This is a genomic window from Vreelandella halophytica (assembly GCF_968193635.1).
This window is the reverse complement of record NZ_OZ309107.1, coordinates 1592623-1707965: the sequence shown is the minus strand read 5'-3', so window position 1 is coordinate 1707965 and position 115343 is coordinate 1592623. Positions and strand designations below refer to the sequence as shown.

The following is a 115343-nucleotide window of genomic DNA, read 5'->3' as shown; positions in this document are numbered from 1 at the left end:
CTACCACGCCGCGAACATTCCGCCCTACCCGCTGCCGGCCAACAAGACCCGTACCGTGCTGCGCACCCAGAGCCACAAGGCCGAGGGCTTCAACGAACTGCGCTTCGAGGACGAGGCCGACGAGGAGCAGATCTGGCTGCACGCCCAGAAGGATCTGGACCTGCTGACCCTCAACGATCGTAGCGAAGAGATCAAGCGCGACAACACCCTGCACGTCTTCCGCGACCGCACCACCGACATCGACCGTGACGAAACTCACCTCGTTCATCGCCACGAGGTGCATACCGTCGACGGTAACGAAACCCATACCGTCCACAAGAACCGCAAGAAAACCGTCGACGGCAACGAGACCGACCGCATCGGCAAGCACTGGTCGACCAAAGTGGGCAAGAACAAGACCGAAACCGTCGGCAAGGCCTACCTGCAAAACGTCGGCCTGGGGCGCATGGAGAACGTGGGCCTGGGCTACAGCCTGAACGTGGGCGCCCTGATGAACACCGTGGTGGGCGTCAATCAGAGCACCCAGGTCGGCTTCAACCACTCCGTGAACGCCGGGCGCAACGTGACCCTGAAAGCGGGCAACCAGCTGACGCTTCAGGTGGGTAACAGCCGCCTGGTACTCACTGAGGAGTCGATCTACCTCGACGCGGGGGAGATTCACGTCAAGGCGGGCACCAAGGTACATGTCGACGGCCCCGACGACGTACTGCTCAATACCGGCACCGCCCAGCCCGCCCCCGACAGCAAGGAAGACGACGCCGAGGGCGATTCGACGAACGACCCCATGGTCAAAGACGGCAATACCCCGGGGTGGTGACATGGCCAATGTGACTAATTCGACGGCCTTCCCCCATGCACTGTTTCGCAAGCTGGGGCCGGGGGATCTTGAATATGACGTGCTGACGGTGCGCGGTACTTACCGCTTCACCGGCGACGGCTGGCCGCTTTTTCAAACACCCCAGCAGCGCCCCATTCGCTGGCAAACCGAGCTGGCAGGCGATAGCGCCAACCCGTTGGCGCAGTGGATTCGCGATGACCGCGACGTCCTGTTTGGCAAGCTGGGCACCGAGGTGCAGATGCATGGCACCCTCCGCTCCCCCACGGGGCAGCCCCGCAGTGGCTGGAAAGTGGGCGTGAACGTCGGTCCGTTATTCAAACAGATGCTTGTGTATGGCCCGCGCGATTTTCAATGGCGCCTGCTGGGCGGGTGGCGTGTCACCGAGCCTGCCCCCACTCGCGAGGTGCCCCTCGACTACCGCTATGCCTTTGGCGGCCATTTTGTCTCGTCGTTTGACAGCGATACGACCAGCGCGGCTGACAGGACCCTCTACTACCCAGAGAACCCGGTGGGCCAAGGGTGGCTGCCTGGGCGAGACGACTACAAGCGCTTTTCCAAAGCGCTGGCCCGCCCGCTCAAGGACCAGCTTGACGCCGTGGCACAGCTACCGGCCCCCCAGCTCGTCGAACCGGGCGCGCCGATTCGCTCTCCTTTTGAGCGGCCTGCCCCCATCGGCTTTGGCCCTATCGCCCCCTGGTGGGAGCCACGGGTGAGTTACCAGGGCACGTTCGATGAGACATGGGAAGCCGAGCGCTACCCCTATTGGCCAGAAGACTTCGACTACCGGTTTCATCACAGCGCCCCCGAAGACCTGGTCACACAGGACTACCTGCGCGGCAATGAGCCTCTCATATTGACCAACTGCTTACCCAACAGCACCGAAGTGATCGAAAACGACCGCTTTCGCTTTTTGCACCGCACCCAGCTGCCCGGCGTGGCCGTGCAGGCGCTGACCGAACACGCCAGCGGCCAGCGGGGCCTAACACCGCTTGCGCTGGATACGGTGAGCATCTACCTCGACGAGCAGGAACTGGCCCTGACGTGGCGCGTGTTGTTCCCACCGGATGACCCGCTCAAGAAGGTCTGGATTCGGCGAATGCCGCTATCTGCTAAGCGAGGGGGTGCCCATGTCGGATGATCAGGGCGAGCGCGACGCGGCAGGCACCAGTGGTTCTTCGGCGGCAGAAAGGCAGGCGCGAAACGGCCAAGCGCGTCATATCGGTAACTCGAGACCCTGGATGGTGGTGGTCAGTCAGCCCGACTTTTGCCGTTTGGGAGACAAGATCATCGGCTTCGATTCCACGGCGACGCTTGATGAGCCCGTTCGCTATTCGCCGAACGTGGTGTCAGCGGGGGAACGTACTTATCGGGTGGGGGATCTGTGCTGTGGTACTGAAGGGAACGCCGGTGCTGGCCTCGTATCAGGCACTTCTTTAGGCAGTGGATACGTTCTCTTTCAGACCGGCCAACCCAACCTCAAGATCAACGGCCTGGCACCGGTGCGCGATGGAAGCCAATGCCTGGTCAACTGTAATGCCGCAGGCATTGGCGGTGCGCAGGGTTACGTATATACGAATACTCAAGGGGTCAACAGCCTTCCAGAATGCGCGCCTGCTGAACCCATGGACCCGGTTCAGCAAGAGATAGAGCAAATCAATGAACGCGCACGCGAAATCGATGAGCGTGCGCAGGAAATCGATGCGACGATAAAAACGTCCCTTGATCAACTGACGCCAGACGAGGCAGGCGCGCTGCGCTTAGAGTTAGAGCAGCTAAAGCAGGATAGCAAGGTGCTGCAGTGGCGGTATGATGAAGTGCTGGACGCTCTACCTGAAAATCACCTCGCCGGTGCAGACGTTCTTAGCCTCTATGAAGCCGAATCCAGTATCAATACGGCGATAGATAAGATACCAGGGCCTCTTATTTCAGATGAGATGCTAGAACGGATTAAGTATGAGGCTAAACTGACAGTTGAAATGTCAGCTGAGGTACTTTTTGCGCCTTATGGCGCTACAAAAGATACGCAAGCGGTATGGGGACACCTCTCTCGAGGAGAGTATTTAGCTGCCTCCATCACAGGACTGGTAGGCCTCCTGTCTGTTGTACCTGGAGCCAGGTTATTACGAGGAGGACGAGGCGTAGAGAGAGCAGCCAGTAGCGCTGAGGACGTGGCGGGTAGTGCCAATCTTGGTCGCTCTTCCAGCAGCGATGAAGGGCTGCGGGTAGAGCAAAATTCTGGTACGGTGGGAAGCAGTGGGAACTCTATAGCGGAGTATGGGCTTCAGTCTGAAAAATACATTGCTACTGTAAGTAGTGATGGGCGGCGCGTATATAAAAACCTTACAGATATTGATCCTGGCGCACCGTCCTTTGTCGATAGAAGTGTTCATCGGAGCATTCGCCAGAAAATAAATGATGGTTGGACTAATGTTGATCTAATGAGACAAGGTTATGCGCCGATTGGATCAGATGGAAAACAAATGAACCTACATCACATCCTTGGCCAAGAGTCTGGCCCGATGGTGGAGTTAACTACAACTACACACCAAAATTTTTCCAGACAACTTCATGGTCTCATTGAGGATGGTAGAAGCTTCCGCAATGACCCGGTTCTCAACAGGCAATACAATAAGTTCCGTGGTGAATGGTGGAAAAAACGCGCTGAAGACTTTCAATAAGGTGGCTTAGATGGCTGAATACGATGAGTTAGCAAAAGCGGTTGAAGCTGCAGGCTATGAGATTTTCTGGTTAGGCTCAGCTTCTAGAGATCAAGTTAGAACCCTAGAGCGCTTATTAAGCGCACCTTTCCCCAGTTCATTTAAAAATTTTTTAGAAATTTATGGCGGCGGTGGTGTCGTGAGCGCAGAAATTTCTGGTATAGAAGATGGAGACGTTGAAAACGAGTTTGGTGGGACAGTGCTTTTTGATACGAAAGAATGCAGAGAATTGTACAACCTTCCTGCCCATTTAATTGTTATCTACTACCATGACGATGAAGTTTGTTGGTGTTTGGATACTTCACGATACGCTAAGAATGAGTGCCCTGTTGTCAGCTATAATTTATTTACAAAAAAGATCGATAGAGACATAGCTTCTGATTTTGGTTCATTTATAGAGCAGCATTTATTGCTGTATACCCAAGCGGATTGAGAGTGGGCGCGGCGTCACCCCATCTTCAGTAGCAGCCGGGTTTAGAGTCAGAAGTTACTTTATCGTGTTTTAACAACAGTTGCTCGGCATAGGCTGACGGGGTCAGACCACGAAGCCCCTTCCTGGGTCTTTCTTCGTTGTACTCCCGCCGCCATGCTTCGATTGTTACGCTCGCGTGATGCCGACTGGTGAACTAGTCCTCATTCAAACATTCATCTCGAAAGCGCCCGTTAAACGATTCGATATAGTGTAAACATCCCGTTGTGCAGGGGGCAACGACAAGACAGCGTGACAAGGAGCCCAAAGCCACCCTTCGCCACCAATCTCTGATCCGAATGGTTTGCCGTGGTCGGCTCTTGGCGATATTTGGATGGGGCTTAGGCCGGAGCAGCGGTGTTCCATCCTAGATCATCGAGTGACCAACCGAGCCCATGATTCGGAAGTCCGTAGGCGCGCTCTAGAAACGGCTCTGGATAGGCCGGGCAAACCGCGCACGGCCTCTGGCATAAGCGCATACCATTCGCTCAGGTGACCAAGCCTAGCGGGGAGTGCAACGCCATAGCCGTCCGCTGCGAACTGGACTGTCGCCATCGCTATGCAGTCTGCGATGCTGATATCCACCCCGGTAAGGAAGGGCCCGCCGGTCTCATCGAGGACAAGGTCGAGGCGTTCCAATTGCTTCAAATAGGCCTTTGCAGCATAACGCGCCGCAGTGGCTTGCTGTTCTTCACTCCCGGCGAATATCGGACTGCCTTTGTGGGCCCAGATGCCAAATTGCAGTGCAGCCTCGTCGGCAGGCTTCCCGTGTCCGCGCACGCGCGAGCGCCGTCTGGCCGATCAGATTGGGCTCTGGATACTGCTCTTCCAGGTATTCAAGGATCGCGATCGAGGCCCGGATTTTATGACCCTTCTCCGTTTCCAGAACGGGAACGGTTCTGAAGGAGCTGATCGAGTTCAACTGCGAAGCGGTTTCAGGGGCCATCGCATCAAGAGCAACGTGCTCGATATCGGTAATCTCCTTCTTCGCCAAGTAGATACCGATGCGGCGCGGATAAAGGGCGCAGTTTAGTTCATAAAGTTTCATGATCTATTCTTCCCAGGTAAACATTCGCCGCTGTGGCTCAATGGTCGGGCCAAACAAGCGAACGATGAAGCTGGATGCCGGCCCAGGCCCCATCCGCTACGGCAAGCGACACAGAGTGCGCGACATCACCGCAAGCGAAGGCGCCGGGGATGGTCGTCTCCTTCGCGTCATTGGTTTGGATCTGTCGTCCCAGTGGCGTTTCTATCAAGGTAGTGCTTCTTGTATCCAGCGCTCAATGAGCGTTCCAGTTAACCCTGGCATACGAAAATACCCCTGGAGAACCAGGGAGCTCAAAATCAGAACTTAGCCCGCAGCAACTTTTATGACAGTCAAAGGCGCATCGACGCCGACGCGCCCATTTAACGCCAACCTCAAAATGCCTACTCAGCCTTCCCTCTTCGCTCGCTCATGATCTGCCGAACGAAAGCGTTGATATCCTCCTTGACCACGCGCTCTTTGGGGCCGCTGGGGGCGACCTCGGCGAGGTCTACCCCTAGCGTACGCGCCAGCATTCGTACAGTAGGCGTCGCGTGGACTCGGTCGCCGGTCGCTTTTGTGGTGTCATTGTTCAAGGTCTTCTCCTTCCTCTACTCGAGTATCGTTTTGGCGAGTGATGACGCCCGCTTAGCTGACCAGCGGAGATAACCTGGAAGGGTCGATATGAAAGCGCTGCATGGCCTTTACGACAATGTCGGCGCTGACGTCGCCTTGCTCGCAAAGTGCCACGAGGGCCATCCAGGCAATGTGGTAGCGGTCGACCTCGAAGAACGCGCGCAGCTTTTCGCGGCTGTCGGAACGGCCGAAGCCATCGGTGCCCAGCACGTAGTAATCCCTCGGCACCCAGGCGCGCACCTGGTCGGCATAAAGCTTCATGTAATCCGTGGCGGCGATGACAGGGCCTGAGCGTTTTTCGAGCGACTGCGTGAGCCAGGGCTTTGCATGCGACTCTTTCGGCTTCATGAAACGCTGCCGGTCGTACTCGAGCGCTTCGCGGCGCAGTTCGTTAAAACTGGTTACGCTCCAGACATCCGCGGCTACGCCAAAATCGAGCAGTAACTCCTGCGCGGCTTCGGCCTCGCGCAGTATGGTGCCCGAGCCCAATAGCTGAACGCGGGGTTTTGGGTCGGCCTCGCCTTCGCGCAGCAGGTACATGCCCCGAACGATGCCCTCCTGGGCGCCTTCGGGCATGGCCGGGTGGGCGTAGTTTTCGTTCATGATCGTCAGGTAGTAGAAACACTCCTTGTGGTGTTCGTACATTTCCTTCAAGCCGTGCTGAACGATGACGGCGATTTCATAGGCGTAGGTGGGGTCATAGGTGCGGCAGTTGGGAATGGCCGAGGCCATCAGGTGGCTATGGCCATCCTGGTGTTGAAGGCCTTCACCGTTGATGGTGGTGCGCCCGGCGGTGCCGCCGACCATGAAGCCTCGCGTCAGCATGTCGCCGGCGGCCCAGGCAAGGTCCCCGATACGTTGAAAACCGAACATCGCGTAGTAGATGTAAAACGGGATCAGCATCTTGCCGTGGTTGGCGTGAGACGTGGCCGCCGCCATCCAGGACGCCATCGCCCCGGCTTCGGTAATGCCCTCCTCGAGAATCTGCCCCTTGATATCCTCCCGGTAGTACATGATCTGCCCCGCATCGACGGGCTCGTATTGCTGCCCGTTTGCGGCGTAAATGCCCAGCTGGCGAAACATGCCTTCCATACCAAAGGTGCGCGCCTCGTCAGGGATGATGGGCACGACCCGCTCGCCAAGCGCCTTATGCTTGGTAAGCCCGGTCAACACCCGAACGAAGGCCATCGTAGACGAAATCTTGCGCTCGCCCGTGCCCTTGAGCTGAGCCGCAAACATCTTGTCATCGAGTGCCGGGATCGCCAGTGTCTCGTAATCGGTATTACGTGAGGGCAGATACCCGCCGAGCAGTTTGCGCCGGGCGTGCAGGTACGCCATCTCAGGGGAGTCGTCATCAAACCGGTAATAAGGGACCGAGCCGTTTTGAAGCTGCTCGTCGCTGATCGGGATCTCGAAACGATCACGCAAGCGCTTGAGCCCTTGAAGCTCCATGGTCTTGATGTTGTGCGCTTCCATGTCGGCCTCGCCGTGTTCGCTGCCCATGCCATACCCTTTGACGGTATGCGCGAGAATTACGGTAGGCTTGCCGTTGGTGCTTTTGACGGCTTTTTGATAGGCGGCGTAAATTTTTGAAGGGTCGTGGCCGCCGCGGGCCAGGTTTTCGATGTCCTGATCCGAAAGGTGCTCGACCCGTTCGAGCAGCTCAGCGTCCTTACCGAAAAAGCGCTCGCGGGTATACGCCCCGCCTTGGGCCTTGAAGTTCTGATACTCGCCGTCGACAGTCTCGTTCATCAGCCGCTGCAGCCGGCCATCGTGATCTTTTTCGAGCAGTGCATCCCAGGCGCTACCCCAAACGACCTTGATCACGTTCCAGTGGCTACCCAGAAACGAGCTTTCGAGTTCCTCCATGACACGGTCGTTGCCGCGTACCGGACCGTCCAGGCGCTGCAGATTGCAGTTGATCACGAAGATGAGATTGTCGAGCTTCTCGCGGCTTGCCAGGTTCAACGCGCCAAGTGTCTCGACCTCATCGCATTCACCATCACCCAAAAAAGCCCATACCTTGCGCTCACCCAGAGGTTTAAGGTCTCGGTTATGCAGGTACTTCATCAGACGCGCCTGATAGATCGCTTGTATGGGGCCCAGCCCCATCGACACCGTCGAGAACTGCCAGTAGTCCGGCATGAGGTAAGGGTGTGGGTAGGACGGCAGCCCGCCGCCATCGACTTCCCGACGAAAGTGATCCAACTGGCTCTCGCTCAAACGCCCTTCTAGAAAACTTCTGGCGTAAATACCGGGTGAAATATGCCCCTGAAAATAGACCAGGTCGCCCGCGCAGTGCTTGCCAGGCCCCTTGAAGAAGTGGTTGAACCCCACCTCGTAAAGCGTACTGCTGGACATGTAGCTTGCAAGGTGGCCGCCAATGCTTTTGTCCTTCGCGTTGGCGCGAACGACCATGGCGATACTGTTCCACCGAATCGCAGCACGAAGTTTTCGCTCGATAGCTGGATTACCCGGGTAGTCGGGCTGATGGCTGACATCAATAGTGTTACGGTGCGCGGTATTGAACGTTCGCGCGATATTCAAACCCTGCGCTTCTGAATAAGAGTGCAAAGTATTAAAGAGATACCTGGCTCTATTTTCACCTTCTCTATCGACTACCGATGCTAATGCATCCAGCCATTCCTGTGTTTCGTTTTTATCTACCTCGACAGTATCTTTCATAAAAACCTCGAATGACATAAAACACGGGCGGGTGGCGTTTAAAAGCCCTATAAAGCAATACAAAAACCTTAATATTGACTTTAGTAGTACACAACATTACTTTGTGAAAAACACTTTCCCAGATCTGGTGAAATGAACTTAAATTATCTGAAAATTTTCGTCGTCGTGGCCGATCAAGGGTCGATCACGGCGGCATCGAAGGCGCTGGGCATCCCCAATTCGACGGTGGCCAGGCAGCTCACCCAGTTGGAGAACCAGTTGGGAAAACAGCTGATACTTCGTAGCACCCGGCACCTACGCTTGACCGAGGAAGGCAAAAGTATTTATCAAAAAGCCGCCTCCCTCATTGCCGAGCTCGATGAGGTCGAAAACGAGATAAAGTCAGAACAAGGTTACTTATCCGGAAAAATCACGCTGGCGATACCTTCCGAGTTTGGTGTCAAATGGCTTAACGAGATACTGGCCGAATTTGCACTAGTGCATCCCAATGTCTCCATCGAATGCATTACCAGCATGGCCCCACTGGATCCGGTAAGAAGAGATATCGATATCTCGATTGCCTATCATCGAGGCAACTTCGAAGACAGTAGTTTAATCATGCGCAAACTCGTTAAACTTGAAAGTGTCGTTGTCGCCTCGCCAGCGCTTATAAAAAGTCATGGCATACCGGAAAAGGTTCAGGAACTTCCAGGTTTGCCTTGTATATCGACCCTATTGGCACTCGAGCAAAACCCCTGGCACTTTATTGGCAAGAATGGCGCACTTTTTCACCTAAGCATCGAGTCGCGCTACAAGGTCGACAGCAGTCAGATGCTGATCGCCGGTGCCATTAAGGGGATCGGCTACGCCATCATTCCCCGGGTCTTCTGCGAACAGCACCTCGCCACCGGTGAGTTGGACGAGATCCCGCTGGATCATACCCCGGCGCCGCTGGAGATCGTGGCGATCTACCCCAACCGCTCTATCAATTACCGTTCCAGGTGGCTGGTCGAGGAGATTACCAACGCGCTGAGCCAACAGCTGGGCTGACACATAGAGACTTGATTCTGAGCTTGAACCAACCACGAAAATAAAAGACGCGAGTATCTCCAATAGCTCTCTTGTTCACTTTATAAGCTTGAAAACTTCATCGAATAAATTTAATTTAGGCCCAGGATATCGAATAGTGAGTAAAGCATGTCGGAAAGAGAGTTGCCTTATCCAGACAAGCCTGTGGGAATGGGCGGATGGTTGATGTTTTATACATGGTGTATCTGCATCATATTGCCTTTTTATGGCATATCCAAAATGCTCGAGCTACATCGAAGCCTTGAAGATATGGCCAAGCAATACGACTGGTTCATGATGTTCTGGAACACCTTGCCTTATACGATAGCGATGATCGTCATTTTTAATGTCGCGATGGTGTGGCTTCTTTATGCAAGCGACAGACGCATCACCCGCAATATCGTCGTTGTGCTGATATGGCTGGTCGGGCCTGGGTTGGTCTTGTTTTTATTGGCGCCGGTCATGGTCTACTTTCCGCCGGAAGCCCGGGATGTTTTTGTCGGCCAAAGCCTGAATAGAGGCGCGATCGCCGTTTTATGGAGTACGCTCTGGACGCTTTACTTCTTGCGTTCAAAGCGTGTCGCGAATACCTATTGGCGATAAGGACACGGCTTGAGTGCTCGAATAGTGTGTCTTTCCAGGGCATTCGTTTAACGGAGCTCGAAAGATGCCAAGGCATTAAAAACTTCGTCAGCATAGGTCTCCCATTCACTTGTCAGTACCGATGCCATGACCTGATAGTGGCCCTCTGGGCCATCGAGTGAGGCCCACACGTAGGTAGTGGGTTCGTTTTCGGCGACATTGAATATCTGATACAAACATGCAGTGTTCTGCGCACTGCAGTGAGCGATGGGCGAGGAGAAAAGGACATCGGGATGGGTGCTCAGAAATTTATGCTCGATGGTTCGCGCATAATTATCGAGAGTAAAGGAAGGCTCCGCGGGCTCATGGTTGAGGTACATCACCAGGTTCTGTGAAGAGCTGATAGCCCTAACGATATAGCTGCCCTCATGGGTATCAAGCGCCCAAGTATCGGGCATCTTGATGCTGAAGTTATCGCTGGTAATAGTGTTAACGTCAGTGGCAGTTGGCGGCGCAGTAGCAAAAGCATCAGGCGATTTCGAGGGAGGTTTGGGCGTTTCTCGCGTCGCGCTTTCGCCAATGGGCAGATCTTTTACCTGAAAGACAATGATAATGAGCAGTGACACATTGTAGGCGTTAAAAAAGCGCTTTCGGTGTCTGCCCGCTTTGGGAAGACAGCACAACAGGGCAATAAAGGCGGGTATCACCAGCGCGGAAAACACAGCATCAACAATCAACCCTTCCCGGTTAGCGTAACCACCAGAAGACGCGACGGTGAACAGCGCCCCCAATATAAAAAGAATGCATGCTATGACTACGCGCATCGTGTTTACTCGTGACTGGTTCATATAAAAGAGAAAAGGCGTTTACGGCTGAGCGGCCTCTGCTAACGACTCGATATAGAGCAGTGTTAATACCAGCTGGGCGTTCTTACTTCCCTGCTGGGCTGCCTGATTGAGCCAGTAAACGGCATCGCCATAGCTCACCGGGATGCTGTCTCCTTGCACATACATGCTGCCTAGATTGTATTGAGCAATAGCGTTGCCTTGGACGGCCGCACGATGAAACCACTGCAGGGCCAACACGCGATTGCGCGGCACGTCTTGGCCGGTCTGGTACATCACGCCCAGTGTGGTCTGTGCGTCGCTATCGCCTTGCTCGGCAGCCAGACGGAACCAGTACTCGGCGGTCTGTCCATCTTGTTCAAGGCCTGGGTAGCGGCTGTAGAGTTCAGCGAGATTGTACTGGGAGTCGATATGCCCTTGATCGGCCCCAAGCTGGTACCAGCGCTGGGCCTCTTCAGGATGAGCGGCAAGGTCGGCCATCAGCCCGAGCTCAAACTGCGCATCGCCATCGCCTTGTTCCGCTGCGAGTCTGAACCACTCGGCAGCGGCTTCGCTATCCTGTGCGATGCCTTCGGCACCGTCGCGGTAAAGTATTCCGATATTGAGCTGGGCGACGCTGTGCCCTTGTTCGGCTGCCGGGCGGTACCATTCAAGTGCCTGAAGGCTATTCTGGGCAACGCCTCTTCCGATATCATAGCGGTAGCCCAACTCGAACTGGGCATCGAGGTGATTCTGTACGGCAGCGCGGCGGAACCAGTCGGTGGCCGCGTCTGGGTCAACGGGCGTGCCCTCGCCGTCATCGTACATGATGCCCAACTGATATTGGGCCCCCGCATGACCTAGCTCAGCCGCTTGGGTGAACAGCTTCAAGGCCTCGCTGACACTTGGCTCAACCCCGTTGCCGTTGTAGTAAAGCCACCCCAGGTTACTATAAGCGTCCAATACGCCAAGCGCTGCGGCGTCTTCGAACCATTGAACAGCTCGCTCATAATCCTGTATGACACCTTCACCGTCGCGATACATCACACCCAGATTATAGAGAGCATCGGGCACCTCGTGCTCAGCGGCCAAGTGATAGAGTTCGGCCGCTTTACTGAAACTTCTTTCGACACCTAGCCCTGTATAGTACATACCCGCCAGCATGAACTGGGCATCGGGCTGGTCCTGCTTGGCCGATAGGCGAAGCCACTTCAACGCTTCCCGGCTATTCTGTTCGACATTCGTACCGTAACGGTAGCTGCTTCCGAGTTCGTATTGTGACCACGCGTCACCCTGTTTAGCTTGGGCAAAAAGTTGCTCGATATCGACACTCGAGGAGTTTTCAATAGGAGGAGTAGCCGCGTTATCCTCGACCTGGCTCCAGCTCGGGCTGGCAATCAGGAGAAGATTCAGAGTTACTGCAGCGATAGATAAACGACTAAACATGCAAGGCGATCCGAGTCTAATTAAATTTTAATTATTACAGACTCCTTATATGATCGCCATTCCTCTTTTGAAACAATGAACAAAAAAACACTTCGCGCTAGATATCCGGCGAAGTGCGTTTCTTGGCATAAAAAAGTTTATCGCGAACGGTTTAATCGCCTTCGTTCGCGTAACTAACTCGTTGCTATCGACCCCTGGAATCCGACTCTTCCAGCGGCGCTGTCCACACCGGAACATCCTCTTTCTGCGGCTCGTTTTCCTGCTCGTCCATGGCCTGGCTCAGCGCTTCTTCCAGGCGCATGAAGAGTTCGCCGTAGCGGCGGCTAAACCGCTGGCCTCCTTCGATTTCCTGCCAGGCGTTGAATAGTTCGGCGTCGTGGGCGTCTTCGTTTTGCACGAAGGACCAGGCCATCTGCTTGGCGCGCAGCGGATGAACGCCCAGGGCCGTCAGCGCGTGGCTGCCAAGCTCGAGCGCCGAATGATAGGTTTCGCTGACGACGTCATCGGCCCCGGCCTCGCGCAGGCGGTAGCCGTGGCCCCGGTCGTAGGCGCGGGCCAGCACCCATACGTTCGGATAGTAGCGTTTGACGTGCTCCACGGTGTGCACCGCGCGATCGAGATCGTCGATAGCCACCACCAACAGGCGGGCTTTTTCGATCCCCGCCCGCGCCAGCAGATCACCGCGGCTGGCGTCGCCGAAATAGCTTTTGATGTTGATACGCCGGGCGTTTTCGATTTGATTGAGTTCGAGATCGAGCGCGACCAAGGGCACGTTGCTGGCCCTTAAAAGCCGGCAAACGATTTGGCCAAAGCGCCCGGCCCCGGCGACGATGACCGGCGACTGCTCGTCGAACTCTTCGGCCTCGGGCTGGGTTTTACTTTCCAGGTAACGCGGCACCACGAGCTTGTCGAAAGCGATAAAAAGAAGCGGCGTCAAGAACATGGTGAACGCCACGACCAGCGACAAAAGCTCGGCAAGCTCCTGGCCGATCACGCTATTTTGGCGGGTATAGGTTAACAATACGAAGCCGAACTCGCCGGCCTGGGCCAGGCTCAGGGTCAAGAGCCAGCCGTTACTGCCACGAATGTGGAACACGTAGGCCAGGCTTATTAAAAGCGCGCCCTTAACCGCCATGACGCCCAGGCCCAGCAGGATAACCGCCGGCCACTGCTCGATCAGCACCTCAAAATTGATACCCGCCCCCACGGTGATAAAGAAAAGCCCGAGCAGCAGCCCCTTGAAGGGCTCGATATTGGCCTCGAGCTCATGCTTGAACTCGCTATTGGCCAGTACGACCCCGGCCAAAAACGCGCCGAGTGCCGGGGAGAGATTGACCAGCCCCATCAATGCGGCGATACCGATCACCAACATCAGAGCGCTGGCGGTGAATATCTCTCGCAGGTTGGACTTCACCACGTAGCGAAACAGCAGCGGCATCAGGTAGTAACCTGCGCCAATCACCATTCCCACCGCGGCGATGACCACGAGCGCGTGGGCCCAACCCGGCAGGTGCGAGACGAGATCGAAGCTTTCGTGGCTTGCCTGGCCGCCGCTCGAGTCGATACCGGGCATCGCCAGCAGCGGAATAAGCGCCAGGATGGGAATCACCGCCATATCCTGGAACAACAAAATGGAGAAGGCACTGCGCCCGCCTTCGGTGGCGGCAAGGCCCTTCTCATTGAGCGTTTGCAACACGATCGCCGTGGACGAAAGCGCCAGCACCAACCCCACCGCAAGCGAGGTTTGCCAGGCCGCGCCTAACCACACGCCAATGGCGGTAGCCGCGGCAGCGCTCAACACCACCTGCAGCCCACCCAGGCCCAAAAGGCGCACGCGCATCGCCCAGAGGCTTTTAGGGTCGAGCTCCATCCCGACCAGAAACAGCATCATCACCACGCCGAACTCGGCGAAGTGCTGAATGGTATCGGTTTCTTGCCCCACCAGCCCAAGAATTGGGCCGATCGCAACGCCGGCCACCAAATACCCCAGTACCGAGCCCAGCCCGAAACGCTTGGCCAACGGTACGGCGATGACGGCCGCCAATAAATAGATAAAAGCCTGAATGAAGTACTGGGTCATTGATCTCTCGATGGGGGTTGACGCGATGACGTGTAATGGAGTGTGTAAAAAGCGCGCTTTAGAACACGGCTTGACAATGAGGGTTCAATCATTATGTACTAGTACGCTAGTACATAATGATTGAATGATTAATGAGGCGGTTTCATCGTGTCCAAAAACGTACCGGAAGATGATTACAGGGCGCAGCTCGTGCGCTACTTGCTCGATGTTGACTCGGCACAGGCGATGGATAGCGCATTAGATAGCCTGCTAACGCCTTCAGAATATCAGGAAATCAGTAAACGGCTACAAATTTTTAAGCTCCTCGACGAGGGGGTGGCGCACCGTAAAATCGCCGAAACCCTGGGCGTTGGCATCGCGACGGTTTCGCGCGGCGCCAAGGCATTTTTACCCGCTACCGCTGCCCACAAGGATACCCCATGAGTGCCGGCCCGACCCCGTTTAGCCTGCCGCGCAAGCCCCACTACGTGACGCTTGCCGCCGACTGCGATTTCTTCGCGCTGTTTCAGAAAATCGAACGCGCTTTCGATAATTGCTACATGCTCGAATCCCTCGGCGAAGATAGCCACATGGCGCGCCACTCCATCATCGGCTTCGACCCGGAGTACCTGGTTTACGCCAACGGCCAATCGCTCACCATCGAGCACCGGGACGGCGAGACCAACGCCTACCCAAGCGACAACCCTTATGAGCTTTTACGCTCGCTAATGCCGCAAAACATTATTTCGCGCAAGTACGCCGGCGGCCTTTCCGGCTATCTTGGCTACGACGCCATGCAGTATTTCGAGCCCTCGCTCTCCCTCAAGGCAAGCGAGGACTTCGATACCTTTCGCTTCGGCCTTTATAAAGACGGGTTGATTCTCGATAAGATGACCGGCGAGGTCACCTACTTCTACTATGACCATAGCCGCTTCGAGTTTCTTCAAAACCTGATCGACACCGACGACGTGACCCCGGGGGCGCTGAAAATTACCGCCCAGGGCGACACCATGAGCCAGGCCGAGCACGCCCGGGCGGTCGCTAAAGTGAAGCAGGACATCATCGACGGCAAGATCTTTCAGTGTGAGGTCGGCTTTAAAAAGCGCTTCAAGGTCGAAGGCGACACCCTGGCGCTTTACGGCGAGCTTCGACGCATCAACCCGTCGCCGCAGATGTACTACGTCAAATTCGGCGAGCAGCGCCTGATCGGTGCAAGCCCGGAGCTTCTCTTTCGCCTGCGCCAGGGCGAAATGGAGACCTTCCCGTTGGCCGGCACGACCACCCGGGGCAAGACCGAGCAGGAAGACACTCAGCTTGCCCGCACGCTTTTGAACGACCCCAAGGAGATCGCCGAGCACAATATGATCGTCGACCTGCACCGCAACGACATCGGCCGGGTCGCCCAGTTCGGCACGGTCAAGGTGCGAAGCCTGATGGACATCAAGCGCTTTAGCCACGTGCAGCATATCTCCAGCGAGATCGTCGGCATCATCGACCAAAACGAGGATATGTTCACCGCCCTTGCCAGCAACTTCCCCGCCGGCACGCTCACCGGCGCGCCCAAGATCGAAGCGATGAAAATCATCGACGAGCTGGAAGTCGACGGGCGTGGGCCCTACGGCGGCGCGGTGGGCCAGTTCTCCTTCAACGGCGACTGCACCTTCGCGATTCCCATTCGTACCGTGTTCGTCAACGGCGAGCGCGCGTACGTACAAACCTGTGGCGGCAACGTGTTCGACTCCAACGCCGAGGACGAGTACGAGGAAATTCGCCGTAAATTCGCCGGCACGCGCAAAGCCCTGGCCCCCTTTATGGATACGGAGAGCCCCGCATGAAGGTGCTGATCATCGATAACTACGACTCTTTCACCTACAACCTGTATCAGTTCATTGGTGAGATTTTAAGCGTCGAGAAAAACCGGGGCGCCATCGAACGCTTCGAGATTCTGGTCAAGCGCAACGACCAGATCGATTTCGAAGAGGTGAAAGCGCTCGAGGCGGACCGCATCATCATTTCCCCCGGCCCCGGCTCACCGGATGACCCGCGCTATTTCGGCGTCTGCTCTGATGTAATCGAAAAACTCGGCACGACCACGCCGCTGCTGGGCGTGTGTTTGGGGATGCAGGGTATCGTGCATGTATTCGGCGGTCAGGTGATCAAGGCACCGCTGCCCATGCACGGCAAGATCAGCCCGATCAACCACAACCACCGCTCGGTCTTCAACGGCGTGCCGGACCAGCTCGAGGTGATGCGCTACCACTCGCTGATTGCGGATGCGGCCTCGCTCCCCGAGTGTTTGGACGTAACCGCCACGGTAGGCGGGCTTGGCGCGGAGAGCTTCGCCGAGCGCGCGCGCTGGCAGGCCGCGGGGGAGTTCGAGCTGATGGGCGTCAAACACCGCGACTACCCTATTCACGGTATCCAGTTCCACCCGGAATCCTTCGCCACCGAAGGCGGCAAGGAGCTGATCGGCAACTTCCTGTTCGCCCCTTACCAGTAAGCCTTACTTGCGCCGTGGGCCGGGCTTGCCCGCCTTGCCCCGCCCCGGCGCCTTGCCTGCCGGTTTACCGGTGGATGCGCCCTTGGTACTGGCCTTACCCGCGCCGCCGGCTTTGACCAGCTTGCCCCGCCCCGCGGGCTTGCCTTTGGCCCCGGCGGCGGCTTTACCCGCGCCCTGGGGCTTGCCGCCCCGGGCACCAGCTTTCGCCTCTTTGCGCTTGCCAGGCGGCGTTGCTTTACCGCCAGGCTTGCCGGCACCTTTCGCCGTATTGCTACCCGCACTTCTTCCCGCGCCCTGCCCGCCTCCGGCGCCTTTATTGGCTTGGGGCTTTTGCGCCCCGCCCTTGGGCGCGCGCGGCTTTTTGGGCGCATCGGGGGTCGGGTCGGAGTCCTTGATCAACTCACTTAGCGTATCGATCTCTTTGGGCGTCAGATCGCGCCAGTCGCCGGTGGCCAGCCCCTTGAGCGAGACGTTCATGATCCGCGTACGTACGAGCTCGGTGACCTCGAACCCAAAGTATTCGCACATGCGGCGAATCTGGCGGTTGAGGCCCTGCACCAGGGTAATGTTGAAGCTGAATTTGGTCAGGCGCTCCACTTTGCACTTTTTGGTGACCTGGCCAAGAATCGGCACGCCCTTTTGCATGCCTTCGATGAAGTCATCGGTCACCGGCTTATTCACCGTAACCACGTACTCTTTTTCGTGCTGGTTGTTGGCGCGCAGGATCTTATTGACCAGGTCGCCGTTGTTGGTCAGAAAGATCAGCCCCTGGGAGTCCTTATCGAGGCGGCCAATGGGAAAGATACGAACGCCGTGCTGGACGAAGTCGACGATGTTGTCCTTTTCGCTCGACTCGGTGGTGCTGACGATGCCCACCGGCTTGTTGAGCGCGATCAGCACCAGGTCCTCTTCCTCCTGGGGTTCGATCTCCTGGCCGTTGACCTTGACCCGATCCCCCGCCACCACCTGATCGCCGGTCGTCGCGCGGCGCCCGTTGAGCCATACGTTGCCCTGTTCGACGAAGCGGTCGGCCTCACGGCGCGAGCAAAGCCCGCTCTCGCTGATGTACTTGTTGATTCGGGTCGATTTTTTAAGCGACATAGCACGCCTGAATTGCGTTAAAAATGAAACGCCGCCACCCGAGGGCGGCGGCAAGAAGGCTTTTGCCTAGCGTCTAGCCGGTGTTGCGCAGCCCCGCGGCGATACCCGCCATGGTCACCATCAGGGCGCGAGATAGATCGGCGCTGATCGCCCCGTCGGCGTCCCGGTTACGCTGCAAAAGCTCGGCCTGTAAGCCGTGAAGCGGGTCGATGTAGGGATTGCGCACGTCGATCGCCTGGCGGATCAATGGCGTGTTTTCCAACAGCGCCTCTTGACCCGCGATATCCAGCACGGCGACTTCCAAACGCTCGAAACGCTCTCTGAGCTTTTTGCCCAGCGCCTTGAGCGAGGGCTCGTCGACCAGCCGGTGCTCGTAGTAGGCGGCAATGGCGACATCCGCCTTCGCCAGCAGCATCTCCAGCATGTCCAGGTAGGTACCAAAGAATGGCCACTGGTTGCGCATTTCCTGAAGCACTTCGCGCCCACCAGGCTGGGCGAGGCGTTCGGTAAAGGCTTCGCCGCTACCCAGCCAGGCCGGCAGCATCAAACGAATCTGGGTCCAAGCGAATATCCAGGGAATCGCGCGTAAAGTTTCCACGCCGCCGTCCTGGCGGCGCTTGGTCGGCCGTGAACCCAGCGGCAGCCGACCGAGCGCCCCTTCCGGGGTCACCGCACGAAAATAGGGGACGAAATCCGGGTCTTCGCGCACCACGCCCACATAACCGGCATGGGCGACGCTCGCCAGCTTGTCCATCTCCTCGCGCCACTTGGGTTCCGGGGCCGGCGGCGGCAAGAGCGTGGCCTCGAGCACCGCGCAGGCGTAGATCTCCATGGAGCGAAGGGCGATATCCGGCTGACCAAACTTGAAACGGATCATCTCGCCCTGCTCGGTCACGCGCAGGCTTCCGTTCACCGACCCGGGCGGCTGGGAGAGAATCGCCGCGTGGGCCGGGCCGCCGCCACGGCCTACGGTGCCGCCGCGGCCGTGAAACAGCGTCAAATCCACGCCATGGCGCTTACACACCTCGACCAAAGACTCCTGGGCGCGGTACTGCGCCCAGGCAGCCGCGAGTTGACCGGCGTCCTTGGCGGAGTCCGAGTAGCCGATCATCACCTCCTGGCGGTCCTTCACCAGCGCCCGGTAGCCAGGCAGCGCCAGCAGTTTGTCGATCGCCCCGGCGGCGTTATCCAGGTCGTTGAGCGTCTCGAAAAGCGGCGCGATGGGCAGCGTCACCCGCCCGCCGATCTCCTTCATGAGCAGCGCCACGGTCAACACGTCCGAAGGCTCGGCGGCCATGGAAATGATGTAAGTGCCCAGCGCTTCGGCGTGTTCGCTTGCGATCACCTTGAAGGTATCGATCACCTCGCGGGACTCCGCCGAGCACTCCCAACGCCTTGGAATCAGCGGCCGGTTCGAGGCAAGCTCCTCGAGCAAAAACGCCTGGCGGGCGGACTCGTCCCACTGCTGATAGTGACCCAGGCCCAGTTCGCTCGTGAGCTCTTCCATCAGCTGGGCGTGGCGGCTCGCTTCCTGGCGCAAATCCAGCTTGGTGAGCGTGACGCCGAACACCGCCACCCGGCGCAGGGTATCGAGCAGCGCGCCGTTGGCGATGGTGTCCAGGCCCACATCGCACAGCGAGCGGTAGCAGGCCAAAAGCGGCGCGTAGAGCTGATCACGCGTTTCGATGATCGGGCCACCATCGAAGTTCTGCCCGTCGAGTTCGGCCTTCGCCCAGTCTCGGGTCGCCTCGACCCGGGTCAGAAGCCGTTTCAAAAGCTCGCGGTAGGGCTCGGTGGCCTCGCCGACTTCGGCTTTCAGGGCGCTATTGGCCTTCCACATGGAGAGTTCGGTCTTGAGCTGCTCCAGATCACGCAGGTACAGATCCGCGGCCATCCAGCGGCCCAGCAGCAACACCTCGCGGGTGACCCGGGCGGTGACGTTCGGGTTGCCGTCACGGTCGCCGCCCATCCAGGAAGCGTAGCGGATCGGTGCGGCGTCCAGCGGCAGGCGCTCGCCGGCACTCTCCAGCAGCAGGTTATCCAGGTCGCGGTGAAAATCCGGCACCGCCTGCCAAAGCGAGTTCTCGATCACCGCAAAGCCCCACTTGGCCTCGTCCACCGGCGTGGGGCGCTCGTGGCGAATCTCGTCCGTGTGCCAGGCCTGGCTGATCAGCTCGTTCAGGCGCCCACGGGCGCGCTCGCCGCGCTCCGGGTAGTCATCGGCGCTTTCGATAGCGGTCAAGCAGTCGTCGATGGCGTCGTACTTTTGAATCAGCGTGCGGCGAATGACTTCCGTGGGATGAGCGGTCAGCACCAGCTCGACGCGCATGTTGGCAAGCGTTTCGACCAGCGAGCGCGGCGAGTTGCCGGCCTCGCGAGCACGGTTCAAGAGCTCGCCGAGCGCGGGCTGCATGCCGGGCTTGTAGTCTTCGACCCGGCGAAAGCGCGCCCGGTAGTGCTGCTCGGCAATATTGGCCAGGTTGAGAAACTGGTTGAACGCCCGGGTCACCGGCAGAAGATCGCGCTCGGGCAGCTCGCGCAGATACTCAATCAGCGCGCGCTGCTGAAGCGTATCGCCCTGGCGGCCCTGTTTGGCGTGGGCGCGGATCGTCTCGATTTTATCGACGAACGGCTGGCCCAGGTCGTCGGCAATGGTGCGGCCCAGGCTGTCGCCCAAAATACGTACGTTCTCCCGCAGGGACTCGTGTAAATCATGACTCATACCTGACCTCCTTGGAATTCGTTGTTTTTAAGCCCGGTTCGTTTCGCCCGGGCTGTTTTGAAGAACTGTTTTGAAGAACTGTTTTAAATAGCTGTTTTGATGGGCTGCTTTATTTAAACCGTTTTACTGAAACCGTTTCTCTCAAACGATGGCGTCTATTCGGTCTCTTGTCGTTTGGCGGCCTGCCAGTGGTGCTCCATCTCTTCCAGGGTGGCGCTACCTGTCGGGCGCTGCTCGGCACTCAGCGCGCGCTCGACATAGCGAAAGCGCCGCTCGAACTTGGCGTTGGTGCCGCGCAGGCACGCTTCCGGGTCAAAGCCCAACGCGCGGGCTAAATTCGCCGTAGCAAAGAGCAAATCGCCGACCTCCTCTTGGGCGTGCTCGCGATCGTTTTCATCGAGGGCCTGTTCGACCTCGTCGAGCTCTTCGCGGATTTTTTCGATGACGCCGCGGGTATCCGGCCAGTCGAAGCCCACCCGGGCAGCGCGCTTGGAGAGCTTGTTGGCGCGGTTGAGCGCAGGCAGCGCCAGCGGAATATCGTCCAGCGCCGAGGCGGTGCTTGCCGGGCGCCCGGCGCGCTCGTCGGCTTTTAGCGACTCCCAGCGGCTCTTTACCTGGCGCTGTTCGACCTCTTTGGCGCTGACACCGGGCGGGCGGCGCGAGGCCAGCGTGCCTTCCGGGAACACGTGGGGGTGGCGGCGAATCATCTTGGTGGTGAGCACATCGACGACGTCGTAAAAATCGAAACGCTGCTCCTCGGCGCCGAACTGGGCGTAGTAGACGACCTGAAAAAGCAGGTCGCCAAGCTCACCGGGAAGCTCCTCATACGCCTGACGCTCGATGACATCGGCTACTTCGTAGGCCTCTTCGATGGTGTGTGGCACGATGCTTTGCCAATGTTGCTCGATATCCCAGGGGCAGCCTTGATCCGGGTCGCGCAGCACGCGCATCAGGGCGAGCAAATCATTCAGGTCATAGCGCATCATAGGCCCCCTTTCGCGGGCTTTTCCGGGTCCGCGTCGCGCAGCCGGCGCACTTCGGTCACGTTGGGAAGCTGTTGGATGCGCGAGAAAAGCCGCCCCAGGGTTTCAAGACCGTCGACTTCCAGGGTAATACGCAGCCGAGCAATGCCCTCGTCGGTATCGGTCAAGGTATTGACCGACAGCACGTTGACCTTTTCGTTGCCCAGTAGGCCGGTCACGTCGCGCAGAAGCCCCGAGCGGTCCCAAGCCTGGATCTCGATGGCCACCGGGTAGCGGGTATGGGCACGCTCGCCCCACTCTACCTCGATGATGCGCTGGGGCTCTTCCATGCGCAGTTGCAGCACGTTGGAGCACTCCTGGCGGTGAATGGTGACCCCCCGCCCCTGGGTGATGAAACCGAGGATCGGCTCGCCGGGCACCGGATTACAGCAGTTCGCCATGCTGGTCTTGAGATTCCCCACCCCCAGCACCGTGATATCGCTTTGAACGGCCTTGCTGGGCTGGCGGCGCGGCTTGGCCAAAAGCCTTTCCAACTGCTCCTGATCGTCGCTTTCCCCGAACAGCTGCTGCGCCTGGTGGAGCACCTGGCCAATACGCAGGTCGCCGGCGCCAAGGGCTGCGTACATGTCGTCGGCATTTTGGTAGTTGACCGCTTCAGCGAGCTTTTGAAGGTTCAGGCCGTCGACGTCCAAGCGCTTCATCTCGCGCTCGAACAGCGCGCGGCCCTCTTCCAAATTCTGGTCCCGCGCCTGGTGTTTGAACCAGGCCTGAATCTTGGCCCGCGCGCGGGAGGTGCGTACGTAGCCAAGACTCGGATTGAGCCAATCGCGGCTCGGCCCGCCCTTGGTGGCGGTCAGAATCTCGACCTGCTGGCCGGTTTTCAGCTTGTAGTTGAGCGGTACGATCCGCCCGTTGATTTTCGCGCCGCGGCAGAGATGGCCGATCTCGGTATGCACCCGATAGGCGAAATCGATCGGCGTGGCCACACGGGGTAAATCGATTACGTGGCCATCCGGTGTGAAGACGTAGATGCGGTCCGGGGCGACATCGCTCAAAAGGCCCTCGCGCAGATCACCAAAGCCGCCCACTTCGTCCTGCCACTCGAGCACCTGCCTAAGCCAGGCGATCTTCTCTTCGTAGCTGCCGCTTTTGGCGTTGGTGTCGTGGCCCTTGTAGCGCCAGTGGGCGCACACGCCAAGCTCGGCTTCGTCGTGCATGCTAAAGGTGCGGATCTGAATCTCGAGCACCTTGTTTTCCGGGCCTACGACCGCGGTGTGCAGCGACTGATAGCCGTTCTTTTTGGGGTTGGCGATATAGTCGTCGAACTCGTTGGATACGTGGTGCCAGCGCGAGTGGACGATACCCAGCACGGTGTAGCAGTCGGTCACCGCAGGCACCAGAATGCGCACCGCGCGCACGTCGTGGACCTGGGAGAAATCGATGTGCTTGCGCTTCATTTTGCGCCAGATCGAGTAGATATGCTTGGCGCGACCTTTGACATCGAAGCGGTTGATATTCTGCGCGCGCATCAAGGACTCGAGCGTTTGAACCACGTCCTGAATATAGCGGTCCCGGTCCAGGCGCTTTTCGGCCAACAATTTGGCGATGGTTTTATAGTCGTTTTCATGAAGGTAGCGAAACGAGAGATCCTCGAGCTCCCACTTGATCTGACCGATGCCTAAGCGGTGCGCCAGCGGCGCGTAGATATCGGCGACTTCACGGGCCACCTGCAGGCATTTGTCCCGAGGCGCATCCTTGACCTGGCGCAGCGCGCAGGTGCGCTCGGCGATCTTGATGAGCGCCACGCGCACGTCGCTGACCATGTTGACCAGCATCTTACGCAGGTTCTCCTGCTGGTTGTGCTGGCTCATGGCCTGGTGAGAAGCCAACGGATAGCTAATGGCGGCCATTTGCAGCACGCCGTCGATCAGCGTGGCGACCTCTTCACCAAAGCGCTTGGTAATCGCCTCCAGGCTCACCAGCCCTTCGCGCACCGAGCGGTACAGCACCGCCGCTTCCAGCGTGGCCTGGTCGAGCTTCAAGTCCGCCAGAATATCCGCCATCTCCAGGCCCATGCGAAAATTGGTGCCCGGCGAGAGCCACACGCGGTGCGTTTGCGGTGCCTGGCGCTCGAGCACTTCGGCAAGCTCGCAGGCTTCGACCAGCCGCTCGGGTTCCGGCAGGCGCACGCTCTCTTTCAAGCGCGTCAACCACTGCTCTATATCCACCTTGCCGCCTTGCGTCAGCGGCTGGTCTTCACGCACTTTCACCATGGCAATGACTCATCCTTTCAACTAACGGCGCTTTACCCCCGCGTTTAGGGAAAGCGCCAACGGTGGCTTAGCCTGCGTATTCGAACAGCACCAGCGTCTCGATATGGGCAGTATGCGGGAACATGTCCGCGACGGTGACGTCCGTGATCCGATAGCCCTTTTGCAAAAGCGTGGCCGCATCCCGCGCCAGTGTCGCCGGGTCGCAGGCGATGTAGACCACCTGTGCGACTCGGCGCTCGCCCAGGGCGTGGCAAATGGCCTCGGCGCCGCCCCGGGGCGGGTCGAGCACCACAGCGTCGATCGCCTCGCACACGTCGAAAAGTTCGCCAAGACGCGCGGGCTGACTCAAATCCACCTGCCGGGCGGCGATATCGAGCCGATACCGCTCGGCGTTGGTCGCGATACGTTGGACCATCGCGGCACTGCCCTCGGCGGCGAGCACCCGAGCACCGGCAACCGCCAAGGGCAAACTAAAGTTACCGATCCCCGCGAAGAGATCAAGCACACGTGGCGCGGCTGATGATGCCAGCGTCGGTGTCAGCCACTCGATCACCCGGTCGATCATTTGCTGGTTGACCTCGGCGTTGACCTGCAAAAAATCGCCGGGGCTGAAGCCCAGCGCCAAGCGCGCGGGCGCATCTGGCGATTTCAACCCAGCGGGCAGGCTCAGCGTGTCCTCGAGGGTGGGGGGCTCGCCATACCACTCGAGCACCGGCTCTTCGCGGCCTACCCAGGCGCCTACATTGATGCCCTTTTCGTTGGCGAAGGCTTGCCACGCCTGGGCGTCATGGACGTTGGCCTTTAACTGGCGGACCAGCAGGACCGGCTTGCCGGCCGGTTTGATGAGCTCGATATGGCCGACCTGTTTGGGGGCATCGAGGGTTTCCAGCAATGCCTTGAGCGGGGCAATCAGCGCGGAAAGCTCGGGGACGAGCACATGACAATGATCGATACTCACCAGCCGGTGACTGCCCGCCGCGCGAAAACCCAGCAGCACGTTATCCTGTGAATCCAGCCGCACGCCGAGCCGTGCCCGGCGCCGGTAGTGCTCTGAAGAGCCGTCGAGCGCGTCGATACGGGCAAGCTCGATACCCTGACGGGCGAAGAGCTCTTTGACCACCTGGCGCTTGTGTTCGCGCTGGGCGGCCAGATTCAGGTGCTGAAGATCACACCCGCCGCACCGCTCGTAATAGGGGCACGGCGGGGCCACCCGGCTCTCGGCGCTGGTAAGGCGCTGCTTTATGTGCGCCTCGTCAAAGCGCTTACGCTCGATATGCACGGCCGCTTCGACCTCTTCCCCGGGCAGCGCCTTGTCGACGAACACGGTCTTGCCCGCCGCGCTATGGGCGATACCGCGCCCGTCGTGGGCCAGCCGGTCGATGATCAAGGTGTTACCCTCGGCGCCTTTGGTCGGGGCACCCGGTGGCGTACGGGCAAGCCCGGAGTGGCCCGACTTGGGCCGCGGTGGCCGCTTTTTACCCAGCATGATGGTTATCCAAAACGGTTTTCAAAAACAGAGAATCCTTACACATTTAATTGAGCCAAGCGCTACTGCGCGGGCGCATAAAGCCCGGTGGAGAGGTAACGGTCGCCCCGGTCGCAGACGATGAAGACGATCACCGCGTTCTCGACCTGCTCGGCGATGCGCAGCGCCCCGGCAAGGCTTCCCCCGGAGGAGACCCCGGCCAGAATGCCTTCTTCCCGCGCCAGCCGGCGCATATGCTCTTCCGCCTCTTGCTGGCCGATATCCAACACGGTATCCACCCGAGGGGCTTCGAAAATGGCCGGCAGGTACGCCTCGGGCCAGCGGCGAATACCGGCGATACTGGCGCCGTCTTCCGGCTGCAGGCCGACGATTTCGATCGCGCTATTTTGCTCTTTTAGATAGCGTGATACGCCCATGATGGTGCCGGTCGTGCCCATGGAGCTTACGAAGTGAGTGATCTCGCCACCGGTTTGCTGCCAAAGCTCCGGCCCGGTGGTTCGGTAGTGGGCCAGCGGGTTGTCCGCGTTGGCAAACTGATTGAGCGGCTTGCCTTCACCCTTGGCGATCATCTCATCGGCGATATCCCGGGCCTCCTCCATGCCGCCCTTTTGGCTGGCCGAAATCAGCGTGGCCCCGTAAGCGGCCATGGCTTGTTTACGCTCGCTGGAGGCGTTTTCGGGCATGACCAGCACCATATTATAACCCTTGATGGCCGCCGCCATGGCCAGCGCAATGCCGGTATTGCCCGAGGTTGCCTCGATCAGCGTATCCCCCGGGGCGATCTCTCCGCGGGCTTCGGCCTCGGCGAGCATCGAAAGCGCCGGGCGATCTTTTACCGACCCCGCCGGGTTATTGCCCTCGAGTTTGGCCAGCAGCGTGTTGTTGCGCCCGGCGCTGATACGCGTCAAACGCACCAGCGGGGTATTGCCAATTACATCTTCAAGCGTGGGATAGTCCATCATGCGTTCCTTATCGTCACCTTTATACGGCATTATATCGGGGCTGCCTGTGGCTGGACAGGCAACCCATCGAATCAATGAGTTTCTTACATGTCCTTGAATACACGCTTGCTGCTGGCCCTGCTGGGCATTCCGCTACTGGTTTACGCCGCCATGGCGGTCTTTTTGGTGCTTCAAAACGGTACGACTCAGCAGCGCGTTTTCACCGAGCGTTTGGTGAGTGCCAGCGAAATACTCGCGCCGGACTTGAACGATGCCATGGCCAAAGGGGACGAGCCGCGCCTGGAGCGCCTGTCGCGCCAGTTGATGGAGTACAAAAACCTGCGCGCGCTATCGCTTTACGACGAGCAAGGCAACCGGGTGCTGATGCTTGGCCGCCCGATGCCCGCCGCCCAGCGCTTGAACGTGCCTCGCACTACTCGTCTCAATCAAGACCAGGACGTTTGGCGTTTGCAGATGCCACTGACCGCCTACGCCGGCCCCGAAACCGGCGGGGACTCGGGGAGCGGCCGCTGGCTCGAAGCCGAGGTCAACACCCGGGCGCTGACGCTGGAGCGCTACAAACTGATCGCTACCCTAAGCTTTGGCGCCATTTTACTGGGGCTTTTGCTGCTCTCCGCCGCGCTTTCGATCAGCCGCTCGATCATCCGCCCGTTGGAGCGCGCCAACCAGGCACTTTACCGGCTTTCCCACGGCGACTACGGCCGCACGCTGGCCATGCACGAGGTCAGCGAGTTCAACGAATTGGGAAAAAACATCAACGTGCTGGGCGAGCATCTTCAGCACTATAGCCGCGATATGCAAAGCCAGATCGAACAGGCCACTCAGGAGCTCTACGAATCGATAGAAACCGTCGAAGAACAGAGTATCAAGCTCGACCTGGCCCATCGTAGCGCCCTCAAGGCCAACGCGGCCAAGTCGGAATTTCTCGCCAACATGAGCCACGAAATCCGCACCCCGCTCAACGGTATTATCGGGTTTTGCCGCCTGCTGAGTCGCTCGCCGCTGGATACGCGCCAACAGGAGTGGCTTGGCCAGGTTCACTGTGCCTGCGAAAACCTCATGGTGCTGGTCAACGACGTGCTCGACTTCTCGAAACTGGAAGCCGACCAGTTGACCCTGGAAGAGCGCGAGCTCGATATCGCAAGCGTAGTGGACGAAGCGATTGGCCTGAACGCCCCGGAGGCGCAGCGTAAAGAGCTTCACCTGGTGGGGCTTGCCTACGACGATATTCCCACGCCGCTTTGCGGTGACCCGCTGAGAATCCAGCAGGTCCTCAACAATTTGATCAGTAACGCCCTGAAATTTACCTGCGAAGGTGAAATCATCGTGCGCGCCAGCCTCGAGCGCCAAGAGGGTCAGCACGTCGTGCTCGCCATCAGCGTGACCGATACCGGCATCGGGTTGAACGACGAGCAGCAGCAAGGGCTTTTCGACGCCTTTACCCAGGCATCGCCCAGCCACTCCCGGGAGTACGGCGGCAGCGGCCTGGGGCTTAGTATATGCCGCCAGCTGGTCCAGCGCATGGGCGGCGAAATAGGCGTGGAAAGCGCCCAGGGCCAGGGCGCGTGCTTTACGTTCACCCTGGCGCTGCAGGCGCATGCCGCGACAGCGCAAGTTCCCCCGCTCGATTTGAACCACAAAGCCGTGCGTCTACACGAGCCTCACCGCCTTAGCCGCTTTGCGCTGGAGAACTGGCTTTTGAACTGGGGCGCGCAGCCGGTCTCGTTTGTCGATGCCGGTGACGAAGCGCTTTTGATACTCGCTTTGGGCCCTGCCGACTTCATCGACGAGCGCCAGGCCTACTGGCAAGCGGTGATCGAGCAGGCAAAGTGCCCCACGCTGATACTCGCCCTCGGCCCGCCGCCGGATACCACGACTTGGCACATGCCCTACGGCGGCGATATCGTCAGCAAGCCGATTACCCGCCAGCGAATGATCAACGCACTGGCGCATTTGCTCGACCCGCCCACGGTGCCGCCCCTGGCGGTTGAGCCGCCGGCCGAGCGCCAGGCGCTGGACGTACTCATCGTCGACGATAACGCCCCCAACCGGGCGCTGCTCAAGGCCATTTTAGAGAGCGAGCGGATACACATCACCCTGGCGGCTAGCGGTAAGCAAGCGCTTGAATACGCCCAGGCGGCGCCCTTCGATCTGGTGCTAATGGATATTCGTATGCCAGGCATGGACGGCGTCGAAACCACCCACGCCTTGAGACGCTTGAAAGGCGCCTGGTCACGCTGTCCGATCATCGCGGTGACCGCCCAGGCCCCGGATGCAAAGCGCCAGCGCTGGTTAGCCCAGGGCTTTGACGACGTACTGGTCAAACCCGTCGACGAGGCCGCGCTGAACCGGCTATTCGAGCGCTTTTTAGACATGACGCTGGAAGACCCAAGCCAGTCGGCGCTGCAAAGCGTCGGGCACGCGCCGGCCGATGACCATTCAACAGCGCCGCTCGCGGTCGACCTGGCTCGGGGTAAACGTTTGGCCGGGGGCAGCGAGGCGCTGGCCGTTACCCAGCTGATGCGTCTGATCGAGAGCCTGCCCGCGGCCAAAACGCGTATTGAAGAAGCGCTCGCCCAACAAGATGACGCGGCGCTTTTAGAGGAGGCACATGCCTTGAATGGCGCGTGCCGCTACTGCGGCACCCCGGCGCTTGGCGAAGCGGCGGACGCGCTTGAAAGCGCACTGCGCGATCACCTAGCGGCGACTCAGGAAACGACTAGCAGCGCCGCCCTCGCAACGCCGGTGCAGGCGTTTTTAAGCGCGATCGATACGCTCATGAGGTATCGCGACACGCCGGGCTAGCGCTCCAGCACCACGAACGCCAGCGCATACTCGGCCTCGTCGCTTAACGTGATATGTGCCGTTTGCGCGCCGCTTTGCTCGAAAAGCCGCTGCGCTTCGCCACTTAGCGAAAGCGCGGGCTTGCCCAGGGCGTCGTTGAGCACCTGGATGTCGCGCCACTGCATACCGGCGCGAAGTCCCAGCCCCAGCGCCTTGACGAACGCCTCCTTTGCGGCAAAGCGCTTGGCAAGGTACGCCACCGGGCGGTTTTTTTCCAACCAGCGAGCGTGTTCGTCCGCGCCCAAAATACGTGCGGCGAAACGTTCGCCGTGACGCTCGATCGCCGTTTCAAAGCGCGCGACCCGAGCGATGTCCGACCCGATACCGACAATCACGGCCTAGTGTCCGCAGCAGCCGTTTTCATGGTCGTGGTCATGCTCATGGGCGTGCTCGTGTTCGTGATCGTGGCTATCCAGCGCGGCCATCAGCCCGGCCTCCTGGCCGGCAATGATCAGCCGCTTCATTTCGGCGACCGCCTCTTTCAAGCCCACGAACAGCGCCCGCGCGATGATCGCGTGGCCAATATTGAGCTCGTTGACGCCGGGCAGCGCCGCGATGGCTTCGGCGTTATGGTAGTGAAGGCCGTGGCCGGCGTTGACGACGAGCCCAAGCGATACCGCCTGCACTGCGGCCGCGTTCAAGCGCGCGTATTCGTCATTGGCCGCCTGCGAGCCCATTACCGCCTCGGCAAAGGCCCCGGTATGAAGTTCGATGGTCGGCGCGCCGGCGCGGTGAGCGGCGTCGATCTGCGCGCTCTCCGGGTCGATGAATAGCGACACGTCGCAACCGGCCTCACCCAGGCGCTGGCAGGCGGCCTGGACCTGCTCGAAATTTCCCGCCACGTCGAGCCCGCCTTCGGTGGTCAGCTCTTCGCGCTTTTCCGGTACCAGGCAAACGTGGGCCGGACGCAGCTCTTCGGCAAGCGCGAGCATCTCCTCGGTCACCGCCATCTCGAGGTTCATACGCGTATTGAGCACCTCGGCAAGCAGGCGCACGTCACGAGGCTGAATGTGGCGGCGGTCTTCGCGCAGGTGCACGGTGATGCCATCCGCCCCGGCCTCTTCGGCAAGCAGTGCAGCCTGTACTGGATCGGGGTAGCGCGTCCCCCGAGCCTGGCGTAGCGTGGCAATGTGGTCGATATTGACACCGAGTAAAATCCGCGGTGGGTGCATAGCGCTCTCCAGTGCGAGGTCGTTCGTTTCGATAGCCGCGCTGAGCGGCTATCTATTAACAAAATGTTGAAAGCGTTCAATGGCGCTCGATGGCGAAAGGTAGCCGGGTTAAACCCGTGCCCGGCGGCGAGCCAAATCGAGCATCAGCTCCCGCGAGCGCAGCGCCTTGCTGCCCAGGTGCGGGGCGAGCGCGGCGCGCATCACCTTCTTGAGCGCCCCGGCCAGGCCTTCGGGCTCCCAGTCGCCCTGGTCAAGATAGCGCAGCACACGCCCTTCGATGCCCTGCTCGAAGGGCACGAAGGCGCGGCTTTGCGCATCGAAGCGATAGCGCCCTTGAGGGTCCACCGCCTCGCCCCCCGGTGTCACGAAACGCGGCGTGGCTTCGAGCGCCTCCAACAGCGACCACTCGAAGCGACGCAGCGCCAGCCCGCGCAGCGCCGGGGTAGGCAGCGCATCGAGCAGCGCACTATAGAAGGCGAATACTTCTTCGGCGGCGAGCTCCAGCGGCAATAGCCGAGTGGCGATCTCGTTGGCGTAAAGCCCACACAGAAGCCCCTCCCCGGCCAATAGCGCGGTATGCCCGCGCGACTCCATTAAGGTCAGCCGCTTGAGATCACGCTCGCCACGCCAGGCCACGAACAGCGGCGTAAAAGGCTGCAACCGCTGGCGGGATTTAGAGCCCGGGCGCTGGCCGCCGTGGGCCACCGCCCGGATACGCCCGTGATTGAGCGTGAGTAGATCCACCAGGGCGCTCGTTTCGCGGTACGCGCGCCGGTGGAGCAAAAAGGCGGGTTCGGCCATCGCGCCTGCACTCAATCGAGATCATATCCCAGGCTTTTCAGCGCGCGGTCGTCATCGGACCAGCCGCGCTTGACCTTCACCCATAGATTGAGCATGACCTTGGTCCCCAGGGTGCGCTCCATGTCCAGGCGTGCCTCGCGGCCGATGCTCTTGAGCCGGTCACCGTTCTCACCGATCAAAATCACCTTTTGGCCCTGGCGCTCGACCAAAATCAACGCGCTGATGTGGGTGATGCGCTCGGTCTCACGAAACTCTTCGATCTCCACGGTCATCTGATACGGCAGTTCGTCACCCAATTGGCGCATGACTTTTTCGCGGACCAGCTCCGCGGCCATGAAGCGCAGGCTTCGATCGGTAATTTGATCGTCCGGGAAAAAGTGAATGCTCTCGGGCAGGTACTTGGCGACCTCCTCCTCGAGGGTATCCACTTGGGTGCCGTGCTTGGCGGATATCGGAATGACGGCGGCGAAGTCGCGCCGCGCGCCGACTTCACTAAGCCAGGGCAGAAGCGAGGCCTTGTCCTGTAGGCGGTCTACCTTGTTGACCGCCAGGATCACCGGCGCCTTTACGTGCTCGAGGCGCGCAAGCACCGCCTGGTCCTCGTCAGACCAGCGCGTACGGTCGATGATGAAGACCACACAGTCGACATCGCGCAGTGCCTGGGTGGCGGCCTGATTCATGAAGCGATTGATCGCCTTGTTGCGATCCTTTGACATGATGTGCATGCCTGGCGTGTCGACATAGATGAACTGGGTTTCATCGACGGTTTTGATGCCCATGACTTGGTGGCGCGTGGTTTGCGGGCGCCGCGAGGTGATGGACACTTTCTGCCCCAGTATGCGATTCATGAGGGTCGATTTGCCTACGTTAGGCCGCCCAACAATGGCCACAAAGCCGCAGGTTTGACTCATGACGCGTGGTCTCCAGGATTTTTTTCAAGATGGGTGAGCGCTTGCTCGGCGGCTTGCTGCTCTGCGTGGCGCCGGCTGGGGCCCTTACCGGTCGTATGCTCGTTTAAAAGATCGATATAGCACTCGACGGTAAAGGTCTGAGCGTGGGCTTCGCCTTTGACGGAAACGACTTCGTAACGTGGAAGCGCCGCCTGACGCGACTGCAAAAACTCCTGCAGACGAGTTTTCGGGTCTTTCTGGGTGTCCTGTAGCGAGGTACTTTCCAAACGGTCCGAGTACCAGGCCATTACGCGCTCGCGCACCGCCTCCATACCGGCGTCCAGATAGATCGCGCCAATCACTGCTTCGACCGCGTCGGCCAGAATCGACTCGCGCCGGTGCCCGCCGCTTTTCATCTCGCCGGACCCCAAACGCAAACACTCGCCAAAAGCCATTTCGCGAGCAAGCTCGGCCAGGGTCTGGCCTTTTACCAGCCGCGCGCGCAGGCGAGAAAGCTGGCCTTCGCGCGCCTGGGGAAAGCGCTGAAACAGCGCCTCGGCGATGACGAAGTTCACGATGGAGTCGCCCAGAAATTCCAGGCGCTCGTTGTTACGCCCACCATAACTTCGGTGGGTCATGGCTAGCTCCAGCAGCATGTCATCGCTAAAGGTGTAGCCGATCCGTCGGCAAAAAGCGTTCAAGGAATTACTCACGATGCTCCTACGTCTTCGACGTTAACCTGGGTGGTCCCACTCATTCGATCCGCCTTACGCTTGAGAAACTGGGTAAACCGCCGTCCCAGTGCATCCACACGGCAAACGCGCGGCCGACGATGTTCTCTTCCGGTACGAAACCCCAATAGCGGCTATCGTTGGACTGGTCCCGGTTATCCCCCATCATGAAGTACTCGCCTTCGGGCACGATCACTTCACCCATTTGCGGACCCGGATCGCGGGGGTTGTTATAAATGGCGTGGCTCATGCGTCCCAGCCGCTCTTCTAATAGAAGCTGCTGGGGCGATGCGCTGGGCCCCTCTTCGACGAGCGTCTTGGCCACCGGCTCGCCGTTGATGTAAAGCTGCTTGCCTTCGTAGCGAACACGGTCGCCTGGCAGCCCGACGACGCGCTTGATGAAATTCACCGAGGGTTCGTCGGGAAAGCGAAACACCATCACCTCGCCGCGCTCGGGCTCGCCGATTTCGACAAAGCGCTCGTGGACGACCGGCAGGCGCAGCCCGTAAGCGAATTTATTGACCAAAATGAAATCGCCCACTTCCAGGGTGGGCCGCATGGAGCCCGACGGTATTTGAAAGGGCTCGACAATAAAGCTTCTTACCACCAGCACGACCAGCAGCACGGGAAAAAGCGAGCGCGCGTAGTCGATGGGCCAGGGCTCTTTTTCGAGCTTCTCGCGGGTAGCGGGGTCCAGCCCATCGTCTGCGGCTTGCTCGGCATTGACCACCCGCTTTTTGCGTCGCGAGCGAAACCACAGGGCATCGAGTAAATAGATGACCCCGGTAATTACGACGGCCAGTACCAGTAGTAGTGAAAAATCCATGAGGGTGTCGTCTTCCTAGTCGTTGACCTTGAGCACAGCAAGGAAGGCATCCTGGGGAATTTCGACACGCCCCACCTGCTTCATCCGTTTCTTACCGGCCTTCTGTTTTTCCAATAGCTTTTTCTTACGACTCACGTCGCCGCCGTAACATTTGGCGGTCACGTTCTTGCGCAGAGCCTTGACCGTCGAGCGCGCCACGACCTGCCCCCCAATGGCCGCCTGGATCGCCACATCGAACATCTGGCGTGGAATCAGCTCGCGCATCTTCTCGACCAGCAATCGCCCGCGGGAATGGGCATGGTCGCGGTGAATGATCACCGCCAGCGCGTCGACCTTGTCGCCGTTGATCAGCACGTCCAGGCGCACCAGCTTGGCCTCTTCGAAACGTTCGAAGTTGTATTCCAGCGACGCGTAGCCCTTGGAGATCGACTTTAGGCGATCAAAGAAATCCATGACCACTTCGGACATGGGCAGCTCATAGCTGAGCTGGATTTGGCTGCCCAGAAACTGCATGTCCTTCTGGAAACCGCGGCGCTGCTCGCACTCGGTGATCACGTTACCCACGAACTCCTGGGGTACCAGAATGCTCGCCCGAACGATAGGCTCGCGCATCTCCTCGACGTCGGCCATGTCGGGTAGCTTCGAGGGGTTGGAGATATAGCGCGTGTCGCCGTTTTTCATGGCGAGCTCGTAGACCACGGTGGGCGCGGTGGTCAAAAGGTCCAGGTCGTACTCGCGCTCGAGGCGCTCCTGAACGATTTCCATGTGGAGCGTGCCGAGAAAGCCGACCCGAAAGCCAAAGCCCAGGGCGTCGGAATTTTCCGGCTCGTAATCCAGCGAGGCATCGTTGAGGGCGAGCTTCTCCAGCGCGTCACGGAAGTCTTCGTAGTCGTCGGAGCTGACCGGGAACATGCCGGCGTAGACCTGGGGCTTCACCTTCTGAAAGCCCGGCAGGCGCGCAACGTCCGGCGTTTTGGTATGGGTGATCGTATCGCCCACCGGCGCGCCGTGAATTTCCTTGATGCCGGCGACGATGAAGCCCACCTCGCCGGCGCGCAGCACGCCGGTCTCTTTTCGAAGCGGCGTGAAAATCCCCACTTCCGAGGTATTCCAGTCACGCCCGGTGGACTTGATACGAATCTTGTCGCCCTTTTTGAGCGTGCCGTCGAAAAGGCGCACCAAAGAAACCACGCCGAGGTAGTTGTCGAACCAGGAGTCGATGATCAGCGCCTGAAGCGGGCCGTCCGGGTCGCCCTTGGGCGGCGGAATGTCACGCACCAGCCGTTCCAACAGCGCATCGATCCCGATACCGCTTTTGGCGGATACCTGGCAGGCGTCGGTGGCGTCCAGGCCGATGATTTCTTCGACTTCCTGGGCCACCCGGTCCGGGTCGGCCTGGGGAAGGTCGATTTTGTTGAGTACCGGCAGCACTTCCAGGCCTTGCTCGATGGCGGTGTAGCAGTTGGCCACCGACTGCGCCTCGACGCCCTGGGCGGCGTCGACCACCAAAAGCGCGCCTTCGCAGGCGTAAAGCGAGCGGGATACTTCATAGGAGAAGTCCACGTGGCCCGGCGTATCGATGAAATTGAGCTGATACACCTGGCCATCCGCGGCGGTGTAATTGAGCGTGACCGATTGCGCCTTGATGGTGATACCCCGCTCACGCTCGATGTCCATCGAGTCGAGCACCTGCTCTTTGAGCTCGCGCTCGGTCAACCCCTCACAGGTTTGAATCAATCGATCCGACAGCGTGGATTTGCCGTGATCGATGTGAGCGATAATCGAAAAATTTCGTATGTGCTTAATTTTACTGGTGTTTTCTTGGGTCATTAGCCGTTTAAATCCGGTATGAGGTCGCAACTCTGAACGATTTACCAAGCGGCGCAGATAGTCGCATTAAAAATTTGTTCGCATTGTACCGTTAGCAAGACGTGGGTGCTATGTTCATTCCAATCTCACCCCTTGCCCGCGGCGCATTCAAACGCCCGTTTACATCGTTACGCGCCTGACCGTTGCCACTTGGCAAAACGCCCCGGACAGGCCGGGGCGTTTTGATCGCATCCGCTACGCGCGGGCTTTGAACCACTGCCTACTCAAGGCGAAGCGCCACGAACAGCGAGCGGCCTTCGCGATAGAGACGAATGGGAATAGCCCGGTCGCTGGGAAGCTCCTCGACGATGCTTTCGAGCTCCTCGGCGCTGGAAACGCTGCGATGATCGACACTGACGAGGATATCGCCAGGAAGTAGCCCGGCGTCGGCGGCCACGCTGCCTGACTCAACCTGGCGCACTTCCACGCCGCCGCTAATGTTCAGGCGCTCCTTGAGCTCGGCTTCCACCTCGCCGACGCTGACGCCCAAACGCACCTGCTCGTCGCTGCGATTGGCGTTACCTTCTTGCCCCGCGTCGGGCCAGTCGCCCAGCTCGACGGTCTCTTCGACCTGCTCGCCGTCGCGCATCAGGGTGAGCGTTACGTCACTGCCAGGTGCTACCCGGCCGATCAAACGCGGCAGCGTGCTGGAACGGTCGACTTCTTCGCCGTTGACGGCGGTAATCACATCGCCGGCCTGCAGGCCACCCTCGGCGGCTGGGCCCTGGGGGTCCAGGTCGGCAATGAGTGCACCAATTGCATCGTCCATGCCAAAGGACTCGGCCAAATCCCGGGAAACCGGCTGAATCATCACCCCAAGCCAGCCACGATTGACGTGACCATCTTCACGCAGTTGATCGGCGACGTTCATGGCGACGTTGATCGGAATCGCAAACGACAGTCCCATGAAGCCACCGCTGCGGGTAAATATCTGGGAGTTGATTCCAATGACTTCGCCATCGAGGTTGAAAAGCGGCCCACCGGAGTTTCCGGGGTTGATGGCGACGTCAGTTTGGATGAACGGCACGTAGGCATCGCGGGGGAGCGTGCGATTGATGGCGCTGACGATTCCCGCCGTTACCGAGTGATCGAAACCAAAGGGCGAGCCAATAGCGGCCACCCACTCACCGACCCGCAGATCATCGGAGTTGCCCAGATTGAGTACCGGCAGGTTGTTGGCGTCGATCTTTAAAAGCGCGACGTCGGTTTGTGTGTCGCTACCGATCAGCTCCGCTTCGAGCTCACGACGATCGTTCAAACGCACCAGAATTTCGTCGGCATCCTGCACCACGTGGGCGTTGGTCAAGACAAACCCATCGGCGCTGATCACGAACCCCGACCCCAGGGACTGGCGCTCTTCGCTACGCTCGCGACCGCCTTGCCCGCCCTGGCCCGGGGGCGATGGGAAGTTGTCACCAAAGAAATGGCGGAAAATTTCCGGGATATCCTGGCCACCGAAGCCACGCATATCGGGACCGCTTCGCTGAATCGTTCGGCTGGTCGATATGTTGACGACGCCCGGGGCGGCATCTTCGACCAGCTCGGTAAAATCGGGAAGGTTCTGCGCGTAAGCGCTTTGACCGAACACCAATAGCGTGGCAAGGCATAGCCAAAGCGAGTAGGAAACAACCAAGCGCCTCATGGATAAAGCTCCTAATCAAACAACTGCTAACCGGGGAAGGAATTGGCTCGAAGAGCCGACAAGCAGGCCAATGCCCTGCTTTAAAGCGCGTTTCAAAGGCCTGCAAATCCGTCTTATCAAACGTCGTCAAACACCCAACGTCACCAAAAGAAATACTACTCGTCAAGCTCGATGGACTGAACGATGCGCCGCACCTGGGCAACCGGCAGTTCGCCAACGCCGACCAATTGCCAGCGCGTATCCTCAGACTCGATTAACTCGATGGCCACCGCCGACACGCCCAAACTGTAAGCCCCTTTCTCGAGGGCTTGATCGTCCGCTTCGGTGACAAAGACGCTAACCGATGAAAGCCCGTCGCTATAAAAGCGCTGGGCTAACGGGTTATCGCTGGTGATCTCGGCGGGCTGAGGAACGAAGCCTTCGGGCAACCAACCCACCTGCCAGGGGGGCTGTTCGCTGGCCGGGGCGCCCTCTTCCATTAGCGGGCCGTCGTAGAGTTCCGGCGACTGTAGCTGGGTCATTTGGAAGGTTTCGACGACGCGGTCCTGGGCATCGCTTAGCTCGTGCTTGAGCAAAAGCCCCGTTTCTTCGTCCACCCACCAGGTATGGGCGTAGCGATTATCGTCGAGGGGCTCGAACTGCAGCCGCGAGGCAACACGTCCGGCAACGCGCTCTTCGTTTTCCAGCGTAACGTCGTAATAGGCCTCGACGTGCTCCGCCCAAGCCTCCGGGGTCGAGTCGATATCGAAACCGGCTTGTTCCGGCTGCGACCAGGCAAGCCGCCCTGCCTGGGAGCGCCGTTCGACGCTAATGGAAGGACCGTCCAGGTGCTGCACGACTTGTTGGCGAACCCCATCCTGGACACGGTGGGAAAGTGCCAGTGTGCGAACGCCAATACTGTCGATAGAAACGGCGCGGGCCTGGTACTCGAAACAGTGACTGGCCAGCATGCTGCGCACCAGCCACTGCTCGATGCCTTCCGGGGCTTGGGTTAGCCTGGGCGTGTCGCAGGATGGGCGAGCACTTTGTCCGGCGGGCTCGTCATTTGCCTGGGCGGCAAAAGAAAGCGCGCCCATCGCGATAACACCGGAACTGATCAAAAGTTTTTGCAACCACACGTCTTTATCGCTGCTCACGTTCACCCTTGAATACTCCGATTGGTCTGAACGCGTTTAGCGCTGGCCCAGCGGCTCGGCAACGGAGGATGAGCGCATTAGCGGCATCCAGCTGTCGCCACTACCCGCCGCGGCGCCCTGGGCGTGCTGCTCGAGATAAGACTGCAGCAGACGAATCTGATCAGCGTCGATGGCACTGCCCTGGTTCGAGAACGTTTGCGCCGCCGTCGAAACCGAGGGCGCCTGAGCACCGCCAAAACCGGACTCGCTAACGTTCATGAAACCGTTACCACCGGATTGACCGTTCATACGAAAGGCGGTGGGCTCGAACATTGGCATGTCCGTTGCGGGCATGGCGTTGCCTGCGGCGAGATTCACCGGCTGGACCTGCGCCCCGCTATTGGCAGGCGCGGCGGCCAAGTCTGTGGCGCCCTGCGGCTCGGAAGGATTACCGTTACTATTCAAAAACTGTACGCCGGTAATCACCATGAGCGAGACAGCCGCTGCCACACCTGCACCCCGGGCAAAAGAGACTCGGCCGGGCTTGGCCGTTACAGACTGCTGCTCCACATCCTGCTCACCAAGCAATGGTGCAGGCTCGCTTTCAAGGCGCGCCATGATATCGGCGGAAAGATCGGCGCTTACATCGACCGAGCGCTCGCGCTGCATCATGCTGCGTGCCAAGTGGTAGCGCCGCCACGTATCGGCCGCACCGGCCTCTTCGGGTAACGACTTTAACACCCGGCGCAGTTCAAGCTCGTCACTCTCACCATCCATTAACGCCGAAAGTGATTCCCGTGTGTTTAAACTCATACTTCACACCCTCACGCTGTGTTTAGAAAACGTCACAAGCCAACATTTATGTGTATGGCCGCGAGCGTTTCCACAGGCCAAAACTTGAGTTTTATGTGCACCGCCAGCTGCTTACAAAGTCGCTTGAAAAACCCGGCAGCGCATCATACTTGCCTTTTAAAGCTGGCCAAACTGGTCAACGCTTATGACGCCTTTAGCCACTGACAGTTCACTAAAAAATCAAATCACTGCTAATTTACGCCTCGCTCAAACGCGCCATTTCTAATCGTCGCGGCTGTTACGCGCCGTGCTCACCAGCGGGCGGATATGCTCGTCCACCGCCTCCCGCGCCCGGAATATGCGCGAGCGCACCGTGCCCACCGGGCACTGCATGACCTGAGCAATATCCTCGTAAGCCAAACCATCGAGCTCGCGAAGCGTGATGGCGGTGCGCAAATCGTCGGGCAGCTTTTCGATGGCCTCGTACACCGCGGCTTCGAGCTGGTCGCGGGCAATGGACGCTTCCGGCGATTCGCTATCCGCCAGCCGCCCACTTTGGTCGAGCACCTCGGCATCGACGATATCCATGTCGCTGCCCGGCGGGCGGCGCCCGCGAGAGACCAGATGATTTTTTGCCGTATTGATCGCAATACGGTACATCCAGGTATAAAACGCGCTTTCGGAGCGAAATTTACCCAGCGCCCGATACGCCTTGATGAACGCTTCCTGCGCCACGTCCTGCACCTCGGCGTGGTCGTGCACGTAGCGGCCAATCAAACCGATGATTTTATGCTGATATTTTTTAACCAGTAGATCAAAAGCGCGCGTATCGCCTTTTTGGGCACGTTCCACAAGCTGCTGGTCTGTTTCACGAGTGCCCATTCACACGCCCCTCTCGCTCGAACACCCCGTGCCGAGCCTTGATTCTTTTCGCCCTCCTAACCGGGCATTAACAGCATGCAACATAGCGTCCCTTGGGCAAAATTTAGTAAAAACGGTCGTTAACAAAGAAGATAACAAGTCAGTTTGCCTCGCCGCTCGATGACAAGCGCTTGAAGGGTGGCTTTGACCCTACGCCGTTGTCCGGCGCAATAAACCGGTATAGCGGCCACCTCTGGGCAACCGCTATACCTTGTAACCTTTTCTAATCGCTATTTCTTACACCCGCCTCATGTAACTATCTATCGAAGCCCTCTATTGAAACCAGGGCTTGCGCCAGTCGTATGCGGCGCCCTCTTACACCAATCGCCTGGGGCAAGGCCTACCATCATCTTCGGCCAGTGCGAGTAAACGAGGTGCCACTGTGCGTAGTGTTACGCGTTATGCCTGGCGCATCAAGCATCTTGCCGCGCGGCCCAGAACCCATGGGCAGACACTACGTGCTTTAGCATGGTTCCGTAACAATTGATTTTTGCTCCCTTAACGCGCGATAGTAGGGCCCACTTTTTGCCCACCGCCCCACACAGGTAGCATCATGTCAGATCAAGAGGTTAGCAATCTCAACGTCCTGGCTCAGGACGTTCTCACCACACCGGAAGCGTTGAAAAGCGCCGTTCCGCTGACCGAGAAAGCCGAAAAAACCGTCGTCGAAGGCCGCCGGGTCATTCAGAACATCCTCGATGGCAGCGACCCGCGCCTTTTGATGGTCGTCGGCCCCTGCTCGATTCACGACGTGGACGCCGCCCTCGACTACGCGCGCAAGCTGCGCACGCTGGCCGACGAGGTCAGCGACTCGCTCTATATCGTCATGCGCGTTTACTTTGAAAAGCCCCGCACCACCGTGGGCTGGAAGGGACTGATCAACGACCCGCACTTGAACGGCTCGTTTGAAATCGACGAGGGCCTGCACACCGCGCGTAAGCTGCTGGTGGATCTTGCCGAACTTGGCCTGCCACTGGCCACCGAAGCACTGGATCCGATCTCACCGCAATACCTTCAGGACTGCATTAGCTGGTCGGCCATCGGGGCGCGCACCACCGAGTCGCAAACCCACCGCGAGATGGCTTCCGGGCTCTCCTGCCCGGTCGGTTTCAAAAACGGCACCGACGGCAGCCTCGATGTAGCGGTCAACGCGCTGGAATCCGTCGCCAACCCGCACAACTTCCTGGGGATCAACCAGGCCGGTCAGGTGGCGATCATTCGCACCCGGGGCAACGCCTACGGCCACGTGGTGCTGCGCGGCGGCAATGGCAAGCCCAACTACGATAGCGTTAGCGTTGCGCTGGCCGAAAAAGAGCTCGCCAAGGCCAACCTTTCGGCCAATATCATGATCGACTGCTCCCATGCCAACTCCAACAAGGATGCCGCACTGCAGCCGCTGGTACTGGAAAACGTCACCAACCAGATCCTCGAAGGCAATACGTCGATTATCGGCCTCATGGTCGAGTCGAACATCGGTTGGGGCAACCAGAAGCTTACCGATGACCTGAGCAAGCTCACCTACGGCGTTTCGGTCACCGACGCGTGCATCGACTGGGCTACTACGGAAGAAGCCTTCAAGAAGATGAACGACCAGCTCGCCCCGGTGCTCGCCAAGCGCTAATCAAAACGCCCCGCGGCCAAACCGCGGGGCGTTTCATTTCGAGCCTTTCACTTTTCGGCTTTCCGGATTCAGCCCCTGCTCATCTCCATTCCTTTTGGGCCGCCTTAGGGGCTTATCTCACGCTTGAACGGCGGCAGCGCGTCGAGCAGCGCCTGGCCGTAGCGGCGCGTGATGACCCGCTTGTCCAGCAGCGTGATTACGCCTTCATCGCTCTCTTTACGAATCAAGCGCCCGCAAGCCTGCACCAGCTTGATCGAGGCATCCGGCACGCTGATGCGCATGAACGGGTTCCCTCCCTGGCTTTCGATCCACTCGGCAAGCGTTGCGCCGACCGGGTCGTCCGGCACCGCGAAAGGCAGCCGCGTGATGACCACGTGGGTCAGGTAGTGGCCCGGCAGGTCGATTCCTTCGGCAAAGCTTGCCAGCCCGAAAATGATGCTTCCCTCGCGGCGGTCCACCGCGGCGCGGTGGCGCTCTATCAATTCACGCTTGGGCAGCTCATCCTGGGCGAGCACGCGCTCGCGCACCGCCGCGGGCAGCGCTTTTGCTACGGCGCGCAGCTGAGCCCGCGAGGAGAACAGCACCAGTACGGCTTCACGCTCCCCCAGGTTTTTGACAAACTCGACGATAGCTCGCTCGTGGCCTTCGCGATCCGACGGGTCGGTGGCCTCCCGGGGGACACGAAGCGTTGCATTGGCGTAGTCGAAGGGGCTGGGTAGCGCCTGATAGCGGTAGCGATTGGCGAGCCCGGCCCGCTCCTGCAGCCGGTCAAAACGTCCAAGTGCGGTCAGCGTGGCGGAGGTCACCACCGCGCCATGGCAACGCCCCCAAAGGTGCTTGGCCAGCGTATGCGCCGCCGATACCGGGCTTGCCGAAAACTCGATTTCCGGCTCCCCCGTTGGTTGGCTCAGCGTGATCCAACGCGCACTGGGCGGTGCGTTCGGCGCGTCCTGCTCGCTCATGCTTTGCCAAAGGGCGTGCGCCTCGAGGCTTCGCCCATGCAAAAGCGCCATCAACGGCAGCCAGCTTTCGGCCTGCTCCCGTTCAAGCCCGGTTTGCTTATCCGGATCCAGGGTTTCGCGCAGAATATCGCTGATGCTTTCAAGATTTCGCGCCAGGGTAGCAAACAGCGTTAGAAGCTGGCCGGCTTGCTCCTTGAGCGCTGCCGGAAGCTCACCTTTTTCGAAACGAAACTGGTGAAGGGACTCCTCATCCCCCAGGCCCCGCTCACGTCCCGCTAATTGATAACCCAGGCTGAAGACGTCGCCAAGCGCGGGCTCCAACGTGTGGAGCAGCTCGGGTAACCCGGCCAAAAGTCGAGCAATAGTGGGCTGCCCGCCAAGGCCGGTATTGAGCTCGGAAAGACTCGACTTCAGCGTTTTCAGCCAGCGCAAACACCCGTTGACGGCGAAGCGGTGGGCGAAGTGGGAAAGCGCCTTATCCGGCAGGTGATGGCCTTCGTCGAACACGAAGATGCACTCGGCGGGGTCCGGCAAAATAGCGCCACCGCCGAGCGCCAAATCCGCAAGCACCAGGTCGTGGTTGGCCACGATGATGTCGGCGTTTTCGAGCTCCCGGCGCGAGCGAAAGAAGGCACAGGCGCCAAAGTGGCCGCAGCGGCGCCCAGTGCATTGGCGGTGATCGACCGTTAACCGCCGCCAATGGCTGTCGTCGATGGTGACCGGCCAGTTATCCCGGTCCCCCTCCCACTTGCCGCTGCCGTAGGCCTCGGCCATATCCGTGGCCAGCACGGTAAAATCGCTACTTTGCTCGGCCAGGGATTGCTCGAAAAGCGAATGCGTCGGGTTGGGTTCGACGCCCTCCAGGGCCTGGTCGAGGCGTGCCACGCAGACGTAGCGCCCGCGCCCCTTGGCCAAGGCATACTTAAAGGCCAGCCCGCTGTGGCTTGCAAGTGCCGGCAGGTCCTGGTTGAGCACCTGCTCCTGAAGCGCGACCGTGGCCGTCGAGACGATCAGGCGCTTACCCTGGGCCTTGGCCACGGGCAGCGCCGAAATCAGATACGCCAGCGTCTTACCAGTACCGGTACCCGCTTCCAGCACGCAAACGTGGCGATCGCTTTTACGCTTGCCCTCGTCGTCGACCTCGATATCGCCCAGCGTGCGGGCGATTTCGGCAATCATCAGCCGCTGGCCGTAGCGCGGCGTAAGAGAAAGGTTTTCGACGACCTTTCGATACGCCTCCTGGATACTCGACTTGAGTTCGTTATCCAGCATTGCCGTTACAGCAGGCCTTCCGGCGGATGCTCGCAGGGTAGCTTGCCGTTGATGTAGCGCTCGATTTCGGGCAGCGAGAACGCATCCTCTTCACCGACGAAACTGATCGATACACCCTTGGCCCCGGCACGCCCGGTCCGGCCAATGCGGTGAACGTAGTCTTCCGGGTCTTCGGGCAAGGTGTAGTTGATGACGTGGCTCACATCTTCGATGTGGATGCCGCGGCCGGCCACATCGGTGGCTACCAGCACCTGGATATTGCCTTCACGGAACTCTTCGAGCGTAGTGATGCGCTGATTTTGCGGCACATCGCCGGAAAGCATCGCCACGCTTACGCCTGCCTTTCTCAGCGCGGAATCGAGCTTGCGCACCAGGTCACGGCGGTTGCCGAATACCATGACGCGCTCGAAGCTTTCTTGCTCCAAAAGCTTGATTAAAAGCTGCTGCTTATCGTCATCGGAGACCATATAGACGCGCTGGTCGATATCCGCCTGGTTGTCGACGGTCACTTCGATATCGACATGGGCGGGCTTTTCTGTCCACTGACTGGCCAGGCTCAGGATATCGTCGGTAAAGGTCGCCGAGAAAAGGAAGGTCTGACGCTGCTCGGTTTTGGGCGTGTAGCGAATGATGCGCTTCACGTCCGGGATGAACCCCATCGAGAGCATACGATCGGCTTCATCGAGCACCAGCACTTCGACCTCGGAAAGGTCGATATCACGCTTTTGATGGAAGTCCAGCAGCCGACCCGGGGTCGCGACCAAAATATCGACGTTACCGGTCAGGCTTTCGCGCTGCTTTTGGTAATCCATACCGCCGACGACACTGGCCACGTTCAACTGGGTGAAGCGGGCCAGAGCCTTGGCGTCTTTCTCGATCTGTAGCGCAAGCTCCCGGGTAGGAGCGATGATCAGCGCACGGGGCGCGCCCGGCTTTTGGCCATCGGGAACCGGCTCTTCCAAAAAGTAGGCAAGGGTCGACATCAAAAAGGCCGCGGTCTTGCCGGTGCCCGTTTGTGCCTTGCCAACGATATCGCCACCCAATAGCGTCTGGCGCAGCGCCTCGGCCTGGATCGGTGTGCAGTACTCGAACCCCTGGGCGTGAATGGCACGCATCAGCGGGAGCGGCAAATCGAAGTCATGAAAGCGCCACTTACCGGCCACGGCGGGCACCTGAAACTGACGAAGGTCCCAGCCGGATTGGCGGCGGCGCGGCTTGCGGCGACGGCGCTTGGGCTTGCGGTTCTGGGCCGATGCTGTGGTCTGTTCCGACTCGCTCATAGGCTTTCTATCTGTCCATTACGGTGGATGTTAGGCATCACGACGCGCGTAGTATATCACAGGGCATCGCAATAAGAGCGCGCCCTGGCGTGTTCCCTACCCGCTTGCCTGTTAGAATGACGGCCAAATTAACGAAGGAGCGCGACATGACGCGTAAGAAAAAAACCCGCTCGCTCGCGGATAAAGTCACCATTCGTACCGGCCGGCGTAAAGATTATAAAAAGTGGCGCAAGGATAACCCCGACCAGGTCACTTCTTCGCGCCGGTTCGTGGCCAAGAAACAGCAGCAGCGCAAGCTTCAAGCGGTGCGCAAGCTGGCCCGCCAGCAAGAGGGTCAGTCCATCGAGATCCATCCCGACAGTAAGGACAAGCCCTCGCCGGGGGATGACACCTGATGCGCCTGGTCTCGTTCAACATCAACGGTATTCGGGCACGCTTACATCAACTGCAGGCGCTTATCGATACCCTCGCGCCGGACGTGATCGGGCTTCAGGAAACCAAGGTACAGGATAGCGAGTTTCCCCTACAGGCGGTCGAGGCGATGGGTTACCACGTCGTTTACTATGGGCAAAAAGGCCACTACGGCGTGGCGATTCTCTGCCGCCAAGCGCCGGCGTCGGTCACCTACGGTTTCCCTGATGATGAAGACGACGCCCAACGGCGCATGATCGGCGTCACGCTAAAAGACGAAAACGGCGAACCAGTCACGATTTATAACGGCTACTTCCCCCAGGGCGAGAGTATTTCGCACCCTGTGAAGTTTCCGCACAAGGAGCGCTTTTATCAGCAGCTCGCCCACTTGCTCGACAAGCATCACAAAGCCGACGAGCGTCTGGCCATCATGGGCGATTTTAACATTTCGCCGGAAGACCGGGATATCGGCATAGGTGAGCAAAACCGCAAGCGCTGGCTGCGCGAGGGCAAAACCAGCTTCCAACCCATCGAGCGCGAGTGGCTCGAGGGCATCAAGGCCTGGGGCCTCAAGGACAGCTACCGGGTCTGCCACCCGGCGGATGCCGAGCACTTTAGCTGGTTCGATTACCGCTCCAAGGCGTTTGATCGCGACCCCAAGCGCGGGCTGCGTATCGACTATATTCTGGTCACTAGAGCGCTTGCCGACACGGCCACCGGCGCAGGTATCGACTACGAACTGCGCGCCATGGAGCGCCCTTCAGACCACGCCCCTACCTGGAGCGACTTTTCGCTGACGCTTGCAAACTAACTAGCGCAGCGTGGCAAGCCACTCACCGGCCTCTTCATCGCCGAGCGCCTGAGCCTGCTGCCAGGCGCGCTCGGCACGTTCTTCATCGCCCCAGGCATAGGCGAGCTGACCGTAGCGGCGCCAGTCCTCGCTTTGCCCGCTTTGTTTGGCAAGCGCCTGCCAGGCATCCAGCGCTTTTTGGCTGTTTTTGGCCTGGTCCCAGGCGCGAGCCAGGCGACGCAGGGTGGCCTCGTCGCGCGCCAGGCGCCCTGCTTCCAGCGCCTGCTCCAAATGCTCGGCGGCCCTGGCCGGTGTTCCTCCGGCCATATGCAGCTCGACGAGCGTATTGAAATCCTCGTTACTTTCAAACGCCCCCACCTGCCAGGCCATTTCCCAAAGCCCTGCGGCCATACCCGCCTGCCCGGCCTGCTGGGCAAGTCCGGCGGCCTGGCGCCACTCATCGGCGCTGCTTTCTACGTTAAGGCCGTCCAACAGCCAACCCAGCGCCTGGCCATCTTGCTCGGCGCGGCGCAGTACGTTCAGCGTTAGCGTCTGCTGCGCCTCATCGAGCGAATCCTGCTGCTCCAAAAGCGGCGTCAGGCGCTCGGCGGCGGCGTCCCACTGGTCGTTCCCAGCCAGCAGGCGCACCAGTTGCCAGCTCATCTGGCGGTCGCTGTTGTTTGAAAGCCACTGCTCGTAGAGCGCGATGGCTTCAACGCGCTGCCCGGCGGCGCGCCTTAGCGTGGCCTCCTCGCGAAGCCACCGGCTAGCCTGCTCGGCGCTTACGCTACTGCGTGTCCGGGCGCGAGCCAACTGGTCCGCCGCGGCGTCAGCGTTACCCTGACGCGACAACGCCCCCGCCGCTAGTTGAAAATAAAGCGCGCTTGCCCACTGATCCGAACGGTTGCCGCCTTGCAGCCGCTCTGCCTGCCGGGTAGCCCGGGCAGCGACACTTTCCAGGCGGCTTTCATCAGACTGTACCGCGTTCGAGAGCTCGCTTTGCAGCGCGTTCAAATCCTGAATGATATCGCCTGGCAACGGCTCGCTCGCCTGGGCAAAAGCAACCCAGCCGCTAAACATCAAAAGCGCTAAACGTTTCATGACTACCTCAGCTGAAATTCGACGCGCTGGGTGGTAAGGCGTACCTGCTCGCTCGGCGGAAATTGCCAGCCAGCAATGGCCTCCCGGGCGGCATCCTCGAACACCCGCCGGGGCTGCGCGTTGGTGATCTCGATGGTGCTCGCATCTACGCTGCCATCTCGACGAACGACGAAACGCACCTCGACGAAGCCTTCCATCCCCCGGCGTACCGCACGGTTGGGATACACCGGATCCGTCTTGCTGGTCGCGGCTATCTGGCCCACGTTGACCGGCTCGTTGGAGACCGGTGCTTCGGCGGGCGGCGCCGCTTCTGCCGGCGCCTCGGCCGGTGCCGGTGATGGCGCGGGCTGGGGCGAAGGAGCCGGCGCGGGCGTAGGCTCGGGAGTCGGCGCCGGTTCCGGTTCGGGGGTCGGTGCTGGCGTCGGCTCCGGCGTGACTTCCGTAAGCTCTGGAAGCTCGCTATCGAGCTCGACGGGCTCTACCGGGTCCTCGGGAAGCTGTGTATCGGGTAGCGTGATCGGGCTATCCGATACGGCAACCGGCTCCGGTGCCGGCGGGGGCGGTGGCGCTGCCTCTTGCGGCGGCGCCTTGGCCGGCGCCGGCGCTTGCTGCTCGGGCGCGACGTCCGGCGCTTCCACCATGTTCATACTCATGGTCATCTCCGGCTCTTCCGGCGGGCGCTCGGGCGGAGTCACCAATAATGCAAGACACAAAAAGAGCCCCATCGCCAGCGCCGCACCGGCCACGAGCGAAAGCAAACGACGAATCATTGCGTGCTCCGACTCGCTGCCACCGCTACCTGCTCGACCCCGGCCTGCTGCAAGCGGTCCATGACCTCGATCAAAAGCCCGGTCGTGGCGTCGCGGTCGGCCTGAATCACGACCGAGCCGTCGGCGCTTAAAAGCCCCGCGACTTGCTGCCCGACCCGGTGGATATCCACCGGGCTTCCATCGACCCACACCGCGCCTTCCGGCGTGACCGCGACCAGTACCTGGGCGTCCGGACGCGAGCTCGCTGCGCTGGATTCAGGACGGTCGATTTCGATACCGCTTTCGTTGATAAAGCTGGTGGTGACGATGAAGAAAATCAGCATGATAAACACAACGTCGAGCATTGGGGTCAGGTTGACCTCGTTGCTGTCCGCGGCACTGTCTGACGAATGACGTCTACGCATCGTTATTCTCCAGGGCACGCGCCAAACGGTCATGAAGACGCTGGTCCTCGCGACGGATCACGTGCTCAAGACGGCTAATAAATAAAAGCCCCACCACGGCAATGGCCATGCCCGTTAGGGTCGGCAGCGTCGCACGGGCCACGCCATCGGCCATGGCGCGTGCCTGGTGGGTATCGCTATAGGAAAGGCTGTCGAATACCGTGATCATGCCGGTGACCGTGCCTAAAAGCCCGAGCAACGGACAAAGCGCCACCAAAAGCTTTAGCCAAGGCAGCGGCCGGCGAAGCTTGCCCACCAGCGCCTCGGACCAGACCTGGCGCAGGGTTCGCGCGCTCCAGCTGCGGTGATCCTGGCGACTGGCCCAGCGCTCGAGAAGCCGGCGGCGCGCCAAACGCCAGGTCACCCGGTAGTACCAAAAGCGCTCGATCGCCATGGCGAACACCATGACCGCCACTACCGCGAGCACGACCAGCACGACCCCGCCCGCTTCGATCAGCCGTTCTACGGGCTCGAGCCAAAGTGGAATTAACGGCATTTAGTTCACCACCGCGCCATGGTGCGCCGACTGGGCTTCCAAATGATTGGCCAGCGTAGCGCTTGCTTCGCCTTCGATGACCTGGGTCAGGTAACGGCTGCGGCTGGCCAGCGCGGTTTGCGCAAACAGTAGCGGTACCGCGGTGACAAGGCCCAGCACCGTGGTCACCAGCGCCTGACTGATACCGCCGGCCATCAACTGCGGGTCGCCGGTACCGAAAACGGTGATGGCCTGAAAGGTGACGATCATGCCCGTTACGGTGCCCAGAAGCCCCAGCAAGGGCGCGATGGCGGCCAGCAACTTGACCATGGGCTGACCGCGCTCGATACGCGGAAGCTCCGCCAGCACCGCCTCGTCGAGCCGCGCTTCGAGCGCCTCGGGGGTTTGGTGCTTGTCCATATCCTTGAAGCGGTAAAGAACGCGCCCCAGGGGGTTGTTATGGTCGAGATTATCCAGCGAGCGGCGCTGGCGCTTGACCCGCGCACTGACGACCCACAGGTAGAGGTACTGCGCCAGCGCGACCAGCAAGCCGATGGCACCGAGCACGACCACTACGTAGCCCACGTAGCCACCCTGCTGGAAGCGCTCCCAAAGGCTGGGGCGCTGGGTGAGCGCGGCCAGCACGCTACCCTGGGAAGGGTCGATGGCAAACTGACGGCTCTCGCCACGGTGATATTCGCCCAGCGTCGTCTGAATCTCTGCCGGGGTGCGCGGCATTTCCGAGAGCGCGCCCTCCTCACCGCTCATACGCACTAGCGCTGACTCGGTAAAGGCGGCGAAATCACCCAAGCGTACGATATCGCGCGGTTCGATGTCGCCACGCTCGTTAGCCACCGGCAGGGTCAGCCGTTCGGCGCGCCCGGTCTGAGCGCTCAGCGTGGCCAGGCTGTCGACGACCCTTTCGAGCTGGGCGCGTTCGAGCACCTCGACGCCATCGAGGCGCGGGGGGAGCGCCGCATCGCCCAGGGTAAGCAGGCTCTGCTCGCCCAGCTCGTTGCGCACTTCGTCGCTTTGGCGCGCAAGGCTCGCCAGCAAAGTCGAGAGCTCTTCTCCCTGCTCCCCCTGGCGGCTGGCCAGCTCGCTCGCCTGCTCCGCTTGCTCTTGTTGCTGGGCCTGAAGTGCGTCGCGCTGCGCCTGCGCCTCGTCGTTAGCGGCGCGAGCTTCTTCGAGCGCCGCATCGAGGGCTTGCTGGTCGTTTAAAAAACTCTCCAGCCGCGCCTGGTCGCGGGCTTCGGCGGCCTGGCGCGCCTCGCTCAGCGAAGTCACCTGGCTGGATTGTGCGAAGATCGGGCCGGCTAGAAGGCAACCGGCCATGACAAGAGCGCTCAATGTGAGCCGGCGCTTGAGCTGCAATGTGATCATGACTGGCTTTCCTGCTCGGCGGTGATCGATAGCGGTAGGGTGATGAGCTCGGGCGTGCGCTGCTCGTCGGCGATGCGCAGGCCATTGCGCACTTCGCGGCGCTCACGCTCGTCCAGTGCTTGCCACTGCCCGCTTTCGCTGTCCCACACAGCGCCTTCCCGCCCGTCCGGCGTCAGGTAGTAATAGCCAATGCGCCCCACGCGCAAATAGTCGACCTCGCGAGGTGAATCCTCGTCAAGCGTCAGCCGGCCGCGCCAATGGTCGACGGTGCGGCCGTACTCGAGCTCGGCGCGCCAGGTTTCCAAAAGCTGTTCGATGCGCTCGGCACCGCCCTCGCCCTGAAGGCTTTCCACTCGCGCCAGGCGCTCGCCGTGTAAAAAAGGTAAATCGTTTTCGATAAACGCGACGAGCTGCTCGGTCATATCCTGCTCTATGATGGGAAGCGCCGCGCGGGTCTCGCTGACCGTATCCAGGGCGCTACTTAAACGCTGCTGGCGCTCGGCCTCGGCGGCCAAACGCGCGCTGGCAGATGCGTTCGACGCCTGGAGAGTGCGAGTTTCACGCTCCAGGGCTCTGAGCTCCTCGAGGGCGCTGCGCGTCTGCTCGTCGGCCTGGTCGATCTGCTGCTGAAGGGCCGACTGGGTTTGCTGGGCCTCAACGCCTTGCGCGGCCTGACCGATGGTTTCATCACTTGCCGCCGCGTGAGCGCTTAGCAACACCCAAGCGATACCCAGGCATCCCGGCAAGCTTAAGAAGGGCCTTTTCAGCACGTTAAATCTCCATCACTGGTAAGCGCTAGCGTTCACTGCAGCGCTAAAAACCTGTTAGATATAAGAACCATTTGCGTTTACCTTCGCCTGCATAGCGTAACACTAATTCTACAAATGACAATATTTATCATTAACATTCAAAGAGCTAACTTTAAAGATACTGCTTTTTTGAAAGTTTTAACGTGCGGGAGATAACAAGTAGCTGGCGGGGGTTGGTGCGGGTAGCAAGTGCGGTGGTCGACACCTGGGTCTTAAACAGCAAAGCGCCGGCACGAGGCCGACGCTTTATTTAGACTAAAACCGCCAAGGGGCTGGCTTTAGTGAGTAACGGCCCAAAAAGGGCCATTACATGACGAGTCGCTTAGTTCCACTCGTCCAGTTCAACGCGACGGTTTTGCGCGCGGCCCTGGTCTGTATCGTTGGTAGCAACCGGACGATCTTCGCCGTAGCCGATGGAGCGCATGTCGTTAGCCGGTACGCCACGCTGGGCGAGGTAGCTTGCAACAGACTCGGCGCGACGCTGAGAAAGCTCACGGTTGTACTCTGCAGAACCTACAGAGTCAGTGTGACCTTCGATGCTAACGCGAACGTCGGGGTTGTTAACCAGACGCTCTGCAACGCCGTTGAGTACTTGCTGCGCGCCAGCGGTCAGCTGAGCGGAGTCGAACTCGAAGTTAACGTTTTGAAGAACAACGCTTTCCGGGCAACCCAGCGCATTGACTTCAACACCCGCCGGGGTGTTCGGGCACTGGTCGCGGTAATCCGGAACGCCGTCGTTATCGGAATCGATCGGGCAACCTACAGCGTCAACCTCTACGCCGGCAGGCGTACCTGGGCACTGGTCGCGGTAATCCGGAACACCGTCGTTATCGGAATCCAGCGGGCAACCCTGAGCATCGGTTGCAACGCCGGCCGGTACTTCACCGTAAGTCGGGCACTGCGGTGCAACCGGCTCGGGTGTACGATCAGCACAAAGCAGACCGCCGATAGCGCCACCGACTGCTGCGCCGGTCGCTGCGCCGCTTTCTTCATCGGAGCTACCGCTGACGCCGTAACCGATACCGCCACCAATCAAACTGCCTGCGATACCGCAAACGAGCGGATGCTGGTACCAGTCGCGATCGGTGCTGCTTGCGCTTGCCTGGCCAGACGATTGGGAAGCAGAGCTAGCACAGCCGGAAAGGCCCACTACCAAAGCCGAACCGATGAGCAAGCCTGTCGTTGATTTTTTCATGCAAGACTCCTTCTTGATCCAATGCTAACGAGGTCGTTTAACCACGTTTATCCGATGCTTTTTATATAACGAGAGCATCCGTTTTTTCGTTTGACCGGTGTCGAACGAACGAAACGCTCTTCAACCCGGTCGGTGTGCCAATCATCCCCTGCCTACCAAGGCAGACTAGACCGCATCCATGCCGTGATATCAACTTCTTGCCGATACCGGCATTTCAAGCATAGCAAAACTCTCATTATCGACGCCAAGAAAAGTACGCTAACTTCACCGGCACGTCTATAGAGAAGTGATCGCTATATCAATGCAGTGCCGAACCGCCCTGGGCTCGCCACTCGAGTACGGCTTTCGCCGCACTCAATACTGCCGGGCGCATCTCGTTTTCGACTTCGATGCGCTCTTTATCTTCGCTCATACGCTCCCGCGGGGAGAGCTGCTTTCTTGCCGAATGCGTTTTAAGGTGGCGCGTGCGGCTATATACATCGGCGAAGGGCCGGAATTCGTCGCGCTCGGTCAAACTCGGATCAACGATCTCGAGCAGCACCTTACAGCGCCAGCAGCCTTCGGTAATATCGACTTGTTCCTGTACCAACGCGCTTGCCACGTAGTCCAGGTTTTCCAAACTGTTTTGCTGAGCGCGCTGGTCTTCTTCAATGCGAAACGCTTCGCGGCGCTTTACTTCTTTGCGCAGGGTCAAAGCATAAATGCCCAACCCCACCACGACCGCAGCGCCCACCAACAGTAATACTAGCGCTAAAATAGAATTCATGCGGCTTCCTTGATGAGTTTTTGCCAACAGGGTCTGATGCTACTTATAAACCCGAAAAGCCCTGATCCGGCATTAACCAATAACTATGCGATAATTGTACACCCTATATAGTTGATTTAACCAATTTTATCTACGCCCTATTCAACGCGAAGAAATTTCTAACGCGAAGGGGCTTTCTGGATGTGTCGGTACTCGCTGTCGCTTAGCTGACGCCAGCGCCACCACGCTAGACACACGCTCACTGAAAGCAGCGCCGCGCCGGCGGTGTGCAGGAGCGCAAGCCATAGTGGCAGCCACATCAAAACATTGGCTACGCCTAATGCGGCTTGGGTTATAAAAGTGGCGAGCGCGAGCGTAAGCACGCCTTTCAAGGCCGCAATGTGGCGATAACGCCACCAAAGCGCCAAAAGCGAGAGCCCTAAAAGCAGCGCGCCGCCACGGTGCATGACCTGTATAGCCGTGCGCGCCTTGAAATGAAGCTGGCCATGAAGGTAGTTGGGCCCTACCGTCTGGGTTAGGTGCAGCGCCTCGCTGAAGTCCATCGGTGGCCACCACTGTGCGTTACACGTCGGCACCCCTTGGCAGGCAAGCCCGGCATAATTGCTGGTCACCCACCCGCCCAACGCAAGCTGGAGCAACAAAAACGTTGCCGCCACCGCCCAAAGCCCATTGATCGGGCGCCGCTTCAAGCGCCTTTTATGAACATTGTGACGAACGCGCAGATGAAGCCATAAAAAAAGCGTCAATACGCCCAGACCGCCTAAAAGATGCAGCGTGACTACCTGAGGCCAGAGCTTGAGCGTGACGGTAAAGGCGCCAAAAGCACCTTGAATCGCAATCGCCCCGAGTAGCGCTAAACTCAACGGCCAGGGGTAGCCCTCCAGGTGGCGAAGTTTGCGCCCAAACACGATGATACTCACGACTACTGCGCCTAAAAGCGTAGCCATATAGCGATGAATCATTTCCATCCATGCCTTGGCCGGATCGAGGGGCGCATCAGGATGTATCAGCGCGGCGTCTTCGCTATTGGGCACCAGCAAGCGCCCGTAGCAGCCGGGCCAGTCCGGGCAGCCAAGCCCGGCATCGACCAAACGCGTCCAGGCACCCAATAAAATGACGCAGGCGGTCAAAAGCGTTCCGAATAACGTGAGATAGCCAAGCCATCGCAACCGATTTTCCATGGCGTCTTGCATACTGTTTCCTTACCTACGTACGGCCCATAGTGCGTTGCTAACGATCCTTCGTAATACCAGCCAAAGTAAAACCGCTTAAAAAGGAGAACCGCTTAAAATAGAACTGTCTGTTTGAAGCAGTGCGGCTTGATTCGGCAGAAACGGCGCGAGCCGATCATACGCCAATGCATAGGTTTCTGGCCTGCGCTATAGCGTCGCGACCGCTGACCCGCATCGGCAAGGATCAGCGTCGAATTCTTACCCTGGGATAAATTGCGTTATATTTAACGAAGGTATCCGCTATAGTTTACAGCGTTAGCGCAGGCCACAGGATAGCATCGATGCCTCGCTTTGAAGGGCTACCCGTGTTATCGAATCTGCTATTCGAAATATAATGTATCGAGGGAGTGTTTGATGTTTCAACGCCGTACCTTACTAACGGCCTCGCTCAGCGCGGCGCTGCTGCTGGGCCTGAATGGCTGCACGACCTACACCTGGCCAGATGGCTCGCAAGAGACCGTTATAGGCGTCGTACCGGAAGACGAGAACCAGCGCTTTGAAGAGCAGCGTGCCGAAGGCGCCCGTTACCGCGTGCCAGGCGTTGACGCCGAGCCGCCCGAGTAGGCTTGCCACCTCATGCAACGCGACACGATCACGTTAAGCGCGCTCGCTAAAGAGCGCGCCCCCTTCGATACGTACCGCGTGGAGATCTACGCACTGGATACCGGCTGGTATATCGTGCGACTTCATCACGCCAGAGGCGTTAAAGAACTGATCGATGAAAAGGGTAGCACGCAACTTTTCACCGGCCCTCAATGGGTCAGCCGCTCGCTGCGCCCGCTGGGCTTTCACCAGGCCGTACTGACCCACGCCGATGTATTCGATGAAATGATCGGCGCGCCGACTCAAACGGTCTCTGCAGAGCAACGCCTCGAATTTGGCACCCGGGTCGCGCTTCGAACCTGAGCACAGCGGCTTAGGGTCAGGCCACGCCGCACCCCTTTAAAATCACATGCTCCAAAAATGCCGTTACGCTGGCGACATCCTCGTCGCTTAGCCGCTCGCGCCCCAGTATGGCGTTCACCTGGGCGCCGTACTCGGTATAGTGCTGGGTAGACGACCAAATCAGAAAAATCAGGTATCGCGGGTCGACATCATCCATTTTTCCCATAGCGGACCACTGGCGGATTACGGCGGCTCGACTTTCGACCCACGCGCGAAGCTCCCCTTCCAGGTAGCTTTCTAAAAAAGGCGCGCCGGCTAAAATTTCTAACGCAAAAAGGCGGGAGCCTTCCGGGTAGCGCTGCCCTAGCATCATTTTGGTGCGTATAAAGTTACTCAACACCACTTTGGGGTCGCTATGGGGGGTAATGTCTTCCAGTACCGCGTTCCATCGCTGCATCATTTTATCGAGAAGCTTTAAATAAAGCGCCTGCTTGCTGCCCATATAGTACAACACGTTGGCCTTGGGTAACCCGGCCCGGTCGGCAATCGATTGAAGGCTCGCCCCCCGGTATCCGTGAAGCGCAAACACGTGTTCGGCCGCATCGAGAATGGATTGCTCAACGCCATCGCGGCTACTTCTTTCTTTCAAGGAGGGGCTGCTCATTTCAAGATGATTCCTTCACACACTATGGTCGGCTGCATACCGTCGAAATGCACCAAAACGCCCCAAAAATGGCCGTTTTAGCACCACATAGAGGCATACAACAAAGTCTTGCACAACGCTATCTTTTAACCCAGGCTCTACTCTATTGACCAATTGGTCAGAATAAAATGGGGGGAGCCGATGGCAACCATTGAGTTTGTACTAAATGGCGTTCAAACGCAGTGCGACGTGGCGCCGGACACGAGTACCTTAACGCTTTTACGCGAAACCCTGGGGCAAACCGGGACAAAAGAGGGCTGTGCGTCTGGCGACTGCGGCGCCTGCACCGTTGCCATTCGCGACTCTGATGACGCTGATGCGGGCTTCTCGAGCCTGAACGCCTGTATAACCCCGGCCCACCAGCTACAGGGCAAGCTTCTCATCACTGTCGAAGGCCTCGAGGCGGGCGATGAGCTACACCCCGCCCAGCAAACCATGATCGAATGCCACGCCAGTCAGTGCGGCTTCTGCACGCCGGGAATCGTCATGTCACTGTTCACACTGCATGAGAGCTCTACCTCGAACGCACCCTACTCTAACGCAATGCTCGAAGGGGCCTTGGGGGGTAATCTTTGCCGCTGTACCGGCTACCGGCCTATTCGAGATGCGGCTCTCAAGATGCAGGAGCACCCTTGGCAATCCCCCGACTGGTTCGACGTCGCCGCCAAGCCCCAAAACCCATCCGGCCCAGCCGAGCTGGCGGCTAATGCGTCCGACTTTTTTGCAGCGCCGACGTCGCTCGATGAACTGGTAGCGCTACGCGCACGTTACCCAGAGGCGAGACTGGTAGCCGGTGCCACGGATTTATGGCTTGAAACCACCCAGCAGCTTCGCCCGCTCAAACAGCTTATCGATGTTACCCGCGTAGGTGAACTCCGCACTATCGAAGAGGCGAGCTATCAATCCCTTTCGGGCTGGTGGGTGGGTAGCGCAGTGACCTATACCGAGCTCGAGCCACTTTTCGAACGTCACTTCCCCGCCTTTGGCCATCTTCTGGAGCGGTTGGGCTCACGCCAGATTCGCAACCGGGGAACACTGGGCGGTAATATCGCTAACGCCTCGCCCATTGGCGATACACCGCCGGTACTGCTGGCACTGGGGGCATGGCTGGAACTTGCCGGGCCAAGCGGGGTTCGCGCACTCCCACTCGAGCACTTTTTTGTCGATTACAAAAAGACCGTTCTGGAAAAGGATGAAGTCATTAGCCGAATTTTCATCCCGGCACTGAATGATAACGCTTCGCTTCGCGTCTGGAAGCTCTCCAAACGCCGCGAGGACGATATCTCTGCCGTATTGGGGGCGTTTCACTACACGCTTGAAGACGACGTACTCACCAATGTTCGCCTCGGTTTTGGAGGCATGGCGGCTACGTCCAAACGCGCATCGAATGCCGAAGCCGCGCTCGAAGGCCAGGTGGTGTCCAGGGCAAGCTTCAAAGCGGCGCAACGCGCGCTTTTACAGGACTTCCAACCCATGAGTGATGTGCGTGGCAGCCAGCACTATCGCGAGCAGGCGGCGGCGAATTTACTGGAGCGGCTTTACGTGACGCTCAGCACTCCCCATCAGGAGGTAATGCTTCATGCGTACGCTCACTAAGCTCGACAGCGAAAGCCGCCATGCCCGGCGCGAACTCAAGGATCATATTACCGGTTCCGGCCCGCTGGCGCGCCACACCGTGGAAAGCGATGGCCACCGCCAAGCGGGCTCGTCGAGCTATCACGAAAGCGCCCGCAAGCATGTTACCGGCAAGGCAAGCTATATCGATGATCTGAAGACCCCGGCCGATGCGCTTCACGTTGCATTGGGGCTTTCGCCTGCGGCTTTTGGTACGCTGACGCGACTCGATCTTGAGGCGGTGCGCCGCGCGCCCGGCGTGCTGGATGTCATCACGTTTGCCGATGTTCCCGGGCATACCGACATTGGCCCGGTTTTTCCCGGCGACCCCATTTTCGTCGATCGAGAGATCAGCTACGCCGGTCAGTGCCTGTTCGCCGTAGCGGCCACATCGTATCAGGCGGCGCGCCAGGCGGCGGCGCTTGCCCGGGTGGAGATCGACGAGCAGCCGGCACGCCTCGACCCGGTCGCGGCCACCGAGCGCAACGAGCTGGTTCGCCCTACCCACGTGCAAGAGCGCGGCGAGTGGCGCGAAACGTTGGAGCGCGCGGATAACGTTATCGAAGGGGCACTGTTCGTCGGCGGTCAGGAACACTTCTACCTCGAGGGTCAGGCTTGCGTGGTACTGCCTACCGAGGATGAGGGTGTCGTGGTGCATACGTCCAACCAACACCCCAGCGAAACACAAAAGCTGGTGGCCGAGGTGCTGGGTATCCCCTTTCATAGTGTGACCGTGGAAGTACGCCGCATGGGGGGCGGCTTTGGCGGCAAGGAGACCCAGGCATCGCCCTGGGCGTGTATCGCCGCTATCGTTGCCCGGCGTACGGGCAAAGCCGTGCGCCTTCGCCTGCCACGCACTGCGGATATGCAGGCCACCGGCAAACGCCACCCGTTCCACAATCGCTACCGCCTGGCCATCGACGAGCTAGGGGTTATTCAAGGCGGCGATATCGACCTCATTGGCGACTGCGGCTACTCGCCGGATCTGTCCGACGCTATCGTCGACCGCGCGATGTTCCACGCCGATAACGCTTACTGCCTGAACGCGGCGCGGGTTACCGGCCACCGTGCCAAGACCAATACGGCTTCGAACACGGCGTTTCGTGGTTTTGGCGGCCCCCAAGGGATGATGGCCATCGAAGCGGCTATGGACGATATTGCCCGGCGCATCAACGTCGACCCGCTCACCGTGCGCAAGCGCAACCTTTACCGCGAAGGTTTCGATACCACTCATTACGGCCAGAAAGTCGATCAGATCGCATTGCTGCACACGCTGATCGAAACTCTCGAACACGACAGTGACTACTGGGCACGCCGTGAAAGCGTAAAAACCTTCAATGATTCGAGCCCGATCATCAAAAAAGGCCTGGCACTGACACCGGTGAAGTTCGGCATATCTTTCACTGCCCAGCACTTGAACCAGGCAGGCGCCCTGCTCCACGTCTATACCGACGGCAGTGTGATGATCAATCACGGCGGCACCGAGATGGGTCAGGGGCTTCATACCAAGATCTGTCAGGTCGTGGCGCGTGAGCTGGGGCTCAATCTGGATAACGTTCGTATTAGCGCTACGCGCACCGACAAAGTGCCCAACACCTCGCCTACCGCGGCCTCCAGTGGCGCTGACTTGAACGGCATGGCGGCAAGAGACGCGGCCAGCAAGCTGCGCGAGCGGCTGTTCGATTTTGCCGCCGGGCATTTCGAAGGCGGGCTCGACCGTGAAGGTATGCGCCTGGAAGACGGAATGCTGATTGCCGGCACTGGCGAAAGTGAGTACCGTCTTGGCTGGGGCGAGCTCGTGCAAACGGCTTACCTAAACCGGGTATCGCTTTCGGAAAAAGGCTTTTACGCCACCCCCCTGATTCACTACGACCGGGCCACAGGTCAAGGACGCCCGTTTTACTACTTCGCTTTCGGCGCGGCGGTATCGGAGGTGAGCGTCGACACACTTAGCGGTGAATACCAGGTGGATCGGGTCGATATTCTGCACGACGTGGGCGATGCGCTGAATCCCGCCATCGATATCGGTCAGATCGAAGGTGGTTTTATCCAGGCAATGGGCTGGCTCACCAGTGAGGAACTCAAGTGGAGTGACAAGGGCGCCCTCATGAGCAGCAGCGCGGCCACCTACAAGATCCCCACCTACGGCGACCTGCCGCCGGTGTTCAACGTGGCGCTGATGGAAGGCCACCCCAACTCGATGGCAAGCCTTTACCGCTCCAAAGCGGTGGGCGAGCCCCCTTTCATGCTGGGTATCAGCATCTGGTCAGCGCTTCGTGACGCGCTTTCAAGCTTGACCCAATACCGGTGTTCACCGGCGCTGGACACCCCGGCCACCCCCGAGCGGGTAATGCTGGCCGCCCAAGCCATCAGGCCAAAAGCGCTATGAAGGAGGCCACGCTCTCCACCTGGCACGCCGCGCTGGATTACTGCCAGCGAAACGCCCTGCCCCATGTGCTAGCCACCCAGGTCACCGCCATGGGCTCGACTCCTCGTGAGCCCGGCGCGCGCATGGTCATTACGCTGGAAGGTGTGGTCGATACGCTGGGCGGCGGGACTTTCGAGTGGCAAACCATCGAGGCGGCGCGGCGCTACCTGCGCGACTGGGAGACCGGGTTTCATCTCGAAGCGTTCTCGCTGGGGGGGCGAAGTGGACAGTGCTGCGGAGGCTTCGTCAATATCATGCTGGAAGTATTCGCGGGCGCCAAAACGCACCTTGCGGTATTCGGCGCGGGCCATATTGGCCGGCATATCGTCGAGCTCACCCATCCACTTCCCTGGCAGCGCTACTGGTTTGACAGCCGCCCGGATACTTTGTCTCGAGACACGGGCACGCCACGTTTGAATCAGACGTTAATCGACAACCCTGTTCACGCTATTCAGGCGCTTCCACCCCACTGTCACGCCATCGTAGTCACACACAGCCACGATGAGGATTACGCGCTCATCGAAGCGCTCATTGAGCGAGAAGATGCCGCTTCGATCGGCCTGATCGGCTCAGAAAGCAAGTGGGCCAGCTTTAAAGGCCGACTTGAGCGTGCAGGGCATAGTACTGCGCAGATCGAACGGGTAAGAAGCCCCATTGGTGCGTTCAACGGCACCAAACTTTACAACAAGGCGCCTTACGCAATTGCGCTAAGCGCCGTGACGGAGCTGCTCTGGCTTACCGACTGCGAGCAACCCACTTCCATACGCGGTCTCGAGAGCACCACATTGAAACCGCTTTTCAAAGACTCCCCACCCTATAAATGATATGACGACTAACGATACTTTAATACGCGCCGAAATTTTAAGTTTCGCTGACAACCCGGGCCATGGCGATAAACCCGCCCCAGGCAGCGTCGAACATTTCGAGGACGGTCTTTTATGGCTCAAGGGCGGCCATATCCACGCCGTCGGCCGTTTCGACGAGCTGACCGCCCGCCTCCCCTCCGAGGCGAACATTCTCGATTATTCCGACAAGCTCATCATGCCCGGCTTTATCGATAGCCACGTGCACTACGTGCAGCTGGATATCATGGCCTCTTATGGGCGTCAGCTGCTGGACTGGTTGAACGAATACACCTTTCCTGAAGAGTGCCGCTTTCAAGACCCCGCGCACGCCGAGGCGCTTTCCCAGGCATTTTTAAATGAAATGCTGCGTGCCGGAACGACGACGGCTCAGGTGTTTGGCTCGAGCCACCCACCCTCGGTCGACGCCTTTTTTAGTGCCTGCCAGAAGCGCGGGCTGCGTATGCTCGCGGGCAAGGTGATGATGGATCGCAATGCGCCACAGCAACTACTGGATGGCGCTCGTGGCGTGGCGGACACCGAGCGGCTGATCGCCGATTGGCACGGTCAAGACCGACTTGGCTATAGCGTCACACCCCGCTTTGCGCCGACCTCGACCCAGGCGCAAATGGATGCGGCCGGCGCACTGTTACGTAACGACCCTACACTTTGGCTACAAACACATTTGGCTGAAAACAGCGGCGAGCTCGAATGGGTGGCGGAACTCTTTCCCGGTAGTAAGGATTACCTGGCCGTTTACGAGCAGGCCGGGTTGGTCGGTCCTAAAAGCACCTTCGCCCACGGCGTACATCTCAATGACAGCATGCGACAGCGCTTGGCAGCGCAGGGTGCCAGCATCGCCTTTTGCCCGAGTTCCAATCTTTTTTTAGGTAGCGGGCTTTTCGATCGAGACGCTGCAGACAAAATCGGCATGGCGTTTACCTACGCAAGCGACATCGGCGCCGGTACGGACCTGACCGGTTTTGCGACATTGAAAAGTGCCTATCAGGTGGGCCAGCTTGTCGACCAGCCACTCACTGCCTGGCAGGGTTTTTACGGGCTGACGCACGGTAACGCTAAAACGCTTTCGCTCGATCACGTGATCGGCCAGCTCAAGCCTTCCATGGAAGCAGATTTTGTGGTGATCGACCCAGCCGCCACCCCGCTTTTAACGCGGCGCATAAAGCGGTGCACGACCCTTGGCGAGCGCCTGTTCGCGCTAATGATGCTAGGTGATGACCGCGCTATTTTTGAAACCTGGTCGAACGGTCGCTGCCAGCACGCCCGTGAAGCTTGGTAAAAACGTAGTGTAGGAGCAGGCTTCACAGCGCCGGAGTGGATCCCGGGCATGGTGGCGGATTCCACCCCGGGCGGCGGGCGCCGCCATCGCCCAATGAAATTGGGCTCCTACAAGGCCGCGGTGGCACCGAGGCTATTTGTGTGCCCCTGCTTTTGTAGGAGCAGGCTTCAGCCAGAGCTGCGGCGCACCGCGCCGCCGGGGTAGCGGCCGGCACGGTGGCGAAGCCAACCCCGGGCGGCTGGGCGCCGCCATCGCCGAGGTGTCGGACCACCGATGAATCGGGCTCCTACAAGGGTACGGTGGCACCGAGGCCCTTGTGTGCCCCCCGTTTTTGCAGGAGCAGGCTTCAGCCAGCGATGCGGCGCACCGCGCCGCTTGGGTGGCGGCGGCACGGGAACATTTCCTGCACACATAAAAAAAGCCCCGAACACAGAGTGCTCGGGGCTTTTTCGAAGAGGTGCCTGACGATAACCTACTCTCGCATGGGGAGACCCCACACTACCATCGGCGCGTTGCGGTTTCACTTCCGAGTTCGGCAAGGGATCGGGTGGTTCACGCAAGCCATGGTCGTCAGGCGTAACTTTCAATGTATATCGGCTGACTGTCTTGTGATCGTTTCTTTTTTGCGTATCCGGTGCTCTGTCGAGCGTCGTTGTCACTGCAGGACCAGACCCCTTGGGTGTTATAGGGTCAAGCCTCACGGGCCATTAGTACACGTTAGCTCAACGCCTTGCAGCGCGTCCACACCGTGCCTATCAACCAGCTGGTCTCGCTGGGCCCTTCAGGAGGCTCGAGGCCTCGGGGATGTCTCATCTTGAAGGGGGCTTCCCGCTTAGATGCTTTCAGCGGTTATCCCGTCCGCACATAGCTACCCGGCAATGCCACTGGCGTGACAACCGGAACACCAGAGGTGCGTCCACTCCGGTCCTCTCGTACTAGGAGCAGCCCTTCTCAAACATCCAACGCCCACGGCAGATAGGGACCGAACTGTCTCACGACGTTCTAAACCCAGCTCGCGTACCACTTTAAATGGCGAACAGCCATACCCTTGGGACCGACTTCAGCCCCAGGATGTGATGAGCCGACATCGAGGTGCCAAACACCGCCGTCGATGTGAACTCTTGGGCGGTATCAGCCTGTTATCCCCGGAGTACCTTTTATCCGTTGAGCGATGGCCCTTCCATACAGAACCACCGGATCACTAGAACCTGCTTTCGCACCTGCTCGACGTGTCTGTCTCGCAGTCAAGCACCCTTATGCTCTTGCACTCATTGCACGATGTCCGACCGTGCTGAGGGTACCTTCGTGCTCCTCCGTTACTCTTTGGGAGGAGACCGCCCCAGTCAAACTACCCACCACACACTGTCCTCGATCCGGATAACGGACCCGAGTGAGAACACCAATGATGCCAGGCTGGTATTTCAAGGTTGGCTCCCTCCGAACTGGCGTCCGGAGTTCAAAGCCTCCCAGCTATCCTACACAGGCAACATCAGTATCCAGTGTGAAGCTATAGTAAAGGTTCACGGGGTCTTTCCGTCTAGCCGCGGGTACACCGCATCTTCACGGCGATTTCAATTTCACTGAGTCTCGGGTGGAGACAGCGTGGCCATCATTACGCCATTCGTGCAGGTCGGAACTTACCCGACAAGGAATTTCGCTACCTTAGGACCGTTATAGTTACGGCCGCCGTTTACCGGGGCTTCGATCAAGAGCTTCGCCTTGCGGCTAACACCATCACTTAACCTTCCGGCACCGGGCAGGCGTCACACCCTATACGTCCGCTTGCGCGTTAGCAGAGTGCTGTGTTTTTACTAAACAGTTGCAGCCACCTGGTATCTTCGACCGGTTCGGGCTAAAGGAGCAAGTCCTCTCACCCTAATCCGGCGTGCCTTCTCCCGAAGTTACGGCACCATTTTGCCTAGTTCCTTCACCCGAGTTCTCTCAAGCGCCTTGGGATTCTCACCCTGACCACCTGTGTCGGTTTGGGGTACGGTCGCATGTCATCTGAAGCTTAGAGGCTTTTCCTGGAAGCGTGGCATCAGTGACTTCCGGATCGTAATCCGTTCGTCTCGCGTCTCGGCTTTAAAGGGTCCCGGATTTACCTGAGACCCAGGCCTACTCGCTTTCACCAGGACAACCAACGCCTGGCTCACCTAGCCTTCTCCGTCCCCCCATCGCAATGACATCCGGTACGGGAATATTAGCCCGTTTCCCATCGACTACGCCTTTCGGCCTCGCCTTAGGGGCCGACTCACTCTGCTCTGATTAGCATCGAACAGAAAACCTTGGTCTTCCGGCGGGGGAGTTTTTCACTCCCCTTATCGTTACTCATGTCAGCATTCGCACTCGTGATACCTCCAGCAGACCTCTCGATCCACCTTCATCGGCTTACACGACGCTCCTCTACCGCTCATCCAGAGGATGAACCCGTAGCTTCGGTACCTGGTTTGAGCCCCGTTACATCTTCCGCGCAGGCCGACTCGACTAGTGAGCTATTACGCTTTCTTTAAAGGATGGCTGCTTCTAAGCCAACCTCCTAGCTGTCTGAGCCTTCCCACATCGTTTCCCACTTAACCAGGATTTGGGGACCTTAGCTGACGGTCCGGGTTGTTGCCCTTTTCACGACGGACGTTAGCACCCGCCGTGTGTCTCCCACGCTGCACTCACCGGTATTCGGAGTTTGCCTCGGGTTGGTAAGCCGGGATGGCCCCCTAGCCGAAACAGTGCTCTACCCCCGGTGGTGATACGTGAGGCGCTACCTAAATAGCTTTCGAGGAGAACCAGCTATCTCCGGGCTTGATTAGCCTTTCACTCCGATCCACAAGTCATCCAAATCTTTTTCAACAGATCCTGGTTCGGGCCTCCAGTTGATGTTACTCAACCTTCACCCTGCTCATGGATAGATCGCCCGGTTTCGGGTCTATATCCAGCGACTGGTCGCCCAGTTAAGACTCGCTTTCGCTACGCCTCCCCTATCGGTTAAGCTCGCCACTGAATATAAGTCGCTGACCCATTATACAAAAGGTACGCAGTCACCCAACAAGTGGGCTCCTACTGCTTGTACGCACACGGTTTCAGGATCTATTTCACTCCCCTCGCCGGGGTTCTTTTCGCCTTTCCCTCACGGTACTGGTTCACTATCGGTCAGTCAGGAGTATTTAGCCTTGGAGGATGGTCCCCCCGTCTTCAATCAGGGTTTCTCGTGCCCCGACCTACTCGATTTCACATGATCAGACTTTCGACTACGGGGCTATCACCCGCTACGGCCGGACTTCCCAATCCGTTCGTCTAGCCATTCACATGCTTAAGGGCTGGTCCCCGTTCGCTCGCCGCTACTGGGGGAATCTCGGTTGATTTCTTTTCCTCGGGGTACTTAGATGTTTCAGTTCCCCCGGTTCGCCTCGTATCCCTATGTATTCAGGATACGATACTGACCTTGTGGTCAGTGGGTTTCCCCATTCAGAGATGTCCGGGTCACAGGTTGTTTGCCACCTCACCGAACCTTATCGCAGGCTACAACGTCTTTCATCGCCTCTGACTGCCTAGGCATCCACCGTGTGCGCTTCATTGCTTGACCCTATAACCCGAAGGAGTCTGGATCCCGCAATGACAACGATTGCCGGATACGCTTGAAACGTATCACAAAACAATTGCGTATCGAGATCACGCCACGAACACGCAAGCCCGGGGGCTTTTGTCTTCGTATCGTCATTCGATACTGTCAGCATGATATACATTGTTAAAGAGCGACTGTTCAATGAACAGTGATAAGGCGACGTACAACGTGCGACTTATCAATGGTCACGAAACAAACAAACGGCAGTGGAGATAATGGTGGAGCCAAGCGGGATCGAACCGCTGACCTCCTGCGTGCAAGGCAGGCGCTCTCCCAGCTGAGCTATGGCCCCATCGTTTTCACAACCTCACCTCTTGTTATAAATTTCTGTGAGACAAGGCAAAATGCGACGACGTATAGCCTGCTATACGAGGAGCATTTTAACGCAGTATCACGGGAATTTGGTGGGTCTGGGCAGACTCGAACTGCCGACCTCACCCTTATCAGGGGTGCGCTCTAACCAACTGAGCTACAGACCCAAGAGGGGATCGTGCATCAACCGTTTGCTCTATCACTTGATCAGGTAATTCATTGTGAGCGCTTGCCGGGAGGATGACGCATCGTTTAAGGAGGTGATCCAGCCGCAGGTTCCCCTACGGCTACCTTGTTACGACTTCACCCCAGTCATGAACCACACCGTGGTGATCGCCCTCCAAAGTTAGGCTAACCACTTCTGGTGCAGTCCACTCCCATGGTGTGACGGGCGGTGTGTACAAGGCCCGGGAACGTATTCACCGTGGCATTCTGATCCACGATTACTAGCGATTCCGACTTCACGGAGTCGAGTTGCAGACTCCGATCCGGACTGAGACCGGCTTTCCGGGATTCGCTTACTCTCGCGAGTTCGCAGCCCTTTGTACCGGCCATTGTAGCACGTGTGTAGCCCTACCCGTAAGGGCCATGATGACTTGACGTCGTCCCCACCTTCCTCCGGTTTGTCACCGGCAGTCTCCCTAGAGTTCCCACCATTACGTGCTGGCAAATAGGGACAAGGGTTGCGCTCGTTACGGGACTTAACCCAACATTTCACAACACGAGCTGACGACAGCCATGCAGCACCTGTCTCTGCGTTCCCGAAGGCACCCCGGAATCTCTTCCGGGTTCGCAGGATGTCAAGGGTAGGTAAGGTTCTTCGCGTTGCATCGAATTAAACCACATGCTCCACCGCTTGTGCGGGCCCCCGTCAATTCATTTGAGTTTTAACCTTGCGGCCGTACTCCCCAGGCGGTCGACTTATCGCGTTAACTTCGCCACAAAGTGCACAAGGCACCCAACGGCTGGTCGACATCGTTTACGGCGTGGACTACCAGGGTATCTAATCCTGTTTGCTACCCACGCTTTCGCACCTCAGTGTCAGTGTCAGTCCAGAAGGCCGCCTTCGCCACTGGTATTCCTCCCGATCTCTACGCATTTCACCGCTACACCGGGAATTCCACCTTCCTCTCCTGCACTCTAGCGTGACAGTTCCGGATGCCGTTCCCAGGTTGAGCCCGGGGCTTTCACAACCGGCTTGTCATGCCACCTACGCGCGCTTTACGCCCAGTAATTCCGATTAACGCTTGCACCCTCCGTATTACCGCGGCTGCTGGCACGGAGTTAGCCGGTGCTTCTTCTGCGAGTGATGTCTTTCCTGGCGGGTATTAACCGCCAGGCGTTCTTCCTCGCTGAAAGTGCTTTACAACCCGAAAGCCTTCTTCACACACGCGGCATGGCTGGATCAGGCTTGCGCCCATTGTCCAATATTCCCCACTGCTGCCTCCCGTAGGAGTTCGGGCCGTGTCTCAGTCCCGATGTGGCTGATCATCCTCTCAGACCAGCTACGGATCGTTGCCTTGGTGAGCCGTTACCTCACCAACCAGCTAATCCGACATAGGCTCATCCGATAGCGGGAGCCGAAGCCCCCTTTCTCCCGTAGGACGTATGCGGTATTAGCCTGGGTTTCCCCAGGTTATCCCCCACTACCGGGTAGATTCCTATGCATTACTCACCCGTCCGCCGCTCGTCAGCGTCCAGCAAGCTGGACCTGTTACCGCTCGACTTGCATGTGTTAAGCCTGCCGCCAGCGTTCAATCTGAGCCATGATCAAACTCTTCAGTTTAAAATCATTGTGATTCTTGCCTGCCGCTCGAAAGCAACAGAGGCGAATCAATCCTGGCTCAAGGTTCAAACGAATTTGAAGAATTCGAAAATTCTTCTTGTGCGCTTGCCTTGATATTTGGTGACTAGCCACCCTCATCGGCAAACGCCCACATGAATTACCTGATCAAATTGTTAAAGAGCTACCGAAGGACGCTGCCCGTTCGATGTGGGGCGTATTCTACTCACTTATGGTTATACGTCAACCCTTTGGCGTGTGCTTTTCTCAATTAATTGCCTGGTCCAGACGTGCGAGTAACACTTGCCGGCGCTCCTCGTTCATGAAGGCTTCTTCGAGGGCGTTACGGTTTAGCTGATGAAACGTTGCCTTGCTCCAGCCAAACGCGTCCAGACAGGCCATATGGTTGGCAAGCAGGCCACCACCAAAATAGGCCGGGTCGTCCGAGCTGATCGTTACCTTCAAGCCCTCTTCGAGCAATTTGGGCAGCGGATGCTGATGAAGCTGATCGACCACCTTCAAGCTCACGTTGGAGAGCGGACAGACCGTCAGCACCGTTTGCTCACGGCGAAGGCGCTCGACCAGATCCCTGTCTTCCAGGCAGCGAACACCGTGGTCCACGCGAACGATCTTGAGCTCATCGAGGGCCTGACGAATGTATTCCGCTGGGCCCTCCTCCCCCGCGTGGGCAACGCAGCGGATGCCCTCTTCCCGGGCGCGATCAAAAACCGCTTTGAACTGGCCAGGCGGGTTGTCGTACTCCGCGCTGTCGAGTCCAACGGCGTCGAGCTCTTTCCAGTAAGGGGCGGCCTTCTCAAACACGTCCAACGCTTCGTCGGCCGAACGGTCGCGAAGAAACGCCATGATCATCCCGACGGAAAGATCCAGCGACGCCTCGGCTTCCTGTTTGGCCTGAAGCAGCCCACCCATAACGACATCGAGGGTTACGCCCCGGCTCAGGTGCGCCTGGGGGTCGAAGTGCATGTCGATATGCACGACGCCTTCACCCCGGGCACGCTTGAAGTAGTCGAGCGCTAGATCATAAAAGTCCTGCTGGGTGCGCAGTACGTTCATGCCCTGGTAATAGAGATCCAAAAACCCCTGCAAATTTTCGAACCGATACGCTGCTTTGACATCATCGATAGTGGCGTAATCGAGCGCGATGCCGTTGCGCTTGGCAAGCGCGAACATCAGCTCCGGCTCGATAGAGCCCTCGATATGTAAGTGGAGCTCTGTCTTGGGCAGTTGGCGTAAAAACTCTTGCATTACATTCCCCTATTGCTAACACGCCGCCATGCGCTGGCCACTTATGAGCTGGCCGTGGCGAAGCGAATAACTATACGTGAGCCCGGGTAACAGCGATACATCATCGACCTGGTGAATAAAGTAGATGGCCGTTCGCCCAGTAAGCCACTGGTCGAGGGAGTCAGCAAGATGGCGGGCGGTCTCGCTGTCGACACCGGCAAACGGCTCATCCAGCAGCACCACTTGCGGGTCGCGAAGAAAAAGCCTAGCCAGTGCCACCCGGCGCGCCTGGCCGCCCGAAAGTTGACGCCCCTTCTCGCCTACCGGCGTTTGTAACCCATTGGGCTGGCTACGAGCCCAGTCTTCCAGACCAACACGCGCCAACACCTGCCAAAGCGCCTGGTCATCGGCGGACTCATCGGCTAGGCGCAGGTTCTCGGCAAGGGTGGCGTCGAAAAGGTCGACCTGCTGGGACAGAAACGCGAAGCGCTGAGCGCGCTCCTCAAAAGCCAGCGCGTCAGCAGCCTGGCCTGCAACGCTCACGCTGCCTTTACTCGGGGCGATACGCCCGAGAAGCAGATGAGCAAGCGTCGACTTACCCGCCCCGGACACGCCGGTAATCGCGATGCGCGCGCCGGCGGGAATGTCAAAGGATACGCCCTCCAGGGCCGGCTCCAGCATGCCCGGGTAGCAGTAACTTACCTGCTCGAGGGCGATCGCGTAGCCCGTTTGGTCGGCGGGTAGTACGGATGAGGCACGCTCCGCGTCCTCGGTCTGAGAAGGCGTGAGCTGATTCAGACGCTGGACACTTGCATAGCTTGCCCCCAGCTTGATGAAAGAGGAAGGCAACGCGGTGAATATCTCGCTACTGCCCAAAACGAGCAGCAGTATCATCACCGCGATAGGAGCGCTGACCGCTTGCTGAATATCCGGCTGACTTACAAACCACATCACGCCGACTAAAAGCGCCCCGGTGACCAGAAGGATCAGCGCATTACCCAACGCCGCCTTCAGCGCTAAAAGCCGCTGATTGGTGGCGGCCCGCGCCTCGAGTGCATCGATTTTTTGCTGGTGCCAATCATTGGTTTGATAGCTTGTAAGCTCCGCGCGCGCCTGGATTTGATCGAGCACCAGGTTGCGCAGCGCCCCCTGATCGCGCACCTGCTGATAGCTTTGACGAAACCCCAGCCAGGCAAAACCCAGGGTGAGCACGATCCAGAGCGCGCCGAGCGTCAGCCCAACCACGACCGCAAGCCCGGGCAGCCAAAGAGCCGTAAATAGCGACACGACGATAATCGCCGCAAGCGCCACGAAGGGCGGTATCAAAAGACGCAGATAGAAATTATCCAGGGTGTCGATATCTGCGGTGAGGCGGGTAAGCCAATCGCTCGCCCGGCGGCGGCCCAGGGTGGGGGCATCCATATGAGTCAGATAACCAAACACCTTGTGGCGCAGATCGGCCAAAAGGGTCAGCACCGTATTATGGTTATATAGCCGCTCGATATAGCGGGCGACGGTGCGTAGCAGTGCAAAAAAACGGATCCCGCCCCCGGGGACGTAGATATCGAGCGTCGTCGGCAGCCCAGCCGCCAGCGCAAGACCGGCCAGCGCGCAGGCGGTGATGAACCAGCCCGAAAGCCCTAAAAGCGCAAGCCCAGCCAGCAGCGTCACCAGCAGCAGCAGCGCGCCCACGAAAAAGGGTCGGCGGCGGCGCGTCAGCAAAAAAAGCCAAGGGCGGAACGCCTGATAAAGGTCTTTCATAAAGCTACCTCCCGCACATGGGCGCTTTCACAGTGAAAATGGCGGGTTGCGATCGACATGACCTGCTGGTGATGGGTGGCGATGACCAGCGTGCGCCCTGCTTTTGCCCAGGACTGGAGCGCTTCAATCACCAGCGCCTCGGTCGCGTTATCCAAATTGGCGGTCGGCTCGTCGAGCAGCACCAGCGGCGCTGGGCTCAAATAGACACGCGCCAGGGCCAGGCGCTGGGCCTGCCCGCCGGAGAGCCCTACGCCGCGCTCGCCAAGCGGGGTATCGAGCCCTTCGGGAAGCGCAGCCAGAAGCTCCTTGAGCCCTGCACGCGTCAGCGCATCGAATAGATCGTTTTCGCTTGCGCCCGGATTGGCCAGCCTCAGATTCTCCGCAAGGCTTCCCTGCAGCAAGCAGGGGCTTTGATCCAGCCAGGCAACCGTTAGCCCCTGCGCGCAGCGAAGCTCGCCTTCACGGGGGGGCATGAAGCCCGCTAAAAGCGCTAAAAGCGATGACTTGCCGCTGCCCGAGGCCCCGGTGAGGGCAACGACGTCGCCCGGGGCAAGCGCCAGCGACACCTGACTCAGAATGGGCTCGCCCTGGCTATAACCCACGCTGACATCAGCGAGTTCGCAAAGCGCCTGGGCGCTTTGTGGGGTATTGCCGGGCACTGCCAGCCAGTCGGGCTCGTTCAGGATGAATACCAGGCTTTCCGCCGCCGCCAGCGCCGCCGCGCGGTCGTGGTAGTGTTGGGAAAGCGTGCGCAGCGGCTGAAAAAACTCCGGCGCCAGCAACAGCACACCCAACCCGGAGAAAAGCGTTAACGAGGCCGCCGGGCCGTAATCGATGTAACCAAGCAGGCCAAAGCCGACGTACATGGCCACCACTGCAATCGCCACAGAAGCAAAGAACTCGAGTACCGCCGAAGAGAGAAACGCAAGACGCAATGTTTTCATGCTCAAACGGCGGTACTCGTCGGTGGCATACCACACGTCGCGGCGCGCTTTCGCCGTGCGCCCAAAAAGCTGCAGTGTGCTCATGCCCCGTACCCGGTCCACGAAGTGGGCCGAGAGCCTCGAGACCGCGCCGAACTGCTCGCGGTTCAAGCGTTCCGCACTCATCCCCACCAGCGCCATGAAAACCGGAATGAGCGGCGCGGAAAGCAACAGGAAAATGACGACCAGGTAATCGAGCGCGCCAACGATGCAAGCTATAATCAGCGGCACCAGCAGCACGATACGAAGTTGGGGATGAAAGCGGGCAAAGTAGCCTTCCAGCGCGTCGACGTGCTCGACCACCTGGGTGGCAAGCGCCCCGCTTTGGTGACGGGTCAGCCACAAGGGACCGAGGCTTGAAAGCTTCGCCATCAGCTCTTTTCTAACCCGCTGGCGAATCCGAAGGCTTGCCTCGAGCCCCAATACTTCCTGACCCCATTGAAAAAGTGCGCGCAGAACGACCAGCCCCATAAGCGCTAAAAAGGCCTCGCCAAGCGAGGCCAGTGGCCGGTTCTGCAAAAGGATTTGATCGACCAGCCAGGCCAGCCCCACCAGCAAGATGGCGGTACTGGTCCCGGCCAACACCCCGCAGGCCGCCGCACCCGCTAGCCTTTTTCGTTCTTGTTGGGCTAGCGTTTTAAGAAAGTGGCGCGGCGTTACCAGCTCAGGGTTTTGGTTATTACCCCTCATAGGCTTAGTGGTACCCCTCGCCAACGCGTACCTTGCCGCGGAACACCCAGTAGGTCCAGGCAGTATAGGCCAGCACGACGGGGATCACGAAGAGCACACCGATGAGCAGGAACAGCTGGGATTCCGGCGCCGAGGCGGCGTCCCAAAGCGTATAGTTGGGCGGCACGATGATCGGCCACTTGCTAAAGATCAGGCCCAGATAGGTAAAGATGTAGATGCCGACGGTGGCGACGAACGGCACCCCTTCGCTCTTGTTCTGAACGCTTCTGAAGACGGCGAACGCACACAGCAGCGCCAGCACCGGGAAGATCCAGATAAAGCGCAAGGAACCAAACCAACGCTCCCACACCATGTTGTCGATAAACGGCGTCCAGACGCTGATGATCGCGAACACGGCCAGTACCGCAACGAGCAGTATCGGGGTGATTTTATACGCCCATGCCTGGATATAGCCTTCGGTTTTCATGATCATCCAGGTCGCCCCCAGCAGCGCGTAGCCGGCCATCAGGCCAAGCCCGGTCAGCACGGAGAACGGCGTCAACCAGTCGAACGCACCACCGACATAGACGAAGTCTTCTACCGGGAAGCCCTGAATGTAGGCACCCACGACGGCCCCCTGGGCAAACGAGGCGAGCATCGACCCGCCAGCGAACGACCAATTCCACCAACTGCGATTACGCCGCGATTTGAAGCGAAACTCGAAGGCGATACCGCGAAAGATCAGCCCGGCCAACAGCAGGAATACACCAATATAGAGCGCGGGCAAAAAGACCGAGTAGACCAGCGGGAAGGCGCCGAGAAGCCCGGCCCCGCCCAGCACGAGCCAGGTTTCGTTGCCGTCCCACACCGGGGCGACCGAGTTCATCATCACGTCACGGGAATCTTCGTCCGGGGCGAAGGGAAAGAGAATCCCCACCCCGAGATCGAAACCATCCATCAGTACGTACATGATCACGCCGAAACCAATAATGCCGGCCCAGATGATAGATAAATCGAACATTTCCATGACTAGCTCCTTACCGGCTCGACGTCGTCGTCAAACGGAGTGTGTGCGGCGGAAAGCGGACGTTTGGGACGGTTGGCGTCGGGGTCGACCTCGGCCTGAGCCGCGTTGGGCAGCATACCGTTACGCACCACGCGAGTGAGGTAGTAAAGGCCGGCGTAAAACACCACCGCGTACACCAGCACGTAGCCAATCAGCGTAGCGAGCGCCATCCAGCCAGTCAGCGACGGCGTCAACCCCTGGGCTTGGGTCATCATGCCGTAGACCAGCCACGGTGCCCGGCCGGATTCGGTCACGATCCACCCGGCCAGCACGGCAATGAACGGCAGTGAAATCATACTCACCAGCGTTTTAAGAAACGCTTTGTTTTCATATATACGGCCACCACGACGTAGCAGCAATCCCGCAAGTGCTACAGCGATCATCAAAAGGCCGATTGCCACCATCACACGAAACGACCAGAACACCAGCGCGACCGGCGGCTGCTCTTCCGGCGGTACTTCGCTGATGCCCGGGATCTCACCATCAAGGGAGTGGGTCAGGATGAGGCTCGCCAGATTAGGGATCCCCAGCGCGAAGCGGTTCTCTTGCGCGTCCTGATCCGGCAGGGCGAACAATAAAAGCGGCACGTTGGAGGTGGTTTCCCAGTGTCCTTCCATGGCAGCCACTTTAGTGGGCTGGTACTCGAGCGTATTGAGGCCGTGGTAATCACCAATCACCGCCTGAGCGGGGGCCAGAAAGAGCAGCATCCATAGGCACATGGAGAGCGCCCGGCGATTGGCCGGTACGTCGCGACCGCGCAGCAAAAACCAGGCACTGATGCCCGCTACCACGAAACCACCCGTAATGAAGGACGCCATGGCCATATGGAAAAAGCGATACGGGAAGGAGGGATTGAAAATCGCTTCGGTCCAGGACGTGACGTAGAAGCGGTTATCGATCAGCTCGACCCCGGCGGGCGTTTGCATCCAGCTGTTGGCGGAAAGAATCCAGAACGCAGAGATGAAGGTACCCAACGCCACCATGGCCGCCGAGAACAGATGGACGCCTTCCGGCACCTTGCCGCGCCCAAAAAGCAAAACCCCTAAAAAGGCGGCTTCGAGGAAGAAGGCGGTAACCACTTCGTAGCTCAGCATCGGCCCAATGAAGTTGGACGCCGCAAACGAGAAGTTGCTCCAGTTGGTACCGAATTGAAAGGACATGACGATGCCCGACACCACGCCCATGGCAAACACCACCGCAAACACTTTCGTCCAGAAAAGTGCCAAGCGGTCCCAGGCGGGATTCTCGGTTTTGAAGAACAGGCCGTGCAGTAGTGCAATGTAGGACGCTAACCCTATCGTGAAGACGGGGAAGATAGTGTGAAAACACACAATGAACGCGAACTGTAGTCGCGAAAGCATTAAGGGGTCGAGTTCCATGACGCTCTCCTGAAACCGGGGAATAGTATGACGCCCATGGGTAATAACAGCCTGGTCGTGCCCTGGGGCGGTTGTTTTTATCAAGACCTGGCTAATCTTTACTCACGGGCCCATCTTACTGGCTTAAACGCCCACCTGAAACGCTCTCTATGCGTTATTGCGTGTCACAATGACACACATCAATTTACGCTGATATTCGTCAGCTCATTACCACGATACTGACCATATAACCGGTGTAGCCCAAAAAGGAGGCGAGCAGCACGCCGCCCTCTAAACGATTGATACGCCGGGGTCTGCCGCGCCAGGAGAACGCGAAAAGTACCATCAAGAGCGTCATGCAGCTCATGACGCTCCAATCGCGCACCAGCACCTCGCGGCCCGCCTCGATCGGGGCGATCACGCCAGCGAGTCCTACCACCGCCAGGCTGTTGAATAGATTCGACCCCACTACGTTACCCAGCACCATATCGTGCTCGTTGCGCCGCAACGCACTGATGCTCGAGGCAAGCTCGGGCAGCGAGGTCCCCACCGCCACCACCGTCAAGCCAATGATCAAATCGCTCACGCCGAACGCGCCCGCTATTTCGACCGCGCCCCACACCAGCATGCGCGAGCTGGCAATCAACAGCACCAGCCCGATCAGCGTCCAGGCGATCGACTTGCCCCTGGACATGGGCTTTTGATCCAGCGTCTCGGCCACCTCCGCCTCGAGAGGGTCCGCATGCTGAGCGCGCGAGCGCCAGATACTTATCCCGATAAATAGCGTCAACGCCACCAGCAAAATGACCGCCTCGATACGCGTCACCCAGCCGTCGAACAACATATAACCGGTCAGCAGCATGACCCCCACCAGCAGCGGCATCTCTTTACGAATGACGCTCGAATGCACCGCCAGCGGCGCCATTAATGCAACGAAACCCAGCACCAGCCCCATATTGGCAATGTTCGAGCCATAAGCGTTACCCACCGCCAGGCCCGGGTTACCCTGTAATGCCGCCAGCACCGAGACCATCATCTCCGGGGCCGACGTACCAAAGCCGATTACCAGCATACCGATCAAGAGCGGAGAGAGCCCCAGCCAGCGGGAAGTCGCGGCGGCGCCATCGATGAATTTTTCGGCGCTCCATATAAGCAGCACCAATCCGATTACGACCGCTAAACAGGCAAGCAACATGGCAGTTCCTTAATATGGGTAGGCTAGAGAAGGCGAACGCGCCTGCATCGTTGTCCAAGGTGGTGGCCGGGTCAAGCACGCCGTTGATTCAAATACGCCCGCAAGCGTTTGACAGCCCTGCCCGCCCAACGTATTAATCGACCACCAGGCAACGTTGAGACTATTGAATTGCGCTACTCCCGATTCAAGGCACGGCCCTATCTCCCGCTTTCTCCGCCGCTGGTCGACACCCAGCCGCCGGAAACGCCAAGACGGCGGCGCCTTCGCGCCTGCCATGAGTGCGACTGGGTGAGCGCTTTACCGCCGCTGGGTTCCGGTGAAAAAGCCACCTGCCCACGCTGCTCCCACGTTTTGGTCAAGCGTCACCGCTACCCCGCCCAACGCAGTATGGCCCTGGCCGTGGCGTCATTGATCGCGTTGATCATCGCGGTGTCGTTCCCTTTTGTCAGCTTCAACGTTAGCGGCGTGAGCAACCGCATCGAGCTTTCCCAAACGGCCACCACGCTGATCGCATTTCACCAGCCGGTCGTTGCCATCGCGGTGATCATGACCATCGTGGTGCTCCCCGCGCTCTACTTGTTCGGCGTGATTTGGCTACAGTACGGGCTGTTGCGCGGGCGCCACATGCCCTTTAGCCGCGATATCGCCCGCTCGCTTGCCCACTTCGTGCCCTGGATGATGGCGGACGTTTTCATCATTGGCGCCCTGGTGAGCCTGATCAAGGTCGCCGGGCTTGCCCAAATCCAGCTGGGGATCTCCTTCTGGGCGTTCTGCATCTTCGCCCTTTTACTGCTAAAAACCAGCCAGTCGCTGGACGCCGACTGGATGTGGTTTTCACTCGAAGGCGAGCCCTTGGCACCAGAGGGCACCCAGACCGGCATGACCGCCGCCATTCAGAACGTGACCGGCTGCCCCACCTGTGGGCTGGTCAACCGTATGCCGGCCAAGGGCAAGGCGCGCTGCCTGCGCTGCCATGAAAAGCTGCACAAGCGCGTACCGCACAGCCTGCAGCGCACCTGGGCGCTGCTGTTCGCCGCCACCGTCATGTATATTCCGGCCAACCTTTACCCTATTATGACCACCACGAGCCTGGGCAGCAGCTCACCTTCGACGATTATAGGCGGGGTGGTGCAGCTCATTCAGATGGGGTCCTGGCCGGTGGCAGCCGTTATTTTCGTTGCCAGTGTCATCGTGCCGGTAGGCAAGCTTTTCGCGCTGGCCTGGCTCTGCCTGGTCGTTCGGCGCAGTAGCGAACTCCACGCCCAAAGCCGCACCCGGCTTTATCGGCTGACGGAATTCATCGGACGCTGGTCGATGGTCGACGTCTTCGTCGTTGCCATTTTGGTGGCGCTAATTCGCGCCGGCTCTTTGATGTCGATCACACCGGGCCCGGCAGCACTTGCCTTTGGTGCGGTAGTGGTCCTGACCATGTTGGCGGCGATGACCTTCGACCCGCGCCTTTTATGGGACACCTCTCCCCCACGCGCTGCGCGTTTCAAGCGCGTGACCCGGTTAAACATTGCGACCAAGGAATCAGTGGATGGCTGACGATTTACCCCCGAACGACGAAGCGCCAGCGCCGGAAGAGAATGACCCGAATCGGGCCAAGGCGTCGCGTCAAACGCGTCTGTCGCCGATATGGATCGTGCCTATCGTGGCGCTGGTGATCGGGCTTTGGCTGGTGTACGACAACTATACCAGTCGGGGGACGCTGATTACGCTGACCGCCAACAACGCCGAAGGGATCGAAGCCGGCAATACCCTGATTCGTAGCCGCAACGTGGAAATCGGTCTGGTTCAGAGCGTACGGCTTTCGGACGATCTCTCCCACGCGGTCATGACCGCGCGCATTCAGCCCGAAGCCGAAGCCATGCTGCGCGAAGATAGCCGCTTTTGGGTGGTCAAACCGCGTATCGGCCGCGAAGGTATTAGCGGGCTGGGCACGGTACTCTCCGGCGCCTACATCCAGCTTCAGCCCGGCCGCTCCGATGAGCCCCACCGGGAGTTCGAGCTAAGCGATGTGCCGCCGGTGGCCGTGGCCGGTCAAGCGGGACTTCAGATCAGCCTGGTCAGCCAGCTGGGCAACTCGCTGCGCGTCGGCGACCCGGTGTCGTATCAGGGCTATACCGTTGGCCGGGTCGAAGACAACAACTTCGACCCGGAGTCGCGCACCATGCAACATCAGGTCTTCATCGAAGAGCCCTACGCCCAGCTGGTGACCGAAAGCACGCGCTTTTGGACCGCCAGCGGGATCGATTTTCGCCTCGACTCCAACGGCGTGCGGGTCAACGTCGAGTCGATCGAGGCGCTGCTGGGCGGCGGCGTCACCTTTGGCGTCCCCGAAGACGTGCCCATGGGCAAGCCGGTGAGCAATAACGCCCGCTTTACGCTTTATAGCGATGAAGACGACGCCCGCGAAGGCACGTTCAATCGCTACCTCGAGTACGTATTACTGGTGGACGACACCGTGCGCGGGCTCTCCCGCGGCGCGCCGGTCGAGTTTCGCGGCGTGCGGCTGGGCAGCGTCGCCGCAGTGCCCTGGAACTTTACCGCCCCCCAGCCCAACGCGCGCTCGCAGTTTGCCATCCCGGTGCTGATTCGCATCGAGCCACAGCGTTTGGGGATCGAAAGCGACGATATCGACCTGGAGGAGTGGGAAACGCGCTTTAACCGTATGTTCGACCTGGGCCTGCGCGCCTCGCTCAAAAACGGCAACCTCTTGACCGGCGCGCTCTTCGTCGATCTTAACTTCCAGCGCGACCTGGCCGGTGACTACGCCCTGGAGATGTTCTCCGAGCGCAAGGTCTTTCCCACCGTGGCGGGCGGCTTTGCACAAATCCAGGGTCAGGTCACCAGCTTGCTGGACAAACTCAATGCGCTCGAGGTCGAGCCGCTGCTGGCCGGGCTCGATCGCAACCTGCAGGCGTCGGAAAGCGTACTCAACGAGGTCCGCGAGGTCAGCGCCTCGCTCAACGCCATCCTGAGCGATCCGGACACCCAGGCACTCGGCGGCAACGTAAATGCCACTCTCGAGGAGCTTCGCGCGACCCTTGAAGGTCTATCGCCCTCTTCGCCGGCCTACCAGGATCTCAGTTCGGCCATCGAACAGCTCAACCGCCTGATGCGGGATTTACAGCCGCTGACGCGCACGCTCAACGAAAATCCCCGAGCGCTGCTTTTCGACAACCTGGACACGCAGGACCCGATTCCACGGGCCCCTCGATAAAAGGATGACGCCATGCGTTATGGAACACTAAAAATGCTAGCGCTGCTGGGTCTTGGGTTGCTGTTGAGCGGCTGCGCCTCGAGCGTGTCGCCGCCAGCGCGCTATATGCTGCCGACCGCCCAGGTCACGAGCCCAGCAACGCCCACCGAGCACACGCTGCAAATACGCTCGCCGCGGCTGGCCCACTATCTCGATGTCGACGGCATCGTCATGCAGCTCGATGACATCACCTTGAACGCGGCTCGCGAACACCAGTGGGCGGAAGAACTGGGTCGCCAGATCGAACGGGCGCTGCGCGGGCGGCTCTCCCAGGAACTTCCGCTGGTGCGGGTGGTGCGCGCCGAGGGCGGCCAGGCCACTGGCGTCACGCTGTCGGTGGAGGTGGACCAGTTCCAGGGGCGTTTTGATGGCAACGCGGTGGTCAGCGGCCAATGGCAGCTGCGCGGTGCGGGCAATCAGCTTTTAGCCATGGAGAGTTTCTCCGCCGAGACCGAGCTCATGCAGGACGGCTACCCGGCACTGGTACGCGCCCTTGGCCAAAGCCTTGATGAGGCCGCCATCGGCATCGCCCAAGAGCTTCGCACCGGCGGCTACTTCTAACTCCCTCAACGGCCAACACCCTTGGTGCGCCGGGATTTTCGACCGGCGCGCAGGGTTTCGAGCCGCCCGCTAAATCGCGACATTCTCAAAAGCCCCTCGCAGCCAAGCGCGCTATCTGGCAAACTTCGCTGCCGCGCGGGGCTTACCCGCGTGTTTTTAACCAATTTAGAACCCTAGCCTGGTAACAGCGCACACGCGCTCTTGCCGTGCAATGGCGGAGAACGCATGAGCTTTACGGAACTTGGTCTGCAGGACGACTTACTACGCGCCATTAGCACCCAGGGCTATACCCAGCCGACCCCCATCCAGTTAAAAGCCATTCCCCTGGTACTGGCCGGGCGCGATCTGCTGGCAAGCGCCCAGACGGGAACGGGCAAGACAGCAGGCTTCACCCTGCCCATGCTGCAGCGGCTGAACACCGGCAAGCGCCCGGGTAAGCGCCAGGTACGCGCGCTGGTGCTCACCCCCACCCGCGAGCTGGCCGCCCAGGTCGGCGAGAGCGTCTCCGATTACGGCAAGTATCTGTCGTTGAAATCGCACATCATTTTCGGCGGTGTCGGCCAGAACCCCCAGGTACAAGCGCTAAGAGAAGGTCTGGACGTGCTGATCGCCACCCCCGGCCGGCTGATGGACTTACAGCAGCAGGGCCACGTGGATTTGTCCCAGGTCGAGATTCTGGTGCTCGACGAAGCCGACCGTATGCTCGACATGGGCTTCATTCACGATATCAAGCGCATCCTGAAGCTGTTGCCGAACAAGCGACAGAACCTGCTCTTCTCGGCCACCTTCTCCAACGAGATCCAGACGCTGGCCAACCAGCTTTTGGACAACCCGGCGCTGGTCGAAGTCGCGCCGCGCAACACCACCGCGGAAAAGATCGTTCAGACCATCTACCAGGTGGATCGCGATAAAAAGCGCGAGCTGCTGGCGCATCTGATCACCCAGCACGGCTGGTTTCAGGTACTGGTCTTCACGCGCACCAAACACGGCGCCAACCGCCTGGCCGAACAGCTTTCCAAGCAAGACATTCCGGCCATGGCGATCCACGGCAACAAAAGCCAGGGCGCGCGCACCCGGGCACTGGGCGCATTCAAAAGTGGCGATCTCCAGGTACTGGTCGCCACCGACATCGCCGCCCGGGGGCTTGATATCGACGAGCTGCCCTTCGTGGTCAACTTCGATTTGCCTAACGTTTCTGAAGACTACGTTCACCGCATTGGCCGTACCGGCCGGGCGGGCAGCAATGGCGAAGCGGTATCGCTGGTCTGCGTCGACGAGCATGCACTTTTGACCGGCATCGAGCGGCTGATCAAGCAGACGCTGCCTAAAAAGATCGAGCCCGGCTTCGAACCCGACCCCAACGCCAAGCCCCAGCCGATCGAAAACGGCCGCCGCGGTCAGCGCAAGCCCACCGGCCGGCGCCAGGAGCAAGGCGGCAACTCGGGTAACACCTCGCGTCGGGGCGGGCGCCGCTAGCGCCGAAAAGCGCAATGTGCGAAGGTTATGATTTTTTGGCCTAGGCCCACACGTTCAGGGAGTGATTATGGCGTCGTCTCAACTTATCAATGACTATCGGCAGTGGCTGGTTTTTCAACGCCAGGAGCAGCTGAGCCGGGAGCATCAAGGCGTGGTTCAGCGCCTCGAAGATGCAAAGGTAACCTCAAAACAGGTCGTAGAAGCCTATCGCAGTATGGCGGACAAGGCCTCCACCGAAGGCGCCTGCTACCGCACGCTGTTTCTGCGCGAAAGCGACGAAGAATCAGCGCTGGTCTGCGAAGGCTGGCTGTTTATTCGCCGCGTGCTCAGCGAAGAGAACAGCACCCGCGTTCGCGCCACGCTGCTTGAGTCCTTCACCCTCGAAGACGGGATCATCACCCCGGGCGACAAGCCGGCGCGCAAGGTCACCCTCGAGATTTTCGAAAGGCTCGACATGAACCGGGGCATGCGTACCGACGCCCGCGTCGACTGCCTCGAAGCACCGGGTGATTACCACTTTATCACCCTAATGGACACCGCCCGCGGCGATCTACGTACGCACCTCAAGTAGCCGCCATGGCTAGCCGTCGTACCCTGAGTTTCATACTGCTGATGTTTGTCGTGGGGCTGAACTTACGCCCCGCGCTTTCATCGGTGGCGCCGCTTTTGACTCGCCTTCAGGAAAGCGCCGGCTTGACGCCGGCGGCGGCGGGTATTTTGACCACGCTGCCGGTGCTCTTTCTGGGCCTGGCGGCCCCGCTTGCGCCGCTCATTGCGCGGCGAATCGGCAGTGAGCGCGCGCTCAGCGCCGCCCTTTTACTGCTCACCACCGCCCTTTTGATCCGCCCCTGGCCGCTGCCCGGCGTCCTGTTCGTCGGCACGGCCCTGGCGGGTGCTGCCATCGGTTTGGCAGGCACCCTACTGCCGGGACTGGTCAAGCGCGAGCTCCCTCAAAGTGCTGACCTTTTGACCGGGCTTTACACCATGGCACTTTGCTTTGGCGGGGCGCTCGGGGCGGGACTTTCCGTGCCGCTGGCCAACCTGCTGGGAAGCTGGCAGCTGAGCCTGGTGAGCTGGGGCGGTGTAGCGCTCATCACGCTTTCACTGTGGTCGACGCTTGCCCCCAGGCCGACTGCGCAGGTCACCTCAAGTGTTTCGGAAACATCCCTCAAGGCGCTTTTGCGCCAGCCGTTGACCTGGCAGGTGATGCTTTACATGGGCATTCAATCCTCCATGGCCTACATCGTGTTTGGCTGGCTGCCCACGCTCTTGGTCTATCGTGGCTATAGCGAAAGCGAGGCCGGGTTCACCATGGCGGTCTCGATCATCTGCCAGCTGGGCTCGGCGCTAAGCGCTCCCTGGCTTGCCCGCCTGGGCCGCGACCAGCGGCCAGCGCTTTTTGCCATGCTCACGTTTACCGCACTGGGGCTTTTCATGCTGATGGTCGCCCCGCTTAGCTGGCAGTGGCCAGGCGCTGCGTTATTGGGCGTGGGTCAGGGCGGCTGTTTCAGCCTGGCGCTGAGCCTTCTAGTGCTGCGAACCGCCAACGCTGGCCTTGCCGGTAAGCTCTCCGGGCTCGTTCAGGGCGGCGGCTATACGATCGCAGCGCTTGGGCCTTTCGGTGTCGGCCTGTTGCTCCAGGTGGGCGCGCGTATCGACCATATCGCCTGGCTGCTTTTGGCCCTGATCGGCCTTTGCTACGTGTTCGCTTTTTTGGCGGGGCGTCACCAACAGCTGGACGACCAGACCGGTACGCTTTGCGTTATAAAACAACGCGACCGGCGAGCGTAAGGAGTTTTTATGAATGCGGCCCCGCAACTGCGTAACAGCGCCGAGCTCGGCGAGCGGCTGCTGGTCATCTATACCGGCGGCACTATCGGCATGGAGCGCGGCGCCGAAGGTCTCGCCCCGGGCGGGGCCTTCGAGCAGCGTATGCACCGCGCCTTCGAGACCCTTCCGGTTTCAAAGCAGAGCGCGCTGCCGCCCTTCGACGTGCTAAGCCTGGCCACCTTGATCGACTCGAGCGCGGCCACCCCGCTCACCTGGCAGCAGCTGGCAACGCTGATCAGCGAACGCTTCAGCACTTACAAAGGATTCGTGGTGCTGCACGGCACCGATACGCTAAGCTTCAGCGCGGCAAGCCTTGCCTACCAGCTACAGGGACTTGACCGACCGGTGGTGCTTACCGGTGCCATGCAGCCACTCGAAGCGCCGGGCAGCGACGCGTTGGACAACCTTTACGGCGCGCTGCGCTTTGGGGCAAGCGATACGCTCAAAGAAGTCGCGATCTACTTCTCCGGTAAGCTTTTGCGGGGGGTGCGCGCCGTCAAGCAGCACAGCGAGGCGCCGGGTGCCTTTGTGAGCCCGTGCTACCCGCTTCTGGGCGAGCGCGTGGACAGCGATTTCATCGTCTATCCGGGGCGCGGCCTCGGTGCGACCCAGCGCGGCGCGCCCCGCTTCGAACTACCAGGCTATGCAGGCCAGGCCCAGGGGGAAGTGATCCGCCTGGCGCTCTGGCCGGGTATCAGCGCCTGGCAGTTGGAAGCACTTTTGGGCGATACGCGCGTCAAGGGCGCTCTTTTGCAACTTTGGGGAGCGGGCAACTTGCCCGGTGACCCGGCGCTTTTGGAGGTGCTGGCAAAGGCCTGCGGCGAGGGCAAGCTGATCGCTGCCACCAGCGTGTGCCCCCAGGGCAGCGTGCGCTTTAGCACCTACGCGGCGGGGTCGGGTTTAAGCGAGGCCGGCGTACTCAGCGGGGCGGACATGACGCCGGAAGCAGCACTGACCAAGCTGGTGCACCTGCTGGCCCAGCCACTGCCGGAAGAGGACCGCCGCCAACGCTTTTTGACCCCGCTGGTGGGCGAGCGCTAGGCACTATGGCATCGCTAGACACTATGGCATCCCAGGTACTATGGCATCGCCAGGCACTATGGCATCGCCGGGTATTCGGGCCATGTTGATGAAAAAACGTTCATGAACGTGGCTTGATGAACCAGGTTTGCTAGATTCAGTTACCAGCCGCTGCCGCCGGCTTCGATAAAAGCGGCCAATCGACGACCACCCAAGGAGAGCAACATCATGGAACAGCCCGTACACGAATTCAGCGATCTTTTCGAGCAGCTCGGACTCGACTCGGATAGCGCCTCGATCGAGACGTTTATCAAGCAAAACGGCCCGCTGCCCGACACCATGCCGATTGCCGAAGCGCCCTGCTGGAACGAAGGTCAGGCGGCGTTTCTGCGCGAGGCGATTGCAGACGACGCCGACTGGGCGGAAGTGGTGGGCCATCTCGACGCCGCCATGCACCAGCCCGCCTGATTCGCCTTACCCCTGCCTGCGCGCCGCTTCCACGCGGCGCCTGTACCACGCCCCGATCAAGAGCAAAAGCGCCAGCGCCACGAGCGGCAGCAGTACATCGAACTGCAACGCGTTCTCCTCCTCGATCGCTTCGAGGGCGCCGTATATGGCGCTGCTGTAAACGCCCCATTTGACCGAAAGCCCAAGCGTTGCCGCCAAAAGATAAGGGCCCAGCGGCAGCCGGTTGAGGCCCGCGGCGTAATTGATCACCGAGTGTGGAAAGCCTGGCAGTATACGAAGCGCGCACTGGGTGAGCATGTCGCTGCGCTGCTCGAGGGTATGCATCACTTTTTCGGTGAGCCCACCGGGTTTGATGCGCTCATGAAATCGAGCGGCCAGCTGGTAGGCGCCCAGCGCCCCTATCACGCTCCCCAGTGTCAGCATGGGGGTGGCCATCCACGGCGTATAAAACGGCGCGATCAGCCAAAGGCCGATACTGCCGGGAAGGCCAATGGCGAGGGTGACCGCCATGGCCGCAACGACGCTGACAATGACCGCCGGGTGGTGGGACATCCCGGCGGCCCAGCGCTTGAGTTCGGCTAGATCCGGCGAGTACCAGAGCCACACGTAGCCCACCATCATGAGCAGCGCAAAAAGCGTCACCCAGCGCCAGGAAAGGTGCCAGCGTCTAGCCATTGAGTCGCGCTTCGACGCGCTCGAGAATCTGCCGGCTGACCTTCCCCACCATGGGCTTGGCCGCCCGATTGACGGCTTTCTCCATCAGGCGGTTGCGGATATCGTAAGTGAGCGTGAGCGAGACGCGCGTGCCCTCGTCCACCGCTTCGAGCTGGTAGCGGCCCTGGTTTTTCACCCCGTCCAGGGACTCCCAGGCAAGCGTTCGGGGCGCGTCGATTTCGGTCACCTCCACGTCGAAGGCCCAATCCATGCCCACCGCGCGAACGTGCCAGCGGTAGCGGTTGTCGCCCAGGGTATCGATCGAGTGGATCATATCGGAGTAGTCGGCAAAATCTTCCACGCGTTTAAGCAGCTCGAACACCCGCTCGGGTGCGGCGTGGACAATCTCACTATGTTCTATGGTTGCCATGGGTGCATCTCTAAAGCTTGAACAATGAGCTTAACATGCCCAATTACGCGGACCCACAGGCCCGCTTTTTTACGCGACGGCCTTTTAACCAGACCCGTTAATCAGACCCGCGGCTAGCCAAGTGGCTGGCCAATGCGTAAACTGCGCAGCGTTCCGGACCGGACCCCGGACTCTAGCCTTCAAGGCACTCAATAAATTCTCCGGCCAGCGAGTATTAGCATGTCTGTCGATTCCTGTACACACTCCCCCGCCACCGTCGTGATCTACTCCGGCGGCATGGACTCCTTTACCGTACTGCACCGCGCTCTCAAAGAGGGGCTAAAGGTGCATGCGCTGTCCTTTGATTACGGCCAGCGCCACCGCCGCGAGCTCGACACCGCCCGCCAGGTGTGCGAAAAGCTCGGCGTTCCCCACCAGGTGGTGGATATACGCGCCATCCATGGGCTGATCGATAACTCCGCGTTGACGGATTCAAGCCAAACCATGCCCGACGCCGACTACGCCGAGGAGAATCTGCAAGCCACCGTAGTGCCCAACCGCAATATGATTCTTCTTTCGCTTGCCATTGCCAAGGCGGTGAACATCGGCGCGGCGCGCGTGGATTACGGCGCCCACGGCGGCGATCACGTGCTCTACCCCGACTGCCGCCCGGAATTCGTCGATGCCATGCGCCACGTCGCCGCCATCGCCAATTTCGAGCCGATCGAGGTGAACGCGCCTTACCTGAGCGTCAGCAAGGCCGAGATTCTGCGCGAAGGCCTGGCCATGAACCTCGACTATCGCGACAGCTGGACGTGTTACGAAGGCCGTGAGCTTGCCTGTGGCAAGTGCGGCAGCTGCCGCGAGCGTTTGGCGGCGTTTGAAGCCAACGGGGTGACCGACCCGCTTCGCTATGAAAGCGCAAACGGTGGCACCACGGTGGGAGAAAGCGATGTATCACGTTAAAGAGGCGTTCTACACCCTGCAAGGCGAAGGCGCTCAGGCCGGCCGCGCCAGTGTCTTTTGCCGCTTTACCGGCTGCAACTTGTGGTCCGGGCGGGAAGTGGACCGGGCAAGCGCGCGCTGTACCTTCTGCGATACCGATTTTATCGGCACCGATGGCAACGGCGGTGGGCGCTTCGACGACGCAGAGGCGCTTGCCGCGCATATCGCCAGGCGGTGGCCCGAGGCTGGAAAAAACGCCGTGCCCTACGTGGTCTTTACCGGCGGCGAACCGCTTTTGCAGCTCGACCCGGCATTGATCGAGGCGGTGAAAGCGAACGGCTTCGAAATCGGCGTGGAGACCAACGGCACCGTCAGCGTGCCCGAGGGCATCGACTGGCTGTGCGTCAGCCCCAAAGCGGGCAACGCCCTGAAAGCCCTGACCGGCGACGAGCTAAAGCTTGTGTACCCCCAGCCGGAGGCGGCGCCGGAGCGCTTCGAGTCACTCGGCTTTACGCACTTTTTCTTACAGCCGATGGACCAGGGGGGCTCGCTTGACAACCAGGCGCGGATTCAAGCCACCACCGCCTACTGCATGGCGAACCCCCAGTGGCGGCTTTCGCTTCAGACTCACAAAATCGCAGGGTTCGAATAATGGCGCTGTTTGTCGATCAATTAAGCCATATCGATGTATCGGTATGGTGCCCCGAAAAAGGCCTGACCGGCTGCAGCTGGCAGGTAGATGCGGTGTTGGACGGTGAGCTTGGCGAAAACGGCATGCTGTTCGATTTCGGCAAGGTCAAACCCTTCATCAAAAAGACGCTGGACTCAGGCGTCGACCACACCCTGCTGGTGCCGACCAGGGCACCGGGGGTTAGCGTTAGCCGCTGCGAGGAAGGCCTGTGCGTTCGCGCCACTACACCCTACCCGTTTGAGGTGCGCGGCCCGGCAAGTGCGTTTACATTGCTCGAGACCGAGGAAGTAGCCCTTGACGCGCTGACCGAATCGCTAAGCCAGGCGCTTACCCAAAGCTGCCCGGAAAACGTCGCCCGGGTTGCCCTTACGCTGACCAATGAAGTGATCAACGGCGCGGCCTACGGCTATAGCCACGGCCTCAAGCGCCACGACGGCAACTGCCAGCGCATCGCTCACGGCCACCGTTCAAGGCTTGCGGTATTTCAGCACGGCGAACGCCAGCAGGAACTCGAGCGGCAGTGGGCGGCGTGGCTCGACCAGCGCTACCTGCTCGAGCGCGCCGATATCGCCTGGCAGGATGATAAAACCCTCGAATGCCGCTACGTAGCCGGTGAAGGCGCGTTCAGCATCACGTTGCCGGTGAGCCGCTGTGCGGTGCTGCCCTACCCCACCACGGTCGAGAACATCGCCCGCTGGCTCGCCGCCGAGATCGCCCAGGAGACCGGCGAGCCCACCCGGGTTCACGCTTTCGAAGGGTTCAACAAGGGCGCCACGGCCGCCGAGGGCGTTTGAGCGATGGCGGCGCTGATTGCCAGGGAGCAGGCCGACAAGATCAACGGCGGCTGCCGTGCCGGGTGCGGGGCGTGCTGTATCGCGCCCTCCATTAGCTCGCCCATCCCGGGCATGCCCAAGGGCAAACCCGCGGGCGAGCGCTGCGTGCAGTTGGATAACGACAACCTGTGCAAACTGTTCCAGGACCCCCGCAGGCCCAACGTTTGCGCGCGGTTCGTCTTCGACAGCGACGTATGTGGCAGCCACCGGGACGAAGCGCTCGCCACGCTTTCATGGCTCGAGGCGAGCACCTGAGGCCAGGCCGGCGCTAGCTTTCTATGCCGGCAGGCTGCGGTAAACGCCGCTCCAATAGATTCACCCAGCGCACCAGTATCGGCGCATCGCTATGGCTCACGTTTGAAAGCCGCTCACGGAAGAGCTCCCGGGTTTTTTTATCCTCCGGCGCAATATGCGTTAGCCAAAACTCGAGCGCGGCCAGTTCGTGATGCCGGTTACCCTGCTCGCGGGCATGGTCGATAGCGAGCTCCGCCAGCGGCCTTACCTCGCTCAATGGACGCCCCTGGAGGTGGCGCACCCGCGCCAGCTGAGTGGCGATTTCAGGAAGAAACAGCGTGCGCCGCTCCCTGGCAATCACCAGGCACTGATCCAGGTACTCTTCGGCGGCGCCTAGCTCTCCAAGTTCGATACATGCATCCGCGTACCAGAGCACCGGCCGCTGAAAGCGGTCGCGCCCATTGAGCTCGGCCATCTGATCCAGACTTTCCTTGAGCTTCACAAGCCCCGCCGGGTCGCCGCTTAGCGCCTGTTGCCACCCCAACACGCCCTGAGCGGATATCTGCCAAAGCTGCAGGTCCGGCGTTGCGGTCATCGCCGCGGCGCGTTCGGCGTGGCGGGCGGCCAGGTGAATGTGACCCAGCTGGCGGTAAAGCGCAGTGGCGAACATCAGCGCCATGGCAAGCGTGCCCGGGTGGCCGATTTTTTCCGCCAGGCGAATCGCCGCAGCGATATGGCGCTCGGCGCGCTGGTAGTCGCCGCGCAAACAAAGCGCCCAGCCCTGAAAACTCGCCGCGCTCACCTGGGGGTGGTCCGAGAACGGCAGCCACTCGATCATCATCGAGGCATTGAGCGGGTCGATTTCGTTTAGGTGATCGAACGCCTGAGCAATGCGCCCGGCCCAGTACTCACACTGGGCCCCGGCGGAGTCGGCAAGCCGTGCGTAGCGCGGGTCCTCGAGGCGCCTGGCGATATCGGAAAGCGTCGCGGCCAGCGCAAAGGCATCGGCGTGGGCGTAGCGTTGGCTACGGCTCAGCCAAAGCCCCCACTTCACCAAAAAGATCTGCTCGAGGTCTTCCGGGTCTTCCGGGGTGTCGTCGCCGTTGGTGCGCAAAAGCTCCCGGGCGCTCACGAAGCACTCGTGGGCGATGGGCGAGCCGTGCCCTTCCAGGGCGAAGGCGGCCTGACCCTTGACGGTTAGAAGACTCACTTCGCGCTCGGCGCGATCCTCGACATGCTTCAAACAGCCAAGCCCGAAGTCGGCCATCTGCAGCGCGGTGCGGTTGGCGCTGACCTTGAGCGCCTCCCGGGCGGCAAGCTCGAAGTAGCGGGCGGCGCGGGCGTGGTGACCGCTGCGGCGCAGATGCGTGGCAAAGTCGCCGGGCCGGCGGCTGATCCACATCGGGAAGCGCTCTTCGATCAACGTCACGACCTGCTGGTGAAGCGCGGTGCGCACGTCTTTCGGGCAGGAAAGGTACGCCGCTTCGTGCAGCAGCTGATGGCTGAACTGATAGTCGGCCTCGACGCCGGAGGATTCGACTGGCTCGATGATCTCGAGCTGGCGCATGTGCTCGAGCGCCTTGAGAAGACGCCCCTTGTCGACCTGACTACTCTCGATGAGCATGTCAACCTGGAACCGCCGCCCGAGTACCGCCGCCACGTGGGCGATCTCGCGGTCGCGCTCCAGCTGGTCGATCCGACTGGCCAACAGCCCAAGCAACCCCTTGGGCAGCTCGTTGAACTGTACGCTGCGCCCTTCACGACGGTCCATGTCGAGCCGCCGACAGATCTCCTGCAGGTAGAGGGGTACGCCGTCGCAGCGCTCGACGATCTGGTTGCGAAGCCGCGGGCTTAGCTGAATCTGGTAGCGTTTGGCCAGCTGGGCCAAGAGTCGCCCGGCCTGGCCCGCATCGAGCTTGCCGAGCATGATCTGCTGATCCCAGTGCAGCTTGACCGGCAGCGGTTCACGCCCGTGGTGGCTTGCCACCAGCATGAAGGCGGTGTTGATGGCCAGCCGCGCCTGCAGCCCGCTGAGCACCTTGAAGGACGGCTCGTCCAGCCACTGCAGGTCGTCGATCATCAAAAGCAGCGTGCGCCGCTGCGCCTCGCGCTCGATCAGGCAGTGCAAGAGCCTGGCGACCAGCTCCACGGCTTCGCCGTTTTGGGTGAGCTGAGCGGTGTCTTCGATCTCGCGCACCCCCAGCGCCTGTTCGAGCAGTTCTTGGCGTTCGCTGCCAAGCTCGGTAAACGAAAGCGCCTGTTGAAGCGTATGCAGCGACTCGAGCGTCGGCGGCTGCTGGTCGTGCCAGGCAAGCAACTGGCGGGCCACGCCGTAGGGTTCGAGCACCGAAAGTCGCGTGGTGGGCAGCCAACACACCGCCGTGTCGCGGCTTAACTCGAGCTGACGAAAGCCGACCATCAGGGCAGACTTGCCCATCCCGGTACCGCCGCGTACCAGTACGCTTTGTCTAAGCCCGATCCCCGCCCTAGCCTGGGCGTCGCGCAGCGTGCGCAGCGCGGTTTCGCGACCGATCAAACTGGGCGGCATGGCATCGCGCCCCCCTTCGTTCTGGCCCAGCACCAGCGCGCGCAGGCGCACCCGGCCATCGCTTGCCACCAGCCGCGACGAGAGGCGTGGCTGCAGGTCGAGCGCCGGCGGCATGTGCTGGCTCGCCTGCTGGGAGATCACAAGTTCGCTCCCTTCGGCAGCGCCCATGAGCTCCAGCGAAAGTTGCGTTACCTGGCCAAGCGGGTCCGCCAGTTGGCGCTCGGGCAGGTAAACCACCTGGCCGCTATTGAGCCCCGCGGTGAGCTCGAAAACCGGCGGCTCTTGATCGATACTCCAGCGCCGTGAAATTTCCTGGGGCAGCGCCTTGCGGCAGTGCTCGTACAGCGCGACCAGCTCGGCCAGCTGGTGGGCAGGCCCGTGGGTTCCAAAGCAGGCAAGCCCCAGCCCGCCGGTGGCGCCGGGTAGCCAGAAACCGCCCAGGTGGTGGCACTGCTGCTCCAGCCAACGCAAAAGCTCCAACTGCAGATTCAGGCAGTGGCGCATGGTCCCCCGCTCCTGCCAGTCGCCTTTCAGGGTCAGCCGGATCGCCATGACCGAAAGCTGGCGAAGCTCGATTTCGTCCTCACGCAGCGGCTTGCTGTCCGCCGCCAGCGCCCGCGAGTAGGCCCCCTGAGGAGTCACTACCGGCGTGTCGTGCTGACCATCGGACCAGTAACTTGCCAGTTGCAAAAAACCGGGCTCGGGCTGCTGGCCCGAGAGCGCTAAAAGCTGCAGGTAGCTTTGGTACTGTTCGTGGGCGGCGGCCATCTGGTTCTTTTCCGCCAACTGGCGCACCAGCCGCTCATGAAACGGCCCGTAGCCGGAAAAGCTGCTGACCAGCTCCTCGATGACCGTGTCGGGCACTTCCTTTTGGGCGTTGAGCACCTGCTCGGCAAAGCGGATGACCCGCTGGCGCCACTCGTTGCGTACCTGCACCAGCCAGCGCTGAAATTCGCTACAGTTGGTCAGCTGGAGTTCCTCGACCAGGTCGCCCTGGTAGCAGGCCAGCACCGCCTCCAGGGTTTCCAGGTTCTGGGGACCTTCGATTAACGCCTGTAATTCGTGAAGGTCGACCTGCCAATGCGCGGGCAGGTTGAAGGCGATGGTTTGGCGGGAAACGTTGAGGACCGTGTCGGCGCTACTGCCCAGCGACTGGCGCAGGCAGTGCAGAGCGTGGCGCAGGTTGGTGCGCCCGGACGAGAGCCCCTGGTCCGGCCATAGAAGCTCGGCAAGGGCGGCACGATTGACCGGCTGGCGATGCAGCAACAGATAAACCAGCAGGGCTTTGACTTTGTCGTAGCTGAAATGCGTCAGCACGACCTCTTCGAGGGTAAGGGAGAAGTGGCCAAAAAGGGTTAGCTTGTCGATCTGCTTGGCATCGCGCATGAGACACATCCTACCTGGACGGGTGCTCGACTCAGGCCGGCACACCGCTATGAAAACGAAACGCTGTATCGGGTGAAGTAATCAACTCGGCTTCACACGCTACAAAAAAGGCGATGCGGTCGTCGATCGCATCGGAAGTTTGCTGTCGGGCCAGCAGCAGGTAGTCCTCGAAATGGCGCCCTTCCGACTTCACGAGCGTACGGTAAAACCGAGCGAGCTCTTCATCGAGATAGGGAATCAAGCGAGCGAAGCGTTCACAGCTGCGCGCCTCGATCAGCGCGCCGATGATCAGGATGTCGATCAGCCGCTCGGGGTCGTTGCTGCGCAGGTGTTGTCTAAGCCCCTCGGCGTAGCGCGAGGCGCTCAGATGCGTATAAGCCACGCCGCGGCGCTCCATCAAGGCGACCACCTGCTCGAAATGCAGAAGCTCCTCGCGGGCCAGCTGCGACATCTTGCTAAGCAGCAGCGGCTGGTCGACGTAGCGATAAAGCAGGTTCATCGCCGTCGAGGCGGCCTTTTTTTCACACTGCGCGTGGTCGATCAAAAGCGTTTGCGGGTTGGCCAGCGCCCAGCCAAGCCAGGCATCCGGTGTTTGACAGGCCAAAAACGCGTTGAGACTGGGGGGAAGCAGATCCTCCGCACCAAGGGAATGATCTGCAGGATTCAATACGGCTAACTCTATCGACATATACGGTTACCAAGCGCCTTTATTCATTGATGACACGCCAAAACCTGGCGCTGCTCCCGTTATACTGGGCTCACTGACCCTTAAGGCACTATAACACGCGTTTTGACGCCCTCATGGTGAAGCGCGGGGCCGCGTGTTCGAGCGTTCACCCCCGGCGCGTGGGCTTTTGATACTTAAGCCCATAACACCCCTGTTATTTAATGGTCTATGGCAGGGTGATTGCAAACGGCTTTTTATGCGAGGGCTTGCAGGCCTTCTCTTCTCTGCGCCTCGCTCAGTTTAAACGAACGTTTGCCACGTTGAGTAGGGCCAACAAACGCAAACTCCCCGCCGTCGTCTTAACATTGTCGACAGTTTCCCGTAGAATCCACGCCATCCACCAGACGCTGTTTGTCAAGCGTATGTCACGTGTCATGGCGCATACTCGATACCGTGTGGGTATGCGACCGGCACCATTAAGAAGATGAGAGGGCCCCAACGTGCTTGAAGCTTACCGCCAACATGTCGAGGAACGCGCCGCCGATGGCGTACCACCCAAGCCCCTGAACGCCGAGCAGACCGCGGCTTTAATCGAGCTTTTGAAAAACCCGCCGGCCGGTGAAGAGCAGAACGTACTCGAGCTTCTCACCCACCGCATTCCGCCCGGTGTCGACGAAGCCGCCTACGTCAAGGCCGGCTTTTTGACCGCAATCGCCAAGGGCGAGGCAAGCTCTCCTCTGGTCGACAAGATTCACGCCGTCAAGCTTTTGGGCACGATGCAGGGTGGCTATAACATCGTCTCGCTGGTCGAGCTTCTCGACAACGACGAGCTGGCTAAAGAGGCCGGCGAGCAGCTCAAGCACACCATTTTGATGTTCGACGCTTTTCACGACGTCGAAGAGCGCGCCAAAAACGGCAACGCCGTCGCCAAGGATGTCATCGCGTCCTGGGCCGAGGCGGAGTGGTTCCTCTCCAAGCCTGCGCTCGAAGAAAAAATCACCTTGACCGTATTCAAGGTACCCGGCGAAACCAACACCGACGACCTCTCCCCGGCGCCGGATGCCTGGTCACGCCCGGACATTCCGCTGCACGCCAACGCCATGCTCAAAAACGAGCGTGACGGCATTCACCCGGAAGTCCCGGGCTCGCGTGGGCCGCTCGACCAGATCAACGAGATCAAGGACAAAGGCTACCCCGTGGCCTACGTGGGCGATGTGGTCGGTACCGGCTCCTCGCGCAAGTCCGCCACCAACTCGGTGCTATGGTTCTTCGGCGACGACATCCCGTTCGTGCCCAACAAGCGTGCCGGCGGGTTCTGCTTTGGCGGCAAGATCGCCCCGATCTTCTTCAACACCATGGAAGACTCCGGCGCGCTGCCCGTCGAGATGGACGTCGACAAGCTCCAGATGGGCGACGTTATCGACGTCTACCCGTATGAAGGTAAAGTCTGCAAGCACGGCACCGATGAGGTGTTGACCACCTTCGAGCTCAAGACCCAGCTGGTGCTTGATGAAGTGCGCGCCGGTGGCCGTATTCCGCTGATCATTGGGCGGGGCTTGACCGGTAAGGCGCGGGAATCCATGGGCCTGGGAGCCTCCGACGTTTTCCGTCTCTCCGAGCAGCCCAGGGATACCGGCAAAGGCTTTACCCTTGCCCAGAAGATGGTCGGCAAGGCCTGCGATCTTCCCGGCGTGCGCCCGGGCATGTACTGCGAGCCGAAGATGACCACCGTGGGCTCCCAGGACACCACCGGCCCGATGACCCGCGATGAGCTCAAGGATTTGGCGTGCCTGGGCTTCCAGGCCGATCTGGTCATGCAATCGTTTTGTCACACCTCGGCCTACCCCAAGCCCGTGGACGTCGACACGCACCACACCCTGCCCGACTTCATCATGAACCGGGGCGGCGTTTCACTGCGCCCGGGCGACGGCATCATTCACAGCTGGCTCAACCGCATGTTGCTGCCGGATACGGTCGGCACCGGCGGTGACTCCCACACCCGCTTCCCGATGGGCATCTCCTTCCCCGCGGGCTCGGGTCTGGTGGCGTTTGCCGCCGCCACTGGCGTCATGCCGCTGGATATGCCGGAATCCGTGCTGGTGCGCTTTAAAGGCAAGCGCCAGCCAGGTGTCACGCTTCGCGACCTGGTGCACGCCATTCCGCTTTACGGTATCAAACAGGGTCTCCTGACCGTGGCCAAGTCCGGCAAGAAGAATGCGTTCTCCGGCCGCGTACTCGAAATCGAAGGCCTCGAGGATTTGACCGTCGAGCAGGCGTTCGAGCTTTCCGACGCCTCCGCCGAGCGTAGTGCGGCGGGCTGTACCATCACGCTATCCGAAGAGAGCGTGACCGAGTACCTGAAGTCCAACATCACCCTTTTGAAGTGGATGATGGCCAACGGCTACGGCGACGAGCGTACCATCAGCCGGCGTATCGAAGGCATGGAAGCCTGGCTTGCCAACCCGAGCCTGATGCGCGCCGACCAGGACGCCGAGTACGCCGAAGTCATCGAAATCGACCTCGACGAGATCAAAGAGCCGGTTCTCTGCGCGCCCAACGACCCGGACGACGCGCGGCTTCTTTCCGATGTCGCCGGTGAAAAAATCGACGAGGTGTTTATCGGCTCGTGCATGACCAACATCGGTCATTTCCGCGCGGCGGGTAAACTGCTCGAAAAACAGCCTGCGGGCAGCCTGAAGACCCGCCTGTGGCTGGCGCCACCGACCAAGATGGACCAGCACCAGTTGACCGAAGAAGGCTATTACGGCATTTACGGTCGCGCAGGTGCCCGCATGGAAATGCCGGGATGTTCACTGTGTATGGGTAACCAGGCCCGCGTGGAAGCGAAAAGCACCGTGGTGTCTACGTCTACACGTAACTTCCCGAACCGCCTGGGCGATGGTGCCAACGTGTACCTGGCCTCGGCGGAGCTGGCGGCGGTGGCCGCCGTCGAAGGCCGCCTGCCAAGCGTTGAAGAGTATCAGCGCTACATGGCCGAATTTGACGCCATGGCCGGCGAGATCTATCGTTACATGAACTTCCACGAAATCGAGGAGTATCAGAAGATTGCCTCGAACGTGATTCCGGTTGCCCAGGAAGCTTAAGCCGCTTTTGGCAACCACCCCATCGCCGATGCTCGCACCATCGCAGGGCGGTCAATTATTTGCCGCCCTGAGCCGATGACCGAACGCCCCGCTCCTCTTACGAGGGCGGGGCGTTTTTTATGCTCACCCTCCTCCATTCAAGGAACACTTTATGTCGACCACCGCTACACCTGCTTTAAACATCGTGACCCCGGACCTTTGCGATGCCAACCCCCAGGTGGCCGTTCTCGATCCGCTCTTCGTCAATATGGGCGGTGTCGAGGCCTTTTACGGGCGGGTGCGTACGATCAAATGCTTCGAGGATAATTCCAGGGTAAAAGAGGCGGTTGCCGAGCCCGGCGAAGGCGCGGTACTGGTGGTCGATGCCGGTGGCTCCTACCGCTGCGCCATGCTGGGCGACATGCTAGCCGAGCAGGCCGTTAAAAACGGCTGGGCCGGCGTTGTGATGTTCGGCTGCGTGCGCGATGTGGATATTCTGGCGACGCTTTCGCTCGGCGTTCAGGCGTTGGGCAGCCATCCTCGCAAAAGCGAGAAAAACGGCGAAGGCCAGCGCGATATCCCGGTCACCTTTGCCGGCACCACCCTCCAGCCCGGCCAGTGGCTCTACGCCGATAACAACGGTATTATCGTGTCCGACGCTGCCCTGGCCCTCTCTTAAGCCGCTTGTCCGGCGCGACCCAAACGCCGCGCCTGCACTCACTTCAAAAGCTCCTTTTTTATGCCGCCGTTGACCACCCTGGGCCACGCCCTCTATCGAACGCTGAAAGACCACCTAAGACCGCTGATCGCTTATCACCTGATCTATACGCTGCTGGCGTCGGCGCTGGTGCTGCCCGCCATTGGCTGGGTGTCGCAAACCCTGCTTTCAGCGCTCAACCGCACGGTCATCACGACCGAGGCGCTGGTCGCGCTGCTTTTTAGCCCGCTTGGTTTGTTAACCCTGTTGGTGGGGCTCTGGTTCGCCTTTTTGCTGATTTACTGGCAGCAGGCCGGCATGCTGCTGGTCGCCACCCGGGCCCGGGAAAACCACTACCGCCTCGCTTTTGAAGCGCTCTGGCTGAGTACCCGGCGTCTGCCGGCCCTTGCCGGGCTGGTCATCGTTCAGGTCAGCGCCCACCTGTTACTGCTCGCCCCCTTCATGCTTGGGCTTACCTGGCTATTCGATCTCTTTCTCAGCGATCTGGATCTCTACTACCTGCAGCGCGTTCGCCCGCCGGTACTTTGGTACTTCATTGCCTGCGCGCTGCCGTTGGTCTTGATATGGGCGAGCCTGGCGGCCTGGCTCTATCTTCGCTGGATGCTCGCCCTACCGCTGGTGGCCGTCGAGCAGCGCTCGCCGCTGGCCGCGCTTAGACAGAGCGTGCCGCTCACCCGGGGCGGGCGGCGCTCGATCGGCGCGGCGGTACTGATACTGCTGGTGCTGATCGTGGCGCTTCCGGTGCTCGTCACCTTACTTTTCGATTTGATCGTCACGCCGATTTTGTGGTGGCTGCCCGAGCGAAGCGCCGTACTGATCCCGGCGATGCTTGCCTATCTTACCGGTTACGTGCTGATCACCTTGACCATTACCTTTCTCGGCATTGCCGCCAATGCCCTGCTTTCGGCGTGCCTCTACCTTCAGTTGGCCTGCCGCGAGCCCCATCCGGCGCCCAGGGTGACCAACGCAAACCCCGGCCGTTTGGCCTGGGCGGTCGAGGCCTTCGTGCTGGTATTTGCCGCGCTACAAGCCTGGTGGATTCTCAACAGTTTCGAGTTGCGCGATAACGTGGCGGTAATCGCCCACCGGGGAAGCTCCATGGTCGCGCCGGAAAACACTCTGGCCGCCGTGCGTCAGGCGCTCGAGGACCGGGCGGATTTCGTGGAGCTCGACGTGCGACTAAGCGCTGATGATGCGGTGCTTCTGTACCACGACCGGAGCCTGACACGGCTGACCGGCGACCCCCGGGATTTCAATGATCTGACCCGCGAAGAGCTAAGCGGCTTCGACGTGGGCAGTTGGTTCGGCGACGCCTTCGTCAACGAGCCCATCGCCGGGCTCGATGAAACGCTGGCGCTGGTGCGTGGCAAGGCGGGGCTGATGATCGACATGAAAGCGTTGCCCCGGGACGAGCAGCGCCTGGCCCAGGCCGTGTTGGATGCCCTCGATGCGGAGTCGGACATTCGCTACCGCTGCTGGGCAACCCAGCCAAGCGCGCTCGATGGCATGAGCGAATGCGGCTTTCCCCACGCGCAGATGGATATGCGCGTAGCCACCACGACGCCGGGCATCGTCACCTTCATCAAGGAGCAGGCGCCGGCGCTTCGTGTCACGCTGCTGGCTCAGCTGATTTTGCCGGGCACGCTCGACCGGCGCAGCTTCGACGCGCTGGGCCTTCGCCATAACCGCATCACCCAGCACGAGATCGAACTCGCCGGGCGCTACGGCTACGAGATACACGCCTGGACGGTCAATGACCGCGCGCGGATGTCGACCCTGATCGATCTAGGCGTGGATGCGATCATTACCGACTACCCGGATCGGCTGAGCATGCTAATAGAAGACCGCCATGCCTTGAGCGATGGCGGTCTGATACTGGTGAAACTGCGCAACTGGCTGCGCGAGTAACTTGACCTTAAGGCCGGGCTACTCGCCCATCACGACGCCTTCACGGCGCGGGTCGGCGCCGCCGAACAGCGTGCCGTCTTCCAGGCGGCGGATTGCCTGAAGACCACTGGTCAGCTCGCGCTCGCTGACGCTATGCCCGCGCTGGGTGAGCGACTCGATGGTCGCCTCGGGAAAGCGCCCTTCTTCGAGCCAGACATCGCCGCCCAGCGTGACTGCGTGGGGCAGGTTCAGCGCTTCCTGGGCGCTCAGGCCCCAGTCCCGCATGGCCAGAAGCGTGCGTGCGGTGTAGTGAATGATCGCCGCACCGCCGGGCGAGCCCAGGCTTGCCACGAAATCGCCGTTGTCGTGGTCGAATACCAATGTCGGGCTCATGCTCGAACGCGGCCGCTTGCCGGGCTCGACCCGGTTGGCCACCGGCTCACCGTCGATTTCCGGCTCGAAGGAGAAGTCGGTCATCTCGTTATTGAGCAGATACCCGCCGGCCAGGCCCGTGCCGCCATCGGCCATGATGCGCGAGCCAAACGCCTGCTCGATGGTGGTGGTCATGGCCACCGCGTTGCCCTCTTCATCGACGATACTGATGTGGCTGGTGCCGTACTCGGGCTGGGTGGGCTGGCTTGCATAGCTCACCTCGAACTCGCCGGGGTTACCAGGCTCGGCGCTCTCGCCCATACTGGTCTCCTCGATCAAACGGCTGCGGCTTTCCAGGTACTCCGGGGCGAGCATCAGCGACCAATCGCCCCCTGGCGCCTCGACGAAGTCCGGGTCGGCGATATAGCGGCCACGGTCGGCAAAGGCGAGCCGCGACGCTTCCAAAAACTGATGCAGCCAGCCGCTGCTCGCCGCGCCGTTATCCAAAGGCGCCTCGATCATCGGCTGGTACTCCAGCATGCCCAGAATTTGCATGACGGTCAGGTGCCCCGAGGACGGCGGCGGAAAGCCGCAGACGTCCCACTGCTGCCAGGGCGTGCAGATCGCCTCCCGGGTGATGCTTTCATAGCCGCTCAAATCTTCCAGGCTCATTTCCCCCGGGCGGGTGTGGTGATTTTGCACCCGCTCGACCAGGTCCTGGGCCACGTCGCCTTCGTAGAAGGCGCGGCTGCCTTCGCTTGCTATCCGGCGAAGCAGCGCGCCCAGCGCCGGGTTGGTCAGCGTCTCACCCACTGCCAACGCCTCGCCTTGCGCGTCGTAGTAAAACGCCCCGGCGAGCGGGTCATCGCGCAGTGCCGGGTCTTCGGCAAGGCTTGTGTGCAGGCGCTGGCTCACTTCGAAGCCCTCCTCGGCCAACGTAATCGCCGGGACGAAGAGCGTCTCCCAGTCGAGCTGGCCGTGGGCGGCGTGGGCGGTTTCGAGCATCTTCAGCGTGCCGGGTACGCCGACCGAGCGCCCGCTCACCACCGCGTCCATGAATGCCAGCGGCTCGCCATCTTCCATGAACAGCATCTCGTCCGCCGCCGCCGGGGCGGTCTCGCGACCGTCGAAGGCGTCGATATCGGTGCCATCGAAGTGCATCAAAAAGGCCCCGCCACCGATGCCGCTGGATTGCGGCTCGACCAGCGTCAACACCATCTGCACGGCGATGACCGCGTCGATGGCGTTACCGCCGGCTTCAAGAATTTGCCGGCCGGCATCAGTGGCCAGCGGGTTGGCGGCGGCGACGGCGAATTTATCGTTCGCCCAGCCGGGTTTTTCCTCGTAGCCCGAGCCCACTTCCGGGGTCACCGAGGGCGCTTCGTAGGTAAAGCCAAAGCTGTAGAGCGGAACCAGCAATAAGCCGGTCAAGGGCAGCGTCGCCCGTAGTGGCAGCATGATCACTCCTGAGATGTTTCGAGGCCGAAGCCGGCGTTTTCTTGAGCGGGAAAAGGTGTTGGCTTACTCACCTGACAGGTTAGCCTATAAAACGCGTGCGCCCGGCACAATGGCCGGGCGCATTAATCGCTGAATTGGCAAGGCTACTTAGGCGATGGTTTCCCCGGCCAGCATGAACCAGGTCTCCAGCACCGCGTCCGGGTTGAGCGATACCGAGTCGATGCCCTGCTCCATCAACCACTTGGCAAGGTCCGGATGATCCGACGGGCCCTGCCCGCAGATTCCCACGTACTTGCCCTGCGCCTTGCACGCCTGGATCGCCATGGAGAGGAGTTTTTTCACCGCTTCATTACGCTCGTCGAACAGATGCGCGACGATGGCGGAGTCACGGTCGAGCCCCAGGGTAAGCTGCGTCAGGTCGTTGGAGCCGATGGAGAAGCCGTCGAAGTGCTCGAGGAACTCATCGGCGAGCAGCGCGTTGGCGGGCAGCTCGCACATCATGATGACCTTGAGGCCGTTCGGGTCATCCGGGTTGCGCGCCAGCCCGTTGGCGGCGAGCAGCTCCACTACGTCGCGCGCCTCGGTTGGCGTGCGCACGAACGGCACCATGATCTCGACGTTCTCGAAGCCCATGGTGTCGCGCACGCGCTTGAGCGCACGACACTCCAGCTCGAAACACGGCCGGAAGGCGTCGGAAACATAGCGCGAGGCGCCCCGGAAACCCAGCATGGGGTTCTCTTCGCCGGGCTCGTAAAGCTTACCGCCGATCAGGTTTTCGTACTCGTTGGATTTGAAATCCGAAAGCCGCACGATGACTCGCTGGGGGTAGAACGCCGCGGCCAGCGTCGAGATGCCTTCGACGAGCTTGTCGACGTAGAAGCTGACCGGGTCGTCGTAACCCGCGGTGCGCGCGTCGATCACCTGCTGTAAATCCGGCGTTTGGCGGTCGTACTCCAGCAGCGCCTTGGGGTGCACGCCGATCATACGATTGATGATGAACTCGAGCCGGGCAAGCCCCACACCGGCGTTGGGCAAACCGGCGAAGCCGAAGGCGCGATCCGGGTTACCCACGTTCATCATGATCTTGAACGGAATCTCGGGCATGGCGTCGACGCTTGAAACCTTGCATTCGTAATCGAGAATGCCTTCGTAGACGTTGCCGGTATCACCTTCGGAGCAGGAGACGGTGACGTCGATGCCTTCGCGCAGCTGGGTCGTGGCATCGCCGCAGCCGACCACGGCGGGGATACCCAGCTCACGCGCGATGATCGCCGCATGGCAGGTGCGCCCGCCGCGGTTGGTGACGATCGCCGAGGCGCGCTTCATGATCGGCTCCCAATCCGGGTCGGTCATGTCGGTGACCAGCACGTCGCCGTCGTTGATCTTGTGCATCTCATCCGGGCTGAGCACGATTTTCACCGTACCGCTGCCGATACGCTGACCGATCGCCCGGCCGGTGATCAGCCGGCGCCCTTTCTCCCGGAGATGGAAGCGCTCGAGCTTGCCGCCCTCCTGCTGGGACACCACGGTTTCCGGGCGCGCCTGGACGATGTAGAGCTTGCCGTCGTCGCCGTCCAGCGCCCACTCGATATCCATGGGTCGCTGGTAGTGCTTTTCGATGGTGACCGCCTGGCGGGCAAGATCCATGATCTGCTCATCGTTGATGCAAAAGCGCCCGCGATCAGAGAGCGGTACGTCGACGGTTTCGACGGACTTGCCGGCGCTGGCGCTTTCGCCGTAGACCATTTTGATCAGCTTGGAGCCCAGGGTGCGGCGCAGTACCGCCGGGCGCCCCGCTTCCAGGGTGGGTTTGTGAACGTAGAACTCGTCCGGGTTGACGGCGCCCTGCACCACGGTTTCACCCAGCCCCCAGGAGGCGGTGACGAACACCGCATCGCGATAGCCCGACTCGGTGTCCAGGGTGAACATGACCCCGGAGGCGCCGGTTTCCGAGCGCACCATTTTCTGCACGCCCGCGGAAAGCGCCACGTTCTCGTGGGCGTAGCCGCGGTGCACGCGATAGGAAATCGCCCGGTCGTTGAATAACGAGGCAAACACCTCGTGCACGGCGCGCTTGACGTTGTCAAAGCCTTCGATGTTGAGGAAGGTTTCCTGCTGGCCGGCAAAGGAGGCATCCGGCAGGTCTTCGGCGGTGGCGGAGCTTCGTACGGCGGCTTTCAGGTTGGGGTGGCGCTGTTGCAGGTCGGCGTAGGCATCTGCCAGGGCGCGCTCGAAAGCGGGCGGTAAGGGCGTATCGATAATCCACTGGCGGATGGTGCTGCCCGCTTGTGCAAGCGCCTTGACGTCGTCGACGTCCAAACGCGTCAGCAGCGCGTTGATCCGGTCGTTGAGGCCCTCGAAAGCGAGAAATTCGCGGTAGGCGTGAGCGGTGGTGGCAAAGCCGCCGGGCACGGTGACACCGGCGCCCGCAAGGTTGGAGATCATTTCACCGAGCGAGGCGTTCTTGCCGCCTACTCGCTCGACGTCGTTCATGCCCAGTTGATCGAACCACACAATGTACTCTTGCACGCAACACCCCTTTTAATCATCGACCGCGGGTTGAACCACCCGACCGGGTCTCGCCAGACCGGGGCTCGCCAGATCGGGTCGGTCAATTTCATTGAGCGTGTCACCCTATCACCGCCCCCTCGTATTCGCCATTAGTCTAACCGCGAAGTCAGTGAAGGTTTTTTACAACACGGCGAGAATTAAGGCGCTTTCTGTAGTCGCCCGCTCCATAGCGGCCTGGCCCGTTGTGCTTGCGACACCCAACGGTGAGAATAGCGCTTCACGCATCGAGGTGATCAACGGGAGAAAAGCATGAAGCGTACGGCATTTTTTATTTCCGACGGAACGGGGATCACCGCCGAGAGTTTGGGACGTAGCCTTTTGGCACAATTCAGCGGCGTCGAGATCACGATGCTCACCAAGCCCTATATCGACTCGGTCGAAAAAGCCCAGGCGCTCGCCAATATCATCGACGCCACCGCCAACCGCGACGGCCAGCGCCCGATCATCATCGACACCATCGTCGATCAGGAAATTCGCGACGTCATTCGCCAGGCCCAGGGCTTCAAAGTGGATGTGTTTTCGACCTTTTTGGCGCCGCTGGAGCAAGAGCTCGAGACCCACTCTTCGTATAGTGTCGGGCGAACCCACGCCATTGGTAGCGACGATGTCTACATGGATCGCATCCACTCGGTGCATTTTGCCCTCGACAACGACGACGGCGCGCGCACCCACCAGTACGATCAGGCAGACGTCATTCTGGTCGGCGTTTCGCGCTGCGGCAAAACGCCAACGTCGCTTTATCTTGCGCTGCAGTTCGGCATCCGCGCGGCCAACTACCCGATCACCGAAGACGATCTCGACGAGGACGGCAGTTTGAAACTGCCCAGGGTGCTCGCCCCGCACCGCCACAAGCTCTTCGGGCTGACCATCGACCCGCGAAGGCTTTCGGCCATTCGCAACGAGCGCCGTCCCAACAGCCGTTACAGCTCGATCGACCAATGCGTGCAGGAAGTCGAGCAGGCAAGCGCGCTTTACCGCACGCTTGGCATTCCGTTCATCGATACCACCCGCTTCTCGATCGAGGAGATCTCCACGCGCATGATCGCCGAAACCGGGCTAACGCGGCGTTTTTCGCCCCGCTAAAGAGGGGTAAGGCTTACAGCCCCTTGGGCGCGAAGATACCAGGGGCGTTGCGCCAGTAACCCTTGTAGTCCATGCCGAAACCGAACACGTAACGATCCGCCACTTCCAGGCCGCAGTAGTCGGCCTTGAGCCCCGGCACCGCCTTGCGGTCGTGCTGTTTATCGACCAGCACGGCGGTAGTGACGCTCGCCGCCTGGGCCTGTTGGCAGTAGTCCAGAATTGCCGCCAGGGTCGAGCCTTCGTCGAGGATGTCGTCGATGATCACCACGTGGCGCCCGGCCATCGGCACCTCCGGCGAGACCCGCCAGAAAAGCTCGCCGCCGCGCAGTTCGTTGCGGTAGCGCGTAGCGTGCAGGTAGTCGACTTCCAGCGGAAAGCCCAGCCGGGTCAGCAGATGACCGGTGGTGATCAGCCCGCCGTTCATCACGCAATAAAACACCGGCAGCTTGTCACCCAAATCCCGTGTGATGGCTTCGGCCATGTGATCGAGAGCTTCCTCGACCTGCGCCTGGGTGATCAGGCAGTCGGCGTTATCCATCAGCTCGCGCATTGAATCCAGGGATTCAAGGGCTTCTTTATCGAGTTTGTTCATCGAAGGGCTCCGGTATCAAGCGATCAAGGTTTAAAAAATAAAAGCGCCGGCGATACATCGGCGCTTCGAACGAGAAAAAGGTGTTTAAGGCGGCGCGGGCTAGTCGGCCAGCTCGCTCAGGCGTGCATTGGCGCGGCGCCAGCGCTTGAGCGCGGGCAACGCCGCGAGATCCGGCCGGGCGCGGGCGTAGCGAAGCTTGCCGGCGCGTTTGCTCTCGAGCCCCTGACAATGGGCGACCACCTCGAGCGCGGCGCCACGATCATTACATACCAGCAGCATGTCGCAGCCGGCAGCCAGCGCGGCGCGGGCGCGCTCCACCGGCCCGCCGGCCACGTGGGCACCGGCCATGGTCAAATCGTCGGAGAAGATCGCCCCCTTGAAGCCCAGTGACTCTCTGAGCATTCCGAGCCAGTTCGGCGAGAAGCCCGCCGGGCGCTGATCGAAAGCGCTAAAGACCACATGGGCGGGCATGACGCCGTCGAGCTGGGCGGCAAGGCGGGTGAAAGGCACCAGATCCCGCGCCTTGAGCTCGCTTAGCGGGCGCGGGTCGTCGGCAAAGCTATGATGGGTGTCGGCTTCGATGCCGCCGTGGCCGGGAAAGTGTTTGCCTACCGCGGCCATACCCGCTTCGTGCAGGCCCTGAATGAAGCGTCCGCCGAGCTCGGCGACGTGCTCGGGGTCCTGACTGAAGCTTCGATCGCCGATCACGCTGGAAACCCCGCTTTCGACATCGAGCACCGGGGCGAAGCTAATATCGAGCCCGCAGGCCGCCATCTCCATGCCCAGCAGCCAGCCGGCATCGATGGCCAGCTGTATCCCGGCATCCGCGTCTTGGGCGTAGACCTCACCAATGCGCGCCATCGCGGGAAGCCGCGTAACGCCTTTTTTGATGCGCTGAACGCGCCCGCCTTCCTGGTCGATGCCCAGCAGCAGATCGGGCCTTAGCCGGCGAATGCTTTGGCAAAGCGCGCTGACCTGCTCGGCACTTTCTACGTTGCGCGCAAACAAAATGACCCCGCCCACGGCGGGGTCGGCCAACAAGGCTTTTTCAGCTTGCGTGATAGCGGGCCCTTCGAGGTCGAGCATGACCGGGCCTGGCGGTTGCGTCATCGGCTTGCATCCAATAAAACGGCCGCCAATTCTAGTCGATCGGCGGCCTTAAACAAAATCCGGGGTTAAAGCCCCGCGGCGTTGAGCCACACCGGGGTGCCTGGGGCTGCGAAAGCGAACACCGCGAGCAAATCGTCATTGCGCAGGCGAATGCAGCCGTGGGAGGCGGCGATACCCATGGGCTGGTCTGGCGGCGTGCCGTGCAGATAGATATAGCGGCGCTGGGAGTCGGTCTGGCCTGCGCGGTTAACGCCGCGCTCGAGCCCGCAAAGCCAGAGAATACGCGTCAGAATCCAGTCGCGCTGGGGATTCTGCGCGCCCAGCGCCGGGGTAAAGACTTCGCCGGTGAAGCGCCGCCCGCGAAATACCGCATTTTCCGGCAGGCCTTCGCCAATCGCGGCGCGCACGTAGTGCCAGCCACGGGGCGTCTGACCACTGCCCTCGTTTTGCCCTACGCCGTTTTCACCGGTCGAAACGGCGCACTCGTGTACCACCGCTTGGCCCTGCCAGCAGCGCAGGCGCTGGGTGGCGAGGTCGACTTCGACCCAAGGGCCATCGACGGGAGGAAGCTCAGCCAGATTGGGCGTCAGCATACGCAGGCTCCTCCAAAGCGGGGGGAAGCGGCGCGTTCATGGCGGAAACCACCACCGGGCGTAGCCGCCGGACAAGATCGCGCACCGAAACCTGCTCGTTGTACTCCTTGGCGGCAATATCGCGCAGCGCATCGAGCCCGGAAAGCGTGAAGATCACCGTGCCCAGCATGAAGTGCAGCCGCCAGAAGCGTTCCGCGTCGGGAAGCTCCGGCGTTGCCCGACGAACGAGCTCGACGAAACGGGTGAACACATCGCCGTACTGCTGCTGAATATAGCGGCGCAGATGCCCCTGGGCCTGGCTATAGGCCAAACCCAAAAGGCGCATGAAAACCTTGAGGCTATTGCGCTCGGCGGGCACCGTCAGCACCGTGGTCGCCATGGCCTCGAGCAGCACTTCGAGGGGAATGTCCTCCTCGCCGTAGCGCTCGTGCAGCGCGTCCAGGGCTTCGTGAAAGCGCTGGCTGAAAGGATCGAGATAGCGCGCGAATACGGCCTGAATCAGCGCTTTCTTGGAACCGAAGTGGTAGTTCACGGCGGCCAGATTCACCCGTGCCTTGCTGGTGATATTACGAAGCGAGGTCTCGGCAAAGCCGCGTTCAGCGAACAGCACCTCCGCAGTATCCAGGATACGCGTGACCGTATCAGATTGCGCCATGGCGCCCTCCAGAAAAACGAGTGTTTAAAACATCGCAAAATAGTAGGCCATTAACGCGCCAGTCTCAATCGCCAGAAAGGGTGAACTCCCTCACTCGATGCTCGAACGGCTTTATAATCCGTGGCTTGAGTCATATACTGGACAGAGGAACATACTGTATACTTAAACACATATATATCGAGTCACCTTTTTAGTTACCCTTTTACGCTGGAGTCAGACATGTCCCGTCCTCTTACAGTACGTCAACAGCACGTTTTTGACTTTATCGTTAAAACCATGAATGAGCTTGGCTACCCGCCCACCCGGGCCGAGATCGCCAAGGCTTTGGGCTTTCGCTCACCCAACGCGGCGGAAGAACACCTTCGCGCCCTCGAGCGCAAAGGCGCGATTCGTATCATTCGCCACACTTCCCGGGGTATTCGCCTACCCAACCAGGAAGGCACCGAAACCAGTGAGCCGGCGCCGGCTGCCAACGAAAGCGGCGAAACGCCGGCAAACGGCTTGCCCATCATTGGCGAAGTCGCTGCGGGCAACCCGATTCTGGCCGCCGAGCACATCGACCGCTACTGCCCGCTTCCGGCGGACTACTTCACGCCCAAGGCGGACTACCTGCTGCGCGTGCGCGGGCTTTCGATGAAAGATATCGGCATTCTGGAAGGCGACCTGCTCGCCGTGCACCGCACCGAGCGGGTACGCGACGGCCAGATCGTGGTGGCACGCCTTGAAGACGAAGTCACCGTCAAACGCTTCAAGCGCGACGGCCATCAGGTAACGCTACTGGCTGAAAACAGCGACTTCGACCCGATCGAAATCGACCTGCGCACCCAGCAGCTCGATATCGAAGGTGTGGGCGTAGGCGTGATTCGCGGCGGCAGCGGCCAAGCGCTCGGCTAAGCCACTCGCCTGTTTGAACGTCGTATAAAAAGCGGGGGGCACTCATCAGTGCCCCCCGCTTTTTTTAGTTAAAGACGACGGTCTTGTTGCCGTCGATCAGCACCCGGTCTTCCAGATGCCAGCGAATCCCCCTCGCCAGCACCGATTTTTCCACGTCGCGGCCAAAGCGCACCAGATCCGTCGGGGTATGGCAGTGGCTAACCCGATGAATGTCCTGCTCGATGATCGGGCCGGCATCCAGCTCCTCGGTCACGTAGTGGCAGGTCGCACCGATCAGCTTAACGCCCCGCGCGTAAGCCTGGTGGTAAGGCTTGGCACCGGCAAACGAGGGCAAAAAGCTGTGATGGATGTTGATGACCTGGCCCGCGTAGCGGCTACAAAGCGCCGGCGGCAGAATCTGCATGTAGCGCGCCAGCACGATGCAGTCCGCCTCGAGCGCCTCGATTTGCGCCTGTACCGCATCGAACGAGGCCTGCTTGTCGCCTGGGTCGACCGCAATGTGAAAGTAAGGAATCTGGTACCACTCACTCAGCGCGCGCATATCCGGGTGGTTGGAGATGATCCCCACGATGTTGCAGTCGAGCTCGCCGGCCTGCCAGCGGTAAAGCAGGTCGACCAGGCAGTGGGACTCTTTTGAGACCATGATCACCACGTTGCGCCGCTTTTGCGTATCCACCAGCGCCCACTGCATGTCGAAGGCGCTGGCGATCGGCGAGAACGCCTCTTCGAGCGCCTCGGCGGTCATACCGATGGAATCGGCAAGAATCTCGTAACGCATGAAAAACCGGCCCGTTTGCAGATCCGAATGCTGGCTTGCCTCGGTGATGGAGCCGCCATGCTGGGCGATGAAGCTGGAGACACGCGCCACAATGCCCACTTGGTCCGGGCAGGAAACCACTAAACGGTAGTAATGCGACATAAATACACTCAATATAAACACGATTTTAAAAATGCCAGGCCTTGTCCGCCATGAAGGGGGTCGTGGCGCTGAGCAAGGGCGCTAGTGTAGCGCAAGCGGGCCTGGCTGGCATCGCCATGATTGTTAGCCGCCCCCGCCTTACCGTATAGTTAAAGCCTTACTTTTCAGGCTGTTCATAATCAATGGATCCATCTCGCGTTCAACTTCGTCCCCGCCGCCGTCCACCCTTGCGCATACTGCCGCTTGGCGGCTGTGGTGAAATAGGAATGAACCTGACGCTTTATGGTTATGACGGTCACTGGATCGCCATTGATTGCGGCATGATGATTCGCCAGGATCTGCCCAGCGCCCCGCTTCAGGTGCCCAATACCCAGACCCTGGCCGAGCTCGATATCACCCCCCAGGCGCTCTTCATCACCCACGGCCATGAAGACCATATCGGCGCGGTCGCCTGGCTTTGGCCGAAGTGGCAGTGCCCGATTTACGCCACTCCCCTGGCCGCCGGCCTTTTACGCCACAAGTTTGCCGAACACAGTTTGAGCAGCGCCGCCATTCACGTGATCGAACCCAATGAGGCGCTGGAGCAGGGCCCGTTCACGCTTCGCTATCTGTTGATGACGCACTCGATTCCCGAAAGCTGCGCCATCATGATGCTGGCCGGGGGCTACCGGGTCCTTCACACCGGCGACTGGAAACTCGACCCCGCGCCGCTGATCGGCCCAAGCGTCAATCCCGCCCACTTTCAGGCACTGGCACCGCTGGACCTCGTCGTCGGCGACTCGACCAACGCCCCGCTCCCCGGCACCGCGGGCAGCGAAGGCGATGTCGCAAAAGCGCTCACCCGAACGCTAAAGGCGTGCAAGGGCCGCGTCGTGGTCTCCTGCTTTGCCAGCAACCTGGCGCGCGTGTGGGCGATTGGCCAGGCGGCGGCGCAGAGTGGACGGCGGGTGAGCCTGATGGGCCGCTCCATGGAGCGTATGGTGGGTGTCGCCCGTGGGCTTGGCTATCTGGACGACTTCCCGGCGCTGGTCCCGCCCCAGGATTTGGGCTACCTGCCGCCGGATGAAGTCGTCGTGATCGCCACGGGCAGCCAGGGCGAGCCCCGCGCAGCACTGCAGCGCCTGGCCCAGGGGCGTCACCCCTTCATGGACCTGGAAGCGGGCGATAACGTGATTTTCTCCGCCAAGGCCATTCCCGGCAACGAACGCCCGATTGCCCAGCTCAAACGCCGCTTTACCCAACTGGGCGTGACGCTTTTTGACGAAACCAATCACCCGGAACTCCACGCCACCGGCCACCCGGCCCAGCAAGAGCTCAAAACGCTCTATCGCTGGATAAGGCCCAAGGCGCTGCTGCCAGTTCACGGCGAAGCGGTCCATCAAAAGGCCCACCAGGCGCTGGCCGAAGAGCTCGGTATCAAGGCGCCACTCGCCCCGGTCAACGGCGATATGCTGGCAATGGACAACGAAGGCATTCGGGTCGAGGCGCGCTACCCGCAGCTACCCCACGTGGTGGATCAAAACAGCGTGACGCCTCACCCAGGCCTTGGGGCAGAGTCGAACAGCGCCCGGCGCGGCACGCTGTTTTTGGCGCTGCCGGTATGCGCCACCGATACGGGCTGGCAGCGTATCGGCCGCTTGATGCTCGACGCGAGCGGGGCAAGCCCCATCGATGAAGAGAGCTTTAGCGACTGGCTCGACGAGCGCCTCGATGAAATACACGCCGACACCCTGGCCGAGCTTCGCGAGGCGCTTACCCCCGGCATGGTTCACTGGCTGGGGGAACACTGCCAGCACATGCCGGAAGTCCATTTGCAAATCATGGCGACCGAGGCGCCTTGACGCCTCACCAGCGCGCCGCGTCCTGCTGGTCGCTTGCGCGCTCCTTCACCCAGTAATCGCCCTGGGTGGAATGCTCCTTTTTCCAGAAAGGCGCGCGGGTCTTTAAAATATCCATGATGAAATCGCAGGCGCTGAACGCGTCTCGCCGGTGGGCACTGGCCACCAGCACCCGCACGATCGGGTCCCCTGGGTGCAGTTGCCCTACCCGGTGGATGATCACCACCTTCTGCAGCGCCCAGCGTGACAACGCCTCTTCGCCAATCTGGTAAAGCGCGCGCTCGGTCATTCCCGGGTAGTGTTCAAGGGTCAGCCCGGTCACCTCGGGGGTTTCGTTGAAATCACGCACCAACCCGGTAAAGGTCACTACGGCGCCGATGTCAAAGCGGTTTTCAAGCGTCGCGGTATAGCCCTCGTCGAGGCTAAACGCCGCCTCCTGTATGGCCACACTGATCAATGAGTCGCTCATTCAGCCCCCGGTCACCGGTGGAAAAAAGGCTATCTCGTCACCGTCGGTGATCGGCGCGGTGTCGTTGGCCATGACCTGATTGATGGCGCACAGCGTACGCTGCTCCTTCAATACGCTAAAACGCGTATCCTTCTCGGCCAGCACCGTTTTGAGCCCGGCTACATCGCGGCTTTCAAGCGCATCGAGGGAGAACGACACCTCGCTATGCCCGACCCGCTCACGAAGCTCGGCCAGGAACTTGACCCGCACGCAGGGCGATACCGTACAGCGCTCACCGACGCTGACCTCCCCGGGCGTGCCTTCTCCGGTTACGATCGGCGCCGCGCTACGTTGATAATCGCCGCGTACGCCGCCGCGCTTGCTCTCGAGCTGAATCGCGTCGATGCGCATCTCCTTGTCGACGGCCTTGCACATGTCGTAAAGCGTCAAGCACGCCACCGAGACCGCCGTCAGCGCCTCCATCTCGACACCGGTGCGCCCATTCAACCGGCAAAGCGCGTGTACATCGACCGCGCCCTCCTGCCAGTCGATATCGAAATCGATGCTCACCTTGCTAAGCGCCAGCGAATGGCAAAGTGGAATCAGATCGGACGTGCGTTTAGCGGCCTGGATACCCGCGATACGCGCCGTGGCCAATACATCGCCTTTGGGCAGCTCACCGTCGCTCAAAAGCCTTAACGTTGCCGGGGCCATGACGATGCGCCCCGACGCCACCGCTTCCCGGCGCGACGCCTCTTTATCGGCGATATCCACCATGTTGGCTTCGCCGTGGGTGTTCAGGTGGGTCAGCTGCATATCGTTACCTTTTGTCGTCACGGGACGCGCGGGACCATTGAAGGATCCAGCGCGCAATCTCATCGATGTTATCAAGGTTTAGCCGCGGGATAGAAGCGTCCAGCGTCTCGGGCGGCTCGCCTTTTAGCGCCACCGCTTTGAGACCGTCGCTTTGCAGGATAGCCGGGTCGCCGATACCGTCGCGATAGAGAATCAATTTGGGCAGCGGCCAATCCTTGAAGCCTTCGACGATGACCAGATCCGGCGCGTGGGCGGTCATCAGTGAAAGCAAATGGCCAAGGTCCGGCTCGTCCTGGCCCGGTGTCTCCTGCATCAAGGCGTAGCGCCGGTGTGAAGCCACCAGCATGGGCGCGGCGCCGGCCTCGCGAAGCCGGTAGCTATCCTTGCCGGGCTTGTCGATGTCGAAGTTGTGGTGGGCGTGCTTGATCACCCCTACATCGAGCCCCGCCTCGCGCAAGCGCGGCAGAAGCTTCGTCAAAAGCGTGGTCTTACCCGTCGAGCTCCAGGCGGCTATGCCGAGCACGGGAAAAGGCGTTTTTATCATTTCCAGGGAGATCTCCTTTGACCCAGCCTCAGGCAAGCTCTTTTTCCGGTGGCAGCAGCGCGTTCAGCGCAATACCGACGAGCGCGGCCAAACTAACGCCCTGTAGCGTAAACTGCCCGCCCCCGAACTGCATACCGCCAATCCCGAAGACCAGAATAAGCGAGACGACCACCAGGTTGCGCGGCGCGGTGAGCGACTGCCCCGCGCGCACCAGCGTATTCATGCCCACCACCGCAATCGAGCCGAACAGCAATGTCATGATACCCCCCATGACCGGGCCGGGAATGGTCTGCAAAAGCGCGCCCAATTTGCTGATGAAGGCCAGCAAAATGGCCAATACCGCCGCCACGATCATGTACACCGGGTTGAACGCCCTGGTCAGCGTGACCGCGCCGGTCACTTCGGAATAGGTGGTGTTGGGTGGCCCGCCGAACAGCGCCGCCACGCAGGTCGCCAGGCCGTCGCCCAACAGCGTACGGTGAAGCCCGGGCTTTTCCAGATAGTTTTCCCGGGTGACCGAGCCGATCGCCACCATGTCACCAATGTGCTCGACCGCCGGGGCGATGGCCACGGGGATCATGAACAGTATCGCCGCCCAGTGAAAGCTCGGCGCGTTAAAGGCCGGCACCGAAAGCCAGCGCGCCTGTTGAATGGGCGTAAAGTCCACTACCCCCATGACCAGCGAGAGCGCGTAGCCGGTAGCGACCCCGCCCATGATCGGCACCAGCCGCAAAAGCCCGCGGCCGAACACCGCCAGCACCAGCGTGACCGCCAGGCTCGCCATGGAGAGAAAGATCGCCTGACCATAGCCGATGTGATCGCTGGTTTCTCCGGTTGCCATACTCACCGCCACCGGCGCCAGCGCCAAACCAATCACCATGATGACCGGCCCCACCACTACCGGCGGCAGCAGTCGATTCAGCCAGCCCGTGCCTTTGATACGCACCACTTGAGAGATAACGGTATAAACGATGCCGGCAGCCATCAACCCACCAAGCGTGGCGGAGACGCCAAAGCTTGCAATCGAGCCTTGAATAGGCGCGATAAACGCAAAAGAAGAGGCCAAAAAAACCGGCACACTCTGTTTGGTCACGCTGTGAAAGACCAGCGTGCCGACACCGGCGGTAAACAGCGCAACGCTTGGGTCGAGCCCGGTCAATAGCGGTACCAGCACCAGCGCGCCAAAGGCGACGAACAACATTTGCGCCCCGGTCAACAGCGTTTTGGGCCAGCCCTCTTGTGATGATTCAGTGCTCATGCAGCGTCCTTAACGTTCATTGGGTCGCCCATCAGGGCAGGCTTGTCAGGGGAGTGGGTACCGGGGCGTTTTTCGCGCCCAAAAAAATGCCCCCGACGCAAAGCGTAAGGGGCATTTCAAGGCAGCGCGCTTAGCGCGTGCCGAATATTTTGTCGCCGGCATCGCCAAGGCCCGGCACGATATAGCCGTTTTCGTCGAGGCGCTCATCGACGGACGCGGTGTAGATCTCGATATCCGGGTAGTCTTTTTGTACGCGCTCAATGCCTTCGGGTGCTGCGACCAGCACGATCACTTTCATGCTGTCGCAGCCCCGCTCGCGTAGCATATCCAGCGTTGCCACCATCGAGCCACCGGTCGCGAGCATTGGGTCGATCACGATCGCCATACGCTCTTCGATGTCGTTGGCGAACTTGGCAAAGTACGGTACCGGCTGAAGCGTCTCTTCATCGCGGTAAAGTCCGACGACGCTGACCCGGGCGCTGGGAATCAGGTCGGTGACTCCTTCGAGCATGCCAAGGCCTGCGCGCAGAATCGGCACGACGGTCACCTTTTTGCCTTTCAAACGCCGCGTCGCGATGGCTTCGCCGTTCCACCCTTCGATCTGATGGTCTTCGACCTCGAGATCCTTGGTGGCCTCGTAGGTCAGTAGCTTGGCGACTTCACCTGCCAGCTCGCGAAAGCTCTTGGTGCTCAAACCGCCTTCCCGCATGAGCCCCAATTTATGCTGAACAAGCGGATGATCAATGGCGTGGACACTCATGAAACTACCTCACTGCAGGGTTAAAAGCGCTCGGCTAGCGCAAAATTGCGCGCCATTCTACCCGCAACCGCCCCCAAGGTTAAGGGGTGGCGGGTAATTGCCATTCGATTACCGGGCGTCCCTGCTCGGCCAGAAACTGGTTCGCCTGGGAGAAGTGGCGATTACCCAGAAAGCCGCGGTGCGCGGAAAGCGGCGACGGGTGTGGCGATTCCAAAATCAAATGGCGCGTTCGATCGATCAGCGCTTTCTTCTGACGGGCGTGGCTGCCCCAGAGTAGAAACACGCAAGGCCCGGCGTGTTCGCTGACCGTCTTGATCGTCGCATCGGTAAAATTCTCCCACCCCTTGCCCCGGTGGGAGGCCGCGTTACCCTTCTCGACCGTCAGGGCGGTGTTCAAAAGCAGCACGCCTTGCTTCGCCCAGGGCTCCAAAAAACCGTGATTTACCCGCGTGAAGCCCACGTCGCTTTCAAGCTCTTTATAGATATTGAGCAGCGACGGCGGCACCTGAACCTCGGGCTTGACCGAAAAG

At 60.2% G+C, this 115343-nt stretch carries 96 protein-coding genes, 2 tRNA genes, 3 rRNA genes and 1 pseudogene (2 of these 102 only partly in view); 37 read left to right on the top strand and 65 right to left on the bottom strand.

Going from position 1 to position 115343, the window contains the following annotated elements; genetic code table 11:
- The 4 genes in view from tssI to ACWHXT_RS08040 are tightly spaced (at most 10 nt apart) and all read left to right on the top strand, a layout consistent with a single transcriptional unit that may run on beyond the window.
- Nucleotides 1-817, top strand: partial view of a type VI secretion system tip protein TssI/VgrG gene (gene tssI, locus ACWHXT_RS08055; protein ID WP_447957868.1) — the 3' portion only. 1391 nt of this gene lie to the left of the window's left edge; 817 of the gene's 2208 nt are visible here — the last part of the coding sequence; the start codon falls outside the window, past its left edge; the stop codon is at nucleotides 815-817.
- A 1-nt stretch (nucleotide 818) separates the two neighbouring features.
- On the top strand, nucleotides 819-1976 hold the full coding sequence (locus ACWHXT_RS08050) for a DUF2169 family type VI secretion system accessory protein (protein WP_447957867.1): 1158 nt from the start codon (nucleotides 819-821) through the stop codon (nucleotides 1974-1976).
- Nucleotides 1966-3516: an HNH/ENDO VII family nuclease gene (locus tag ACWHXT_RS08045; protein ID WP_447957866.1), complete on the top strand. Its 1551-nt coding sequence runs from the start codon at nucleotides 1966-1968 to the stop codon at nucleotides 3514-3516. Before ACWHXT_RS08050 ends, ACWHXT_RS08045 begins: the two co-directional genes overlap by 11 nt.
- A 10-nt stretch (nucleotides 3517-3526) precedes the next feature.
- Complete coding sequence (locus ACWHXT_RS08040; protein ID WP_447957865.1) at nucleotides 3527-3988, top strand: SMI1/KNR4 family protein; 462 nt, start codon at nucleotides 3527-3529, stop codon at nucleotides 3986-3988.
- A 25-nt stretch (nucleotides 3989-4013) separates the two neighbouring features.
- On the opposite strand, the pseudogene ACWHXT_RS08035 reads toward ACWHXT_RS08040, so the two are convergent.
- The 5 genes and pseudogenes from ACWHXT_RS08035 to aceE all read right to left on the bottom strand — a co-directional run.
- A pseudogene (locus tag ACWHXT_RS08035) lies at nucleotides 4014-4235 on the bottom strand (integrase core domain-containing protein); the annotation flags it as partial.
- A gap of 161 nt (nucleotides 4236-4396) precedes the next feature.
- Nucleotides 4397-4804: a glutathione S-transferase family protein gene (locus ACWHXT_RS08030; protein WP_447957864.1), complete on the bottom strand. Its 408-nt coding sequence runs from the start codon at nucleotides 4802-4804 to the stop codon at nucleotides 4397-4399.
- Nucleotides 4716-5072, bottom strand: a complete 357-nt coding sequence (locus ACWHXT_RS08025; RefSeq protein WP_447957863.1) for a glutathione S-transferase family protein — start codon at nucleotides 5070-5072, stop codon at nucleotides 4716-4718. The genes ACWHXT_RS08030 and ACWHXT_RS08025 overlap by 89 nt, the downstream gene beginning before the upstream one ends.
- A 380-nt stretch (nucleotides 5073-5452) precedes the next feature.
- The gene (locus ACWHXT_RS08020; protein ID WP_447957862.1) at nucleotides 5453-5644 is read right to left on the bottom strand and encodes an E3 binding domain-containing protein; all 192 of its coding nucleotides are present in this window, start codon (nucleotides 5642-5644) and stop codon (nucleotides 5453-5455) included.
- A 52-nt stretch (nucleotides 5645-5696) separates the two neighbouring features.
- Complete coding sequence (gene aceE, locus ACWHXT_RS08015) at nucleotides 5697-8387, bottom strand: pyruvate dehydrogenase (acetyl-transferring), homodimeric type (protein WP_447957861.1); 2691 nt, start codon at nucleotides 8385-8387, stop codon at nucleotides 5697-5699.
- A gap of 114 nt (nucleotides 8388-8501) precedes the next feature.
- On the opposite strand from aceE, the gene ACWHXT_RS08010 reads away from it, so the two are divergent.
- Nucleotides 8502-9398: a LysR family transcriptional regulator gene (locus ACWHXT_RS08010; protein ID WP_447957860.1), complete on the top strand. Its 897-nt coding sequence runs from the start codon at nucleotides 8502-8504 to the stop codon at nucleotides 9396-9398.
- Between the two features lie 147 nt (nucleotides 9399-9545).
- The gene (locus ACWHXT_RS08005) at nucleotides 9546-10019 is read left to right on the top strand and encodes a DUF2569 family protein (RefSeq protein ID WP_447957859.1); all 474 of its coding nucleotides are present in this window, start codon (nucleotides 9546-9548) and stop codon (nucleotides 10017-10019) included.
- A gap of 47 nt (nucleotides 10020-10066) precedes the next feature.
- Here the strand turns inward: ACWHXT_RS08005 and ACWHXT_RS08000 are convergent, their stop codons facing one another.
- The 3 genes from ACWHXT_RS08000 to ACWHXT_RS07990 form a co-directional block, all read right to left on the bottom strand.
- Entirely contained in the window at nucleotides 10067-10822 is a 756-nt protein-coding gene (locus tag ACWHXT_RS08000) for a hypothetical protein (protein WP_447957858.1), read from the bottom strand.
- A gap of 42 nt (nucleotides 10823-10864) precedes the next feature.
- Entirely contained in the window at nucleotides 10865-12268 is a 1404-nt protein-coding gene (locus tag ACWHXT_RS07995) for a tetratricopeptide repeat protein (RefSeq protein ID WP_447957857.1), read from the bottom strand.
- 184 nt (nucleotides 12269-12452) lie between these two features.
- A complete protein-coding gene (locus ACWHXT_RS07990; RefSeq protein ID WP_447957856.1) occupies nucleotides 12453-14348 on the bottom strand; it encodes a monovalent cation:proton antiporter-2 (CPA2) family protein in 1896 nt (631 codons plus the stop codon).
- 147 nt (nucleotides 14349-14495) lie between these two features.
- On the opposite strand from ACWHXT_RS07990, the gene ACWHXT_RS07985 reads away from it, so the two are divergent.
- From ACWHXT_RS07985 to ACWHXT_RS07975, 3 genes are read left to right on the top strand one after another with little or no spacing between them, the layout of a single operon-like run.
- Nucleotides 14496-14771, top strand: a complete 276-nt coding sequence (locus ACWHXT_RS07985) for a Trp family transcriptional regulator (RefSeq protein WP_447928939.1) — start codon at nucleotides 14496-14498, stop codon at nucleotides 14769-14771.
- On the top strand, nucleotides 14768-16162 hold the full coding sequence (locus ACWHXT_RS07980; RefSeq protein WP_447957855.1) for an anthranilate synthase component I family protein: 1395 nt from the start codon (nucleotides 14768-14770) through the stop codon (nucleotides 16160-16162). The genes ACWHXT_RS07985 and ACWHXT_RS07980 overlap by 4 nt, the downstream gene beginning before the upstream one ends.
- The gene (locus ACWHXT_RS07975; RefSeq protein WP_447895900.1) at nucleotides 16159-16827 is read left to right on the top strand and encodes an anthranilate synthase component II; all 669 of its coding nucleotides are present in this window, start codon (nucleotides 16159-16161) and stop codon (nucleotides 16825-16827) included. Before ACWHXT_RS07980 ends, ACWHXT_RS07975 begins: the two co-directional genes overlap by 4 nt.
- Before the next feature lie 3 nt (nucleotides 16828-16830).
- Here ACWHXT_RS07975 and rluF read toward each other — a convergent pair whose 3' ends face one another.
- From rluF to cysM, 6 genes are all read right to left on the bottom strand, one after another.
- Complete coding sequence (gene rluF / locus ACWHXT_RS07970) at nucleotides 16831-17928, bottom strand: 23S rRNA pseudouridine(2604) synthase RluF (protein ID WP_447957854.1); 1098 nt, start codon at nucleotides 17926-17928, stop codon at nucleotides 16831-16833.
- A gap of 73 nt (nucleotides 17929-18001) precedes the next feature.
- Nucleotides 18002-20650 carry a phosphoenolpyruvate carboxylase gene (gene ppc, locus ACWHXT_RS07965; RefSeq protein ID WP_447957853.1) on the bottom strand — a complete coding sequence of 883 codons (2649 nt, stop codon included), beginning with the start codon at nucleotides 20648-20650 and terminating at the stop codon, nucleotides 18002-18004.
- Nucleotides 20651-20805: 155 nt separating this feature from the next.
- Nucleotides 20806-21633, bottom strand: a complete 828-nt coding sequence (mazG, locus tag ACWHXT_RS07960) for a nucleoside triphosphate pyrophosphohydrolase (RefSeq protein WP_447958018.1) — start codon at nucleotides 21631-21633, stop codon at nucleotides 20806-20808.
- On the bottom strand, nucleotides 21633-23906 hold the full coding sequence (gene relA, locus ACWHXT_RS07955) for a GTP diphosphokinase (RefSeq protein WP_447957852.1): 2274 nt from the start codon (nucleotides 23904-23906) through the stop codon (nucleotides 21633-21635). The genes mazG and relA overlap by 1 nt, the downstream gene beginning before the upstream one ends.
- Before the next feature lie 67 nt (nucleotides 23907-23973).
- Nucleotides 23974-25392, bottom strand: coding sequence for a 23S rRNA (uracil(1939)-C(5))-methyltransferase RlmD (gene rlmD, locus ACWHXT_RS07950; RefSeq protein ID WP_447957851.1), 1419 nt, complete (start codon nucleotides 25390-25392; stop codon nucleotides 23974-23976).
- A gap of 62 nt (nucleotides 25393-25454) precedes the next feature.
- A complete protein-coding gene (cysM, locus tag ACWHXT_RS07945; RefSeq protein WP_447929129.1) occupies nucleotides 25455-26351 on the bottom strand; it encodes a cysteine synthase CysM in 897 nt (298 codons plus the stop codon).
- Nucleotides 26352-26441: 90 nt separating this feature from the next.
- On the opposite strand from cysM, the gene ACWHXT_RS07940 reads away from it, so the two are divergent.
- On the top strand, nucleotides 26442-29159 hold the full coding sequence (locus ACWHXT_RS07940) for an ATP-binding protein (protein WP_447957850.1): 2718 nt from the start codon (nucleotides 26442-26444) through the stop codon (nucleotides 29157-29159).
- Here the strand turns inward: ACWHXT_RS07940 and acpS are convergent.
- From acpS to rpoE, 11 genes are all read right to left on the bottom strand, one after another.
- The gene (gene acpS / locus ACWHXT_RS07935) at nucleotides 29156-29533 is read right to left on the bottom strand and encodes a holo-ACP synthase (protein WP_447895893.1); all 378 of its coding nucleotides are present in this window, start codon (nucleotides 29531-29533) and stop codon (nucleotides 29156-29158) included. The two genes, ACWHXT_RS07940 and acpS, sit on opposite strands and share 4 nt — an antisense overlap.
- 3 nt (nucleotides 29534-29536) lie before the next feature.
- Nucleotides 29537-30370 (bottom strand): pyridoxine 5'-phosphate synthase, encoded by an 834-nt coding sequence (gene pdxJ, locus ACWHXT_RS07930; RefSeq protein WP_447957849.1) that lies wholly within the window; start codon nucleotides 30368-30370, stop codon nucleotides 29537-29539.
- 108 nt (nucleotides 30371-30478) lie between these two features.
- Nucleotides 30479-31171, bottom strand: coding sequence for a DNA repair protein RecO (gene recO, locus ACWHXT_RS07925; protein WP_447957848.1), 693 nt, complete (start codon nucleotides 31169-31171; stop codon nucleotides 30479-30481).
- An 11-nt stretch (nucleotides 31172-31182) separates the two neighbouring features.
- Complete coding sequence (era, locus tag ACWHXT_RS07920; protein ID WP_447928928.1) at nucleotides 31183-32082, bottom strand: GTPase Era; 900 nt, start codon at nucleotides 32080-32082, stop codon at nucleotides 31183-31185.
- A complete protein-coding gene (gene rnc, locus ACWHXT_RS07915; protein ID WP_447928927.1) occupies nucleotides 32079-32774 on the bottom strand; it encodes a ribonuclease III in 696 nt (231 codons plus the stop codon). Before rnc ends, era begins: the two co-directional genes overlap by 4 nt.
- A 40-nt stretch (nucleotides 32775-32814) precedes the next feature.
- On the bottom strand, nucleotides 32815-33618 hold the full coding sequence (gene lepB, locus ACWHXT_RS07910; RefSeq protein ID WP_447928926.1) for a signal peptidase I: 804 nt from the start codon (nucleotides 33616-33618) through the stop codon (nucleotides 32815-32817).
- A gap of 15 nt (nucleotides 33619-33633) precedes the next feature.
- Nucleotides 33634-35448: a translation elongation factor 4 gene (gene lepA, locus ACWHXT_RS07905; RefSeq protein ID WP_447528648.1), complete on the bottom strand. Its 1815-nt coding sequence runs from the start codon at nucleotides 35446-35448 to the stop codon at nucleotides 33634-33636.
- A 259-nt stretch (nucleotides 35449-35707) separates the two neighbouring features.
- Nucleotides 35708-37129: a DegQ family serine endoprotease gene (locus ACWHXT_RS07900; RefSeq protein WP_447928925.1), complete on the bottom strand. Its 1422-nt coding sequence runs from the start codon at nucleotides 37127-37129 to the stop codon at nucleotides 35708-35710.
- 155 nt (nucleotides 37130-37284) lie between these two features.
- Entirely contained in the window at nucleotides 37285-38265 is a 981-nt protein-coding gene (locus tag ACWHXT_RS07895) for a MucB/RseB C-terminal domain-containing protein (protein ID WP_447957847.1), read from the bottom strand.
- Between the two features lie 36 nt (nucleotides 38266-38301).
- A complete protein-coding gene (locus ACWHXT_RS07890; protein WP_447957846.1) occupies nucleotides 38302-39057 on the bottom strand; it encodes a sigma-E factor negative regulatory protein in 756 nt (251 codons plus the stop codon).
- Nucleotides 39058-39318: 261 nt separating this feature from the next.
- Nucleotides 39319-39918 (bottom strand): RNA polymerase sigma factor RpoE, encoded by a 600-nt coding sequence (gene rpoE / locus ACWHXT_RS07885; protein WP_447528644.1) that lies wholly within the window; start codon nucleotides 39916-39918, stop codon nucleotides 39319-39321.
- Between the two features lie 592 nt (nucleotides 39919-40510).
- Between rpoE and ACWHXT_RS07880 the strand changes: the two genes are divergently transcribed.
- Nucleotides 40511-41578: a 3-deoxy-7-phosphoheptulonate synthase gene (locus ACWHXT_RS07880; protein ID WP_447928922.1), complete on the top strand. Its 1068-nt coding sequence runs from the start codon at nucleotides 40511-40513 to the stop codon at nucleotides 41576-41578.
- Nucleotides 41579-41682: 104 nt separating this feature from the next.
- Here the strand turns inward: ACWHXT_RS07880 and dinG are convergent, their stop codons facing one another.
- Together dinG and ACWHXT_RS07870 are read right to left on the bottom strand one after the other, a co-directional pair.
- The gene (gene dinG / locus ACWHXT_RS07875) at nucleotides 41683-43812 is read right to left on the bottom strand and encodes an ATP-dependent DNA helicase DinG (protein ID WP_447957845.1); all 2130 of its coding nucleotides are present in this window, start codon (nucleotides 43810-43812) and stop codon (nucleotides 41683-41685) included.
- 5 nt (nucleotides 43813-43817) lie between these two features.
- A complete protein-coding gene (locus ACWHXT_RS07870) occupies nucleotides 43818-45092 on the bottom strand; it encodes a DEAD/DEAH box helicase (protein ID WP_447895885.1) in 1275 nt (424 codons plus the stop codon).
- 146 nt (nucleotides 45093-45238) lie between these two features.
- Here ACWHXT_RS07870 and ACWHXT_RS07865 point away from each other — a divergent pair, with 146 nt between their 5' ends.
- A complete protein-coding gene (locus tag ACWHXT_RS07865) occupies nucleotides 45239-45487 on the top strand; it encodes a hypothetical protein (protein ID WP_447928920.1) in 249 nt (82 codons plus the stop codon).
- Nucleotides 45487-46314, top strand: coding sequence for an exodeoxyribonuclease III (gene xthA / locus ACWHXT_RS07860; RefSeq protein ID WP_447957844.1), 828 nt, complete (start codon nucleotides 45487-45489; stop codon nucleotides 46312-46314). The genes ACWHXT_RS07865 and xthA overlap by 1 nt, the downstream gene beginning before the upstream one ends.
- Here the strand turns inward: xthA and ACWHXT_RS07855 are convergent, their stop codons facing one another.
- From ACWHXT_RS07855 to ACWHXT_RS07815, 9 genes are all read right to left on the bottom strand, one after another.
- Nucleotides 46315-47394, bottom strand: coding sequence for a hypothetical protein (locus tag ACWHXT_RS07855; protein ID WP_447957843.1), 1080 nt, complete (start codon nucleotides 47392-47394; stop codon nucleotides 46315-46317).
- A gap of 2 nt (nucleotides 47395-47396) precedes the next feature.
- Nucleotides 47397-48164, bottom strand: a complete 768-nt coding sequence (locus ACWHXT_RS07850; RefSeq protein WP_447957842.1) for a TonB family protein — start codon at nucleotides 48162-48164, stop codon at nucleotides 47397-47399.
- Nucleotides 48161-48568, bottom strand: coding sequence for an ExbD/TolR family protein (locus tag ACWHXT_RS07845; protein ID WP_447528636.1), 408 nt, complete (start codon nucleotides 48566-48568; stop codon nucleotides 48161-48163). Before ACWHXT_RS07845 ends, ACWHXT_RS07850 begins: the two co-directional genes overlap by 4 nt.
- On the bottom strand, nucleotides 48561-49103 hold the full coding sequence (locus ACWHXT_RS07840) for a MotA/TolQ/ExbB proton channel family protein (protein WP_447957841.1): 543 nt from the start codon (nucleotides 49101-49103) through the stop codon (nucleotides 48561-48563). The genes ACWHXT_RS07845 and ACWHXT_RS07840 overlap by 8 nt, the downstream gene beginning before the upstream one ends.
- Entirely contained in the window at nucleotides 49104-50465 is a 1362-nt protein-coding gene (locus tag ACWHXT_RS07835; protein WP_447957840.1) for a MotA/TolQ/ExbB proton channel family protein, read from the bottom strand.
- Complete coding sequence (locus ACWHXT_RS07830) at nucleotides 50462-51235, bottom strand: DUF3450 domain-containing protein (RefSeq protein ID WP_447957839.1); 774 nt, start codon at nucleotides 51233-51235, stop codon at nucleotides 50462-50464. Before ACWHXT_RS07830 ends, ACWHXT_RS07835 begins: the two co-directional genes overlap by 4 nt.
- Nucleotides 51236-51596: 361 nt before the next feature.
- Nucleotides 51597-52469: an OmpA family protein gene (locus ACWHXT_RS07825; RefSeq protein ID WP_447928912.1), complete on the bottom strand. Its 873-nt coding sequence runs from the start codon at nucleotides 52467-52469 to the stop codon at nucleotides 51597-51599.
- A gap of 298 nt (nucleotides 52470-52767) precedes the next feature.
- Entirely contained in the window at nucleotides 52768-53235 is a 468-nt protein-coding gene (locus ACWHXT_RS07820; RefSeq protein ID WP_447928911.1) for a DUF2489 domain-containing protein, read from the bottom strand.
- A 158-nt stretch (nucleotides 53236-53393) separates the two neighbouring features.
- Nucleotides 53394-54428 carry a COX15/CtaA family protein gene (locus ACWHXT_RS07815; protein WP_447928910.1) on the bottom strand — a complete coding sequence of 345 codons (1035 nt, stop codon included), beginning with the start codon at nucleotides 54426-54428 and terminating at the stop codon, nucleotides 53394-53396.
- Between the two features lie 393 nt (nucleotides 54429-54821).
- Here ACWHXT_RS07815 and ACWHXT_RS07810 point away from each other — a divergent pair, with 393 nt between their 5' ends.
- A complete protein-coding gene (locus ACWHXT_RS07810) occupies nucleotides 54822-55031 on the top strand; it encodes a hypothetical protein (protein ID WP_447928909.1) in 210 nt (69 codons plus the stop codon).
- A gap of 12 nt (nucleotides 55032-55043) precedes the next feature.
- Nucleotides 55044-55373 (top strand): DUF6482 family protein, encoded by a 330-nt coding sequence (locus ACWHXT_RS07805; protein ID WP_447928908.1) that lies wholly within the window; start codon nucleotides 55044-55046, stop codon nucleotides 55371-55373.
- Nucleotides 55374-55389: 16 nt separating this feature from the next.
- Here the strand turns inward: ACWHXT_RS07805 and ACWHXT_RS07800 are convergent, their stop codons facing one another.
- Nucleotides 55390-56016, bottom strand: a complete 627-nt coding sequence (locus ACWHXT_RS07800) for a TetR family transcriptional regulator C-terminal domain-containing protein (protein WP_447957838.1) — start codon at nucleotides 56014-56016, stop codon at nucleotides 55390-55392.
- A gap of 180 nt (nucleotides 56017-56196) precedes the next feature.
- Here ACWHXT_RS07800 and xdhA point away from each other — a divergent pair, with 180 nt between their 5' ends.
- The 4 genes from xdhA to guaD are packed head-to-tail and all read left to right on the top strand — an operon-like array spanning nucleotide 56197 to nucleotide 62239.
- Nucleotides 56197-57651 carry a xanthine dehydrogenase small subunit gene (gene xdhA / locus ACWHXT_RS07795; protein ID WP_447957837.1) on the top strand — a complete coding sequence of 485 codons (1455 nt, stop codon included), beginning with the start codon at nucleotides 56197-56199 and terminating at the stop codon, nucleotides 57649-57651.
- Nucleotides 57635-60058 (top strand): xanthine dehydrogenase molybdopterin binding subunit, encoded by a 2424-nt coding sequence (gene xdhB / locus ACWHXT_RS07790; protein WP_447957836.1) that lies wholly within the window; start codon nucleotides 57635-57637, stop codon nucleotides 60056-60058. Before xdhA ends, xdhB begins: the two co-directional genes overlap by 17 nt.
- Entirely contained in the window at nucleotides 60055-60921 is an 867-nt protein-coding gene (xdhC, locus tag ACWHXT_RS07785) for a xanthine dehydrogenase accessory protein XdhC (RefSeq protein WP_447957835.1), read from the top strand. Before xdhB ends, xdhC begins: the two co-directional genes overlap by 4 nt.
- 1 nt (nucleotide 60922) lies before the next feature.
- Nucleotides 60923-62239, top strand: coding sequence for a guanine deaminase (gene guaD / locus ACWHXT_RS07780; protein ID WP_447957834.1), 1317 nt, complete (start codon nucleotides 60923-60925; stop codon nucleotides 62237-62239).
- Between the two features lie 459 nt (nucleotides 62240-62698).
- Here the strand turns inward: guaD and rrf are convergent.
- From rrf to ACWHXT_RS07725, 11 genes are all read right to left on the bottom strand, one after another.
- Nucleotides 62699-62814 (bottom strand): 5S ribosomal RNA (rrf, locus tag ACWHXT_RS07775).
- A 111-nt stretch (nucleotides 62815-62925) separates the two neighbouring features.
- Nucleotides 62926-65816, bottom strand: a 23S ribosomal RNA gene (locus ACWHXT_RS07770).
- A gap of 255 nt (nucleotides 65817-66071) precedes the next feature.
- Nucleotides 66072-66147 (bottom strand) — tRNA-Ala (locus ACWHXT_RS07765).
- Between the two features lie 110 nt (nucleotides 66148-66257).
- A tRNA-Ile gene (locus ACWHXT_RS07760) sits at nucleotides 66258-66334 on the bottom strand.
- Between the two features lie 86 nt (nucleotides 66335-66420).
- Nucleotides 66421-67953 (bottom strand): 16S ribosomal RNA (locus tag ACWHXT_RS07755).
- Together the 16S, 23S and 5S rRNA genes with 2 tRNA genes alongside form the textbook arrangement of a ribosomal RNA operon.
- 264 nt (nucleotides 67954-68217) lie before the next feature.
- Nucleotides 68218-69216 (bottom strand): adenosine deaminase, encoded by a 999-nt coding sequence (locus ACWHXT_RS07750; protein ID WP_447957833.1) that lies wholly within the window; start codon nucleotides 69214-69216, stop codon nucleotides 68218-68220.
- 15 nt (nucleotides 69217-69231) lie between these two features.
- Nucleotides 69232-70956: a thiol reductant ABC exporter subunit CydC gene (gene cydC / locus ACWHXT_RS07745; RefSeq protein ID WP_447957832.1), complete on the bottom strand. Its 1725-nt coding sequence runs from the start codon at nucleotides 70954-70956 to the stop codon at nucleotides 69232-69234.
- The gene (gene cydD / locus ACWHXT_RS07740) at nucleotides 70953-72629 is read right to left on the bottom strand and encodes a thiol reductant ABC exporter subunit CydD (RefSeq protein ID WP_447957831.1); all 1677 of its coding nucleotides are present in this window, start codon (nucleotides 72627-72629) and stop codon (nucleotides 70953-70955) included. Before cydD ends, cydC begins: the two co-directional genes overlap by 4 nt.
- Before the next feature lie 4 nt (nucleotides 72630-72633).
- On the bottom strand, nucleotides 72634-73635 hold the full coding sequence (cydB, locus tag ACWHXT_RS07735; RefSeq protein ID WP_447928899.1) for a cytochrome d ubiquinol oxidase subunit II: 1002 nt from the start codon (nucleotides 73633-73635) through the stop codon (nucleotides 72634-72636).
- A 2-nt stretch (nucleotides 73636-73637) separates the two neighbouring features.
- The gene (locus ACWHXT_RS07730) at nucleotides 73638-75053 is read right to left on the bottom strand and encodes a cytochrome ubiquinol oxidase subunit I (RefSeq protein WP_447928898.1); all 1416 of its coding nucleotides are present in this window, start codon (nucleotides 75051-75053) and stop codon (nucleotides 73638-73640) included.
- 199 nt (nucleotides 75054-75252) lie between these two features.
- Nucleotides 75253-76227, bottom strand: a complete 975-nt coding sequence (locus ACWHXT_RS07725; protein WP_447928897.1) for a calcium/sodium antiporter — start codon at nucleotides 76225-76227, stop codon at nucleotides 75253-75255.
- A 168-nt stretch (nucleotides 76228-76395) separates the two neighbouring features.
- Between ACWHXT_RS07725 and ACWHXT_RS07720 the strand changes: the two genes are divergently transcribed.
- The 8 genes from ACWHXT_RS07720 (at nucleotide 76396) to ACWHXT_RS07685 (ending at nucleotide 84847) form a co-directional block, all read left to right on the top strand.
- The gene (locus tag ACWHXT_RS07720) at nucleotides 76396-77775 is read left to right on the top strand and encodes a PqiA/YebS family transporter subunit (RefSeq protein ID WP_447957830.1); all 1380 of its coding nucleotides are present in this window, start codon (nucleotides 76396-76398) and stop codon (nucleotides 77773-77775) included.
- The gene (pqiB, locus tag ACWHXT_RS07715) at nucleotides 77768-79453 is read left to right on the top strand and encodes an intermembrane transport protein PqiB (RefSeq protein WP_447928895.1); all 1686 of its coding nucleotides are present in this window, start codon (nucleotides 77768-77770) and stop codon (nucleotides 79451-79453) included. The genes ACWHXT_RS07720 and pqiB overlap by 8 nt, the downstream gene beginning before the upstream one ends.
- Nucleotides 79454-79465: 12 nt before the next feature.
- Entirely contained in the window at nucleotides 79466-80053 is a 588-nt protein-coding gene (locus ACWHXT_RS07710) for a PqiC family protein (RefSeq protein WP_447957829.1), read from the top strand.
- 225 nt (nucleotides 80054-80278) lie between these two features.
- Entirely contained in the window at nucleotides 80279-81529 is a 1251-nt protein-coding gene (locus ACWHXT_RS07705; RefSeq protein ID WP_447928893.1) for a DEAD/DEAH box helicase, read from the top strand.
- A gap of 67 nt (nucleotides 81530-81596) precedes the next feature.
- Nucleotides 81597-82100, top strand: a complete 504-nt coding sequence (locus tag ACWHXT_RS07700; RefSeq protein ID WP_447928892.1) for a hypothetical protein — start codon at nucleotides 81597-81599, stop codon at nucleotides 82098-82100.
- A 5-nt stretch (nucleotides 82101-82105) separates the two neighbouring features.
- Nucleotides 82106-83320 carry an MFS transporter gene (locus ACWHXT_RS07695; protein WP_447957828.1) on the top strand — a complete coding sequence of 405 codons (1215 nt, stop codon included), beginning with the start codon at nucleotides 82106-82108 and terminating at the stop codon, nucleotides 83318-83320.
- 9 nt (nucleotides 83321-83329) lie between these two features.
- Nucleotides 83330-84400, top strand: a complete 1071-nt coding sequence (locus tag ACWHXT_RS07690; protein WP_447957827.1) for an asparaginase — start codon at nucleotides 83330-83332, stop codon at nucleotides 84398-84400.
- A 207-nt stretch (nucleotides 84401-84607) separates the two neighbouring features.
- Complete coding sequence (locus tag ACWHXT_RS07685) at nucleotides 84608-84847, top strand: DUF2789 domain-containing protein (RefSeq protein ID WP_447928889.1); 240 nt, start codon at nucleotides 84608-84610, stop codon at nucleotides 84845-84847.
- 6 nt (nucleotides 84848-84853) lie between these two features.
- Here ACWHXT_RS07685 and ACWHXT_RS07680 read toward each other — a convergent pair whose 3' ends face one another.
- Nucleotides 84854-85522, bottom strand: a complete 669-nt coding sequence (locus tag ACWHXT_RS07680; protein WP_447957826.1) for a TVP38/TMEM64 family protein — start codon at nucleotides 85520-85522, stop codon at nucleotides 84854-84856.
- Nucleotides 85515-85931, bottom strand: coding sequence for an SRPBCC family protein (locus ACWHXT_RS07675; protein WP_447957825.1), 417 nt, complete (start codon nucleotides 85929-85931; stop codon nucleotides 85515-85517). The genes ACWHXT_RS07680 and ACWHXT_RS07675 overlap by 8 nt, the downstream gene beginning before the upstream one ends.
- A gap of 219 nt (nucleotides 85932-86150) precedes the next feature.
- On the opposite strand from ACWHXT_RS07675, the gene queC reads away from it, so the two are divergent.
- From queC to ACWHXT_RS07655, 4 genes are read left to right on the top strand one after another with little or no spacing between them, the layout of a single operon-like run.
- Nucleotides 86151-86876: a 7-cyano-7-deazaguanine synthase QueC gene (queC, locus tag ACWHXT_RS07670; RefSeq protein ID WP_447957824.1), complete on the top strand. Its 726-nt coding sequence runs from the start codon at nucleotides 86151-86153 to the stop codon at nucleotides 86874-86876.
- Nucleotides 86863-87507, top strand: coding sequence for a 7-carboxy-7-deazaguanine synthase (queE, locus tag ACWHXT_RS07665; RefSeq protein ID WP_447528605.1), 645 nt, complete (start codon nucleotides 86863-86865; stop codon nucleotides 87505-87507). The genes queC and queE overlap by 14 nt, the downstream gene beginning before the upstream one ends.
- A complete protein-coding gene (locus tag ACWHXT_RS07660; RefSeq protein WP_447957823.1) occupies nucleotides 87507-88340 on the top strand; it encodes a 6-carboxytetrahydropterin synthase in 834 nt (277 codons plus the stop codon). Before queE ends, ACWHXT_RS07660 begins: the two co-directional genes overlap by 1 nt.
- Before the next feature lie 3 nt (nucleotides 88341-88343).
- Nucleotides 88344-88634 carry a YkgJ family cysteine cluster protein gene (locus tag ACWHXT_RS07655; RefSeq protein WP_447928884.1) on the top strand — a complete coding sequence of 97 codons (291 nt, stop codon included), beginning with the start codon at nucleotides 88344-88346 and terminating at the stop codon, nucleotides 88632-88634.
- Between the two features lie 13 nt (nucleotides 88635-88647).
- Here the strand turns inward: ACWHXT_RS07655 and ACWHXT_RS07650 are convergent, their stop codons facing one another.
- Together ACWHXT_RS07650 and miaE are read right to left on the bottom strand one after the other, a co-directional pair.
- The gene (locus ACWHXT_RS07650) at nucleotides 88648-92547 is read right to left on the bottom strand and encodes an AAA family ATPase (RefSeq protein WP_447928883.1); all 3900 of its coding nucleotides are present in this window, start codon (nucleotides 92545-92547) and stop codon (nucleotides 88648-88650) included.
- Nucleotides 92548-92578: 31 nt separating this feature from the next.
- Nucleotides 92579-93235, bottom strand: coding sequence for a tRNA isopentenyl-2-thiomethyl-A-37 hydroxylase MiaE (gene miaE, locus ACWHXT_RS07645; RefSeq protein WP_447928882.1), 657 nt, complete (start codon nucleotides 93233-93235; stop codon nucleotides 92579-92581).
- 479 nt (nucleotides 93236-93714) lie between these two features.
- On the opposite strand from miaE, the gene acnB reads away from it, so the two are divergent.
- From acnB to ACWHXT_RS07630, 3 genes are all read left to right on the top strand, one after another.
- Nucleotides 93715-96318, top strand: a complete 2604-nt coding sequence (gene acnB / locus ACWHXT_RS07640) for a bifunctional aconitate hydratase 2/2-methylisocitrate dehydratase (RefSeq protein WP_447957822.1) — start codon at nucleotides 93715-93717, stop codon at nucleotides 96316-96318.
- A 151-nt stretch (nucleotides 96319-96469) separates the two neighbouring features.
- Nucleotides 96470-96976, top strand: a complete 507-nt coding sequence (gene rraA / locus ACWHXT_RS07635) for a ribonuclease E activity regulator RraA (protein ID WP_447957821.1) — start codon at nucleotides 96470-96472, stop codon at nucleotides 96974-96976.
- Nucleotides 96977-97036: 60 nt separating this feature from the next.
- Nucleotides 97037-98923: a glycerophosphodiester phosphodiesterase family protein gene (locus tag ACWHXT_RS07630; protein ID WP_447957820.1), complete on the top strand. Its 1887-nt coding sequence runs from the start codon at nucleotides 97037-97039 to the stop codon at nucleotides 98921-98923.
- Between the two features lie 18 nt (nucleotides 98924-98941).
- On the opposite strand, the gene ggt is transcribed toward ACWHXT_RS07630, so the two are convergent.
- Nucleotides 98942-100732 carry a gamma-glutamyltransferase gene (gene ggt / locus ACWHXT_RS07625; protein WP_447957819.1) on the bottom strand — a complete coding sequence of 597 codons (1791 nt, stop codon included), beginning with the start codon at nucleotides 100730-100732 and terminating at the stop codon, nucleotides 98942-98944.
- A gap of 147 nt (nucleotides 100733-100879) precedes the next feature.
- A complete protein-coding gene (gene ppsA / locus ACWHXT_RS07620; RefSeq protein ID WP_447957818.1) occupies nucleotides 100880-103261 on the bottom strand; it encodes a phosphoenolpyruvate synthase in 2382 nt (793 codons plus the stop codon).
- Nucleotides 103262-103552: 291 nt separating this feature from the next.
- Between ppsA and ppsR the strand changes: the two genes are divergently transcribed.
- The gene (gene ppsR, locus ACWHXT_RS07615) at nucleotides 103553-104386 is read left to right on the top strand and encodes a posphoenolpyruvate synthetase regulatory kinase/phosphorylase PpsR (RefSeq protein WP_447895854.1); all 834 of its coding nucleotides are present in this window, start codon (nucleotides 103553-103555) and stop codon (nucleotides 104384-104386) included.
- 13 nt (nucleotides 104387-104399) lie between these two features.
- Here the strand turns inward: ppsR and ACWHXT_RS07610 are convergent, their stop codons facing one another.
- From ACWHXT_RS07610 to ACWHXT_RS07595, 4 genes are all read right to left on the bottom strand, one after another.
- Nucleotides 104400-104978, bottom strand: a complete 579-nt coding sequence (locus tag ACWHXT_RS07610; RefSeq protein WP_447928876.1) for a hypoxanthine-guanine phosphoribosyltransferase — start codon at nucleotides 104976-104978, stop codon at nucleotides 104400-104402.
- A gap of 99 nt (nucleotides 104979-105077) precedes the next feature.
- The gene (gene nagZ / locus ACWHXT_RS07605; protein ID WP_447957817.1) at nucleotides 105078-106088 is read right to left on the bottom strand and encodes a beta-N-acetylhexosaminidase; all 1011 of its coding nucleotides are present in this window, start codon (nucleotides 106086-106088) and stop codon (nucleotides 105078-105080) included.
- Nucleotides 106089-106153: 65 nt separating this feature from the next.
- Entirely contained in the window at nucleotides 106154-106681 is a 528-nt protein-coding gene (locus ACWHXT_RS07600) for a L,D-transpeptidase family protein (RefSeq protein WP_447957816.1), read from the bottom strand.
- Entirely contained in the window at nucleotides 106659-107336 is a 678-nt protein-coding gene (locus tag ACWHXT_RS07595) for a TetR/AcrR family transcriptional regulator (protein WP_447928873.1), read from the bottom strand. The genes ACWHXT_RS07600 and ACWHXT_RS07595 overlap by 23 nt, the downstream gene beginning before the upstream one ends.
- A 219-nt stretch (nucleotides 107337-107555) precedes the next feature.
- Here ACWHXT_RS07595 and lexA point away from each other — a divergent pair, with 219 nt between their 5' ends.
- Entirely contained in the window at nucleotides 107556-108230 is a 675-nt protein-coding gene (gene lexA, locus ACWHXT_RS07590) for a transcriptional repressor LexA (RefSeq protein ID WP_447928872.1), read from the top strand.
- A 64-nt stretch (nucleotides 108231-108294) separates the two neighbouring features.
- On the opposite strand, the gene purU is transcribed toward lexA, so the two are convergent.
- Nucleotides 108295-109149: a formyltetrahydrofolate deformylase gene (gene purU, locus ACWHXT_RS07585; protein ID WP_447528589.1), complete on the bottom strand. Its 855-nt coding sequence runs from the start codon at nucleotides 109147-109149 to the stop codon at nucleotides 108295-108297.
- 266 nt (nucleotides 109150-109415) lie between these two features.
- Between purU and ACWHXT_RS07580 the strand changes: the two genes are divergently transcribed.
- Entirely contained in the window at nucleotides 109416-110990 is a 1575-nt protein-coding gene (locus ACWHXT_RS07580; RefSeq protein WP_447957815.1) for a ribonuclease J, read from the top strand.
- Nucleotides 110991-110994: 4 nt separating this feature from the next.
- Here ACWHXT_RS07580 and moaE read toward each other — a convergent pair whose 3' ends face one another.
- From moaE to ung, 6 genes are all read right to left on the bottom strand, one after another.
- Nucleotides 110995-111456 carry a molybdopterin synthase catalytic subunit MoaE gene (gene moaE, locus ACWHXT_RS07575; RefSeq protein WP_447957814.1) on the bottom strand — a complete coding sequence of 154 codons (462 nt, stop codon included), beginning with the start codon at nucleotides 111454-111456 and terminating at the stop codon, nucleotides 110995-110997.
- Nucleotides 111457-112251, bottom strand: coding sequence for a cyclic pyranopterin monophosphate synthase MoaC (gene moaC / locus ACWHXT_RS07570; RefSeq protein ID WP_447957813.1), 795 nt, complete (start codon nucleotides 112249-112251; stop codon nucleotides 111457-111459).
- 4 nt (nucleotides 112252-112255) lie between these two features.
- The gene (mobB, locus tag ACWHXT_RS07565; RefSeq protein WP_447957812.1) at nucleotides 112256-112795 is read right to left on the bottom strand and encodes a molybdopterin-guanine dinucleotide biosynthesis protein B; all 540 of its coding nucleotides are present in this window, start codon (nucleotides 112793-112795) and stop codon (nucleotides 112256-112258) included.
- Between the two features lie 28 nt (nucleotides 112796-112823).
- Complete coding sequence (locus ACWHXT_RS07560; RefSeq protein WP_447957811.1) at nucleotides 112824-114053, bottom strand: uracil-xanthine permease family protein; 1230 nt, start codon at nucleotides 114051-114053, stop codon at nucleotides 112824-112826.
- A 130-nt stretch (nucleotides 114054-114183) separates the two neighbouring features.
- Nucleotides 114184-114813: a uracil phosphoribosyltransferase gene (gene upp / locus ACWHXT_RS07555; protein ID WP_447528583.1), complete on the bottom strand. Its 630-nt coding sequence runs from the start codon at nucleotides 114811-114813 to the stop codon at nucleotides 114184-114186.
- 79 nt (nucleotides 114814-114892) lie between these two features.
- A protein-coding gene (gene ung, locus ACWHXT_RS07550) for a uracil-DNA glycosylase (protein WP_447957810.1) crosses the window boundary here: on the bottom strand, nucleotides 114893-115343 show its 3' portion. The gene runs 233 nt beyond the window's last position; the window shows 451 of its 684 coding nt (coding positions 234-684); its start codon lies off the right edge, out of view — the gene reads right to left on this strand; the stop codon is at nucleotides 114893-114895.

Excerpts from the sequence above, each read along its gene's own strand:
- ACWHXT_RS07750 (WP_447957833.1), bottom strand. The coding sequence starts at position 69,216 with ATGCAAGAGTTTTTACGCCAACTGCCCAAGACAGAGCTCCACTTACAT.
- ACWHXT_RS08000 (WP_447957858.1), bottom strand. The coding sequence starts at position 10,822 with ATGCGCGTAGTCATAGCATGCATTCTTTTTATATTGGGGGCGCTGTTC.
- ACWHXT_RS07700 (WP_447928892.1), top strand. The coding sequence starts at position 81,597 with ATGGCGTCGTCTCAACTTATCAATGACTATCGGCAGTGGCTGGTTTTT.
- ACWHXT_RS07710 (WP_447957829.1), top strand. The coding sequence starts at position 79,466 with ATGCGTTATGGAACACTAAAAATGCTAGCGCTGCTGGGTCTTGGGTTG.
- ACWHXT_RS07560 (WP_447957811.1), bottom strand. The coding sequence starts at position 114,053 with ATGAGCACTGAATCATCACAAGAGGGCTGGCCCAAAACGCTGTTGACC.
- xdhB (WP_447957836.1), top strand. The coding sequence starts at position 57,635 with ATGCGTACGCTCACTAAGCTCGACAGCGAAAGCCGCCATGCCCGGCGC.
- pdxJ (WP_447957849.1), bottom strand. The coding sequence starts at position 30,370 with ATGCACCCACCGCGGATTTTACTCGGTGTCAATATCGACCACATTGCC.
- ACWHXT_RS08040 (WP_447957865.1), top strand. The coding sequence starts at position 3,527 with ATGGCTGAATACGATGAGTTAGCAAAAGCGGTTGAAGCTGCAGGCTAT.
- ACWHXT_RS08010 (WP_447957860.1), top strand. The coding sequence starts at position 8,502 with ATGAACTTAAATTATCTGAAAATTTTCGTCGTCGTGGCCGATCAAGGG.
- ACWHXT_RS07725 (WP_447928897.1), bottom strand. The coding sequence starts at position 76,227 with ATGTTGCTTGCCTGTTTAGCGGTCGTAATCGGATTGGTGCTGCTTATA.
- ACWHXT_RS07675 (WP_447957825.1), bottom strand. The coding sequence starts at position 85,931 with ATGGCAACCATAGAACATAGTGAGATTGTCCACGCCGCACCCGAGCGG.
- ACWHXT_RS07890 (WP_447957846.1), bottom strand. The coding sequence starts at position 39,057 with ATGAGTTTAAACACACGGGAATCACTTTCGGCGTTAATGGATGGTGAG.
- ACWHXT_RS07810 (WP_447928909.1), top strand. The coding sequence starts at position 54,822 with ATGTTTCAACGCCGTACCTTACTAACGGCCTCGCTCAGCGCGGCGCTG.
- ppsR (WP_447895854.1), top strand. The coding sequence starts at position 103,553 with ATGAAGCGTACGGCATTTTTTATTTCCGACGGAACGGGGATCACCGCC.
- cydD (WP_447957831.1), bottom strand. The coding sequence starts at position 72,629 with ATGAGGGGTAATAACCAAAACCCTGAGCTGGTAACGCCGCGCCACTTT.
- ACWHXT_RS07855 (WP_447957843.1), bottom strand. The coding sequence starts at position 47,394 with ATGAAACGTTTAGCGCTTTTGATGTTTAGCGGCTGGGTTGCTTTTGCC.
- ACWHXT_RS08025 (WP_447957863.1), bottom strand. The coding sequence starts at position 5,072 with ATGAAACTTTATGAACTAAACTGCGCCCTTTATCCGCGCCGCATCGGT.
- lepA (WP_447528648.1), bottom strand. The coding sequence starts at position 35,448 with ATGACCCAAGAAAACACCAGTAAAATTAAGCACATACGAAATTTTTCG.
- rlmD (WP_447957851.1), bottom strand. The coding sequence starts at position 25,392 with ATGCTGGGTAAAAAGCGGCCACCGCGGCCCAAGTCGGGCCACTCCGGG.
- cydC (WP_447957832.1), bottom strand. The coding sequence starts at position 70,956 with ATGAAAGACCTTTATCAGGCGTTCCGCCCTTGGCTTTTTTTGCTGACG.
- dinG (WP_447957845.1), bottom strand. The coding sequence starts at position 43,812 with ATGCTGGATAACGAACTCAAGTCGAGTATCCAGGAGGCGTATCGAAAG.
- pqiB (WP_447928895.1), top strand. The coding sequence starts at position 77,768 with ATGGCTGACGATTTACCCCCGAACGACGAAGCGCCAGCGCCGGAAGAG.
- ACWHXT_RS07850 (WP_447957842.1), bottom strand. The coding sequence starts at position 48,164 with ATGATTCGTCGTTTGCTTTCGCTCGTGGCCGGTGCGGCGCTGGCGATG.
- ACWHXT_RS07690 (WP_447957827.1), top strand. The coding sequence starts at position 83,330 with ATGAATGCGGCCCCGCAACTGCGTAACAGCGCCGAGCTCGGCGAGCGG.
- queC (WP_447957824.1), top strand. The coding sequence starts at position 86,151 with ATGTCTGTCGATTCCTGTACACACTCCCCCGCCACCGTCGTGATCTAC.
- guaD (WP_447957834.1), top strand. The coding sequence starts at position 60,923 with ATGACGACTAACGATACTTTAATACGCGCCGAAATTTTAAGTTTCGCT.
- rpoE (WP_447528644.1), bottom strand. The coding sequence starts at position 39,918 with ATGGGCACTCGTGAAACAGACCAGCAGCTTGTGGAACGTGCCCAAAAA.
- lexA (WP_447928872.1), top strand. The coding sequence starts at position 107,556 with ATGTCCCGTCCTCTTACAGTACGTCAACAGCACGTTTTTGACTTTATC.
- recO (WP_447957848.1), bottom strand. The coding sequence starts at position 31,171 with ATGGCCGAACCCGCCTTTTTGCTCCACCGGCGCGCGTACCGCGAAACG.
- ACWHXT_RS07845 (WP_447528636.1), bottom strand. The coding sequence starts at position 48,568 with ATGCGTAGACGTCATTCGTCAGACAGTGCCGCGGACAGCAACGAGGTC.
- ACWHXT_RS07655 (WP_447928884.1), top strand. The coding sequence starts at position 88,344 with ATGGCGGCGCTGATTGCCAGGGAGCAGGCCGACAAGATCAACGGCGGC.
- ACWHXT_RS07990 (WP_447957856.1), bottom strand. The coding sequence starts at position 14,348 with ATGACCCAGTACTTCATTCAGGCTTTTATCTATTTATTGGCGGCCGTC.
- ACWHXT_RS07805 (WP_447928908.1), top strand. The coding sequence starts at position 55,044 with ATGCAACGCGACACGATCACGTTAAGCGCGCTCGCTAAAGAGCGCGCC.
- rluF (WP_447957854.1), bottom strand. The coding sequence starts at position 17,928 with ATGTCGCTTAAAAAATCGACCCGAATCAACAAGTACATCAGCGAGAGC.
- upp (WP_447528583.1), bottom strand. The coding sequence starts at position 114,813 with ATGAGTGTCCACGCCATTGATCATCCGCTTGTTCAGCATAAATTGGGG.
- ACWHXT_RS07900 (WP_447928925.1), bottom strand. The coding sequence starts at position 37,129 with ATGAGGCGCTTGGTTGTTTCCTACTCGCTTTGGCTATGCCTTGCCACG.
- ACWHXT_RS08005 (WP_447957859.1), top strand. The coding sequence starts at position 9,546 with ATGTCGGAAAGAGAGTTGCCTTATCCAGACAAGCCTGTGGGAATGGGC.
- ggt (WP_447957819.1), bottom strand. The coding sequence starts at position 100,732 with ATGCTGCCACTACGGGCGACGCTGCCCTTGACCGGCTTATTGCTGGTT.
- ACWHXT_RS08045 (WP_447957866.1), top strand. The coding sequence starts at position 1,966 with ATGTCGGATGATCAGGGCGAGCGCGACGCGGCAGGCACCAGTGGTTCT.
- nagZ (WP_447957817.1), bottom strand. The coding sequence starts at position 106,088 with ATGACGCAACCGCCAGGCCCGGTCATGCTCGACCTCGAAGGGCCCGCT.
- ACWHXT_RS07870 (WP_447895885.1), bottom strand. The coding sequence starts at position 45,092 with ATGAGCGAGTCGGAACAGACCACAGCATCGGCCCAGAACCGCAAGCCC.
- rraA (WP_447957821.1), top strand. The coding sequence starts at position 96,470 with ATGTCGACCACCGCTACACCTGCTTTAAACATCGTGACCCCGGACCTT.
- miaE (WP_447928882.1), bottom strand. The coding sequence starts at position 93,235 with ATGTCGATAGAGTTAGCCGTATTGAATCCTGCAGATCATTCCCTTGGT.
- ACWHXT_RS07820 (WP_447928911.1), bottom strand. The coding sequence starts at position 53,235 with ATGAATTCTATTTTAGCGCTAGTATTACTGTTGGTGGGCGCTGCGGTC.
- ACWHXT_RS07800 (WP_447957838.1), bottom strand. The coding sequence starts at position 56,016 with ATGAGCAGCCCCTCCTTGAAAGAAAGAAGTAGCCGCGATGGCGTTGAG.
- ACWHXT_RS07815 (WP_447928910.1), bottom strand. The coding sequence starts at position 54,428 with ATGCAAGACGCCATGGAAAATCGGTTGCGATGGCTTGGCTATCTCACG.
- moaE (WP_447957814.1), bottom strand. The coding sequence starts at position 111,456 with ATGAGCGACTCATTGATCAGTGTGGCCATACAGGAGGCGGCGTTTAGC.
- mazG (WP_447958018.1), bottom strand. The coding sequence starts at position 21,633 with ATGCGCTATGACCTGAATGATTTGCTCGCCCTGATGCGCGTGCTGCGC.
- ACWHXT_RS07695 (WP_447957828.1), top strand. The coding sequence starts at position 82,106 with ATGGCTAGCCGTCGTACCCTGAGTTTCATACTGCTGATGTTTGTCGTG.
- era (WP_447928928.1), bottom strand. The coding sequence starts at position 32,082 with ATGAGTCAAACCTGCGGCTTTGTGGCCATTGTTGGGCGGCCTAACGTA.
- aceE (WP_447957861.1), bottom strand. The coding sequence starts at position 8,387 with ATGTCATTCGAGGTTTTTATGAAAGATACTGTCGAGGTAGATAAAAAC.
- ACWHXT_RS07865 (WP_447928920.1), top strand. The coding sequence starts at position 45,239 with ATGACGCGTAAGAAAAAAACCCGCTCGCTCGCGGATAAAGTCACCATT.
- cydB (WP_447928899.1), bottom strand. The coding sequence starts at position 73,635 with ATGGAAATGTTCGATTTATCTATCATCTGGGCCGGCATTATTGGTTTC.
- ACWHXT_RS07880 (WP_447928922.1), top strand. The coding sequence starts at position 40,511 with ATGTCAGATCAAGAGGTTAGCAATCTCAACGTCCTGGCTCAGGACGTT.
- ACWHXT_RS08050 (WP_447957867.1), top strand. The coding sequence starts at position 819 with ATGGCCAATGTGACTAATTCGACGGCCTTCCCCCATGCACTGTTTCGC.
- moaC (WP_447957813.1), bottom strand. The coding sequence starts at position 112,251 with ATGCAGCTGACCCACCTGAACACCCACGGCGAAGCCAACATGGTGGAT.
- ACWHXT_RS07650 (WP_447928883.1), bottom strand. The coding sequence starts at position 92,547 with ATGCGCGATGCCAAGCAGATCGACAAGCTAACCCTTTTTGGCCACTTC.
- lepB (WP_447928926.1), bottom strand. The coding sequence starts at position 33,618 with ATGGATTTTTCACTACTACTGGTACTGGCCGTCGTAATTACCGGGGTC.
- queE (WP_447528605.1), top strand. The coding sequence starts at position 86,863 with ATGTATCACGTTAAAGAGGCGTTCTACACCCTGCAAGGCGAAGGCGCT.
- xdhA (WP_447957837.1), top strand. The coding sequence starts at position 56,197 with ATGGCAACCATTGAGTTTGTACTAAATGGCGTTCAAACGCAGTGCGAC.
- ACWHXT_RS07940 (WP_447957850.1), top strand. The coding sequence starts at position 26,442 with ATGTCCTTGAATACACGCTTGCTGCTGGCCCTGCTGGGCATTCCGCTA.
- ACWHXT_RS07730 (WP_447928898.1), bottom strand. The coding sequence starts at position 75,053 with ATGGAACTCGACCCCTTAATGCTTTCGCGACTACAGTTCGCGTTCATT.
- ACWHXT_RS07595 (WP_447928873.1), bottom strand. The coding sequence starts at position 107,336 with ATGGCGCAATCTGATACGGTCACGCGTATCCTGGATACTGCGGAGGTG.
- ACWHXT_RS07680 (WP_447957826.1), bottom strand. The coding sequence starts at position 85,522 with ATGGCTAGACGCTGGCACCTTTCCTGGCGCTGGGTGACGCTTTTTGCG.
- ACWHXT_RS07975 (WP_447895900.1), top strand. The coding sequence starts at position 16,159 with ATGAAGGTGCTGATCATCGATAACTACGACTCTTTCACCTACAACCTG.
- ACWHXT_RS07840 (WP_447957841.1), bottom strand. The coding sequence starts at position 49,103 with ATGCCGTTAATTCCACTTTGGCTCGAGCCCGTAGAACGGCTGATCGAA.
- ppc (WP_447957853.1), bottom strand. The coding sequence starts at position 20,650 with ATGAGTCATGATTTACACGAGTCCCTGCGGGAGAACGTACGTATTTTG.
- ACWHXT_RS07705 (WP_447928893.1), top strand. The coding sequence starts at position 80,279 with ATGAGCTTTACGGAACTTGGTCTGCAGGACGACTTACTACGCGCCATT.
- ACWHXT_RS07600 (WP_447957816.1), bottom strand. The coding sequence starts at position 106,681 with ATGCTGACGCCCAATCTGGCTGAGCTTCCTCCCGTCGATGGCCCTTGG.
- ACWHXT_RS07995 (WP_447957857.1), bottom strand. The coding sequence starts at position 12,268 with ATGTTTAGTCGTTTATCTATCGCTGCAGTAACTCTGAATCTTCTCCTG.
- xdhC (WP_447957835.1), top strand. The coding sequence starts at position 60,055 with ATGAAGGAGGCCACGCTCTCCACCTGGCACGCCGCGCTGGATTACTGC.
- ACWHXT_RS07630 (WP_447957820.1), top strand. The coding sequence starts at position 97,037 with ATGCCGCCGTTGACCACCCTGGGCCACGCCCTCTATCGAACGCTGAAA.
- ACWHXT_RS07685 (WP_447928889.1), top strand. The coding sequence starts at position 84,608 with ATGGAACAGCCCGTACACGAATTCAGCGATCTTTTCGAGCAGCTCGGA.
- ACWHXT_RS07825 (WP_447928912.1), bottom strand. The coding sequence starts at position 52,469 with ATGAAAAAATCAACGACAGGCTTGCTCATCGGTTCGGCTTTGGTAGTG.
- ACWHXT_RS07835 (WP_447957840.1), bottom strand. The coding sequence starts at position 50,465 with ATGATCACATTGCAGCTCAAGCGCCGGCTCACATTGAGCGCTCTTGTC.
- purU (WP_447528589.1), bottom strand. The coding sequence starts at position 109,149 with ATGTCGCATTACTACCGTTTAGTGGTTTCCTGCCCGGACCAAGTGGGC.
- ACWHXT_RS07660 (WP_447957823.1), top strand. The coding sequence starts at position 87,507 with ATGGCGCTGTTTGTCGATCAATTAAGCCATATCGATGTATCGGTATGG.
- ACWHXT_RS07610 (WP_447928876.1), bottom strand. The coding sequence starts at position 104,978 with ATGAACAAACTCGATAAAGAAGCCCTTGAATCCCTGGATTCAATGCGC.
- cysM (WP_447929129.1), bottom strand. The coding sequence starts at position 26,351 with ATGGACTATCCCACGCTTGAAGATGTAATTGGCAATACCCCGCTGGTG.
- xthA (WP_447957844.1), top strand. The coding sequence starts at position 45,487 with ATGCGCCTGGTCTCGTTCAACATCAACGGTATTCGGGCACGCTTACAT.
- relA (WP_447957852.1), bottom strand. The coding sequence starts at position 23,906 with ATGGTGAAAGTGCGTGAAGACCAGCCGCTGACGCAAGGCGGCAAGGTG.
- mobB (WP_447957812.1), bottom strand. The coding sequence starts at position 112,795 with ATGATAAAAACGCCTTTTCCCGTGCTCGGCATAGCCGCCTGGAGCTCG.
- ACWHXT_RS07980 (WP_447957855.1), top strand. The coding sequence starts at position 14,768 with ATGAGTGCCGGCCCGACCCCGTTTAGCCTGCCGCGCAAGCCCCACTAC.
- ACWHXT_RS07580 (WP_447957815.1), top strand. The coding sequence starts at position 109,416 with ATGAACCTGACGCTTTATGGTTATGACGGTCACTGGATCGCCATTGAT.